This window comes from Streptomyces sp. NPDC020731 (genome assembly GCF_044334705.1).
GTDB lineage: Bacteria > Actinomycetota > Actinomycetes > Streptomycetales > Streptomycetaceae > Streptomyces.
Genome location: NZ_JBIRTN010000020.1, coordinates 54359 through 169701, shown reverse-complemented (window position 1 = coordinate 169701; position 115343 = coordinate 54359). Strand labels below are relative to the sequence as shown.

The window sequence follows — 115343 nt, the reverse complement described above, 5'->3', positions numbered from 1 at the left end:
CGCGAGCAGCTGGATGCCGAAGACCCGCCACCAGGAGCCGCGCACCAGTTTGGTGGAGCGGCTCATCGCCTTGACGATGCCCTGCTTCTCCAGCATCAGCGTGGGCGAGGCCAGCGACAGGCGGATCATGAGCCACAGGGTGACGACGACGGCCCCGATCAGGCCCAGGACGGTGAGGGCGATGCCCGCCCCGCTGTCCGAGGCGAGGGTGACGAGGAAGCCGGGCAGTGCGCCGACGGCCATGATGCCGACGGTGATGAGCAGCAGCAGGCAGATCAGGCCGAACAGCTTGACGATCTGGGGGCGGGCGTCGCGCCAGGCCTCGCCGGTGGTGACCGACTTGCCGAGTACCGCGCGGCTGGTGACGGTCGTGAGCAGGGCGGTGGCGGCGACGGTACCGACCAGGGTGACCAGGAAGACCACGCCGGAGTTGAGCAGGGCGTCGCCCATGGCGTCGGTCAGTTCGCCGAGGGTGGCGCTGGGGTCGTTGAGGGCCGCGGTGCTGGAGGTGTCCAGGGCGAGGCCCTGGAGCAGCACGACGACAATCTCGGTGAGGACGGCGACGGTCAGCGAGATGCCGAGGACCGTGCGCCAGTAGGTGCGCATGGTGGAGACGGCGCCGTCGAGGATCTCGCCCACGCCGAGCGGGCGGAGCGGGATGACACCGGGCTTGGCCGCGGGCGGGGGGCCTCCCCAGCCGCCGCCCCAGGCACCGTACCCGCCGGGGCCTCCGTGGCCGCCGCCGTAACCGCCGGGGCCGCCGGGCGGCGGGGTGCCCCAGCCCGGGCCGGGCGGCGGGGGCGCCTGGCCGGGGCCCGTGGGGGCGGGCGGGCCGGTGGGTGCGGACCACTGGCCGGGCGGTGGCTGTTCCTTCGACCACTTCACGCCCGGGTCCTGCGGGGCCTGGTCCGGCTGCCGGGGCTGGTCGGCGGGGTGCCGGGGGTCTGGACGGTCGGCGGGCTCGGCAGGGCCGGACGTGCCCGGTTCCTGCCCTTCGGACGGGGCGGATCCGGGCGAGGCCCAGCCCGGAGTGTCGTTCATCGTCGCTCCTTCACGGTGCCCGTCCGCGGTCGCGGCGGCAGCTTGGCAGCCATCGTGCCATGGGGTGGTCACCAACCGACCTGCCGAGGTGAGGGCTGCGTACCTTCAATTGTCCGCGCTACAGGGGGCAGACTGGCCGCATGGCTGATCAGTACGCACACAGCGGCGACAACAAGCGGCCGACCGAGATCCCGGCACTGCGCTGGGAAGAGCCACCCGAAGGCCCCGTCCTGGTCCTGCTCGACCAGACGAGGCTGCCGGCCGAGGAGGTCGAACTCGTCTGTACGGATGCGCCGGCGCTGGTGGAGGCGATCCGCTCGCTCGCCGTGCGAGGTGCTCCCCTGCTGGGCATCGCGGGGGCCTACGGTGTCGCGCTCGCCGCCGTACGGGGCTACGAGGTGGACGACGCGGCGGCGGCGCTGGAGAGCGCCCGGCCCACCGCGGTGAACCTCGCCGTCGGCGTACGCCGGGCGCACTCCGCCCACCGGGCCGTCCTCGCCCGCGGCGGGGACGCCCGGCAGGCGGCCGGGGCGGCGCTGGCCGCGGCACGGCAGCTGCACCGGGAGGACGCCGAGGCCAGTGCCCGGATGGCCGAGCACGGGCTGGCGCTCCTCGACGAGCTGCTGCCCGGCGGCGGGCACCGGATCCTCACGCACTGCAACACCGGTTCGCTGGTGTCGGGCGGTGAGGGGACGGCGTTCGCGGTGGCGCTGGCGGCGCACCGGGTGGGACGGCTCAGGCGTCTGTGGGTGGACGAAACGCGTCCGTTGCTGCAAGGTGCTCGCCTGACGGCATACGAGGCGGCTCGCAGCGGCATGGCGTACACCCTGCTCACCGACAACGCGGCGGGATCGCTGTTCGCGGCGGGCGAGGTGGACGCGGTGCTCATCGGCGCGGACCGCATCGCGGCCGACGGTTCGGTGGCGAACAAGGTGGGGAGCTATCCGCTCGCGGTGCTCGCGCGATACCACCATGTGCCGTTCATCGTGGTGGCACCGGTGACGACAGTGGATCCTGGGACGCCGGACGGGGCGTCCATCGAGGTCGAGCAGCGCCCCGGGCACGAGGTGACGGAGGTCACAGCACCGCAGGTGCCGGTGGCCGGAACGGAAGCGGGAGGGGGGATTCCGGTGGCGCCCCTGGGGACGCAGGCGTACAACCCGGCGTTCGACGTGACGCCACCGGAGCTGGTGACGGCGATCGTCACCGAAGAGGGTGCCGTTTCGCCCGTGACGAACGAGGCTTTGGCCGCCCTGTGTGCCAGGTCACGCCAGGTAACTATTAGCTAATGGGATGATGTAGTTCATGAAGGGACGAGTCCTTGTCGTCGACGACGACAGCGCACTGGCCGAGATGCTCGGCATCGTGCTGCGCGGTGAAGGTTTTGAGCCGTCTTTCGTAGCCGACGGCGACAAGGCGCTGGCCGCTTTTCGCGAGGCCAAACCCGATCTGGTGCTCCTGGACCTGATGCTGCCCGGCCGGGACGGCATCGAGGTGTGCCGCCTGATCAGGGCGGAGTCCGGGGTGCCGATCGTGATGCTCACGGCGAAGAGCGACACCGTCGATGTCGTGGTGGGCCTGGAGTCCGGGGCCGACGACTACATCGTGAAGCCGTTCAAGCCGAAGGAGCTGGTGGCCCGTATCCGGGCGCGGCTGCGCAGGTCGGAGGAGCCGGCGCCGGAGCAGCTCGCCATCGGTGACCTGGTGATCGACGTGGCCGGGCACTCCGTGAAGCGGGACGGACAGTCGATCGCGCTGACGCCGCTGGAGTTCGACCTGCTGGTCGCGCTCGCCCGCAAGCCGTGGCAGGTGTTCACGCGTGAGGTGCTGCTGGAGCAGGTCTGGGGCTACCGCCACGCGGCGGACACCCGGCTGGTGAACGTACATGTGCAGCGGCTGCGCTCCAAGGTCGAGAAGGACCCGGAGAAGCCGGAGATCGTGGTGACCGTCCGTGGTGTCGGATACAAGGCAGGACCGAGCTGACATGTCCGGGGACAGTGCCGCTTCGGCGCCCGGCCGGTCCGGGGGCCGTCCGGGGCGGCCTGTCGGCCGGAAGACTTCGGGCTCCCGCCGGGGGCGCCTGTTCGACGGTGGGCTGCTGCAGGGCGGAGTCCAGGGCAGCCCGGTGATCCGGCTGTTCGTGCGCTGGGTGCGCCGGCCGTTGCTGCCCGTCATGCGGCTGTGGCGGCGCAACATCCAGCTCAAGGTCGTCGTCACCACGCTGCTGATGTCGCTGGGCGTGGTCCTGCTGCTGGGTTTCGTCGTCATCGGCCAGGTGCGCAACGGCCTGCTGGACGCCAAGGTGAAGGCGTCGCAGAGCCAGGCCACCGGCGGGTTCGCGGTGGCCAAACAGCAGGCCGAGGAGGCCGTGAGCGTCACGGGCGACGACGGCACCGCGGTGGACGGCCGTCCCTCGCAGAGCGTCATCCAGTGGATGAGCGACCTCGTGGAGTCGCTCTCCAGCGGTGGACAGGGCGCCTTCGACGTGGTGACCCTGCCCGCGGGCGACGAGAGCGGCAGCGGGCGCGGACCGCGCGCCTCCGGTGAGGTCAATCCGACGGCGAGTGTGCCGGCGGAGCTGCGGGAGAGGATCGACACCAGCGCGTCGGCGGCCCAGAGCTACACGCGCATCGTCTACGACACCAAGAAGGACCCCCAGCCCGGCCTGGTCATCGGCAAGCAGGTCAACGACCCCAACAGCGACCCGTACCAGCTGTACTACCTCTTCCCGCTCACCCAGGAGGAGAAGTCGCTGAGCCTGGTCAAGGGCACCCTGGCGACCGCCGGGCTGTTCGTCGTCGTGCTCCTCGGGGCGATCGCCTGGCTCGTGGTGCGCCAGGTCGTCACGCCGGTGCGGATGGCGGCCGGGATCGCCGAGCGGCTGTCCGCGGGGCGGCTGCAGGAACGTATGAAGGTCACCGGCGAGGACGACATCGCGCGGCTCGGCGAGGCGTTCAACAAGATGGCGCAGAACCTCCAGCTGAAGATCAACCAGCTCGAGGACCTGTCGCGGATGCAGCGCCGGTTCGTGTCGGACGTGTCGCACGAGCTGCGGACGCCGCTGACGACGGTGCGGATGGCCGCGGACGTCATCCACGAGGCGCGCGAGGACTTCGACCCGGTGACCGCGCGGTCGGCGGAGCTGCTCGCCGACCAGCTGGACCGGTTCGAGTCGCTGCTCGCGGACCTGCTGGAGATCAGCCGGTTCGACGCGGGCGCGGCGGCGCTGGAGGCGGAGCCGATAGACCTGCGCGAGGTCGTACGGCGGGTGGTCAGCGGGGCGGAGCCGCTCGCCGAGCGCAAGGGCACGCGGATCAGGATCGTCGGCGACCAGCAGCCCGTCGTCGCCGAGGCCGACGCGCGGCGCGTGGAGCGCGTGCTGCGCAACCTGGTCGTCAACGCGGTGGAGCACGGCGAGGGCAAGGACGTCGTCGTCAAGCTCGCCGCGGCCGGCGGGGCGGTGGCGGTGGCGGTGCGCGACTACGGCGTCGGGCTCAAGCCCGGTGAGGCGACCCGGGTCTTCAGCCGCTTCTGGCGGGCCGACCCGGCACGCGCGCGTACCACCGGCGGTACGGGGCTGGGACTGTCCATCGCCCTGGAGGACGCGCGGCTGCACGGCGGCTGGCTCCAGTCGTGGGGCGAGCCGGGCGGCGGCTCGCAGTTCCGGCTGACGCTGCCCAGGACCGCGGACGAGCCGCTGAGGGGATCGCCGATACCGCTGGAGCCCAAGGACTCGCGGCGCAACCGGGGGCTGGACGACGCCGGTCTGCCGCGCGGCGGCGGGGACGGCGAGAAGCGCGCGACGGTGTCGGCGCAGCAGGTGGGCACCGACGGGTCGGCGCGGGATCCGTTCGCGCTGAGGCAGGCGGCCGCCACCCCGACGGCCGACCCCACCGCACTGCCCGGCAACGGCGCACGCGTGGTGGCCCGGCCCGCCCCACCGGCACGAACGGGCAGCACGCGGATGACACCCGGGGCGCAGAGCAGGACCGCGGGCGGCGATGACGAGTTCCCGGAGGCAGACGGCGGTTCCGCGGGACGGCCGGACGACGGGCACGACGGGGGTGCGGAGGCTTCTGCCACGAGCGGCGACGGTCCGGGTCCGGGCGTCCGGGCCGGGCAGGGCGGCTCCGCGCGGGAGTCGGACGATGGTCGTGACCGGGACCCGGAGGCCGACCGGGAGTCGGAGCGCGGGGCCGGGGCGGCCGGTGGTGAGGGCGGTCGGAGTGTGGCGCGGGACGTGGACAGGGACGGGGAGGCTTCGCGTGGGCGGCGGTGAGCGAGGCCGGGGGACCCTGGTGCGGACGATGGCGTACGCCGCCAGTGGGGTCGTTCTGCTGGCCGGGTGCGCCTCGATGCCCGACAGCGGGGACCTGCGGGGCGTCGAGTCGACACCACGGCAGGACGCACAGGTGCGGGTGTTCGCCATGCCGCCCAGCGAGGACGCCACCCCCACGCAGATCGTGCAGGGCTTTCTGGAGGCGCTGACCAGTGACGACCCCGACTACAAGACCGCGCGCCAGTATCTGACCCGCGAGGCGGCGAAGGCCTGGAAGCCGGAGCTGTCCACCACTGTGCTGTCGGACGGGCCGGGCGCCGAGGCCGACAGCACGGACCGGCAGGACACCGGGTCCCTGTCCTACACGCTGACCGGGACCAAGGTCGCCACGGTGGACGCGCAGCAGTCGTACGCGCCCGCCTCCGGGTCCTACGACGAGCTGGTGCGTCTCACGAAGGACGCCAAGAGCGAGCAGTGGCGCATCGACGCGGTGCCGCAGGGCGTCGTCATGGGCAAGTCGGACTTCCAGCGCAACTACATGTCCGTCAACAAGTACTACTTCGCCTCGGACAGCGTGGGATCACCGCCGATGACGGTCGCCGACCCCGTCTACGTGCGCAGTCATGTGGACCCCACGACCCAGATGGTGCGCTCCCTCATCGAGGGGCCCGCGACCTGGCTGGACCCCGCCGTCAGGACCGGCTTCCCCACGGGGACGGCGCTGCGGAAGGACGCCGGCCCGCTGACCCCGGACGACCGGGGCAGGCTGACCGTGCCGCTCAACGACAAGGCGGCCGAGGTAGGCACCGGCCGGTGCGAGGAGATGGCGGCCCAGCTGCTGTTCACGCTGCGCACGCTCAGCCCCGCGGTGGAGGAGGTCGAGCTGCGGGCCGACGGCGGGCAGTTGTGTTCGCTCACCCAGGACGGTGCCGAGACCGTGGCCACCCGGGGCGCGCTGGGCCGGCCCGACCATCTGTACTTCGTCGACGACGAGCACCGGCTCGTGCGGATCACCGCGGGCAGCAGCGACACCGAGCCCACGCCGGCGCCCGGGGCGCTGGGCGAGGGCGAGAAGGCGCTGCGGTCGGTGGCGGTCGCCCGGGACGAGCGCACCGCCGCCGGGGTCGCCATCGACGGCAAGTCGCTGTTCGTCGCGCCGCTGGTGGCGGGGAGTCCCCTCGGGGACCCCGTACTGCGCAGCACGGGCAAGTCCGAGGAGGACAGGCTGACCACGCCCAGCTGGGACGCGCAGGGCGGACTGTGGGTGGCCGACAGTGCCCCCGCCGACCCTCGGCTGTACCTCCTGGAGGAGGGCTCGGGCGAGCCGGTCCAGGTACGGACGCCGGGGCTGGACGGTCGTGTGCAGGCGGTCCGGGTGGCTGCCGACGGGGTACGGATCGCGCTCGTCGTGGAGAAGGGCGACCGGCGCTCCCTGATGATCGGTCGGATCGACCGGAACGGCGGGACGGGCGAGCGGCCGACGGTCACCGTGCTGGACCCGCGCTCCGCGACGCCCGAGCTGGAGCAGGTCACGGCCATGTCCTGGGCCGGAGACAGCCGACTCGTGGTGGTCGGACGCGAGCAGGGAGGTGTGGAGCAGATGAAGTACGTCGAGGTCGACGGCTCCACGCCGGACGTGCCGCCGCCCGCCGCCCTCACCGGTGTCAAGGCCGTCACCGCCTCCGAGGACGAACAGGCACCACTGATGGCCTACTCGGTGGACGGCATCGTACGGCTGCCCACGGGGGCGCAGTGGCAGAAGGTGACGGAGGGAACCGCGCCGGTCTATCCGGGGTGAGCCGGGCCGGCCGGACCCGTCCCCCGAGTTATCCACAGGGGTGGCCGGGTGCGGCGGGCGTTGGCACAGTGGGCTCATGCGGGACTGGTGGCAGGACCTCACCGACCTGGTGCTCCCGGCCGAGTGCGGCGGCTGCGGCAGACCTCGTACGGTGCTCTGCGCCCGGTGCCGTACGGCGCTGAGCGGGGTCGTGCCGTGCCGGGTGCGGCCCGTGCCCGAGCCGGCCGGGCTGCCGCCGGTGCACGCGGTGGCCCGGTACGCGGACGAGGTGCGCGCCACGCTGCTGGCGCACAAGGAGCGGGGCGCCCTGGCCCTTTCCGGACCACTCGGCGAGGCGCTGGCGGGAGCGGTGCGGGCGGGGCTGGGAGCGGTCCCTGCGCCGTGCGCGGGCGGCGGCCCGGTGCTGCTCGTCCCCGTGCCCTCCGCGCGGCGGGCGGTGCGGGCGCGTGGCCATGATCCCGCGCGGCGGATCGCGTACGCGGCGGCGGGTGAGTTGCGACGGGCAGGGGTACCCGCACAAGTGCTTCCCGCGCTGCGGCAGCGACGGGACGTGGCCGACCAGTCGGGGCTCGACTCCCGTCAGCGGCTGGCCAATCTCGCGGGCGCGCTGGCGGTGGCCCCGGGGTGTGGCCGGCTGCTCTCGGCAGGCCGGGTCGTTCTGGTCGACGATCTGATGACGACCGGGGCGTCGCTGGCGGAGGCGGCGCGTGCCGTACGGGCGCGGTCGCGGGCCGGATCGCCGGATCGGGGCGCCGGATCGAGTATTTCGGGGCCCGCGTTCGTGTACTGGGGTGAGACAGGGGAAAGGAGAGGAGAACAGCGGAACGGACCAGCTCAACAGTGGGCGGGCCGGTGGTCCGGCCGGCCGCCGGTCACGGCGGGCGCGGGCAGCGCCGACGGGATCGTCGATGGGATGTGCGCGGCCGTCGTCGCGGCATCTCCGGATGCTTTCGAAATAAACCGGAACTGATTGAGAACGTGCGTCGTTGCAGGTAATGAGAGAGTCAATTCTCCAGAATGGAGGTATGGCGCGGTAGAGGGTGACGACATCCGTCCGGGCGAGATATGTTCGGTCGTGAGGGAAAGCCGCAGGCCACACCTCTCGAATCCGATTGCCGTGTTGCGGGTTTTTCGTCATCACCCGTACCGGTGGAGTGGAGATCTCGCCCATGGGGGAGGTGGACGTCACCGAGTCCGAGGTTCCGGGCGTCACCGGAGCCTGGTGCAAAAGGGAGATGCTCCGCACCGAGGCGGAGTGATCCGGGAACGGAGTTCTGCGTGGACATCGTCGTCAAGGGCCGCAAGACCGAGGTGCCCGAGCGGTTCCGGAAGCACGTGGCCGAGAAGCTGAACCTGGAGAAGATCCAGAAGCTCGATGGCAAGGTGATCAGCCTCGACGTCGAGGTGTCCAAGGAGCCCAACCCCCGACAGGCCGACCGCTGTGACCGGGTGGAGATCACGCTCCGCTCCCGCGGTCCGGTGATCCGGGCGGAGGCAGCGGCGAGCGATCCGTACGCGGCGCTCGACCTGGCAGCGGAGAAGCTGGACGCCCGGCTGCGCAAGCAGCACGACAAGCGTTTCTCGCGGCGCGGTGCGCGCAGGATCTCGGCCGCCGAGGTCCCCGACCACGTCCCGGGCGCGGCGACACTCAACGGGGCCGGCGCGAGCTCCGTCACGGAGGAGCGGGAAGCCGTCCCCACCAAGAAGATCGGCTCCCTGGAAGTCCAGGGTGACGGACCCCTGATCGTCCGTGAGAAGACCCACGTGGCAGCGCCCATGACACTCGACCAGGCTCTCTACGAAATGGAGCTGGTCGGGCACGACTTCTATCTGTTCATCGACTCCGAGACCAAGGAACCCAGTGTCGTCTACCGGCGGCACGCCTATGACTACGGCGTGATCCACCTCAGCACGGACACGATGGTCACCCAGACGCAGTCCCCCGAGGCGGGCGGGACGCTCGGCGGCTGACCCGCCGCGTGACGGCCGAGCCGGTGCCCCTGGTGCGCGTGTGCGCCCCCAGGGGCACCGGTGTGCGACCACTGGGCGCACACACCGGCACTCCGGTGTCGGCCGGGCATGGAATCATGGCTGCAACGGCTCAATCGGTGGGCCGTTGCCTTGGGTTGGCGATGGTCAGGACCACAGGCCACAGCCTTCAGGGGGAGGAACGATGGCGGACAGCTTCGGACCGATGCGTGACGAGGATGCCGACGACGGCGTCGTCGGCATGGGCCCGGACGCGGACACTCCACGCAAGGAGCCGATCAGAGTCCTTGTGGTGGACGACCACGCGCTGTTCCGCCGCGGACTGGAGATCGTGCTCGCGGCCGAGGAGGACATCCAGGTCGTCGGCGAGGCGGGGGACGGCGCCGAGGCGGTGGAGAAGGCGGCCGACCTGCTGCCCGACATCATCCTGATGGACGTGCGGATGCCCAAGCGGGGCGGGATCGAGGCGTGCACCTCCATCAAGGAGGTCGCTCCCAGCGCGAAGATCATCATGCTGACGATCAGTGACGAGGAAGCCGATCTCTACGACGCCATCAAGGCGGGCGCGACCGGTTATCTCCTCAAGGAGATCTCCACGGACGAGGTGGCCACCGCCATTCGCGCGGTGGCCGACGGGCAGTCGCAGATCAGCCCCTCCATGGCGTCGAAACTGCTCACCGAGTTCAAGTCGATGATCCAGCGCACCGACGAGCGCCGGCTGGTGCCCGCGCCCCGGCTGACGGACCGTGAACTCGAAGTCCTCAAGCTGGTGGCCACGGGAATGAACAACCGCGACATCGCCAAGGAACTGTTCATCTCCGAGAACACCGTGAAGAACCACGTGCGCAACATCCTGGAGAAGCTCCAGCTGCACTCCAGGATGGAGGCGGTGGTCTACGCGATGCGGGAGAAGATCCTCGAGATCCGGTGACGGCGCCCCGCGTCAGCCCAGGGTTCGGGCGAGCTCCAGGGTGAGGGCCGCACGCAGCTCCGGTGCGTCGACCCGCTCCACGCGCACGTCCGTGCAGTCCACCCAGCCCGCGGCCTCCACCAGGGCCTGGGCCACGGCGGGGACCGCCTTGCGGCCGTCCAGCGTGACCTGCTTGGCCACCAGCGTGCGGCCCTCACGGGCCGGGTCGACCCGGCCGACGAGCCGGCCGCCCGCGAGGACGGGCATCGCGAAGTAGCCGTGCACCCGCTTGGGCTTGGGCACATAGGCCTCCAGGCGGTGGGTGAAGCCGAAGATCCGCTCCGTGCGCGCCCGTTCCCACACCAGGGAGTCGAACGGGGACAACAGCGTCGTACGGTGCCGGCCGCGCGGCGGTGTCGCCAGGGCCGCCGGATCGGCCCAGGCCGGCTTGGACCAGCCCTCCACCGTGACCGGGACCAGGCCCGAACCGTCGATCACCGCGTCGACCTGCTCACCCTTGAGACGGTGATAGTCGGCGATGTCCGCGCGCGTACCCACGCCGAGGGACTGGCCGGCCAGGCGGACCAGACGGCGCAGGCACTCGGCGTCGTCCAGCTCGTCGTGCAGCAACTCCGCGGGGATCGCCCGCTCGGCGAGGTCGTAGACGCGCTTCCAGCCGCGGCGCTCGACGCACACCACCTCGCCGTACATCAGGGCGCGCTCGACGGCGACCTTGGTGCCGGACCAGTCCCACCACTCGCTGGTCCGCTTGGCGCCGCCCAATTCCGTGGCCGTCAGAGGGCCTTGCGTGCGGAGCTGCTTGATCACCTGGTCGTAGGCGTCGTCGGGGAGCTCGTGGCTCCACTGCGGGCGGGCGCGGTAGGCGCGGCGACGGAAGGCGAAGTGGGGCCACTCCTCGACGGGGAGGACGCACGCGGCGTGCGACCAGTACTCGAACGCGTGCGGCGGCTGGGACGCCTTCCTCCAGTACGCCTCCTCCACGGTCCGGCGCCCCACGGCGCCCAGACGGGCGTAGGGGATGAGCTCGTGGGAGCGGGCGAGGACGGAGATGGTGTCGAGCTGCACCGCACCCAGATGACGGAGGACACCCCGGACACCCGAGCGGCGGTCCGGGGCGCCGAGGAAGCCCTGGGCCCGCAGGGCGATGCGGCGGGCCTCGTCTGCCGTCAGTTCCGTGGTCGGACGCGGAAGGGTCGTCATACGTCCGCACGATAGAGGGCGGCACTGACAACGGCGGTGGGCCCGGGGCTCATCCCCGCCCGGGAACGTAGGGCGCCGTGGAGGGCAGCCCCAGGTCGGACGGGAGCAGGGAGCCCACCCAGCCGTCCCGCAGCACTCCCTTGTTGCTGAGTGAGGAACGCAGGACCCCCTCGATGGTGAAACCCGCGCGTTCGGCCACCGCGCGGGAGGCGACGTTGCCCACCTCCGCGCGCCACTCCACGCGGTCGACCGACATCCGGGTGAAGGCCCAGCGGGAGGCGGCGAGGGCGGCCTCGGTGATGTAGCCGTTGCCGCGGTGCTCCTTCGCGCCCCAGAAGCCGATCTCGCCCGTCCCGAGGGAGCGCATGGTGATGCTGAGCATGCCCGTGAGCTCCCCGGTGGGCAGGAAGACGCCGAAGGTGAACATCGAACCGTCGGCCCACCCGTCGGGAGCGATCTGCTCCGTGAAACCCCGCGCGTGCTCCGGAAGGTACGGGGAGGGGATCGTGGTCCAGCGCTGGATGTCCGGGTCCTGGCAGATCGCGTACACGGCGTCGGTCTCCTGCGGGCCGACCGTGCGCAGCAGAAGGCGGTCGGTGGTGAGCGTGACGGGTTCCATCGGCCGATTCTGCTCACGCGGGGGAGACGGCGCCATCCCTTTCGCGGTGCGTGAGGCGACGGTCACCCTTCGCACAATTCGCCGGGGTGGGACGGCACCATCCGACGAGCCCGGACGTTGTCCTTTTGAGGCGGCCGTGAAACGGATGGGAAGCAGCCGGCGGTCACCCCCACGGCAGGCCTCCCGGCGTGGCGGGGTCCTCGCATACGATGGCCGTTGCTCAGTCAGTGAAATGGAAACCGACCGTCCCAGGCCCGACCGGCAAGGAGACCAACCCCCGTGTCCGTCCTCTCGAAGATCATGCGTGCAGGCGAAGGCAAGATCCTGCGCAAGCTGCACCGCATCGCGGACCAGGTCAACTCCATCGAAGAGGACTTCGAAGGCCTCTCCGACGCCGAGCTGCGGGCCCTCACCGATGAGTACAAGCAGCGGTACGCCGACGGTGAGAGCCTGGACGACCTGCTCCCCGAGGCGTTCGCCACCGTCCGCGAGGCCGCCAAGCGCGTCCTGGGCCAGCGGCACTACGACGTCCAGATGATGGGCGGCGCCGCCCTGCACATGGGCTACGTGGCCGAGATGAAGACCGGTGAGGGCAAGACCCTCGTCGGCACCCTGCCCGCGTATCTGAACGCCCTGTCGGGCGAGGGCGTCCACATCATCACGGTCAACGACTACCTGGCCGAGCGCGACTCCGAGATGATGGGCCGCGTCCACCGCTTCCTCGGCCTGAGCGTCGGCTGCATCCTCGCCAACATGACGCCGGCCCAGCGCCGCGAGCAGTACGCCGCCGACATCACCTACGGCACGAACAACGAGTTCGGCTTCGACTACCTGCGCGACAACATGGCGTGGTCCAAGGACGAGCTCGTCCAGCGCGGCCACAACTTCGCCATCGTCGACGAGGTCGACTCGATCCTCATCGACGAGGCCCGTACGCCGCTGATCATCTCCGGCCCGGCCGACCAGGCCACCAAGTGGTACGGCGACTTCGCCAAGCTGGTCAAGCGCCTCAAGCGCGGTGAGCCCGGCAACCCGCTCAAGGGCATCGAGGAGACCGGCGACTACGAGGTCGACGAGAAGAAGCGCACGGTCGCCATCCACGAGTCCGGTGTCGCCAAGGTCGAGGACTGGCTGGGCATCGACAACCTGTACGAGTCGGTGAACACCCCGCTCGTGGGCTACCTGAACAACGCCATCAAGGCCAAGGAGCTCTTCAAGAAGGACAAGGACTACGTCATCATCGATGACGAAGTCATGATCGTGGACGAGCACACCGGCCGTATCCTCGCCGGCCGCCGCTACAACGAGGGCATGCACCAGGCCATCGAGGCGAAGGAAGCGGTGCCGATCAAGGACGAGAACCAGACGCTCGCCACGATCACGCTGCAGAACTTCTTCCGCCTCTACAAGCGCCACGACCACAACGACAAGGAAATGCCGGGCCTGTCCGGCATGACCGGTACGGCGATGACCGAGGCCGCCGAGTTCCACCAGATCTACAAGCTCGGTGTGGTGCCCATCCCGACCAACCGTCCGATGGTCCGCAAGGACCAGTCCGACCTGATCTACCGCACCGAGGTCGCCAAGTTCGAGGCGGTCGTCGACGACATCGAGGAGAAGCACCGCAAGGGCCAGCCGATCCTCGTCGGCACGACGTCGGTGGAGAAGTCCGAGTACCTCTCGCAGCAGCTCAGCAAGCGCGGCATCCAGCACGAGGTGCTGAACGCCAAGCAGCACGAGCGGGAGGCGTCGATCGTCGCCCAGGCCGGCCGCAAGGGCAGCGTCACCGTGGCCACCAACATGGCCGGCCGTGGTACGGACATCAAGCTCGGCGGCAACCCCGAGGACCTCGCCGAGGCGGAGCTGCGCCAGCGCGGTCTCGACCCCGAGGAGCACATCGAGGAGTGGGCGCACGCCCTGCCCGAGGCCCTCAAGCGGGCCGAGGCGGCGGTCAAGGCCGAGAAGGAAGAGGTCGAGAAGAACGGCGGCCTGTACGTCCTCGGCACCGAGCGGCACGAGTCGCGGCGCATCGACAACCAGCTGCGCGGTCGTTCCGGCCGTCAGGGCGACCCGGGCGAGTCCCGCTTCTACCTCTCGCTCGGTGACGACCTGATGCGGCTGTTCAAGGCGCAGATGGTCGAGCGCGTGATGTCCATGGCGAACGTGCCGGACGACGTGCCGATCGAGAACAAGATGGTCACGCGCGCGATCGCGTCCGCGCAGTCGCAGGTGGAGACGCAGAACTTCGAGACGCGTAAGAACGTCCTGAAGTACGACGAGGTCATGAACCGGCAGCGCGAGGTCATCTACGGCGAGCGCCGCCGCGTGCTGGAGGGCGAGGACCTGCAGGAGCAGATCCAGCACTTCATGGACGACACCATCGACGCCTACATCCAGGCCGAGACCGGCGAGGGCTTCCCCGAGGACTGGGACCTGGACCGGCTGTGGGGCGCGTTCAAGCAGCTGTACCCGGTGAGCGTCACCATCGAGGAGCTGGAGGAGGCCGCGGGCGACCGGGCCGGGCTGACGGCCGAGTTCATCTCCGAGTCGATCAAGGACGACATCCGCGCCCAGTACGAGTCCCGCGAGACGCAGCTCGGCTCCGAGATCATGCGTGAGCTGGAGCGCCGGGTCGTGCTGTCGGTCCTGGACCGCAAGTGGCGCGAGCACCTCTACGAGATGGACTACCTCCAGGAGGGCATCGGCCTGCGCGCGATGGCGCAGAAGGACCCGCTGGTCGAGTACCAGCGCGAGGGCTTCGACATGTTCTCCGCGATGATGGACGGCATCAAGGAGGAGTCCGTCGGCTATCTGTTCAACCTGGAGGTCCAGGTCGAGCAGCAGGTCGAGGAGGTCCCGGTCGAGGACGTCAAGCCGGTGGCCGACCTGGAGAAGCAGGACGCGGTGCCCGCGCAGGCGGGGCCCCGTCCGGAGATCCGCGCGAAGGGGCTCGACGCCCCGCAGCGGCGGAACCTGCACTTCTCCGCGCCGACGGTGGACGGAGAGGGCGGCACCATCGAGGGCGACTTCGCCGCCGAGGACGAGCCGGTGCGCTCCGAGGCGGACGGCCTCACGCGCGCGGAGCGCCGCAAGCAGGCGCGGGGCGGTCGTCGCCGCAAGAAGTGAGCGGTTGTGGAACAGGCCGAGGGCCGGGCACCCCAGGGTGCCCGGCCCTCGGGCTTTGCCGTGCGGTCAGCGGGTGTCCACGCGGTGCGTCCGCGGGCCGCCCAGCTCCACGGCGGTGCAGCGCCAGCGCAGATCCCGGCCCTGTTCCAGCCGGAAGGCCATGGCACGCAGCCTGTCCCCGGCCCCGATCCGGGCGAACACCTCGATGGCGCCCTCGCGGGGCTCGAACCAGCCGATGTCACGTACGACGGGGCGGACGCCCCGGGTACGCAGCGGCCCGCGCTCGGCGAGCCGCACCAGCTCGTCGTAGGCCCGCCCTGCGGTGTGCCGCAGCATCGCGTGCACGGGCCGCTGCCCACTGAGAACGGCGAGCAGCAGCTCGGCGAAGTGGTCGGTGGGTCCCGGCTGGGGGACGAGGGGACGGAGGGGAGACCGGTCGGTGCCGCGCGGGCGGGCGCCGGCCGCCGACGCCTCCCGGGTGCCCCGTGCCGACGGCACCGGCGAAACGGCCCGCCGGACCGCGCGGGCCGGCGGACGGTTGTCGGAGGGCCGGGTCGGGAGAGCCGCGGCGGCCGGCCGGCGTCCCCCGGGAGAGGGGGCGGAGACGGCCCTGCCGTTGGGGACACGGGGTGGGGCGGTGCCCGTGGGGGACGGCAGGCTTCCGTCAGGGGACGAGACGCGTGCGGTGCTTCCTGCGGTCGTACGAGGCACGGTGGCGGCCGGGTGGCCCTGGCCGGCGCGAGCGGCGGATGTGGTCCTTCCCGGGCGCGTGGGAGGCGCGGTGGGGCCTGTGGGGCCTGTGGGGGCCGGGTGCCCCTGGTCGGGGGAAGCGGTGGGTGCGGGCCCTTCCGGGCGCGTGGGAGGCGCGGTGGTGTCCGTGGGGGACGGGGCTTCGTCGGGGGGAGTGATGGGTGCGGGGCGGCCCGTGGGGGGTCGGGACGGTGTGGTGGCCGCGGGGCGGCGGGGGTCTCGGCGGGTGGGGGGACGGTGGGCGGGGCGGGGCTGGGTTCTGGTCATGACCTTGTGCACGGGGACCCCGTTCGACGGGCCCGGGGCGGCCGGGGAGCCGTACCGGGCGGTAACTTCGTGGTTGGGGATCTTGTACGGGGACGTGCCCTGCGGTGGCAAGGAGGTGGAGGGCGGGCCGGAAGGGCAGGGGAATTCACCTATCAGAGTGATCCAAGGGGACCTCGGTCCCCTGCGCACGCGGGCGTACCGGGTGAATTCCGGGACGGAGGTGGACGTGTCCGAGGGTGTGGGCGGGGACTCGATGGGGGACGCCCGCACGTATCCTGAAGGCCCCTCGGAGCCCGACCACACGAAAGCGGCCGACATGCGCGTCTACGTCCCCCTGACCCTCCCCGGGCTCGCCGAGGCGTATCGGACGGGTGCGCTGGGCGACGGGCCGTTCCTCGCGTACGCCGTGACGCCCGCGCTGCGCGAGTGGTACCTCTCCGACGACACCGAGGAGCTGGAGTACGCCGCGCTCAGCCGCGCCGCGCTGGCCTCCCTGCGGCTGCTGGCGGCGGACGCCGGTGCGCCGCGCCGCCGGGTCGTGGTCGCCGTGGACGTGTCCGACGGCGCCGCCTCGACCGACCCCGACCGGGGCCTCGACCCGGCAGCCCTCGGCGAGGTGCGGGTCGCCGGCGCCGTACGGCTGGCCAAGGCGGCCGCGGTGCACGTGGACGCGGCGGACGCGGAGGCGGACGTGACGGCCGCCGCCGGCGCGCTGTCCGCGGCGGACGGCGGGGACGGCGACGCGCAGCTCACGGTGGACGGGGCGGAGGACCACGAGCTGCTCTGGTACGCCACCCAGGAGATCCCCAACCTGGTGGGCTGACCTGCGGGTTCTCCCGAATGTCAGTGCGGGCCGGTACGTTTTCGGGCATGGGGACGCACACGGACGCGCACATCGTCTGGGACTGGAACGGCACGCTGTTCCACGATGTCGACGCGGTCATCGGGGCGACGAACGCGGCCTTCGCCGAGCTGGGCCTGGAACCGCTCACGCTGGAGCGGTACCGGGAGCTGTACTGCGTGCCGGTGCCCAAGTTCTACGAGCGGCTGATGGGGCGGCTGCCCAGCGCGGCCGAGTGGCAGCTGATGGACACCACCTTCCACCGCCACTACACGGAGCACCACGTGCGGTGCGGGCTCGCCGAGGGCGTGGTGGAGCTGCTGACGGGGTGGGCGTCGGCCGGCCGCAGCCAGTCGATCCTCAGCCTGTACGGGCACGAGGACCTGGTCCCGCTGGTGAGGGGCTTCGGGATCGAGGCGCACTTCATACGGGTCGACGGACGGACCGGACCCTCCGGGGGCGGCAAGGCGGAGCACATGGTGCGCCACCTCGGCGCGCTGACCGGGATCGACCCGGAGCGCACGGTCGTGATCGGTGACGCGGCCGACGACGCGCTGGCCGCACGGCACGTGGGGGCCCGCGCCGTCCTGTACACCGGCGGCTCCCACGGTCGCGCCAGCCTGGAGGCGGTGGGCGTCCCGGTGGTGGACACCCTGCGGGAAGCCGTGGCGGAGGCGGAGCGCCTGGCGGCCGCCTGAAGGACGCGTACTGTGCAGAACGTCAAAGTTCATGGCCTGCTTTTGTACACATACGGCTCATGACGGGGGGCCTGTAGGGAGCGATAGCCTTGGTGGCGTGATCAGCGCGATAGCTCGCGGGGACCTCGGTGTCCCCGCTGTGCGCCCGGGTGGCACGGACGACATCCGTGACCGGGTGAAAATCGCTGTTCTCCGCGGGCGGCACGGGGCGAAGAGGGCCCCCAGGACGCTGCGTACCTCCCGGGAACAGGCGTCGCCGAGAGCGGCGTCACACCCGTCGGGCGCGTCGAATTCGGCCGAGAAGCCCCCGCTCCTCTCACCTCACGGCATAGCGTCGGCACAGACCGGACACCCCGTGTCGTACCACCGCACCACGAGGTCGGAGACCGTACTTCCTTCTACGTCACGCAACGGCGCGCGACAGGAGCCAGAGGACCATGCAGACCAAGCTGGACGAAGCCAAGGCCGAGCTGCTCGAGAGGGCGGCCCGGGTAGCTGAGAACAGCCCGGCCGGGGGGAAACTGCCGACTGGGACGACGGACAAGGGCATGCCCGACCGGGACACCGTGCTCGAGTTCCTCCAGCGCTACTACCTGCACACCGCCCCGGAGGACCTGACCGACCGCGACCCGGTCGACATCTTCGGAGCCGCCTACTCGCACTACCGGCTCGCCGAGAGCCGCCCCCAGGGCACGGCCAACGTCCGCGTCCACACCCCGACCATCGAGGAGAACGGCTGGACCTGCAGCCACTCCGTCGTCGAGGTGGTCACCGACGACATGCCCTTCCTGGTCGACTCCGTCACCAACGAGCTGACCCGCCAGGGCCGCGGCATCCACGTCGTCATCCACCCGCAGTTCGTGGTCCGCCGGGACGTCACCGGCAAGCTGATCGAGGTGCTCGCCACCCCGTCCGGCGGCGACCTCCCCCAGGACACGCGCGACCTTCCGCACGACGCGCACGTCGAGTCCTGGATCCACGTGGAGATCGACCGCGAGACCGACCGCGGCGACCTCAAGCAGATCACCGCCGACCTGCTGCGGGTCCTCTCCGACGTCCGCGAGACCGTCGAGGACTGGGGCAAGATGCGCCAGGCCGCGACCGCGCTGGCCGAGGCGCTGCCCGGCGAGCCCGTCCCCGCCGATCTGCCCGCGCCGCAGGTCGAGGAGGCCCGCGAGCTGCTGCGCTGGCTCGCCGACGACCACTTCACCTTCCTCGGCTACCGCGAGTACGAACTGCGCCGGGACGATTCGCTGGCCGCCGTCCCCGGCACCGGCCTCGGCATCCTGCGCTCCGACCCGCACCACGCCTCCGAGGAGAGCCACCCGGTCAGCCCGTCCTTCGAGCGGCTGCCCGCCGACGCCCGCGCCAAGGCCCGCGAGCACAAGCTGCTGGTGCTGACCAAGGCCAACAGCCGGGCCACCGTGCACCGGCCGTCGTACCTGGACTACATCGGCGTCAAGAAGTTCGACGCGGACGGCAACGTCGTCGGTGAGCGGCGCTTCCTCGGACTGTTCTCGTCCGCCGCCTACACCGAGTCCGTGCGCCGGGTGCCGGTGATCCGCCGCAAGGTCGAGGAGGTCCTGGAGCGCGCCGGCTTCTCGCCGCACAGCCACGACGGGCGCGACCTGCTCCAGATCCTGGAGACCTACCCGCGCGACGAGCTGTTCCAGACCCCGGCCGGTGAGCTCCAGTCCATCGTGACCTCGGTGCTCTACCTCCAGGAGCGCCGCAGGCTCCGGCTCTACCTGCGCCAGGACGAGTACGGGCGCTACTACTCCGCCCTCGTCTACCTGCCGCGCGACCGCTACACCACCGGTGTGCGCCTGCGGATCATCGACATCCTCAAAGAGGAGCTCGGCGGCATCAGCGTCGACTTCACCGCCTGGAACACCGAGTCGGTCCTCTCCCGGCTGCACTTCGTGGTCCGCGTCCCGCAGGGCACCGAACTGCCCGAGCTGTCCGACGCCGACAAGGAGCGCATCGAGGCCCGGCTCGTCGACGCCGCCCGCTCCTGGGCCGACGGCTTCGCCGAGGCGCTGAACGTCGAGTTCGGCGAGGAACGCGCCGCCGAACTGCTGCGCCGTTACTCCGGGGCCTTCGCCGAGGGCTACAAGGCCGACCACTCCCCGCGCGGCGCCGTCGCCGACCTGGTGCGCCTGGAGGAGCTCGACGAGGAGCGGGACTTCGCGCTCAGCCTGTACGAGCCGGTGGGCGCGGGTGCCGAGGAGCGCCGGTTCAAGATCTACCGCAAGGGCGAGGCCGTCTCCCTGTCCGCGGTGCTGCCGGTGCTCCAGCGGCTCGGCGTCGAGGTCGTCGACGAGCGGCCGTACGAGCTGCGGTGCGCGGACCGCAGCGTGGCCTGGATCTACGACTTCGGTCTGCGGATGCCCAAGGGGGCGGGCGCCGACCACCTCGGGGACGACGCCCGTGAGCGGTTCCAGGACGCCTTCGAGGCGACCTGGACCGGCAAGGCGGAGAACGACGGCTTCAACGCCCTCGTGCTCAGCGCCGGGCTGACCTGGCGGCAGGCCGTGGTGCTGCGGGCGTACGCCAAGTACCTGCGCCAGGCGAACTCCACCTTCAGCCAGGACTACATGGAGGACACCCTCCGGCACAACGTCCACACCACCCGGCTGCTCGTCTCCCTGTTCGAGGCGCGGATGTCGCCGAACCGGCAGCGCGCCGGGCACGAACTGGTGGACGCGCTCCTCGAGGAGGTCGACGCCGCCCTCGACCAGGTCGCCTCGCTGGACGAGGACCGCATCCTGCGCTCCTTCCTCACGGTCATCAAGGCGACGCTGCGCACCAACTTCTTCCAGGAGGCGAGCGGCGGTGTGCCGCACGACTACGTCTCCATGAAGTTCGACCCGCGGGCCATCCCCGACCTCCCGGCGCCGCGCCCGGCGTTCGAGATCTGGGTGTACTCGCCGCGTGTCGAGGGCGTGCACCTGCGCTTCGGCAAGGTCGCGCGCGGTGGTCTGCGCTGGTCGGACCGCCGGGAGGACTTCCGTACGGAGATCCTCGGCCTGGTCAAGGCCCAGATGGTGAAGAACACCGTCATCGTGCCGGTCGGCGCCAAGGGCGGCTTCGTCGCCAAGCAGCTGCCCGACCCGGGCGTGGACCGCGACGCCTGGATGGCCGAGGGCATCGCCAGCTACCGGACGTTCATCTCGGCGCTGCTGGACATCACCGACAACATGGTGGCCGGCGAGGTCGTGCACCCGGCGGACGTCGTCCGGCACGACGAGGACGACACGTACCTCGTCGTCGCGGCCGACAAGGGCACCGCGACCTTCTCGGACATCGCCAACGAGGTCGCCGAGTCGTACAACTTCTGGCTCGGTGACGCCTTCGCCTCCGGCGGCTCCGCCGGGTACGACCACAAGGGCATGGGCATCACCGCCCGCGGCGCCTGGGAGTCCGTGAAGCGGCACTTCCGGGAGCTGGGCGTGGACACCCAGACCCAGGACTTCACGGTCGTCGGCATCGGTGACATGTCCGGTGACGTGTTCGGCAACGGCATGCTGCTCAGCGAGCACATCCGCCTGGTCGCCGCCTTCGACCACCGGCACATCGTCATCGACCCCAACCCGGACGCGGCCGTCTCCTACGCCGAGCGCCGCCGTCTGTTCGAGCTGCCGCGCAGCTCCTGGGCCGACTACAACACCGAGCTGCTGTCGGCCGGCGGCGGGATCTTCCCGCGCAGCGCCAAGTCCATCCCGGTCAACTCGCAGATCCGCGAGGCCCTCGGCATCGAGCCCGGGGTCACCAAGATGACCCCGGCCGACCTGATGAAGGCGATCCTCAGGGCGCCGGTGGACCTGCTGTGGAACGGCGGCATCGGTACGTACGTCAAGGCGTCCACCGAGTCCAACGCCGACGTCGGCGACAAGGGCAACGACGCCATCCGCGTCGACGGCAAGGACCTGCGGGTCGAGGTCGTCGGCGAGGGCGGCAACCTGGGCATGACCCAGCTGGGCCGGATCGAGTTCGCGTCGCACGGTGGCCGGATCAACACCGACGCGATCGACAACAGCGCCGGCGTGGACACCTCCGACCACGAGGTGAACATCAAGATCCTGCTGAACGGTCTCGTCAAGGACGGCGACATGACCGTGAAGCAGCGCAACAAGCTGCTCGCCGGGATGACCGACGAGGTCGGCCGGCTGGTGCTGCGCAACAACTACGCGCAGAACACCGCCATCGCCAACGCGCTGGCGCAGTCGAAGGACATGGTCCACGCCCAGCAGCGGTTCCTGAAGCACCTGGTGCGCGAGGGCCAGCTGGACCGGGCCCTGGAGTTTCTGCCCACCGACCGTCAGATCCGCGAGCGGCTCGCCTCCGGGCGGGGTCTGACCGGACCGGAGACGGCCGTCCTGCTGGCGTACACGAAGATCACGGTCGCCGAGGAGCTGCTGGACACCTCGCTGCCCGACGACCCGTATCTGAAGGTGCTGCTGCACGCGTACTTCCCGACGGCGTTGCGCGAGCAGTTCCCGGACCGGATCGACGGCCACCCGCTGCGCCGCGAGATCACCACGACGGTGCTGGTCAACGACACGGTCAACACGGGCGGTACGACGTATCTGCACCGGCTGCGCGAGGAGACCGGCGCGTCGCTGGAGGAGATCGTCCGGGCGCAGACCGCGGCCCGCGCGATCTTCCGCTCCTCGGTGGTGTGGGACGGGGTCGAGGCGCTCGACACCACGGTCGACGCGGAGCTCCAGACCCGCCTCCGGCTGCACTCCCGCCGCCTGGTGGAGCGGGGTACGCGGTGGCTGCTCAACAACCGGCCGCAGCCGCTGAAGCTCGAGGAGACGGTGTCGTTCTTCGCCGAGCGGGTCGAGCAGGTCTGGTCGCAGCTGCCGAAGCTGCTGCGCGGCGCGGACCTGGACTGGTACCAGAAGATCTACGACGAACTGAGCGGTGCCGGTGTCCCGGACGAGCTCGCCACCCGGGTCGCCGGGTTCTCCTCCGCCTTCCCGACGCTCGACATCGTGTCGGTGGCCGACCGGATGGGCAAGGAGCCGCTGGACGTCGCCGAGGTGTACTACGACCTCGGTGACCGGCTGCGCATCACCCAGTTGATGGACCGCATCAGCGAGCTGCCGCGCGCCGACCGCTGGCAGTCCATGGCCCGCGCGGCGATCCGCGAGGACCTGTACGCGGCGCACGCGGCGGTGGCCGCGGACGTGCTGGCGGAGGGCAACGGCTCGTCGACGCCGCAGCAGCGGTTCAAGCTGTGGGAGCAGAAGAACGCGGCGCTGCTGGGCCGGGCCCGTACCACGCTGGAGGAGATCCACAGCTCCGAGGCGTTCGATCTCGCCAACCTGTCGGTGGCGATGCGGACGATGCGGACGCTGCTGCGGTCGCACTCGTAGGCATGTGCGCGAGGGGGCGCCCCGGGCCGTCGGGCCCGGGGCGCCCTCGCGCCGTTGTGGTGCCTTGGGTGGGGATCGGCGGGGATACGGTGCGGGCACGCCGTTCCGGGCAATGGCTCATCTGTGACCGTCCGATTCTCGTCGTCCGCCGCGCCGCCAGGGAGAACCGGTGCGCGCCGCGCCACGGACCGTTCGGCGGCCCTCGGCCGCACCACAGCCGTGGTCGTCGCCGGGCTTGTCCTCGCCCTGCTGGTCCTGGTGATCCTGCGGCTCCCCTGGGCCGGTGACCTGGGCATGCACGCGGCGACCGTGCAGCGGCTGCGGCACAGTCCGCTCGACCCCGGCAACCCGCTGGTCGACGCGGACACGCCGAGCCCGTACTACTCGCCGTGGATGCTGCTGCTCGGCACCGTCGCCCGGGTGCCGGGTCTTTCGGTGTTCGTGGTCCTGCGGCTGGCCGCCGCCGCCGGGCTGGCGCTGCTGGTGACGGGCGTGTGGCGGTACGTGCGGACGCTGAGCGCGCACCGGGCCGCGCCCGCGCTCGCCCTGCTGGGACTACTGCTGCTGTGGGGCACGACCCCGTTCCTGTGGAGCGGCTTCCTGGGACTCAACTCGCTCGCGCTGACGGTGTCGTATCCGAGCACGTTCACCCTCGGTCTCGCCTTCCACTTCTGGGCGTGGCTGACGGGGGCGCTGCGCCGGGAGGCCGGGTGGCCGGTGTGGCTCGGCCTGGGAGCGCTCTGGGCGGTGATCCTGCTCTGCCACCAGTTCTCGGGGGTCGTGGCCACGGTGGGCGCCGTCGCCACGGTGCTCGCGGCGCGGCGGCCCAAACGTGCGGTGTGGCCGCGGCTCGGCGCCGGGCTGGTGGTGGGGGCGGTGGTGCTGTGGGCATGGCCGTACTACGACTTCTTCGCCCTGTTCGGAGCCGGGAGCGGACTGGAGCGGGTGCACCGGGTGCTGTACGGGCATCCGGTCGCGCGGTTCGGGCTGGTGCTGCTCGGGGTGGCCGCGCTGGTCGCGCGGGGGTGGCGGGAGCGCCGGGACCCGCTGGTGGTCTTCTTCGGGCTGGGGGCGCTGGTCGTCGCCGTGGGATGGCTGAGCGGCCACTACTCATGGGGGCGCGCCCTGCCCGCCGCGCTGATCCCGGCCCAGCTCGCGGCGGCGCTGGAGGCGGTCGGGGCGGGGCGGCGCCGGCTGCGCGCCGGCTGGACGGCCCTGCTGGCCGGGGCGTTGCTGGTGGGCGGGTGGGCGCAGGCGGGGACGCTGGGGTACGTGGTTCCGCGCGGTGCGCTGCCGGCGGCGGTGGAGGAGCGGCACCGGGCACCGTGGACGGGGTACCACTGGATCACTCCGTGGGTGCGGTACGGGGACGTGGTCATGGCCGAGGGGCGGCCGGCCCGTCAGATCCCGGCGTACGGTCCTTACACGGTCGCTCCGGGGTATCCCGACTTCTTCCTTCCGGACGAGGAGCGCCGGGTGTCGGCCACGGAGACGTACTTCGGGGAGCGGACGCCGGCATCCGTGCGGCGGGGGGTGGAGCGGGAGTACGGGGTGCGGTGGGTGGTGGATCGCGGCGGTGCCCTGGACGACGCCGGGCTGCGGGTGGTGGCGCGGGGGCCGGAGGGGCAGGTGCTCTACGCGGTGCCGGGGGTGTTGTGACCGGCATTGTTTGTTTCGCCCCGCCGCCCCTTCCCGTTCCCGTCCCCCGGGAGCGCTGCCCCCGGACCCCCGCTCCTCAAACGCCGGAGGGGCTGAGCACGTCAAACGCCAGGCGGGCTGCTCGGCGTAGCCGGGGGACGGCGAGGCGGTGGGTCATCGGGTGCAGGACGCTCGCTGTGAGGCCGGTCGGTTGCCAGCGCAGCTGGAGACGGCCCGGACCGTGGCCCTCGGGCTCGATCGTGAGCCGGTGGTGGGGGACGCGGGCGGTCAGGGGCGGAAAGGCCGGCGGGGCCAGCAGCAGCCCCCGGTTGCTCCGCCCCCGGCAGGTCAGCCGGACCATCGGATGACGCACCCCGGCGAAGCCGCTCAGCGGGAGGCGTGCGGCCGCCGGGTCGAGACGGACCCGGCCCTCGAAGACACCGGGGCGGACCGGGGAGAGCCGGAAGGGGACGGTCAGGCGGCGCCGGCCGGGGGAGAGGAGCAGGCTCGCGCGCTGCGGGCCGACCGGGAGGCGCAGGGCCGGGTCGTAGGTGCGTACGGTCAGGTCGACGGAGGCACCAGGGCCCCGGGTGATCTCCGTGATCTCGTGGCGGAACCGGGTGACGGAGAACGGGCGGGTGGCCGGCTCCAGCTCGGTCAGGTCCAGCTCACGGCGGGCACCCGCCGACTCGGGGACCCGCCCGCCCCAGTACGTACGGCCGTCCGTGCCCGTGGTCAGCTCCCTGGGGGCGACACCGTCTCCCAGCTCCCGGGCGGCCCACCGGACCTCGGACAGGCGCCGGTCGCGGATCAGCTGGAGCACCACCCGCTCCGCGCGGGGAAGCCGGGCGTACGCCCCCGGCGACAGGGTCTCCAGGTACGGGTCCACCAGGTCCGCGAAGGCCGCCAGCCACTCCTCGTCCCGGTAGGGCAGATCGCCCGCGTACATCCGGAAGTCGTGCTTCAGGAACTTGTGGTCCTTGTCCTCGCGCAGCCCCTCGTGCCCGCTCTCGGCCAGGAAGGCGTCGATCAGCCGCTGCACGTGGATACGGTCACGGACGTTGGTGAGCAGATGCCGCTGGTTGGAGATGGACGCCGCGCCGGAGCCCGCGTACGGGGCGACGTACCAGAGGTACACCGGCTCCGGAATGATCGTGAACCGCTTCGCCAGACAGTACGCCTGGGCCGAGAACAGCTGGTCCTCGTAGTGGATGCCCTCGGGGAAGCGCAGGTCGTGCCGGTCGAGGAAGGCGCGGGCGTACATCTTGCCGGTCGACAGGTGCTCGAAGAACAACCGCGGGTCGGCCTCGATGCCGTCCAGGGTGCGGCGCTCCCGCACGAGGTGCGGCATCCAGGTGGAGCGGCGGCCGGTGTCGACCCGGATCCGCCGCACCGCGCCCATCGCGAAGTCGAGGTCGCGTGCGCGGTGCGCGGCGAGCAGCGAGGCGACCGACTCCGGCGGGAGCTCGTCGTCGCTGTCGAGGAACACCAGGTACGGCGCCCGCGCGATCTCCAGCGCACGGTTGCGCGGCGCGCTGCATCCGCCGCTGTTCTCCGGCAGCCGCAGACACCGGATACGGCGGTCGCGGGCCGCCAGCGCCCGTGCCACCCGGGGTGTGTCGTCCGTGGAGTGGTCGTCGCTGATGACGATCTCCAGGTTCCGGTGGGTCTGGCGGCGCACGGACTCCACCGCGCGGGGGAGCCGTCCGGCGTCGTTGTGCACGATCACCGTGACGGTGACGTCGGGGAGGCCGCTCATGACGTGGTCGCCTCCTTGGGGCTCGGCGCCGGGGTGCGTTCCCCGACCGGCAGCACCGGTGGCAGTGACGCCTCGTCCTGCCCGAGGAAGATCCGGCGTACGACGCGTTCGGCGGCGCGGCCGTCGTCGTACTCGCAGAACCGGTGGCGGAAGACGGCCCGTGCCTTCGCCGCGCCCTCGTCGCGCCAGGCGTCGGTGGTGAGGATCCCGGTCAGCTCCTCCTGGGTGCGGGCCACCGGGCCGGGCGCCTCGGCCATCAGGTCGAAGTAGACGCCGCGCGTGGTGCGGTACGTGTCCCAGTCGTCGGCGTGGACGACGATCGGACGGTCGAGGTTGGCGTAGTCGAACATGATCGACGAGTAGTCCGTGACCAGGGCGTCGGCGGCCAGGCACAGCTCCTCCACCGGATCGTAGGAGGAGACGTCCACGACGCGGCCGGAGCGGAGCGGGCCGGTCAGCGGGGAGGCGGCGCCGTCGTAGAAGTAGTGACCGCGCACCAGCAGCACGGTGTCCTCGCCCAGGCGGTCGGCGAGGGCGGCGAGGTCCAGGCGCGGGGTCCAGCCGGACTCGTAGTCGCGGTGCGTGGGCGCGTACAGGACGGCCCGGCGGCCCGGCGCGATGCCGAGGCGTGCGCGGACCGCGCGGATGGCGTCGGCGCCGGCCGTGTAGTAGACGTCGTTGCGCGGATAGCCGTAGTCGAGCGAGACGAACCGGGACGGGTACGCCCTCTCCCACATGCGGGTGGTGTGGCTGTTGGCGGAGAGGCTGTAGTCCCATTTGTCGACGCGTTCCAGCAGCGCGGCGAAGTCCAGGCCCCGGGCGGCGGCCGGGAACGGCATCTGGTCCACGCCCATGCGCTTGAGCGGGGTGCCGTGGTGGGTCTGGAGGTGGACCGCTTCGGGGCGTTTGACCACGGCGTTCGGAAAGTTGACGTTGTTGACGAGGTACTTCGCGGTGGCGAGCACCTCCCAGTAGCGGCGGGTGCCGGGGACGACGTGGTCGGTGCCGGGCGGGAGCAGGGCGGCGTTCTCGCCGGTCACCACCCACACCGGGTGGACGTGCGGGGCGAGCTCGGCGAGCTTCGCGGCGATCGCGGCCGGGTTGCAGGCGACGCCGCGGTTCCAGTAGGCGGCGAACACCGCGAGACGGGGGTCGACGGGGCGGTGCAGGGCCCTGCGGTACTGCTGGTCGCGGACCCGGCCGCCGAGCCGGCGCCTGCCGGTGCGCACGGTGGACCGTACGGCGCGGCGGGCGTGGTTGGCGGCCTGGAAGGCGCGGTACCTGCCGTAGGCGCCCTCTTCGAGCAGGGAGCGGCGGATGCCCTCCAGGCCGGCGGGGCGCCGGTGGCCCTCGGGACGGCGGCGCAGGGCGGCGATCGAGGCCCGGCGGAAGAACTCCCGGGCCACGTCCTCGGGCATGTCACCGCGGGTGAAGGCGCGCAGGCAGTCGCGGACCATGATCTCGTAGAGCACGGTGTAGACGGCGGGGCGTTCGCGGGCGAGGTCGAGGAGACTCTCGTAACGGTCGACGAGCGCGTAGTGCTGTGCGGGGGTGAGCGGCGGGAGGGCGGCGGACCGCGGTCGGCGGTCCTCGTGGGCGATGTGCGGCAGGGCGGCGACGCGGTCGGCGAGCAGCAGGGCGGCGAGGGCCGCGTGCGGTTCGTCGTCGGTGGTGAGCCGTTCCTCGTGCGCCCGCCAGAAGCCGGCGCGCAGGACGCGGGTGCCGAGCAGTGGGGTCAGGCGCAGCAGGTAGGCGCTGTCGTCGAGGGCGAGGTCGGTGCGGCCCGCGCGGGCGAGCAGGGGGCCGTCCGCCGAGGGCAGGCCGGAGCCGTGCCAGGTGCTGCGCAGGTGGTCGAGGAGAAGGAGGTCGACGGTGCCGGGGAGCTCGGCGACCCGTTCGGCGACGGTGCGGGTGCTGCCGGGCGGCAGGCCGTCCTTGGCGCGGACGAAGTGCAGCCAGCGGCCGGCGGCCCGTGCCGCCCCCGCCGCCCGGGCCGTCGCGTCGGACGTGCCGTCGGGCAGGGGCAGCACCTGGACGTTCGGGGCGTGCCGCTCCGCGGTCTCGCGGGCCCAGTCGCCGACGGCGGCGACGACGACCTCGGTGTCCGGGAGGGGACGGTCGGTGAGGGAGCCGAGCAGGCCGGTCAGGTGGTCCTGGGTGTTCGGCCCGTGGACGACGACGCTGAGTTCGGGCATCGCGGGGCTCCTTCGGCTGCTCGTCGCTCCGGACGGTCCTCTTCGGTCATATTGACACCAATACGATGAAGGGGGCGCGCGGACGTGGGCCTCAGGAGGGCACCGGAACCGCCTTCGGCTTCGGCCTGCGGGCCTTGTCCGTGCCTCCGGTGAACGCCTCGTACTCCTTGAGCACGTCCTCCGTGGGCCCGTCCATCAGCAGCTCCCCGCGCTCCAGCCAGAGCACGCGGTCGCAGGTGTCGCGGATCGACTTGTTGTTGTGGCTGACCAGGAACACCGTGCCGGCCCGCTTGCGCAGCTCCCGGATGCGGGCCTCGGAGCGCTTCTGGAAGGAGCGGTCGCCGGTGGCCAGCGCCTCGTCGACGAGGAGGACGTCGTGGTCCTTGGCGGCGGCGATGGAGAAGCGCAGCCGGGCCGCCATGCCGGAGGAGTAGGTGCGCATCGGCAGGGTGATGAAGTCGCCCTTCTCGTTGATGCCGGAGAAGTCGACGATCTCGTCGTAGCGGGCGCGTATCTCCTCGCGGGACATGCCCATGGCGAGCCCGCCGAGGTGGACGTTGCGCTCGCCGGTCAGGTCACGCATCAGGGCCGCGTTGACGCCGAGCAGCGAGGGCTGGCCGTCGGTGTAGATACGGCCGTTCTCCACCGGGAGCAGTCCGGCGACGGCCTTGAGCAGGGTCGACTTGCCCGAGCCGTTGGTGCCGATCAGCCCGATCGCCTCGCCCCGGTACGCCACGAAGGACACGCCCCGTACGGCGTGCACCGTGCGCACACCGGACGCCTTCTCGGTCTGCTTGCGGCGCAGCATGCGGTTGAGGGCGGCGGTGGCGGAGCCGCGTCCGGCACCGGTGCCGTTGACCCGGTAGACGATGTCGACGCGGTCGGCGACGACCGTGGGGATCTTCTTGTCGCTGGTGTCAGCCACGGCCGTATTTCTCCTCAGCCTTCCAGAAGTAGACGAACCCGATCACGCCGGCCAGCAGTGCCCAGCCCAGCGCGAACGCCCACACGTGCGGGGGCAGGTACGAGGAGCCGTAGTCGTCGATCATCGCGAAGCGGACCAGGTCCATGTAGATCGCGGCCGGGTTCCACTGCAGGACGTCGGCGAGCCAGGCGGGGACGTCCTTGTCGTGCAGCATCGCCGGGATGCTGAACATCACGCCGGACGCGTACATCCAGGTGCGCAGCACGAACGGCATCAGCTGGGCCAGGTCGGGCGTCTTGCTGCCCATCCGCGCGAAGACCAGCGCGAGCCCGGTGTTGAACACGAACTGCAGCAGCAGCGCGGGGACGACGAGCAGCCAGGACAGGGCGGGCAGGCTGCCGGAAGCCACCATGACGACGACGAGCACGATCATCGAGAACAGCAGCTGCTGGAGCTGCTGGAGCGCGAAGGAGACGGGCAGCGAGGCTCTGGGGAAGTGCAGGGCCCGTACCAGCCCCAGGTTCCCGGAGATGGCCCGCACACCGGCGAGCACCGAGCTCTGGGTGAAGGTGAACACGAACACGCCCGTCACCAGGAACGGCACGTAGACGTCCTTCGGGATGCCCCGGTTGGCGCCCAGCAGCAGACCGAAGATGAAGAAGTACACCGCCGCGTTCAGCAGCGGGGTCGCCACCTGCCACAGCTGGCCGAGCTTGGCCTGGCTGTACTGGGCGGTCAGCTTCGCCCGGGAGAAGGCGAGGATGAAGTGCCGCCGGTCCCAGAGCTGACGGACGTACTCCCTCAGGGACGGCCGGGCGCCGCTGACCGTGAGGCCGTACTGGGCGGCGAGGGCGGAGAGGTCGCCCTCGGCCGGGGCCGGGCGGGCCGGTGCGGGGGGTGGTGTGTGGAGGGCCTGGCTCACATCCGGCGCTTTCGCTAGAGGGAGGGGGTGGCGACGGGAAGGTCATACGTCGGGACGGGGCCGTATCGTCGCAACGGGAGCGTAAGTCGAAAGAACGTCGGAACGCAACCGTTTCGTCGTGACGCTGTCGGCCTATGCTGTCCGCATGACGACGAACGCCGACGAGCCCCAGCCGCGTCCGCGCCGCAGGGCCCCCGCCGGGGCCGCCGTACTGCGCCAGGACGTGACGGAGGCCATCCGGGCGGCCGTCTTCGAGGAACTGGCGGCGGCCGGCTACGCGCGGATGTCGATCGAGGGGATCGCGCGCCGCGCGGGCGTCGGCAAGACCGCGGTGTACCGCCGCTGGCGCTCCAAACTGCACCTGGTCCTCGACCTGGTCTCCGCGATCGCCGTCCAGGGCCTGCCCGCGCCGGACACCGGCTCCCTGGAGGGCGACCTGCGCCTGCTGTACGAGGTCACCTCCCGTGCCCTGCGCCACCCCGTCGCCTCACAGATCCTCCCCGACCTCCAGGCCGAGGCCGCCCGCAACCCGGACATCGCCGAGGCCCTGCAGAAGGCGCTGCGCGAGGGCCAGGACTCCGTCGCCCGGGGCATCGTCGCGGCGGCGCAGGAACGCGGCGAACTCCGCCCCGGCGCGGATCACGCCCTGGCCCTGGACCTGATCTCGGGCCCCCTGTACTGGCGCTCGGTGGTGATCCGCGGCCCGAAGCCGCCGAAGGGGTACCTGGAGGCCCTGACCCGGGCGACGACGGAGGCGCTGAAGGCGCTGTGAGGAGGCGTGGCGCGCCCTGGGATTCCCTCCTCTCACCGCCGCACGGCGTTGCCGCGCCCGCTGCGAGGGTGACCGGTCATGGTCGGGCGGAGGTCACCGGAGGCCGGTTGAGCAGGGTGGTGTCGGCCACCCGCTGGAGGTCGTCACGGCCGCCGTTCGCTCGCCACGCCGACACGGTACTGCGGACTCACCGCCCATGCCGCGCGTCCGGCGCCACCGGGGACGTAGGCCCCCGACCGTCCGGATAAACGGATGGTCGGGGGCGAGCGTGACGCGGCAGGATGCCCCGCATGACATTGCCCACCCCCGAGCTGAGCACCACCCGCCTGCGACTGCGGCCGTTCACCGACGCCGACGCGGCGCCGCTCTACGCGCTGCACAGCAGCGCCCACGTGCTGCGTTACTGGGACTCCCCGCCGTGGACCGAACCGGCCCGCGCCCAGCGCTTCATCGCGACCTGCCGGACGGTCGAGGAGGAAGGCACGGGAGCGCGGGTGGCCGTCGACCGCGTCTCCGACGGCGCGTTCATCGGCTGGTGCGGCCTGACCAGCTGGAACCCGGACTTCCGCAGCGCGTCCCTGGGCTACGTCTTCGACGCCGCCGAGTGGGGCCACGGCTACGCCACGGAGTCCGCGCACGCCGTCCTGCGGTGGGCGTTCGACACCCTGGACCTGAACCGCGTCCAGGCCGAGACCGACACCCGCAACGTGGCGTCCGCCCGGGTCCTGGAGAAGCTCGGCTTCGTCCGCGAAGGCACCCTCCGCGAGGACTGCGTCGTCAACGACGACGTCTCCGACTCCTGGGTCTTCGGCCTCCTCCGCCGCGAGTGGCACCCGACGGCCGGCCGCTAGGACCGGAACCCGCCCGCTTCTCAATCCACAACCCCACCGAAGTCACCGCGGGTCGCTCCGGCGAACTCGACGTCCTCGCTTGCCCCGCCGATCCCGGCCATCCGCACCGCTGGAGCATCCAGTAGCTCGGAGGGTCCATCTGGAGCGGCGAAATCCTCATGGGCGCGCGGGTGCTGCCGCTTCTCGTGAACATCGGACACGCCGAGGCCCGGGTGCCTCCCGAAGCACTGAACAACTGCTGTCGAAACCGGTGATCAGAGAAGGCGCCCTCGGGGCCGAACTCGAAGGGGGCGCCCAGGGCGCGTTCGGTGCGGGTCGGCATCAGGTACGGGATGCCGCCGTCGGCGGGTGCAGGCGCTGCCAGCCCGCCCAGGCCGAGGTGATCATGTCGTCGATGTCGTGGCGGGCCTTCCAGCCCAGTTCCGTGGCCGCGCGGTCGGCGGAGGCGACGACACGGGGCGGGTCGCCGGGGCGGCGCGGGGTGACCACGGGCGGGCGGTCGTGGCCGGTGAGGGCGTTGACGCGGTCGATCATCTCCCGCACGGAGACGCCCTCGCCGCGGCCGATGTTGAGGATGAGGTCCCGGCCGGGGGCGGAGCGCAGCGCGCGGGCCGCCGCGACATGGGCCTCGGCCAGGTCGACGACGTGGATGTAGTCGCGGACACAGGTGCCGTCGGGAGTCGGGTAGTCGTCGCCGAACACGCGCGGGGGCAGGTCGTCCGTCAGCTTCTCGAAGATCATGGGGATCAGGTTGAAGACGCCCGTGTCGGCGAGGTCCGGGCGGGCGGCGCCGGCGACGTTGAAGTAGCGCAGGCAGGCAGTCGAGAGCCCGGCCGCCGCGCCGGTCGCGCGGACCAGCCACTCGCCGGCCAGCTTCGTCTCGCCGTACGGCGACATGGGCACGCACGGGGTCTCCTCCGTCACGAGGTCCACGTCCGGCATGCCGTACACCGCCGCCGAGGAGGAGAACACGAAGGAGCGCACACCGGCCGTCGTCACCGCGTCCAGCAGGACGCGCAGGCCCTCGACGTTCTCCCGGTAGTAGTGCAGGGGGAGGGAGACCGACTCGGCGACCTGCTTCTTCGCCGCCAGGTGGACGACGCCGGTGACCCCGTGGTCCGTGAGGGCGCGTGCCACCCGCTCGCCGTCCAGGGTGGAGCCGACCACCAGCGGCACCCCCTCCGGCACCCGGTCGGCGAGGCCGGTGGACAGGTCATCGTACACCACCGCGCGTTCGCCCGCCCCGGTCATCGCCCGTACGACGTGCGCCCCGATGTAGCCGGCGCCGCCGGTGATCAACCAGGTCATGGGTGGTCGTCCCCTCGTCGTTGGCCCGTGCCCGTCCGATCCCCAAAAGGTCAGCTCTTAGTGAAGCAGGCGCCAAAGCCTTCCGCGCAGCACCGGGGCGATTCCGCGGACCCCGGCCGCCACGCGCAGGGCCAGCGCACCCGAGTGCGTGGCGTACGGCCGTACCAGCACCACGCCGTGCCAGGGGCTCGGCATCACACAGCGGCGCAGCAGGCCGGGCCCGGCGAGCGCGTGCGCCGCCACCCTGCGGCTCGAACCGTCCCGGAAGCGCACCCGCAGCCGCAGGTCCCAGGTGCCCGTGCCGAGCGTGGCCAGCCGGTCCGGCCGTACGGTCGTCTCCGCGACCCAGGTGCCGTCGGGGGCCGTCCGCAGCGGCACCGTACGGCGGACACGGGCGCCGGCCCGGTCCCGGTGGCGCCACTCCGTCTCCACCGACCGGGGCCCCGCCCGCGCCACCCGGCCGTACAGCTCGTGCAGGCGCAGCCGCAGTCGTACGCCACGCGCGCGGGGGCGCAGTTCCGCGTCCACGGCGAGCGGGAGGAGGGGCGCGGGCCGGGTCGGCAGCGGCTCCAGGGTGATGCCCGGCAGGCGGGCCGACCAGCAGGGCGTGCCGTCCGCCGCGCGGGTGTACGGCGGGCACAGGCGGGCCGGCCGGGCCGCCAGCTCCCGCAGCCGGGGCAGGTCGCACGGCTCGGGGGAGGCCAGCACGACCCGGCCGATCAGCCGGCCCGGGGCCACCGGGTCGCGGGCCCAGTCGGCGGCGTCGTACTCCGCGAGGAACGCCCGCGTGTGCGCCCACCACGCCCGCCGGTACTCCTCGTCGCGCAGCGGCAGCTCACGGGCGTACATGCGCAGGTCGTGGTCGAGGAACTTGGCCCGCGCCCTGCGCGCCAGCCGCTTCTGCCCGGCGGCCAGCAGGATGTCGTGGGCGGTGCGGCACGCGTGGATGCGGGCCCGCCAGTTGTCGACGCCCGCGCGGTCCAGCGAGATCGACAGCCGCCGCGCGGACCGGCGGACGTGCCAGACGTACACCCGGTCCGGGACCAGCGCGACGCGTGGGGCGGCGGCCCACACCCGCGCGGTGAACACGACGTCCTCGTAGGGGAACCGGCCGTCGGGGAAGCGGATGCCGTGCGCGCGCAGGAAAGCCGTGGCGTAGAGCTTGTTGACGCACAGCGTGTCGTGGACCAGGCGCGGGCGCAGCGCCGGGCGGGCGAGCACGTCGGGCGCGGCGTACAGGGCCGGTTCCCACGGCGCCTCGGTCCCCGACGGCAGTTCGCGGCGCACACACAGGCCGCCCGTGACCTGCGCGTCCGCCCCGGCCGCGGCCGTGAGCAGCGCCTCCACCGCGCCGGGCGGCAGCACGTCGTCGCTGTCCAGGAACATCACGTACGGCGAGGTCACCGCGGAGAGCCCGGTGTTGCGCGGGGTGCCGCAGCCGCCGCTGTTGACGGGGCGCCGGATCACCCGCAGCCGCGGTTCGCCCTCGGCGAGCCGGTCCAGCAGGTCCGCGCTGCCGTCCGTCGAGCAGTCGTCGACGGCGACGACCTCGCGTACGGCGGGGCCCTGCCCGAGGGCCGAGCGCACGGCGTCGGTCACATGGGCGGCGTCGTCGTGGCCGATGACGACGACGGCGACCTGGGGCTGCTGGTGGGGCTGCATGGCGTCCTCGGGCACGTCACGGGGCTGCTCCTGCCCTCCATTGAGGACTCCCGGCGCACGCGGCGCACGTCGGCCGCCGTCACGCGCCTTCCGCCGCCGCCGTGTCCAGTGCCGTGGTGAGCAGGTGGAGGCGGGTGCTCAGCTCGCGGATCTCGTCGATCCCGAAGCCGGTCGCGGCCACGATCCGGCGCGGCACCTCCAGGGCCTGCCGCCGCAGCGCCGTGCCCTCCTCGGTGGGCCGGACCTCCACCGACCGCTCGTCGCGCGCACTGCGCTCCCGGCGCACCAGGCCGGCCGCCTCCAGCCGCTTGAGCAGCGGGGACAGCGTGCCGGAGTCCAGTCGCAGATGCTCGCCGAGCTTCTTCACGGGCAGGGTGCCGTGCTCCCACAGCACCAGCATGACCAGGTACTGCGGATAGGTGAGCCCGAGGTCCTTGAGGACCACCCGGTAGACGCCGTTGAAGGCGCGGGAGGCGGCGTTCAGGTTGAAGCAGATCTGCTGGTCGAGGCGGAGCCAGTCGTCCGCGGTGCCCGGCAGCGGGGCCGTCGCGGGTGGGGGGCTCGGGGTGGCTGTCATGCCTCCAGGATAACTCTCGCGAGCTATTTGGTTGCGCGCAATTTAATTGTGTGCTCTACTTGTGGTCGTACGGCGGCCGGACCCACCGAAGGGCCCGGCCGAGCCACGACTCGAGAGGGAAGGTCCTTTCCATGGACGCGCTCTACACCGCTGTCGCCACCGCCACCCACGGCCGCGAGGGCCGCGCCGTCACCTCCGACGGCAAGCTGGACCTCGGCCTGAGCGCCCCCGTGGAGCTCGGCGGCAACGGCGAGGGCACCAACCCGGAGCAGCTGTTCGCCGCCGGTTACGCGGCCTGCTTCGGCAGCGCCCTCGGTCTGGTCGGCCGGGCGGCGAAGGTCGACGTCAGCGACGCCGCGGTGACCGCCGAGGTCGTCCTCGGCAAGCAGGGCGAGGGCTTCGCGCTCGCCGTGACGCTGCGCGTCGAGCTGCCCGAGGGCATCGAGGAGGAGACCGGCCGCAAGCTGGTCGAGCAGGCCCACCAGGTCTGCCCCTACTCCAACGCCACCCGCGGCAACATCCCGGTCGACCTCGTCATCGAGTAGTCCCGGGGCTCACCCCCCGACCCGCGCCAGCACCTCCCCCGTCCGCCGGCTCCATGCCACCACCACGGCCTCCTCGGGCACCCGCTGCGAGGGCGTCAGCAGCAGCCAGCGAGCGTGGTACCGGCGGACGACCGCGGCCCGCTGCGCGCGGGTCGAACCGGGATCGAGGTACGCGCGCACATCGGCCACCCGCCGCAGCCGCTCCCCCTCGTCCAGCGAGGCGTCCGGCCAGGCCGGCGCGGCGAGGTTCGGCCCGTACCCGGCGATCGCGTGGACGGCGTAGTAGCCGTCGGCGATCACGACCTCGCCCGGCCCGATGTACGGCGCGGCCCACGCGTACGACGGCCAGTCCGGCGGCCGTTCGAAGCCCGCCGGCGCCACCGCCCCGGCGTGCACGGTCAGGAACGCGGCGCACGCCCCCGCCGCCGTGGCGCCGCCCAGCAGCCGCCGCCACACCGGCCACGGCCGGGGCGCCGCCAGCTCCACCGCCAACGCGAACTGCAGCGGCACCAGCGTGAGCCCGAGAATCCTGCCGTAGGTGTAGTGGCCGCCGGCCCAGCCGTACGCCACCACCAGGCAGTCCAGTACGAACATCAGCACCAGCGGATCACGCCACGAGGTGCGCCGCGCCCGCAGCCACAGCACCGGCAGCCCGAGCAGCGCCAGCCCGAACTGCCCGCCGAGGTCCAGGTACAGCCGCCGGTGCATCGCGTCCACGCTGTCGTCCCCGGCCAGCGCGAACACGTCGAAGTACGGCCAGCAGGCGGCCGTCAGCAGCGCCACCGCACCCGTCACCGCCCACCGTCCGGCAGCCGCCGGACCCCACCGCCGCTGCCACCCGGCGACCAGCGCCACCGCCCCCAGCGCCGCCGCGACCGCGGTGATCGGGTGCACGAGCAGGACCATCCCGTACAGGGCGCCCAGCGCCGCGTACCCGGACACCGGGCGCAGCCCGCTCGGCCCCACGTACCGCACGGCCCCCGCGCCCCGGGCCCGCGCCCCCGTCAGCGCCCACGCCCAGAAGGCCAGCCCGATCGCGAACGCCGACGGGTAGGCCAGATTGCCCGTCATCGACATCAGGTTCAGGTAGCCGCTCCACCAGGCCCGCTCCAGCCCCCACAGCAGCGTCATCGTGCCGAGCGCCAGCACCGGCGCCCAGGGGCGCGGGGTCAGCACCCGCGTGAAACGGCCGATCCCGGTGAGCAGCACCAGCAGGTTCAGCGGCCCGGTGAGCTTGAGCACCTCCCAGCCGCCCAGCCCCGTCAGCCGGGCGGCCACGCCCTGTGCCAGCGCGAACGGCGAGTAGTAGGGGCTGCCCGCCCCCGGCAGGTCCGCCATCGGATGCCGGGGCTCCAGCAGATCGTCCCTGAGGCGCTCGACGACCGCCGCGTGCTGTCCGGCGTCGCAGCACAGCGGCACCCTCCAGTACGCCAGCGACATCACGAGCCAGAACAGGAAGCCGAAGAACTGGTACGGGGTGGGGCGCCAGGCCCCGCCGCCGCGCAGCGCCGTGGCACCGCGCACGGCCGGCCGGACGAGGACCGGGGAGCTCATCGGGTGGCGGGGAAGGGGAGCGTCTCGGGCATTTGCCGTATGTTCCCGGCACGATCGACAGCATGACCTCGCTTCACCTCATCGGGTGAAGCGAGTGGCCCCGGGCCTCAGCGTGCCGGTTCCACCGCAGCCCCCTTGCGCCGGCACCACCGCCCGCCGCCCCACCGGCTCCAGCAGCAGCGGCACGCCCAGCACCGGCAGCAGCCAGGCCAGCGTGATCAGCCGGTCGCCCCAGATGTTGATGTCCGGATGCCCGGCCTGGTTGAGGAACCCCGTGCAGGCGGCGGCGACCAGGAAGGCACCGAACGCCGGCCGCCGCAGCGCTCCCAGGACACCGGCCGCCAGGAACGCCACGAACACCGGCTCCCACAGCTGCCGCCGCGCCCACTCCGTCCAGAAGTTCCCCTGCAGCTGGAGGAACTCCGCCCACGGCCGCTGCCGGTCGGGGCGGGCGAAGTGATCGGTGAGCAGGTCCTGCACGCTCTCCGACACCGACGGATAGTGCAGCAGCCTCGCCAGCAGCACCGTGCCGAGCACCCCCGCACACCCCACCCCCGCGAGCGCCACCACCCCGCGCCCGGGCGGCAGACCCCGCCACCGGCGCCGTACGGCGATCGCCGCGCCCGCGCCCGCCAGGCAGAGCCCGAGGAACAGCGCCTGCGAGTGCTTGACGGTGAACAGCGCGAGCAGCGCCGCGCCCACCAGCGCCGGTCCCGCCCGCGTCCGCCGCCCCTCCAGCACCGGCGCACCACCCCACAGCACCGCCAGGGTGAGCGTCAGCAGCAGCCCCTCGGTCATCGGGCGCATCGCGGTCGTCCCGGACGGCAGGACCATGAACAGCGCCTGCCCGGTGAGCGCGAGCGGCACGGACACCGCCAGGGAGCGCAGCACCAGGAAGGCGAGCACCCCGCCCGCGCAGGTGATCACCACGCCCGCCGCCCACACGCCCCAGGTCACCCCGAACAGAGCGACGAACGGCGCCAGGAACACCGGATAGCCGGGCCGCGTCTCGAAGATCCGCATGAACCGTTCCGGCATGAACGGCACGGTGTGCCCACCGGTCTGCCCGGCCGCCAGCCTCGCCTCCACCTGCCGCCACTCCCGCTCCCGGCACTCCCGCATCACCTCCGGGGCGGGGTCGGGGGCGTGGAAGCGCACCACGTCCACGTTCTGCTCGCGGTGCGCGATCGACGCCCGGCCCGCGCAGAACCAGTCGATGGTGGCGGCCGCCGCCTCCCGCTTGTCCGCGCCGGTCAGACTCAGGGCGTACGACAGGTAGTTCTTGCTGTCGGGGGTGTCCCGGCCGGTGACGTTGGCGAGTTGCAGCAGCGCGAAGACGGCGGCCAGCAGCAGGACCCGGGTACGCGGCCTCACGACGGGGTCAGCAGATCGCGGCCGGGGGCCTGGGACGGCACCCGGGCCGGTCCGGCCGGCCGCTCGGGCATCGGCTCGCCCAGCATCAGCGTCCGCACCACCCGCTCGGCGGCCCGCCCGTCGTCGAACTCGCAGAACCGCTTCCGGAACGCCGACCGCAGCCGCGCCGCCTCCTCGTCCCGCCAGGTCCCGGAGTCGAACAGCCACGCCAGCTCCCAGTGGGAGCGCGCCACATGGCCCGGCGCCTCGGCCGTGATGTCCAGGTAGGCGCCCCGGCTCGCCCGGAAGGCGTCCCAGTCGTCGGCGTACACGACGATCGGGCGGTCCAGATGGGCGTAGTCGAACATGATCGACGAGTAGTCGGTGACCAGGACGTCGGCGGCGAGCAGCACGTCCTGCACCTCCGGCTCGTCCGTGGCGTCGACGAGCACGCCCCGCCGGTGCAGCTCGGACAGGCCCAGGCCGCGCGCCGGTCCGGCGGCCAGCGAGGGGTGCAGGCGCACGACGAGGGTGCGGCCCTCGCCCAGGCCGGCGGCGAACCGGGCGAGGTCGAGCCGCTCCACCAGCCCGCCCCTGCGGTAGTCGCGGCGGGCCGGCGCGTACAGCACCACCGTGTCGCCGTCCGGGACGCCGAGTCGTTCGCGCACCGCACGCCCCCGGCCCTTCGGTGCCTCGACCAGTACGTCGTTGCGCGGGCTGCCGCTGCGCAGGGAGGTGAAGTGGCAGGGGAAGGCCCGCTCCCACACCAGCTCGGAGTGCCGGTTGGCGACCAGGCTGTAGTCCCAGCGGTCGGCCCGGCGCAGCATCTGCGGGACGTCGAAGCCGAGCCGGGCGCCGGGCCGGTCCAGCAGATCGGCGCCCAGGTACGCCAGCGGGGTGCCCTGGTGGGTGTGGATGTGCACGCTCCCCGGACGCTTGACCAGCGCCCCGGGCCAGTTGACGTTGTTGACGAAGTACGTGGCCCGCTCGGTCACCCGGCGGTATCCGGGCGAGCCGAGCAGCACGTACTCGGTGTCCGGCTCAAGACCGGCCGCCTGCTCCTCGTCGGCCAGCACCCAGACGCCCCGGACGTGTGGGGCGAGTTCGCGTGCCGCGCGGTGGATCGCCGCCGGGTCGCCGAGCACGCCCCGGTGCGAGAACGCCGAGTACACGGCGAGGTCCGGATCGAGCGGACGACGGGACGCCGGCCGGACACGGGCGCACCGCGCCGCCGTCGCCGCACCCGCCTGCCGGGCCCGCCGCCCCAGCTCCCGGCCCGCCCGCCCGGCCCGCTGCCGCAGGACGTAACCGGCGTAGCTCCCCTCCAGCACCCGCAGTTCGGCGGGGACCGTCGCGCCCTGCGGCCGGTGCGCCCGGAACATCTCGGCCGTACGGCGGAAGAACTCGCCCTTGTCGGACGGCGGCAGACGGTCCGGCTTGGAGAGGATGTCGAGACAGTGCTCGCCCATCTTGACGTGCAGGAAGGGCCGCCAGTGCGCCAGTGCCGGGCGGGCGTCGACGAACCGGAACACCCGCGCGTACTGCTCGTGGACGTCGAAGTGCCTGCGGCTGGTGGTGGACAGGATGCTGCCCCGGCGGCGCTGCCGGTAGTACACGCAGATCCGGTTCAGGGTCGCGATCCGCTCGGCGCTGAGCAGCACCGGGAACGTCCAGGGCGTGTCCTCGTAGTAGCCGGGCGGAAAGGCGAAGCCCTCCCGTGCGACGAAGTCGCGGCGGTAGACCTTGTTCCACACCACCATCAGCAGATCGAGGATCCCCGGCCGCTCGGCCGCCGTGAAGGTGCCCCCGGACGTCTCCGCCAGCAGGGGCGCCAGGACGTTGCGGCGGGTGCCGCCCCACCAGTGGGTGCGGGCGTAGTCGAAGACCAGGACGTCCGGGTCGCCGGTCTCGTCGAGGCGGTCGGCCATCGCGCGCAGCGCGCCCGGCGTGAGGGTGTCGTCGCTGTCGAGGAAGAAAAGGTAGTCGCCCGTCGCGTGCGGCATCCCGGCGTTGCGGGCCCGGCCGAGGCCCACGTTCCGAGGCAGGTGCACCACCCGGACCCGCTCGTCGCGGGCCGCGTAGGCGTCGAGGATCGCTCCGCAGCCGTCGGGCGAGCGGTCGTCGACGGCGATCACCTCGATGTCGCGGTACGACTGCCCGAGCACCGAGTCGAGGCAGGCGTGCAGGTACCCCTGCACCTTGTGGACGGGGACGATGACGCTGAAGCGGGGCACGTCAGCTCCTCACCGGGGCGGCCGCGGGGGCGGGGACGCGCTCCGCGAGCGGGATCACGGGCGGCAGGGCCTCGGGCGGCTCGCCGAGCAGCACCCGGCGCACGACCCGTTCGGCGGCCCGCCCGTCGTCGAACGTGCAGAACCGCTCCCGGAAACGGGCCCGCAGCGCGGCCGACCCCGCGTCCGCGTACGAGCCGTCGCGGAACAGGCGGGCCAGCTCGTCGGGGGTGCGGGCCACCGGTCCCGGCGGTGCGTCCATCAGGTCGAAGCAGACGCCCCGGGTCTCCCGGTAGACGTCCCAGTCGTCGGCGTACACGACGATCGGGCGGTCCAGATTGGCGTAGTCGAACATGATCGACGAGTAGTCGGTGACCAGTGCGTCGGCGGCCAGGCACACGTCCTCCGACGAGTGGTGCGCGGTTACATCAATGACCCGGCTGACCCGGCCGCCGCTCCCGCGCCCGCCCCGGTCGTAGAAGTAGTGGGCGCGCAGCAGGACGACGACGTCCTCGCCGGCCGCCTCGCAGAACGCCTCCAGGTCGAGGCCGGGCTCGAAGCCGGTGTGGTGGTCGCGGTGGGTGGGCGCGTAGAGCACGGCCCTCGCGCCCCGCGGGACGCCCAGCTCCGCGCGGACGCGGGCCACGTCGTCCGCGCCGGCCGTGCAGTACACGTCGTTGCGCGGATAGCCGTACTCCAGGTGTTCGTAGGAGCCGGGGAAGGCGCGCTCCCACACGCGGGTGGAGTGGGGGTTGGCGGAGAGGTTGTAGTCCCAGCGGTCCACCCGGCCGAGCAGCTTGGTGAAGCTGCCGGTCGCGGCGGCCACCACCGGGTACGTCGACTGGTCGACGCCCATGGTCTTCAGCGGGGTGCCGTGCTGCGTCTGGAGGTGGACACTGCCGGGACGCTTGACCACGCCCTCCGCGAAGTTGGCGTTGTTGACCAGGTACGTGGCGCGGGCCAGCACCTCCCAGGAGCGGCGGCTGCCGATGACCGCGTACTCGACGCCGTCCGGCACGGTGTGCGCCCGGTCCGCCTCCACCAGGAACACCGAGCGGATGTGCGGGGCGAGTTCGCGGGCCCTGGCGTGGATCGCGGCCGGGTTGCAGGCGTAGCCGCGGCCCCAGTACGCGCAGTACACGGCGAGGCGCGGATCGAGCGGGCGGCGCAGGTGCATCCGGTACAGCAGCCGGGTGCGCAGGCCCCGCGGGCGCGGCACCGCCGCCACCACCCGCGTCACCGCGCGGCGGGTGCCGCGCAGAGCGGCGAACGCCCCGTACGAGCCGGACGCCAGCAGCCGGTGCTGCACCCCGAGGCTGCCGCGCGGGGGCAGGTATCCGGCGGGGCGGTGGCGGCGGTACAGGATGCTCGCCCGGTGGAAGAAGGCACGGCGGCCCGACGGGAGCCGCCGGGGACGGGCGGCCGTCTTCAGCACGGCGGTGAACAACTGCTCGAACAGCGGCGCCGACCGCTCGGCGGACAGCCCCAGTCCGGCGGCCCGGACGAGCACCAGCTCGACCTGGTCCAGCAGTTCGGCGTGGTGCTCCCCGGGCAGGTTCAGCCGGCTGCCCTGCCGCCGCACCAGATGCCGTACGACGACCGAACGCAGCACCGCCACCCGCTCGGCGACGAGCATCGCCGGCCCGCCCCAGCCGATGTCCGTGAAGTGCCCCCCGGGGAAGGCGAGACCCCGCTCGGTGACGAAGGCACGGCGCCAGGCCGCGCTCCACGCCGGGAGGCCCACGCCGGTGAGGTGCGGGGCGCGGTCGGGGGAGAACGCGCCGTCGGGTGCCTTCGCCAGCAGGGACGCGGCCGGGTTGGTGGGCTCGCCCTCCCACCAGGGCGCGCGCTCGTGTTCGAAGTGGAGCACGTCCACCGGACCGGTCCGGGCCAGGCGCGCGTCCAGAGCCGCCAGCGCACCCGGTACGAGGACGTCGTCGCCGTCGAGGAACAGCAGGTACGTCCCCGTGGCCGCCCGCGTCCCCGCGTTGCGCGCCCCCGCCAGTCCGGCCGACGGCGGCGCGTGCACCGGCGCCACCCGCGAGTCCCGCTCGGCGTGCCGGGCGGCCACGTCGGCCGCCGGGGAGCCGGGTGCGTCGCAGACCGGGATCAACTCGAAGTCGCCGAAGGACTGGGCGAGGACCGAGTCCAGCGCCTGGCCCAGCCGGCCTGCGACCCCATGGGACGGGACGATGATGCTGAAGCGGGGCATTCTGCTCTTTCCGTAGAGGATGTCGTGGCGCCCTCAGTGGGTGGGGCGCCGACCGGGCCGCCCCGCCGGCCGCCAGGCGGGCGGCCGGGTCGGAGTGGGCCGCGACGAGCCGGAGGGCATGGGGACTCCCTGTCTCCCGAGGGGAAACGGCGGTCAGCCGCGGTCGGTGACGGCCAGGACACCGGCGGGCTGCTGCTGCGGCACCGTCGTGAGCGACGACGGGCCGGACACGGCGCCGGCCGACGGCACCGGGCGGCGCTCCTCCGGCGGCACCACCGGCGGCAGGTCCGTCTCACCGAGCACCACCCGGCGTACGACCCGCTCGGCGGCCCGCCCGTCGTCGTACGGGCAGAAGCGTGCGCGGAAGTCCGCCCGCAGCCGGGTGGAGCGGGCACCGCACCAGTGGCCGGTCGCGAAGATGTCGATCAGCTCGTCCTCGCCGCCCGCGACCGCGCCCGGCGGGAACGCCCGCGGATCGAAGTAGGCGCCGCGGGCCGCCTCGTACGCCTCCCAGTCGTCGATGTGCAGCACGACCGGCCGGTCCAGGCCCGCGTAGTCGAACATCAGCGGCGAGTAGTCCGTCACCAGGGCGTCCGAGGCCAGGCACAGCGAGGTGACGTCCGGGTGGCCGGTGACGTCCAGGACCCGGTCGGAGGCGGTCGCCGGCGGCCCGCCGTACGGATGGTGGGCGCGGGCCAGGACGACGAACCGCGGGCCGAGACGGCGCACCACGCGCTCCAGGTCGAGCAGCCGGCGCTGGGTGCGCCGGTAGTCGCGGTGGGCCGGCGCGTACAGGATCGCCACCGATCCCTCGGGGATGCCGAGAGACTCCCGCAGCCGGGCCACGTCCGCCCCGGTCGCCGTGTGGAACCGGTCGGTGCGCGGCCTGCCGTACTCCAGGGTGGTGTAGCGGCCGGGGCAGACCCGCTCCCAGGTCAGGGTCGAGTGGCGGTTGGCGGAGACGACGTAGTCCCACTGGTCGACCCCCTCCAGGAGCCGCGCGAAGTCGGTGTCCCGGGCCGCCGCCGGGCGTTCCAGCAGGTCCAGGCCCATGTGCCCGAGGGGGGTGCCGCGCCGCGTCTGCACCACGGTCTGCCCCTTGCGCTTGACCAGCCCCGGCACGACGTCGGCGTCGGTCACCAGATACGCGGACCGGGCGAGCGCGCTGAAGTGGGCGGCCGTGCCGGGGACGAGCCGGCGGGCGGCCGGCGGGAGGGTGCGGTGGTGCTCGGGGAGGGCCACCCAGGCGGTGCGGATGTGCGGGGCCAGCTCGCGCAGCGCGGACTCCAGGGCACCCGGGTCACCGCCGTGACCGCGGCCCCCGTGCGCGGCGAAGACGGCCCGGTCGGCACGGAGCGGGAGCAGCCGCTGGAACCGGTAGTGCAGGCGCAGGGCCGCGCGGCGCAGGGCACGCGGCGGCCGCCCCGCGATCCGGGCCCACCTGCGGCGCAGCGCCGCGGCCAGCCGCAGCGCCCGGTAGGTGCGGTGCAGTCCGAAACGGACCATCGTGTGGTGGACCCGGGCGCGCGCGGACACGGACGCGCCGGGCGTCCGGTGGCGCCGGCAGTGGACACGCGCCCGGCGCAGGAAGGCGGCGCGCGATCCGCGCGGCAGCCGGTCCCGCCGCGTGTACACCGTCACCAGATGGTCGACCATACGGCGGAACAGCACCGGCCGCCAGCACCGCAGGGCGGGCCGCTCGTCGAGGAACGCGAAGACCCGGTCGTACTGGTCGAAGATCTCGAAGTGCCGTTCGCTGGTGGTGCGCAGGATGCCGCCGGCCCGGCGCTGCCGGTAGTGCACGCACACCCGGTCCAGGGTGGCGATCGACTCCGCCGTCATCAGGACCGGGTACGTCCACGGGGTGTCCTCGTAGTAGCCGGGAGGGAAGGCGAAGCCCGCGCGCTCGACGAACTCCCGCCGGTACGCCTTGTTCCAGGCCACCATCAGCAGGTTCAGCAGCCCCGGCCGGTCCGCGAGGGGGAACGGCGCGGGTCCGTCCTCGGTGAGTTCGGCGGCGACCCGGTTGCGCACGGCCTCGCCCGACCAGTAGGTGCGCGCGTAGTCGTAGACCAGGACGTCCGGTTCGTCCGTCTCCTTCAGCCGGTCGGCGAGGGCGAGCAGCGCGTCCGGCGTGAGGGTGTCGTCGCCGTCCAGGAACACCAGGTAGTCGCCCCGCGCCCGCTCCATCCCGGCGTTGCGGGCCGGACCGAGGCCCGCGTTCGCCGGCAGGTGCACGGCCCGTACGCGCGGGTCGCGGGCCGCGAACTCGTCGATCACCGCACCGCAGGCGTCCGGCGAGCAGTCGTCGACGGCGATCAGTTCGAGATCGGGATACGACTGGGACAGCACCGATTCCAGGCACTCGTGCAGATACGCCTGAACCTGGTACGCGGGGACAATGACACTGAACCTGGGCAAGGGGCATCCAACGGTCGGTGCGGGCGTTCGGCCCGGCAACGGACGCCGGCCCGACTTGGTTACGCCCCCTGCGGCATCCGGGGGACGCCCGTCACACGAAGGGGCGGACCTGTGACGGCCCGCCCCTTCAACGTGGCCTGTGCGTCGGTTACTTCACCGCGCCCGCCATCACACCGGAGACGAACTGCCGCTGGAACGCGAAGAACACGACCAGCGGGACCACCATCGAGATGAACGCGCCGGGCGCCAGGACGTCGATGTTGTTGCCGAACTGCCGTACCTGGGTCTGCAGGGCGACCGTGATCGGCTGGCTCCCGGAATCGGTGAAGATCAGCGCGACCAGCATGTCGTTCCACACCCACAGGAACTGGAAGATGCCGAGCGCGGCGACGGCCGGTCCGGCGAGCGGCATCACGACCCGGACGAACAGCCGCAGTTCACCCGCGCCGTCCAGCCGGGCCGCCTCCAGCAGCTCCCTGGGGATCTCCGCGAAGAAGTTCCGCAGCAGGAACACCGCGAACGGCAGACCGAAACCGACGTGGAAGAGGACCACACCGGTCAGGGAGCCGAAGACGCCCAGCTTGCCGAAGAGTTCGGCGATCGGAATCAGCGCCACCTGCACCGGCACCACCAGCAGCCCCACCACGGCCAGGAACCACCAGTCCCGGCCGGGGAACTCCATCCAGGCGAAGGCGTACCCCGCGAGGGAGCCGATCACCACCACCAGCACGGTCGCCGGGACGGTGATGTACACCGTGTTCAGCAGCGAGCCGGTGATGTCGTCGTTCTTCAGCAGCGTCTCGTAGGCGCCGAAGGTGAGCTGCGAGGGCTCGGTGAACACCTTCCACCAGCCGTCGGCGGCCATGTCCTGCGGGGTGCGCAGGCTGGCCAGCAGCAACCCGACCGTCGGGACCAGCCAGAACAGGCCCACGACGATCAGGAAGACCCGTACAAGACCGCCGCTGACCCACTCGCTCAGCCGGGAGCCCAGCGACCGCTCGGCCTTGGTGACACTCATCGCCGCACCTCCCGCCGCAACCGCCGCACGTTGAACCACATCACCGGGATGACGAGCAGCAGCAGGAACACCGCGATCGCGCTGGCGATGCCCGGTTGGTCCGCCGCGAAGCCCTTGCGGTACAGCTCCAGCGCGAGGACGTTGGCGTCGTCCTGGGCGGAGCCCGGGGCGATGATGAAGACCAGGTCGAACACCTTCAGCACATTGATCATCAGGGTGACGGTGACGACCGCGAGGACCGGCGCCAGCAGGGGCACCGTGATCCTGCGGAACACCTGCCACTCGTTCGCGCCGTCCACCCGCGCGGCCTCCAGCAGCTCCCGGGGCATGCCCGCGAGCCCGGCCGCGATCAGCACCATCGCGAAGCCCGCCCACATCCAGATGTACGAGCCGATGATCGCCGGTGTGACCAGCGACGGGCCGAGCCAGTCCAGGCCGTTGTACGGCTCCTCGAAGTTGCTCGCGGGGAGCCGCAGCCGAGCCCCGTCCGCCTTCGACGAGAAGGAGAACGCGCCGTCGTCGCCCGCGGTGGCCGTCTCCACCACCTTGCCGTCCTTGACGGCCTCGATCCTCATCCCCGGATAGCCCAGCTCGGCCGCGTCGACGTCGTTCAGCGTGCCGACGCCCTTGCCGCGGGTGAAGTCCTGCCAGGTGGTACCGGTGATCCGGTCGCCCTCCGGCTTCGGCGCCGCCGCCCGTTCCGCGTCGTCCGGCATCAGGCCCGGGGCGACACCGACCAGCGGCAGCGTCACCGTGTCACCGGTGCTCACCGTCCCCCTGGTGACGAAGGCGCCCCCGCCGGCCGGTTCCAGCGGCGACTCGCGGCCCGGGTGCGCCTTCGGGAACGCCGACGACTGGGCGAAGGTGTCGTGCACCCCCACCCACACCGCGTTCGCCACGCCCTTGTCCGGGTCCTGGTCGTACACCAGGCGGAAGATGATGCCGGCCGCCAGCATCGAGATCGCCATCGGCATGAAGACGACCAGCTTGAACGCCGTACCCCAGCGCACCCGTTCGGTCAGCACCGCGAAGACCAGACCGAGCGCGGTCGCCACCGTCGGCGCGAACACCACCCAGACGACGTTGTTCTTCAGGGCGGTCCGGATGCCGTCGTCGGTGAACAGTTCCCGGTAGTTGTCGAATCCGGCGAAGCCGTCGCCGGACTGGTCGTAGAAGCTGCGGACGACGGAGTACCCGATCGGGTAGACCACGAGCGCACCGAGCAGGACGAGCGCGGGCAGCAGGAACAGCACTGCCACGGTCCTGCGGGTGCCGGTGACGCTCTTGCGCGACTTGGGAGCGGCGGGGGCCGGCTTCGGGGCCCCCACCGCCGTGTCCGACGCCATCGCCGGATCAGTTCCCGTACGCCGCGGCCGCGTCGGCCTCCAGCTTCGCCTGCGCACCGGCGACGTCCTTCGGGTTCTTCAGGAAGTCCTGCAGCGCCTTCCACTCGCCCTTGCCGGGCGTGCCGCCGAACGCCTGCGGGGCCTGGTCGGACATGTCGAAGCGGAAGTCGTCGCCGGACGCGATCAGCGCCTCGGCGATCTTCTTCTGCACGGCGTTCGGGTACGCCGACGGGTCGATGCCCTTGTTCGGCGAGAGGAAGCCGCCCAGCTTCGCCTGGATCGCCGCCGCGTCGGGGGAGGCCAGGAAGGTGGCCAGTGCCTGCGCCGCCTTCGAGTCCTCCAGGATCACGGCCGCGTCACCGCCGGAGACCACCGGCGCGGTGTCACCGACGGCCGGGAACGGGAACACCTTCGCGTCCGTGCCCACCTCCGCCTTGGTCTCACCGATGTTGACCTGCACGAAGTCGCCCTCGTAGACCATGCCGGCCTTGGGCTGGTCGCCACCGGTGAAGGTCTGCGTCACCGAGGCCGGGAACTCCGTCTGCAGCGCACCGGACGGGCCGCCCGCGACGTAGTCCTTCTTGCCCCAGATCTCCGCGAGGGTGGTCAGGGCCTCCTTGACGGACGGGTCCGTCCACTTGATCTCGTGCCGGGCGAGCTGGTCGTACTTCTCCGGTCCTGCCTGGGAGAGGTAGACGTTCTCGAACCAGTCGGTGAGCGTCCAGCCGTCGGCGCCGCCGACCGAGAACGGGGTGACACCGGAGTCGTACACCGTCTGCGCGGCGGTGAGCAGTTCGTCCCACGTCTTCGGCTCGGCCGCGCCGGCGTTCTCGAAGACCTGGGCGTTGTACCAGATCAGCGACTTGTTGGCGGCCTTGTAGTAGACGCCGTACTGCTTGCCGTCGACCTTGCCGATGTCCTGCCAGCCCTGCGAGTAGTTCTCGCCGAGCTCCTTGGCCGCCTCGGCGCCGAGCGGCTTGGCCCAGCCCTTGTCGACGGCCTGCCTGATGGCGCCCGGCTGCGGCAGCAGCGCCACGTCCGGCGGGGCACCACCCGCGATCTTCGAGCCGAGGAAGTTGATGATCGGGTCCTGGGCGGGGACGAAGGTCACCTTGGCGCCGGTGCGCTTCTCGAACTCCGCGAGGACCTGCTTGAAGTTCTTCTGCTCGGCGCCGGTCCACACGGCGGCGACCTCGAGGCTCGCGCCGTCCAGCTCGGGGAGGGTGACGGTGCTTCCGGTCCCGCCGGTTCCGCCGCCCTTGTCCTCGTCGCCGCCGCCGCTGTCGTCGTCACCACCACCGCACGCGGTGAGCGAGACCGCGAGCACCCCCGCGGCGAGCGCGGCGGCACCACGTATCCGGATGATCCTGCTCGTCCTGCGCATCACTGCCCCGTTCTTCGTACTCCGTCGTACTCCGTCGAACGCCGAGCGCTGTCCCGTGCGCTCTGGTCTACGCCCGGGGGGTAGGGGTGGCAAGACCGCCTCCCGTGTCAAGTCGGGGATCGTAACCGCGTCGTGACCAGGCGTCACCGTGTTTCCGCGGGCAGTCGTGCCTCACCCGGAGGGAGGACCCCCAGGGCGATGGGGGCCCCGCTCGGGCGGAGCCGGGAGTGGGGGGAGGGCGGGCCGGGGGTACCCCCTCCGGGGGAGGCGCCCCGCACGCGCCGGGCAGCGCGACCCGCCCCCGCCCGGCAGCGACACCGGGCACGCGCGAAACCGGCCCCCGTCAGAGGAGCGACGGCACCTCCGCCGCGGAAACCTGCCGGGCCGCCCGCTCCAACGCGCTGGCGAGCAGCGCCAGATCGGTCGGGCCGTTGCCGAGCTCGCGGACCTGGCGGCGGGCCGGGGGATCGCCCATGCGGTGCCACTCCAGGGGGACGACCGTCGGCCGCAGGGTCGCCGTCCGCGGGATGCGGCCGGTCACCCGGCCGCCCTGGAACGCCGTCACCCGCCCGTCCGGGTGGGCCAGCCGGCCACGGCCCGGCGCCGGTTCGTCCGGTCCGCCCCCCGGCACCGCCGCGTCGAGCGCGACACGCAGCGACGCCTGCCGCACCGGCTCGGTCTGCGCCGTACGGGCGCAGGGTCCGGTGGCCGCCACCAGATGCACGCCCAGCCGCTCGCCGTCCCGCGCCACCGCCTCGAGCGCCCGCATCACCGATCCGGCGGCGGGCCGCCCCGGCGAACCGAGCGCCGGGGAGACCAGCGCGTCCAGGTCGTCCACGACCACCACCAGCCGGGGCAGCGGCGGGGCGGCCTCCGTCTTGCGCCGGTCCGCCCCGGGCCGCAGCCGCAGCGTCGAACTGGACGGGGTGTCGAGGTCCCCGTTCTGCGCCCCGCCGGCCGCCGCGCCCGCGCGGGACGCGGCCGTGCGCTGGGCGACCATACGGTCCGACAGCTCCCGCCCGGTGTGCCACTCCGCGAAGTCCGACCGGCCCAGCAGCTCCGCGCGCCGCTTCAGCTCGGCGCTCAGGGACTGCGCGAACTCCCGCATCCGCACCGGGTCGTTGGCGCAGAGATGCGTGGTGACATGCGGTACGTCCGTACACACGCGCAGGCCCTCGCCGGACGCGGTGCCCGCCGTGGGCACGCCCCGGCCGTCGACCAGCACGATGCCCAGCCGGTCGGGACGCTCGGCGGCGGCCAGCGAGGCGACGACCGCCCGCAGCAGTTCCGTACGACCGCTGCCGGACGGCCCCTCGACCAGCAGGTGCGGTCCGTCGGCGGCGAGGTCGGCGACGACCGGGCCGCGCGGGCCGGCGCCCAGTATGGCGGTGACGCGTCCACCGAGTGCCTGGGTGTCGTCGGCCGCGTCCGCCCAGCGGGCCATCAACGAGGCCGGGGTGGCCCGGGCCAGGCCCAGTTCGTCCAGCAGCCGCGCCGACCGGGGCAGCGGCGCCGACACGCGCGCGTGCCGCTCCCCGCCGGCGCCGTCCGTGCGCAGCGGCGCCAGCGCCCGTGCGAACCGCTCGGCCCAGGCGGGGGAGACCGCGTCGACCGTGGCGAGGGTGCCGTGGCCGACCGGGCCGGGGGGACGGCCGGAGCCGGTCCCGGCCACCCGCAGCAGGCGCAGCGCGGTCGCCACGTCCCCGCTGAGCAGGGCGACGGCCCCGCACTGCCGGAACGCCGGCGCCACCGCGCAGGCCGCCTCGTACGTCTCCGTCACCGGGGACGCGGGGGAGGCGGCGGCCGTCTCGGCGAGGCACACCACGTGGATCCCGGCCCGGGACCCCTCCAGGGCCAGCCGGGCCACCGCCTCGCGCACCTCGGGGCCGCCGGGGTCGCCGTCCACGACGACCACCGTGTACGGCCCTTCGCCGGATATGCGGGGGGCCGCGTGGTCGTGGTCCTCCAGCCGGCGCAGCAGTTCCTCCGCGCGGGCCGTGGCCTGTTCGCGGTCGTGCGCGAGGAGCAGACGGCAGTCCTGGCCGTGCCCCGGGCGTACGTGCGGCAGCCAGCCCAGCCAGGACCACTCGGCGGTGCGCTCCGCCAGGGGACGGGAGTGGTCCGCGGCGATCAGGACGATCTCCAGGGAGTCGGGGGAGTGCAGCGCGGCGAGCTGGGCGAGCACCGCGCGGGCCAGCCCGGTGAGCCGCTCACGCGGGCCGGCCAGTCCCAGCGCGCCGACCTCGCGCAGCCCCGAGGTCACCGGTACGGCGGGCAGCAGACCGGAGCCGTCCGGCGCCGGCCGGTCCGCCGTACCGAGCCGCACCGCGAGCGCCTCCGGGTGGCCCGGCCCGCGCTCCCACAACCGGGGGCCGGGGCCGAGCGCGGTCAGCAGCAGCGTCGCGGGGTCCGGCCAGGTCTCGGGCACGACGGGGGTGGTCACGCCCGGGTCGGGTACGACACCGGAGTCCTCCTCGCCGTGGGCGACCCACACGGTCTCGGGTTCCTGCCGCCCGCCGGTCAGCCGGCGTGCCCAGGCGGTGAGCCCGCCGCGCCTGCGCACGCCCGTCGGCCGGGGAAGATCGGTGCCGCGCACGGGGGTGCCCTTGCGGGTGCCGGGGAACTCCTCGGGCGGCGTGGCGGGTGTGCCGCCGGTCATGGGACCGGTGGCGGGGCCGGTGGTCGGACCGGTGAGGCGGCCGGGTGCGCCGCCGGATGTCCGGCCGGACGCCGGGACGGCCGGCCCGCCGGCGCCGCGGCCGGGTGCGCCGTCGGCGGCCGTGTCGCCCCGGACCTCGTCCGGCGCCGTCCCGGCCGGGCGATCGGCGCCGCCGGGGCCCGCACCGCGCGCGCTCACGCCGGAGCGCCCCGCGTGCGTGTCCCCGTCGGCGGGCAGCGGCCGGGACACGCGGCGGCCCTTGGGAAGGCGGGGCACGTCTCCCCGGGCGACCGTGTGCACCGCGCGTCCCCCGGGGGTGGTGCCGGTGTGCTCGATCCCGGGGGCGCGGCCCTGCCCCGGCACCCGCGGCGGTTCGCTCGCGCCGTCCCCCCGGGCAGTGTCCGGTGTCTCCTGCGCGTCCTGTGCCGTCACGGCCCAGCCGGCCGAGCCGTGGGCGTGGTGGGTGGGTGCCGTCGGCGCCGTCACGCGCGCGTGGGCGTCCTCGTCGTCGGCCTGCCCGGGCGGGGGCGGCGGCACCCGTACGTGCCCCTCGCCGTCCGGTGTCGTCGCCGCCCGCGCGCGGGGACCCGCCGCCGGGGTCAGGCGCAGGGCCGACTCGCCGATGCGCAGGAGCGCGCCCGGGGTGAGGCGGACCGGGCGGGGGCCCACGCGCCGGCCGTCCAGGGTCGTGCCGTTGGTGGAGTCGAGGTCGGCGACCGAGACGCCGCCGTTCGGGGCGACCGTCACGGCGCAGTGCAGCCGGGAGACGTCCGGGTCGTCGAGCGGCACGTCGGCGTCGGCGGAACGGCCTATGCGGATCTCGCCGCCGTGCAGCAGGTGCACCCCGCCCGCGTCGGGACCGGCGACGACGTGCAGCCGGGTCGGGGTCCCGTCCAGCTCGGGATGCGGCTCGGGCTCGCCCGGGGCGCCCACGGCCAGCACCGCGCCGTCGATCAGCGGCGGCTCGCCCAGCGTGCAGCGCTGGGCGTCGAGCCGCTGGTCACCGGCGTAGAGCACCGGTGAGCCGGACGGTCCGTCACCACCGGAGACCACCGAGGCCAGCGCGGAGGCGACCGCGGCCAGGGCCGTGCCCGCGGGCGCCGTGACCAGCACGTCGCAGCTCGCGGCCCGCTCCCGCGCGGGGGAGGAGGGGCCCAGCGGGTCTACGACGGTCAGCCGGATCTGCATCGCCGTCAGCGGTCCCTTCTGCGCGGGCGCCCGCGACGCGGGGGGACACCACCGCCCCGCGGCCCCCCAACCGCGGACTTCCCCCACCGCCACACGCGCACGTACGGCCAGTACTGCACGCATCCTCGCACCTGCCACCGACAACGCGCCCGCCCTCCGGCAGCAAATGATCTTGATTGGTCGGCTCTGCCCGCAAAAGTGCCTGACCGGTGAGGAGCGAATGATCGTTCCGGTTCCACTTGAGATCGGTCACGTCCGGCATGCGGCAACCAACGGACCGGCTCGGGCGTCTTTCCTGCGAACCTCCGACCTCCGAACACGGACGGGAACCGGTGCGTAGGACCCACAGTGAGATCACGTCGAAGACGACCGGCCGGTATCCCGCGCGGCGGCACTACAGTGGGTCGGAACATTCCGTAGCACGGTGGACCAGGGTGTACGCCAAGCAAGCAGCAGGGAGCGCGTGACGTGCGGCCAGTCGGCAGCAAGTACCTGCTCGAGGAGCCGCTCGGACGCGGCGCCACGGGCACCGTCTGGCGCGCCCGCCAGCGGGAGACCGCGGGCGCCGAGGCGGCCGTACCGGGGCAGCCCGGCGAGACCGTCGCGATCAAGGTCCTCAAGGAGGAGCTCGCCAACGACGCCGACATCGTGACGCGTTTCCTGCGCGAGCGGTCCGTCCTGCTGCGGCTCACCCACCCCAACATCGTCCGGGTCCGCGACCTGGTCGTCGAGGGCGATCTGCTGGCGCTGGTCATGGACCTCGTCGAGGGCCCGGACCTGCACCGCCACCTCCGCGAGAACGGCCCCTTCACCCCCGTCGCCGCCGCCCTGCTGACCGCGCAGATCGCCGACGCGCTCGGCGCCAGCCACGCCGACGGCGTGGTGCACCGCGACCTGAAGCCCGCCAACGTCCTGCTGAAGCAGACCGGCGGCGAGATGCACCCGATGCTGACCGACTTCGGCATCGCCCGCCTCGCCGACTCCCCGGGCCTGACCCGCACCCACGAGTTCGTCGGCACCCCCGCGTACATCGCGCCCGAGTCCGCCGAGGGCCGCCCGCAGACCTCCGCCGTCGACATCTACGGCGCCGGCATCCTGCTCTACGAGCTGGTCACCGGCCGCCCGCCGTTCTCCGGCGGCTCCGCCCTGGAGGTGCTGCACCAGCACCTGAGCGCCGAACCGCGCCGCCCCTCCACGGTCCCCGACCCGCTGTGGACGGTCATCGAGCGCTGCCTGCGCAAGAACCCCGACCAGCGGCCCAGCGCCGAGAACCTCGCACGCGGCCTGCGCGTCGTCGCCGACGGCATCGGCGTGCACGCGAACTCCGCGCAGATCGCCGCCGCCGAGAACGTCGGCGCGCTCCTCGTCCCCGACCCGGCGCCCGCGGCCGTACCCGGCGCGCCCGGCGCCGCCGACCCGACGCAGGTGCTGCCGCACGGCGCGGGCGCCTACGACCCCAACGGCGCGACCAGCGTCCTGCCGCAGACCGGCGGCCCGGCCGGCGCCGCCGACCCCACGGCCGTCATGCCCCCCGTACCGCCGGGGCAGCCCGGCGGACCCGGGGCCGGTCCGGACGACCCGCACCCCTGGCAGAACCAGCTCCGCGCGGCCCGCGACCGCAACGAGCAGACCCAGGTCCAGTACCTCGACCCGAGCCAGGACCCGCTGCGCCGCCGCCCCCAGCGGCAGGTCGCACGGCCTCCGCAGCAGCCCCAGCAGCCGCCGCAGCGGCGCCCGCAGCAGCCCGGCCCCGGATACGGCCACCCGCAGCAGCACCAGCCCCAGCAGTACGCCCCGCCGCAGCCCCAGCGGCCCCAGCCGCAGCGGTACGCGCCGCCGCCGGAGCCGCAGCGCCCGGCCCGGGAGCCAAGGCAGCCCCGGCAGCGCGGCGCCAACCCGATGCGCATCCCCGGCCTGGGGTGTCTGAAGGGGTGCCTGTTCACGATCGTCATCCTGTTCGTCGCGAGCTGGCTGATCTGGGAGCTGAGCCCGCTCCAGGACTGGATCGGCACCGGCAAGGGCTACTGGGACCAGCTCAGCGACTGGTTCGGCTCGGTGACGGGCTGGATCGAGGACCTGGGCGGCTCCTCGGACTCCTCCGGGACGAACTGAGCCTGTTTGCTGATTTGTCGACATCTGGGGGTCGATTTCCGTATCCCCGGTGAAGGTCGGCGCCCCGGACGCGTAGCTTTGGCGACAACACGCGTCGGTAGGAGCAGTCTTGGCACGGAGAATCGGCAGCCGGTACACCGCCCATCAGATCCTCGGGCGGGGCAGCGCCGGCACGGTGTGGCTGGGCGAGGGCCCCGACGGGCCCGTCGCCATCAAGCTGCTGCGTGAGGATCTCTCCTCGGACCAGGAGCTCGTCGGCCGCTTCGTGCGGGAGCGGACGGCGCTGCTCGGTCTGGAGCATCCGCACGTCGTCTCCGTACGCGACCTGGTGGTCGACGGCAACGATCTCGCCCTGGTCATGGACCTCGTCCGCGGTACGGACCTGCGCACCCGCCTCGACCGGGAGCGCAGGCTGGCCCCGGAGGCCGCCGTGGCGATCGTCGCCGACGTCGCCGACGGCCTGGCGGCGGCGCACGCGGCCGGGGTCGTGCACCGGGACGTGAAGCCGGAGAACGTGCTGCTCGACATGCAGGGCCCGCTCGGCCCCGGCGGCTCGCACCGCGCCCTGCTCACCGACTTCGGCGTGGCGAAACTCATCGACACCCCGCGCCGCACCCGGGCCACGAAGATCATCGGAACGCCGGACTACCTGGCGCCGGAGATCGTCGAGGGCCTGCCCCCGCGCGCGTCGGTCGACATCTACGCGCTGGCCACGGTCCTGTACGAGCTGCTCGCGGGCTTCACGCCGTTCGGCGGCGGGCACCCGGGGGCGGTGCTGCGCCGCCATGTCACCGAGACGGTCGTCCCCCTCCCCGGCATCCCGGACGAGCTGTGGCAGCTGCTGGTGCAGTGCCTGGCGAAGGCCCCGGCGTCCCGGCTGCGCGCCTCCGAGCTGGGCGCGCGGTTGCGGGAGCTGCTGCCGATGCTGGTGGGGATGCCGCCGCTGGACGTGGACGAGCCGGACACCGAGCCCGCGGAGGAGGCGGGGGAGGAGTTCCAGCCCTCCGGGCCGGCCCCGGTCGCCGGGGAGCCGGTGCGGCGCCGCGGCGCGGTCCCGCTGGTGCCGGGCGCGAAACCGGCCGACTCCAACCGCGACACGCACACGTCGATGAGGGTGCCGGCCCCCGACGAGCTGGCCGGCGGTGCCCGCGGCACGGCCCGCGCGCCCCGCGCGGCGGGTGCGCGTCGGCCGGGCTCCGCCCGCAACCGCGCGGTCACCCGTCGACGCCGGCTCACCCTGGCGGTGGCGGTGGTGATCCTGGCGGCGGCGGGCGTCGGCACCTGGCTGGCCACGGCGGAGGACGAGACGACACCACCCCAGGACACCCGGAACTCGGCGCCGACGAACCCGTAGCCGCGGGAAGCCACGGCTTCCCGGGGCTACGGGGCTGCGCCGACATGCGGCTCGGCCGCGTGGGCGCGAACAGAGGTCCGGGGGCGGAGCCCCCAGGGACGGGCCGGGAAGGGGCGGCGGGGGCGAAAGAAGCGTGCGCGCCGCGTCCCCACGACCAGGAGCCGCCGCCCGTCGTGCCCGCGCCGCCACTGACCGCACTGCGGGGACCGGCCGGCGGAGCCGTTACGCTGGAGGGCGTGGCAGTCGTCGATGTATCCGAAGAGCTCAAGTCCCTCTCCTCGACCATGGAGTCGATCGAGGCCGTTCTGGACCTCGACAAGCTGAGGGCAGACATCGCCGTGCTCGAGGAGCAGGCGGCCGCGCCGTCCCTGTGGGACGACCCGGACGAGGCGCAGAAGATCACCAGCAAGCTCTCCCACCTCCAGGCCGAGGTGCGGAAGGCCGAGGCGCTGCGGGGCCGGATCGACGATCTCGCCGTGCTCTTCGAGATGGCCGAGGAGGAGGACGACCCGGACACCCGCGCGGAGGCCGAGGCAGAGCTCACCCTCGTCAAGAAGGCGCTGGACGAGATGGAGGTCCGGACGCTGCTCAGCGGCGAGTACGACTCCCGTGAGGCGCTCGTCAACATCCGCGCGGAGGCCGGTGGCGTCGACGCCGCCGACTTCGCCGAGAAGCTGCAGCGCATGTACCTGCGCTGGGCCGAGCAGCACGGCTACAAGACCGAGCTGATCGAGACGTCGTACGCGGAGGAGGCCGGCATCAAGTCGACCACCTTCTCCGTCCAGGTGCCCTACGCCTACGGCACCCTCTCCGTCGAGCAGGGCACGCACCGCCTGGTGCGCATCTCGCCCTTCGACAACCAGGGCCGCCGCCAGACGTCCTTCGCGGGCGTCGAGATCCTCCCCGTGGTCGAGCAGACCGACCACGTCGAGATCGACGAGTCCGAGCTGCGGGTGGACGTGTACCGGTCCTCCGGTCCCGGCGGCCAGGGCGTGAACACCACCGACTCCGCGGTGCGGCTCACCCACCTCCCCACCGGCATCGTGGTCTCCTGCCAGAACGAGCGCTCCCAGATCCAGAACAAGGCCACCGCGATGAACGTCCTCCAGGCCAAGCTCCTGGAGCGGCGCCGTCAGGAGGAGCAGGCCAAGATGGACGCCCTCAAGGGCGACGGCGGCAACTCGTGGGGCAACCAGATGCGTTCGTACGTGCTGCACCCGTACCAGATGGTCAAGGACCTGCGCACGGAGCACGAAGTCGGCAACCCCGAGGCCGTGTTCAACGGTGAGATCGACGGCTTCCTGGAGGCCGGGATTCGCTGGCGCAAGCAGCAGGAGAAGTAGCCCACCGCGCGAACGCCGATTTGTCGACAAGGCAACTGCCGCCTCTTGGGCGGCAGTTGCCTTTTTGTACCGGGGATGCCTGGGTTTTACATCACACTCACACCTTCATTGTCCGGCAAAGCGTGCGTAGGTGGACATCGCGTACGCAACGGCCTTGACGTTCTTTTGGAAAATGGGAAAGGTGAAGCGTGGCATGCGTATCTCTGGGGCGCATGTGAACCGGGGGGCGTTTCATCACAGTCACCCCCGTTGATCACCGCCCCGAGCGCCGCCTCATTGACGATGAGCTACTGGGGGTAGCAACCACATGACCAAGAAGACGCGGATCCGTGTCGCTCGGATCGCGGCCGGTGCCGTGATCGCGGCCGGTGCCTCGCTGTCGGCGGCGGGTGCCGCTTCGGCGCTCGAGTTCAACATCGGCATCACCGCCGAGGGCGACGACCCGGACCCGGGCTGCGACATCGCGGTCGATCCGGAGTGCGAAGAGGAGCCCGGCGGGGAAGAGCCCGGTGGCGAGGAGCCCGGCGGGGAAGAGCCCGGTGGCGAGGAGCCCGGCGGGGAAGAGCCCGGTGGCGAGGAGCCCGGTGGGGAAGAGCCCGGCGGGGAGCAGCCGGGCGGCGAGGACCCCGTAGAGGAGCCCTCCGAGAACCCGGGCAACGGCAACGGCGGCAGCAATGGTGGCGGCAACGCCGCCGACCCCGACGGTGGCGCCTCGCCGCAGGACGAGGGCTCCTCGGCCCTCACCGACACCGGCGACGACGCCCCGGCCACCTCGGCCCAGGGCGACGGCAAGGAGCTCGCCGAGACCGGTGCCGCCGAGACCACCTTCCTGCTGATCGGTGCCGCCACGATGATCGCCGGCGGTATCGGCTTCCGGGTGCTGCCGCGCCTGATGACCGGCCGCGACGGCGCCGCCGCCTGACGGTGGCCGCGCGTGTGCGTACCGTACGCATGACGTAAGGCGAAGGGCCCGGAGCGCGGTTGCGCTCCGGGCCCTTCGCCACGTCCTGTGCCCGTACGTCAGGCGGTCTGGTGGGCGAGCAGCGCCACCGCCGCGACCAGCACCGCCAGTAGTGCGATCAGCGTCATGGGGTTCAGCCCCGCGAAGAAGTTGTTCTCCTGCTGCAGCCGCTCGCGGTTCGCGCGGCACACCGGGCACCGGCCCTCACTCACGGGAGCGGCGCAGTTCGCGCACACCAGCCGGTCGTACGTCATGCGCTCGCCCTCCTCGCACCGGTTCCAGATGAACAACGCCCGCCCTCTCGCGAACGTTCCCCTTCCACTGTGCCAGGTTCCCGCGGAAGCCGCGCCGGGTCGCGCCCACGCGGCGGAGCCGCACATGCCGCAGCCCCGTGCCCCCGGGGCGCCGTCCTCACCCGGCACTGGAACAAAAGGGCGCAAGTCTTACGCAACCCCTACCGGTGCCTGCGCTCGCCTCCCCGGTTCGCGTATGGTCACGCTCATCTACCCCCGGCTACCCGTGGTGCACCTGTGATCCGATTCGACAACGTGTCCAAGGCCTACCCCAAGCAGAACCGCCCCGCACTCAGGGATGTCTCCCTGGAAGTGGAGAAGGGCGAGTTCGTGTTCCTCGTGGGCTCCTCCGGCTCCGGAAAGTCCACCTTCCTGCGGCTGGTCCTCCGCGAGGAGCGGGCCAGTCACGGGCAGGTGCACGTCCTGGGCAAGGATCTCGCCCGTGTCTCCAACTGGAAGGTGCCGCAGATCCGGCGCCAGCTGGGGACCGTGTTCCAGGACTTCCGCCTGCTGCCGAACAAGACGGTCGCCGAGAACGTCGCCTTCGCGCAGGAGGTCATCGGCAAGTCGCGCGGTGAGATCCGCAAGTCCGTGCCGCAGGTGCTCGACCTCGTCGGGCTCGGCGGCAAGGAGGAGCGGATGCCCGGTGAGCTCTCCGGCGGTGAGCAGCAGCGCGTCGCCATCGCGCGGGCCTTCGTCAACCGGCCCAAGCTGCTCATCTGCGACGAGCCCACCGGCAACCTCGACCCGCAGACCTCCGTCGGCATCATGAAGCTGCTCGACCGGATCAACCGGACGGGCACGACCGTGGTGATGGCGACGCACGACCAGAACATCGTGGACCAGATGCGCAAGCGCGTCATCGAGCTGGAGCAGGGCCGTCTCGTCCGCGACCAGGCACGCGGCGTCTACGGCTACCAGCACTGACGCTCCACGGAAAGGCTTGATCAGACGCCATGCGCGCCCAGTTCGTCCTGTCGGAGATCGGCGTCGGTCTCCGCCGCAACCTGACGATGACCTTCGCCGTCGTCGTCTCCGTCGCCCTGTCGCTCGCCCTGTTCGGCGGGTCGCTCCTGATGAGCGACCAGGTGAACGCCATGAAGGGCTACTGGTACGACAAGGTCAACATCTCCATCTACCTGTGCAACAAGAGCGACGCCGAGTCCGACCCCAACTGCGCCAAGGGTGCGGTGACCGACGACCAGAAGGGTCAGATCAAGACCGACCTGGAGAAGATGCCGGTCGTCGACTCGGTGACGTACGAGTCGCAGGACGAGGCGTACAAGCACTACAAGGAGCAGTTCGGCGACTCCCCGCTGGCCAGCTCCCTGACGCCGGACCAGATGCAGGAGTCGTACCGCATCAAGCTGAAGGACCCGGAGAAGTACCAGGTGGTGGCGACCGCCTTCGACGGGCGTGACGGCGTGCAGTCGGTGCAGGACCAGAAGGGCACCCTGGACAACCTCTTCGGGCTGCTGGAAGGCATGAACATGGCCGCCCTCGCGATGATGGCGCTCATGCTGGCCGTCGCCCTGATGCTGATCGTGAACACGGTGCGCGTCTCCGCGTTCAGCCGTCGTCGCGAGACCGGGATCATGCGGCTGGTCGGCGCCTCCGGCTTCTACATCCAGGCGCCGTTCATCATGGAGGCCGCGGTCGCGGGACTCATCGGCGGCGCGCTCGCGTGCGGATTCCTGCTTGTCGGGCGGTACTTCATCATCGACCACGGACTGGCCCTGTCCGAGAAGCTGAACCTGATCAACTTCATCGGCTGGGACGCCGTACTGACCAAGCTCCCGCTGATCCTCGCGACCAGTCTGCTGATGCCCGCGTTGGCCGCGTTCTTCGCGCTGCGCAAGTACCTGAAGGTCTGACGGCTCCCCTCCCCGAGGGGGAGGGGATTCCTGGCTCAGGCTGCCTCCCGGAGCGGCGCTCCGGGAGGTCTTGTGCCTTCGTTACCAGCCGGGTCCAGACCTGCCCGGACGAGCATCACGTGGGCGGAGTTCTTGTCCCTGGGGGAGACGGCTCCGCACGCGACGCAGGCTGACCAGTGAACTGGGGTATGTGTGTTCGCGCCCCTTCCTCCCTCCGGCCTGAACGTCGGGGCCTCCTCGCAAGAGACCGAGTGACCCTTGCCACGAGGGGCGCACGGCCAACCGGCCGTGCGCCCCTTCGCGTTGTCCTAGACTCACCGGCATGTCAGGTCGTGCCCTGTTCTGTCAGCCCCGCCGCATCCGCCGCGGGGCCGCCCTGACCTTGGTGTTCGCGAGCGTGCTCGTCGCCGGCGCGGCCACGGGCAACCTCCCCGGGGCCGACGGCGAGGCCACGGCGGACGGTGCCCTTCCGGCCGCTCCGGTCGGCCGCCACACGGACGTCGCCAGGGAGGCCGAGGAGGCCGCCGCCGACGGCACCTCGCCCATGGAGGCCGCCCAGCGCGCCGTCAGCCGCAGCGGGGACCGCTGGGCCGCCGTCTACTCCCCGGGCGAGTACGAGGAGTTCGAGGACGCCCTGGACGGCCGGTACACCGGCGTCGGTCTGTGGGCCCGCGAGCGGGAGGGCCGCATCGAGGTGACGAAGGTGGGCGACGACACGCCCGCCGCCGACGCCGGGATCCGCGCGGGCGACCGGCTGCGCAGCGTCGACGGTGAGAAGGTCGACGGCCGGCCCGTCACGGAGGTCGTCTCCTTACTGCGCGGCGGGACCGCCGGCGAGTCCGTCGGCACCACCGTCCGCCTCGGCCTGGAACGCGGCACGCGCGCGTGGCACGAGACCGTGCGCCGCGCCCGGCTGTCCCGGGACACCGTCACCGTCCGCGAGCTCGCCTCCCGGGTGACCGTCATCACCGTCGGCGCCTTCACCAAGGGCTCCGGCGACGAGGTCCGCACCGCCGTACGGCGGGCCCCGGCCGGCGCCGGCATCGTCCTCGACCTGCGGGGCAACTCCGGGGGCCTGGTCGCCGAGGCGGTCACCGCCGCCTCCGCCTTCCTCGACGGCGGCCTGGTCGCCACGTACGACGTCGAGGGCGAGCAGCGCGCCCTGCACGCCGAGCCCGGCGGCGACACCACCAGACCCCTGGTCGCGCTCGTCGACGGCGGGACGATGAGCGCGGCCGAGCTCCTCACCGGCGGCCTGCAGGACCGCGGACGGGCGGTCGTCGTGGGCTCCCGCACCTTCGGCAAGGGCTCGGTGCAGATGCCGACCCCGCTGCCCGACGGCTCCGTCGCCGAGCTGACCGTCGGCCACTACCGCACCCCCTCCGGCCGGGGCGTCGACGGTCACGGCCTCACCCCCGACCTGGAGGCCGACGAAGAGGCACTCCAGCGGGCCGAGACGGTCCTGAGCGGCCTCGGCCGCTAGAGGGTCCCGTCCGGATCGGGCCGGCTCCGGTGAGCGGTACCCCGCAGCCGAGCCGAGCCGAGCCGAGTCGGAGCGGGGTCCGGTGCCGTGTGTCGCGAGGCGGAGGAGGGCGCCGGGGCGGAGCCCCGGCAACCGACGACGACGCGGCGGTGGGGGGAGCGGTGCCAGGGCCACCGACCCCGGCAGGACCCGAACGGCACGCCCTTGGCCCCCGGTCGGTAATCGGCTTCCCGTGGACCCCCTCCGTAGTGCGAAAATGGGCGGCACTATGGCTAAGGAAAAAGGGCGCAAGCTGATCGCGCAGAACAAGAAGGCGCGGCACGACTACCTCATCATCGACACCTACGAGGCGGGCCTGGTCCTCACCGGCACCGAGGTGAAGTCCCTGCGCCAGGGCCGGGCGTCGCTGGTGGACGGCTTCGTCCAGCTCAGCGACCACGAGGCGTGGCTGCACAACGTGCACGTGCCGGAGTACAGCCAGGGCACCTGGACCAACCACAGCGCGAGGCGCAAGCGCAAGCTGCTGCTGCACCGCGAGGAGATCGGCAAGCTGGAGTCCAAGTCCCAGGAGACGGGGCACACCATCGTGCCGCTCGCCCTGTACTTCAAGGACGGCCGTGCGAAGGTCGAGATCGCGCTGGCCAAGGGCAAGAAGGAGTACGACAAGCGGCAGACGCTGAGGGAGAAGCAGGACCGGCGCGAGACCGACCGGGCGATCTCGGCGGTCCGCAGGAAGCAGCGGACGTAGGCCCTGCCGCGGAGTGCCGGGGAATACGCTGGCACCGACCCGCGTTGGTCACGTACGATGGCAACTGCACCCCACGGCGGGTGCGCACCTTGAGAAAAAAACATGGGGATGATCGGTTTCGACAGCGGCTGTCGAAGCAGGGGAAGCGTGTCGAGGAAGCGGCCATGATCTCGTAAACCACAGGCCGAAAAAAACAATCGCCAATTCTAAGCGATCTGTCTCCCAGGGCGAGCTCGCCCTCGCTGCCTGATTTTCAGGTAGCGAGCAGCGGCTCCCCTACTTAAGGGAGTGTCAGCCCGGGGGTGTTCCCGACCCGGATCCTGGCATCAGCTAGGGGACTAAACCTTGATCCCGGTCACGGGGTGAAGAGGGAAATCCAACAGTGACTGGGCCCGTCGGAGACTTGTCGGCGTGATCTCCGGGGCCGAGAAAAGCACAGCCGACTGCACACGGAGAAGCCCTGATTCCGCACCGTTGGACGCGGGTTCGATTCCCGCCATCTCCACTCCACCCCATGTGGGCACAGGCCCCGTCGCTTCGAGCGCCGGGGCCTGTGTCATGCGGCCACACAGGGTCATGGGGCCACACAGGGTCATGCGGCCACATGACCGGGCCGAGGTGATGTGGGGCCCGACCCCATATCGAGTGCTGGTTCACGCTTCTACCTTTCCTCTGCATGACACAGACCAGAGCCGCAACCCTGCTCACCGTCCTCGCAGCACTGCTCTCCGTGCTGCTCACCCCGGCCCCGGCCGCCGCCTCCGCTGCCGCCGCCTCCCTCCAGGAGGTCACCGGCTTCGGCGGCAACCCCGGCGCCCTGAAGATGTACCGCTACGTCCCCGACGGGCTGCCCGCCGGCCGGCCCGTCGTCGTCGCCCTGCACGGCTGCACCCAGAACGCCGCCGGATACGCCACCGGCACCGGCTGGACGACCCTCGCCGACCGCTGGGGCTTCTCCGTCGTGCTGCCTCAGCAGCAGAGCGGCAACAACCTCAGCCAGTGCTTCAACTGGTTCCAGGGCGCGGACACACGGCGCGGACAGGGCGAGGCCGCCTCCGTCGCCCAGATGGTCGACCGGCAGCTCACCGACGTCTCCGGCGACGCCTCACGCGTGTACGTCACCGGACTGTCCGCGGGTGGCGCGATGACCGCCGTGATGATGGCGACGTACCCCGAGAAGTTCGCGGCGGGAGGTGTCGTCGCCGGACTCCCCTACGGATGCGCGCAGGCCGCCGGATCGCCGTACGTGTGCATGTACGTCGGTGCCACCCAGACCCCGGGCCAGTGGGGCGACCGGGTGCGCGCCGCGCGGCCCGGTCACACCGGCCCCTGGCCGGCCCTCACGGTCCTGCAGGGCACGGCCGACCACACGGTGAAGCCCGCCAACATGACCGCCCTGGTGGAGCAGTGGACCGATGTGCACGGCGCCGACCGGACCGCCGACGTCAGCGACACCGTCGCCGGACACCCGCACCAGGTCTTCCGGGGCCCGGCCGGGGACGCGGTCGTCGAGACGTACAGCCTCACCGGCATGGGACACGGTCAGCCCGTCGATCCGGGCAGCGGCAGTGAGCAGTGCGGGACGGCCGGGGCGTACTTCCTGGACGTGGGCCTGTGCGCCGCACACCGGCTCGGGAAGGCCTGGGAACTGGGCTGAACCGGCCGCCGTCACGCCCCGCGCGGTGCCGTGCTCGCCCGTTCCGTCAGCCGGGGCGGCAGCAGGGTGGCCCCCGGTCCGGGGACACCGGACAGCTTCCGTACGAGGAGGTGCACCGCGCGGGTGCCCAGTTCCGCCGACGGCACGGCGACCGAGGTGACCGGGACGCGGGCCGACGCGGCGACGCGGGACGGGCAGACGGCGGTCAGGGACAGATCGCCGGGGATGCTCAGCCCCAGCCGCTCGAAGGCGTCGATCAGCGGATCGAGCAGCGGTTCGTTGTGTACCACCACCCCCGTCAGCGCCGGCAGCTCGCGCACCAGCCGCTCGGCGATCGCGCGGGCGGCGTCACGGCCGGTCCCGCACGGATGCACGGCCGAGGTGAGCCGGTGCCGGTCGGCGGCCGCCGTGAAGCCCTCCACCAGCCGCCGCGCGAACGCGGTCCGCCGTACGTACACCTCCGGGGGCGAGCCGACCAGCGCCACCACCCGGTGCCCGAGCCGCGCCAGGTGGTCCACGCACAGCTCACCGGCCGCCCGGAAATCCAGGTCGACGCAGGTCAGCCCATCCGGTTCGGCGGGCACCCCGATCAGCACGGACGGCAAGGACCCCGAGCGCAGCAGCGGCAGCCGGGGGTCCTGGAGCTGTACGTCCATCACGATCACCCCGTCCGCCAGCCCTGTGGCCGCGACGCGCCCGAGGCCCTCCTCGCCCTCGCCCTGGGTGAGCAGCAGTACGTCGTGGTCGTGGGCGCGGGCGGCGGTGACCACCGACACCGCGAACTGCGTCACCACCGGCACATGGACGCCGGAGCGCACCGGGACCGCCAGGGCCAGCACCTTCGACCGGTGGCCGGCCGCGCCCCGGCCACCGCCGTCCGCGCGGTAGCCCAGCTCACGGACGGCCGCCTGGACCCGGAGCCGGGTCGCGTCGGAGATCGGGCGCTTGCCGCTGAGCGCGTACGAGACCGTGCTGGGGGAGACCCCGGCGCGCCGGGCCACATCCGTGATCTTCACCATCGGGGGTCCTCATCTGCACGGTCCGCGGGGATGCAGAAAGCGGTTTCGAAGCGCTTCGACGGGTGAAGGTATGTGCGGGACCTGTGGCCGTCAATGGGTCGGGAGGGAATCGGTGGAGCGGTTCGACGGCCCGAACAGGACGAGGGTGGAGAGAGCCACGAGGAGGGCGGTCGCGGCCGCCGCCACCGGCACGCCGTACCCCGCCGTCGCCGAGACGTGCTCCACCGTCCAGCCGCCCGCCGCGCTGCCGCAGGCGATCCCGCCGAGCAGACCGGTCACCGCGAGCGTCATGCCCTCGTTCAGCCGGTCCTCGGGCGTGTACCGCTGGACCAGGGTCATCGTGGTGACCATGGTGGGGGCGGTCGCCATCCCGGCGACCAGCAGCGCCCCCGCCAGCAGCGGGAGCGAGCCGGTGAGCCCGGCCGCGAGCAGCGGCAGGGTCATCAGCGCGGTCATCGCGGCCAGGCACCACGGCAGCCGGGATTGCGCGGACCCCGCCGGGCGCATCGCCCCGTACAGCAGCCCCGCCGCACAGGAACCGGCCGCCTGGAGCGCGAGCACGGCGCCGGACGCCGCGCGGTGCCCCCGCTCGTCCGCGAACGCGAGGGTCACCACCTCCAGCGAGCCGAACACCGCGCCCGTCGCGAGACAGACCACCAGCAGCGGCCGCATGCCGGGCGACCGCAGCGGCGCCCGCGCGGAGGAACGCCGTGCGGCCGGCGGCTCGGTCGACCGCTGGGCGGCGAACAGCAGGATGCCCGTCAGCAGCAGCACGGCGCCCACGAGCGTGCCCGCCTCCGGGAAGAACGTGCCGCACAGGAAGGCCGCGAGCACCGGGCCGAGCATGAAGCACAGTTCGTCCGCGGCCTGTTCGAAGGAGTTCGCGGTGTGCAGGGCCGCGGCGTCCCCCTTCAGCAGATGCGCCCAGCGGGCCCGCGACATCCCGCCGGTGTTGGGGGTGGTGGCGGTGGCGGCGTAGGAGGCGAACAGGGTCCAGTCCGGGGCGCCGTGACGCACGCAGAGCAGCAGCGCGAGGGAGCCGAGCACGGCGAACACCGCGGCCGGCAGGGCGATACGGGCCTGCCCGTACCGGTCGACCAGGCGCGCGGTCCACGGGGCGACCACCGCCGTCGCCACCAGGCCCGTCGCGGTGACGGCGCCGGCCAGGGCGTACGAACCCCGCGTCCCGGCGATCATCACGACCGCGCTCACGCTGAACATGCCCATCGGCAGCCGCGCGATGAGGTTGCCGGCCGTGAACGCGCGGGTGCCGGGCAGCACGAAGAGACGGCGGTACGGGCCCTTCGCGCGGGGCTCGCTCCGTCCGCGCGGGCCGAAGTCGACGGCGACCGGGGTGTCGGCGGTGACCGTGGGCAGGGGAGTGTCCCGGGAGCGGGAGGTCGATCGGGGCATGACACCACCGTCGCCCGCGCTCACGTGCCCGGTCCAACACCTTCCCTGCGCCGATTGACGCACCCGTGTTGTAAGTTCACGCCCATGCCCGCCCCCGCCCACCTCGACCCCCGCCTGCTGCGCGCCTTCGTGACCGTCGCCGAGGAGCTGCACTTCACCCGGGCCGCCATGCGCCTCTACGTCGCCCAGCAGGCGCTCAGCAGGGACGTGCGGCGGCTGGAACGGGACCTGGGCAGTGAGCTGTTCGTACGGACCACCCGCCAGGTGACGCTCACCGCCGACGGCGAACGCCTGCTGCCGTACGCCCGCGCGGTGCTCCAGGCGCAGGACGACCTGCTCGCCGCCGCCGGACGGGCCCGGCCCCTGCTGGTGGACCTCAACACCCCGGGCCTGCACACCCCGCGCCGGGTGCTGCACCGGGCCCGCGAACTCGCCCCCGGGCACGAACTGATGGCCCGCTACGAGAGCGGGCTGACCGGGGCCGTGGGGGAACTGCTCGCGGGGCGGCTCGACGCGTCGTTCGGACGGTTCGCGGGCCTCGCCCCCGCACTGCGGGCCGGGCTCGAGCAGCAGCCCGTGCGCCACGAGCCGATGGCGGTCGTGCTGCCCGAGGACCACCCGCTGGCCGCACGGGCCGAGGTGCCGCTCGCCGCGCTGGCCGGCGAGACGGTGTACGCGGGAGCCGGGAACGAGCGCACGCCGGAATGGACGGACCTCGCGCGGTCGCTGTTCGAGGGCCGGGGGATCACGCTCGCGCCGCCCGCGCCGCTGGCCGTCGGGGACGAGGAGTTCCAGCGGATCATGGCCAGAACGCGTCACCCGGTCCTCGCCGTAGTCGATTTTCCGCCACTGCCCTCGACGGTACTGCGCCCTCTCGTGGACCCGGTTCCGCTGTCACCCGTGTCCCTGGTGTGGCGGAAAGGGCTGGTTCATCCCGCTCTGGACGCTCTTCGGCGGGCGGCGGCCGTTCTTGCCGCGGAGGAGGGCTGGCTGCGGCGGCCGGCCGAGGGGTGGCTGCCCGACCGGGATATTGTCGTGATGGCGGCCCGATGATGTCTCACTACTGACACGAATGACTGCCCCGGGAACACAGGACCTCCACGTGCGCTACATTCGGTGCCCGAGCAGAGTGTGATAAATGAGGCGCTCGGAGCGGGTGGGGGCCCGGTCCGTCGGCGGGTGCTCGGGTCGTACGCGCGCCGGAAGTGCCCTGTGGGGGGAAGTGCGTGCGCGTGGAAAAGTGGCGAGAAGACGCCCAACCGGAACGGCCCGAGGGCGTGTCGGCGTTCGAGAGGAACGCCGAGGACGAGGACCTGCGTGAGACGAGAGTCCTCCCCCTGAGCGAGAAGCCCGGTACGGCCCCGCACGAGGCCGATGCCGGCTCCCTCGAGGACCGCTGGGCCCGCCTCGGCGTCTTCCCCGGCGGCAACGACAGGACCCAGGTCCTGCCCGACGCCGCCCACCGCGCGGAGCCCTCCGCCCGGCCCGGGCCGGGGACCGGCGACGGCCGTGGCCCCGCGGCACCGGGCCGGACGGCACCGTCCGGGAGCCGGCCGGACGGTCCGCGGAACGCCGAGCGCCCCGCGGCACCGCACCGGACGACGCCGTCCGGGAACCCGGCGGACGGTCCCTGGGACACCGAGCGCACCACCGCCCTGCGCGTCCCCCGCCAGCCGGGCGGCATCCTCGGCGCTCCCGGCGCCAGGACGGCAGGACCCTCCTCCCGGCAGGGCGGAGCACGCACCTCGGGCGGCCACGGAGCGGCCGGCTTCCCGCCGGCCTCCCGACGCCCGTCGCCCGCCCCGGGGACGACCGGCTTCCCGCCGGTTTCCGGAGGCTCGTCGCCGGGCTCCGGGACGACCGGCCTCCCGCCGGCTTCCGGGCGCCCGTCGTCCGCTCCCGGTACGGCCGGCGCCCCGACCGAGTTCCTGCGCCCCTCCTCGGACCCCGGCGCCCCGACGACCTCCCGCACCCCCGTCCGTGACCCCTGGCAGGAGGGGGCCGGCGACTCCGCCGCGGCCACCCACGACCCGCACGAGGTGACGGTCCAGCTCGACTCCGTACAGATCGGGGAAGGCCTCGAGCTGCGCCGGGCGCCGGGCCGGGCGAGCGGAGGGCAGGACGCCGCCGCCGGACCCGTGTTCGTCGACGAGTCCGGCCGCCGCAGCCGGCTCTACCGCCGTATCGGCATGGCCGTCGGCCTCGCCTGCGCCGGCTACGCCGTCGTCATGGTCGCCACGCTGCTGTCCGGCAACTCCGACGCCCCCTGGATGCCCGTCCCCGGCCAGGAGGACAAGCCCGCCGGGCAGGTCGGGACGACACCTGGGCCCGAGGAGACGGGCACCACGCCCAGCTCCGGCACCAGCCTCGTCCCCGGCACCACGCCGACCACCGGCACCCCGACGCTGCCCGCGCCCGGCGCCACCGCGCCCGCGACGGGCGGCGGGGCCGGCACCGCGGACCAGCCGGACACCGCCGACCCGACACCGACGTCGACCGGCAGGAACACCACGAACCCGGTCACCGGCGGTGACGACGACGCCACCACCACGCCCCCGGACGACACCGTGAGCACGGCGCCCGCCGACCCGCCGGTGTCGGAAGAACCCGACCCCGTGACGACCGCCCCCACAGGCGGCGGAGAGGCCGGCGGCACCGACAACGTCGCCGGTGCCCCCGCCGGCCAGCCGGTCGTCGCCGACGGCTCCGCCGCACAGCCGGACCCGTCCACCACCCCCGCCGCACCGTCCCCGGAGAACGTCGTCTGATGGCATCCCGCTCCCACCGTCACCGGGCCGCCCGCCAGGCCCGTGACGGCGCCCCGCGCCGCCGCCTGCCCTTGCGCCTGCTGCTTCCGGTGCTCGTCCTCGTCGCCCTGGCGGCGATGCTCATGCTGCGCGGATACGTGCACAGCGAGATCCTCGCCGACCACCGCGTCCAGAAGCCCGCCCCCACCACGCAGGTGCCCGGGAAGATACTGGAGGGCGGCCCGGTCATCGACGCCCGCGCCGGGCAGACCCAGAGCCTGAGCGTGCCCGACCACCGCCTCGTCCTCACCTTCGACGACGGCCCGGACCCGATCTGGACGCCGAAGGTGCTCGACGTGCTGAAGAAGCACGACGCGCACGCGGTCTTCTTCGTCACCGGCACCATGGCCTCCCGCTACCCGGACCTCGTCGAGCGCATGGTCGACGAGGGCCACGAGATCGGCCTGCACACCTTCAACCACCCCGACCTCGCCCTCCAGTCCAAGAAGCGCATCGACTGGGAGCTGTCGCAGAACCAGCTGGCGATCACCGGCGCGGCCGGCATCCGCACCTCCCTCTTCCGCCCGCCGTACTCCTCCTACGCCGAGGCCATGGACAACGAGTCCTGGCCGGTCACCGAGTACATCGGCAGCCGCGGTTACCTCACCGTCGTCAACAACACCGACAGCGAGGACTGGAAGCAGCCCGGCGTCGACGAGATCATCCGCCGCGCCACGCCCGAGGGCCGCAAGGGCGCCATCGTCCTGATGCACGACTCCGGCGGCGACCGCAGCCAGACCGTCGCGGCGCTCGACAGGTTCCTGCCCGACCTGAAGGCGAAGGGCTACGAGTTCGACAACCTCACCGAGGCCCTGGACGCGCCCAGCGCGCACAGCCCGGTCACCGGCGCCGAGCTCTGGAAGGGCAAGGCGTGGATCTTCCTGGTCCAGGCCTCGGAGAGGATCACCGACGTCCTGGTGGTCGGCCTCGCGATCATCGGCACCCTGGTCATCGGCCGCTTCGTCCTGATGCTCCTCCTCTCCGGCGTCCACGCCCGCCGCGTCCGCCGCAAGGGCTTCCGCTGGGGTCCGCCGGTCAACGAACCGGTGACGGTGCTGGTCCCGGCGTACAACGAGGCCAAGTGCATCGAGAACACCGTCAACTCCCTGATGGCGAGCGAGCACCCGATCGAGGTCCTCGTCATCGACGACGGTTCCACCGACGGCACCGCACGCATCGTCGAGGCGATGGGCCTGCCCAACGTACGGGTGATCCGCCAGCTCAACGCGGGCAAACCGGCCGCGCTCAACCGGGGCCTCGCCAACGCCCGCTACGACATCGTCGTGATGATGGACGGCGACACCGTCTTCGAACCGTCCACCGTCCGCGAACTCGTCCAGCCCTTCGGCGACCCCAGGGTCGGCGCGGTGGCGGGCAACGCGAAGGTCGGCAACAAGGACAGCCTCATCGGCGCCTGGCAGCACATCGAGTACGTGATGGGCTTCAACCTGGACCGCCGGATGTACGACATCCTCGGCTGCATGCCGACCATCCCCGGCGCGGTCGGCGCCTTCCGCCGCTCCGCCCTGGAGCCCATCGGCGGCATGAGCGACGACACCCTCGCCGAGGACACCGACGTCACCATGGCGCTGCACCGCGCCGGCTGGCGCGTGGTCTACGCCGAGAACGCCCGCGCCTGGACCGAGGCCCCGGAGACCGTCCAGCAGCTGTGGTCCCAGCGCTACCGCTGGTCGTACGGCACCATGCAGGCCATCTGGAAGCACCGCCGAGCGGTGATCGACAAGGGCCCCTCGGGCCGCTTCGGCCGCATCGGCCTGCCCTTCGTCTCCCTGTTCATGATCGTGGCCCCGCTGCTGGCCCCGCTGATCGACGTCTTCCTGCTCTACGGCCTCGTCTTCGGCCCGACCCAGCAGACGATCACGGCGTGGCTGGGCGTCCTCGCCATCCAGGCGGTCTGCGCGGCCTTCGCCTTCCGCCTCGACCGCGAACGCATGACCCACCTGATCTCGCTGCCGCTGCAGCAGATCCTCTACCGCCAGCTCATGTACGTCGTGCTGCTCCAGTCCTGGATCACCGCCCTCACCGGCGGCCGCCTGCGCTGGCAGAAGCTGCGGCGCACCGGCGGGGTCTCCGCTCCTCCGCCCGGGGCGGACGGCATCCCCGCTCAGCGGTCGAACGCCCTGGACGGAAGGCCGGTCGGATGAGCACCTCACCGTTCGACCCGACGCGCATGCCTCCGGGCACAGCCGCGACGGCCCCCATGCCTGCCACGCCGACACCCCAGGACGTCCCGAACGTGACCGTTCCCCCTCTTCCGACCACCGAGGCCGGTCCCGCTCAGCCGACGATCCCGCAGCAGAAGCAGGCCCGGCGGGTTCCCGTTCGTGACCGCTACTTCGACCTGCTGCGGGCCGTCGCCCTCTTCCGGGTGGTCCTCTACCACCTGATGGGCTGGGCCTGGCTGCCCGTGGTGTTCCCGTCCATGGGCGTGATGTTCGCCCTGGCCGGCAACCTGATGGCACGCTCCCTCAAGCGTCCGGCCGTGCAGGTCGTACGGAGCCGGATGCGCCGACTGCTGCCGCCGCTGTGGCTGTTGGGCGCTGTCGGAGTCGCCGGGATGTTGCTGCAGGGCTGGGGACCGAACGACGACGGACACCCGGGATGGTGGTGGTTCCACCTCCTCTACTGGGTCCTGCCGTTGAGCGACCCGCCGTACGCCGAGGGACTGCCCGGTATCCACGGCATCCTGGGCGAGAACTGGGCCGCGGACCTCGCGGGCCCGCTGTGGTACATCCGCGCCTACCTCTGGTACGTGCTGCTCTCCCCGTTCATCCTGCGTGCCCTCCGCGCACTGCCGTGGGCGACGATCCTGGCGCCGCTCGCGCTCTCGGCCGCCTTCGAGTTCGGCTACCTGAACCTGCCCGGTGAGCGGTTCCCCTCGGCCCTCACGGACTTCAGCACCTTCGGTGCCTGCTGGGTCCTGGGCATGGCCCATCAGGAAGGCATCCTCAAGCGTCTCCCGCGCTACATCGTGCCCTCGGTGGCACCGGTGATCGCCGCCCTGGGCCTCTGGTACGCCTTCAGGCAGGGCTTCAAGACCGGCTACGACCTGGACTCCATCCCCTTCGCCCAGGCCGTCTGGTCCTTCGCGACGGTGCTCCTGCTCCTGCACGTGAGCCCGTCGTGGTCCGAGTGGCCGCGCCCGCTGCGCCGCTGGGACCGGCTGATCACGCTGCTCAACTCGCGGGCGGTGACGATCTACCTGTGGCACAACGTCTGCATCCTGATCGCCGCCACGCTCTGGGACCAACTGTGGGGCTTCGACGTGCTGTACGAGAACGTCCCCTGGCTCCTGGAGAGCTCCTGGCCGGTCCTGGCCCTCGCCTGGGTGCTCATCGGCAGCTGCGTCGTGTGGTTCGGCTGGATGGAGGACGTGGCGGCGAAGCGCAAGCCGCAACTGTGGCCGGACGGGAGCAAGAGCAAGCGACCCCAGCCGAGCAGCGGGGCGCATCGGGGCTGACGCGTCACGGTTGCGGCCGTGCGGAACGGGCGGGGCCGTCGGACAACGCTTCCGACGGCCCCGCCCGTTTCACTCGCAGCTGCGCGGCTCACCCGATGGCGATGCGGGTCTTCCAGTAGCTCGCCGTTCCGATGATCTCGGTGCCGGATCCGGACAGGACGGTCCTGCCGCCGGCGTAGAACCGTACGGTTCCGTCGGTGCGCGCGGTCCAGATGTCGGGGACCGCGTCGCCGTTGGCGTCCGGTGTGCCGATGAGGAGGCAGATGCTGGAACCTGCGTCTTCGGCAACCACCCGGGGGAACCCTGTCACGCCACAGCGTTCGCCGACTCCCGCTGCGGGGCCGGCCGGCAGCAGGCCTGGCGCTGGGGGCTCGACAAGGTCGTCGACGTGCACGGCAACGTGATGGTCGTCAACTGGAAGCAGGAGACGAACCACTACGCGGTCAAGAAGAAGTTCACCTCCCCCGAGCAGTACGAGCGTTCCGCCTACCCGACGACCATCGAGTACGGCATGCGCTCCTCCGATCTCACCAAGCCGTCCGCGACGGTCGAGTTCGGCGCCGAGCAGCGCTGCCTGAAGTCGGAGACGGCCTGTGACGCGGCGAACTTCGCCAAGACCGACGACCCCGGCGCCTACCGCCCCTGGTGGGACACCCCCGGCAACCTCAACTGCAAGTCGACGTCGAAGCTGTGCCCCGCCTTCCCGTCGTTCTGGACGCAGATGCGTCTGGACACGGTGACGACGAAGGCCGCCCGAGCCGGCCGGACCGGCCTGGGCAAGGTCGACACCTACCAGCTCCACCAGTCCTTCCCGGAGGACTGGTACGACACGGCCCCCGGCCTGTGGCTGAACTCGATCACCCGCAGGGGCTTCGCCCCCGGTGACACCACCGGAACCCTCCAGCACAAGGACGGCGTCAGCTTCGCCGAGTACTCGGTCGGCTCCACGTCGCCGCTGCGCGCGAGACTGAAGGACCGTCAGCTTCCCAACCTCGTGCCCAGCGGCTCGAACGACCAGCGTCCCGCCTTCACCCGGCCCCGCATCGGTACGGTCGCGACGGAGCACGGCGGTGACATCGAGGTCGAGTACAAGGGCGGCTGCGCCAGTGAGCCGGCCGAGGACAAGGGCAAGGACAACGGCACCTGCTACCCGGTCCGCTGGTCGCCGGACGGTGACGAGAAGACGCCGGCGAAGTCGTGGTTCAACAAGTACGTCGTCCACTCCGTCACCCAGACCGACAAGGTCACCTCGCACGGCAGACCCGTCCACACGACGTACAAGTACACCGACCCCGCCTGGGCCAAGAACGACGACGAGTTCACCCGTCCGTCCCTGCGGACATTCAGCGTCTGGCAGGGCTACCGCCAGGTCGCGGTCACCAAGGGAAGCAAGACCACCTCCCAGTCGGGCGAGCCGCAGGCGCAGTCGTACTCCGAGACCCGGTACTTCCAGGGCGCGGGCGGGGAGGTCAAGGACTCCACGGGCACCTACACGCTGGTCACCGACGACGCACCGCAGTACGCGGGCATGACGGCGGAGAGCATCACCTACCTGGACTCCGACAAGCGGGTGCAGAAGCGTGCCCTGAGCTTCCCCTGGTCGAGGCAGACCGCCTCCCGCTCCCGTGAGGCCGAGAACGGCACCGCCCTCGACCCGCTCCTCGCCCACCGCACCGGCGTCAAACGGTCTGACGAGATCCAGACCGTCGACACGAGCTGGCGGGCGGTACGGACCCTGACGACCGTCGACGACACCTACGGCCTGCCGGTCCAGGTCGAGACGTCCGTGGTCAAGCCGAACGGCACCGGCGAGACCCTGTCCGACCAGAGCTGCACCAGGACGGCGTACGTGCACAACACCACGGCGTGGCTGATCGGCCTGACGAAGGAACAGCGGGCCACAGGCACCTCGTGCGCGGGGTACGACACCGCGGACCCGGCGACCAAGCTCGTCAAGGCGGTCCGCAACAGCTACGACGGCCTGGCGTACGGCGCGACCCCGGCCAAGGGCCTGCTCACTTCCCAGGCCGGTGTCGACGGTGCCGGAACCTCCTACTCGGTCGTCACCAGCACGACGTACGACCCGCTGGGCCGTGTCCGCACGGTCACCAGTCCGGGGGTCGGTACGGCCGAGACGCAGTACACCCCCGCGGACGCCGGCGGGCCGGTCACCGCCACCAAGGTGATCAACGCCAAGGGCCATGCCGTCACGACGACCTTCGACCCCGGCCGGAGCCTGGCGCTGACGGTCACCGACGCCAACGGCCGGGTCACGCGCAACGAGTACGACGCCCTCGGGCGCCTGGTGAAGGGCTGGTCGCCGTCCCGCTCCTCCGGCGGCAAGTCGCCCGACGTCGAGATCTCGTACCAGGCGGCGATCGCCACCGCCGAGACGACCCGCCCCGCCGCGGTCACCACCAGGAGTCTCAAGGACGACGGGACGTACAGCCGTCAGGTGGCGATCTACGACGGCCTGATGCGCCCCGTGCAGACGCAGTCCGAAGCCCACGGCCCCGGCCGTGTCGTCACCGACACCACCTACAACGACCACGGCCTGGTCGACGAGCAGACCAGCGGATATCTCGCGAAGGGCGAGCCGGCCGCCGAGCTCTTCGCCCCCAGGTCCCGGTCCCTGATCCCGAGCTGGATCAAGTACCGATACGACGGCCTGGAGCGCAAGCAGCGCGAGTCGACGTACCACGACGGCGACTTCGCGTACGCGACCTACACCTACTACAGCGACACCAGTACGTACGTCGACCCCGCCGGTTCCACGGTCCCGCGGACCCGCACCTTCACCGACGCCCTCGGCAGGGTCACCTCCGTCCGCCACTACAAGGACGACGGGAGCACCGCCGAGGGGCGCGCCACCTCGTACGAGTACGACGCGCGCGGCTACCGCACCAGGGTCACCGACCCGGCCGGCAACGCGTGGACGTACACGTACGACGCACGGGGACGGGTGACCTCCGCCACCGACCCCGACACGGGCGAGACGAAGACGTGGTACGACGAGGCCGACCGGCCTCAGAAGGTGACGGACGCCGAGTCCAGGACGACGTACACCGAGTACGACGAGCTGGGCCGGGTGGAGTTCGTCCGTGAGGGCTCCGCGACGGCCGTCCCGGTCAAGGAGTTCACGTACGACAGCCTGCCGGGCGCGCTCGGGCAGCCGGTCGCCTCGATCCGGCACACCCTGAACGGGGACTACGTCGACCGCGTCACCGGTTACGACACCGAGTACCGGCCCACCGGCACGGAGACGGTGATCCCGCCCGGCTCGCTGACGACGGGTGTCGCCGGAACGTACGCCTACGCGTACACCTACACACCCGTCACGGGACAGGTCCAGTCGGTCACGCTGCCCGCCGTGGGCGGACTGGCGCAGGAGAAGGTCGTCACCCGCTACAACGCGGACGGCCTCCCCGAGTCGACGTCGGGCCTGGCCTGGTACACGTCCGACGTGACCTACTCGCCCTACGGCGAGGCCCTGCGCACGGTGTCCGGCGCGCAGCCGTACCGGGTGTGGACGACGAACTTCGTCGACCCGCACACCGGTCGGCTCCAGCGCACGGTCGCGGACCGCGAGACCTCCGGCCCGCACCGCATCGCCGACGGCTACTACGCGTACGACAAGTCCGGCACCATCACCTCCCACGCGCGCCGGCTGACGGACGCCTCGAGCTCGTCGTGGGACACCCAGTGCTTCACCTACGACGTGATGGGCGAGCTGCTCAACGCCTGGACGTCGAACATCACCCCGACCGGCTCCGACGACGGCTGCAAGGCGTCGAACGGCGCGACCTGGGGCCCCCGCACGGACCACATGGCCTCGTCAGGCCCGGTGGCCGACGCCCCCGACGCGTCGACGGACGTGTCGAGCCCGGACACCTCGCTGGCCTCCACCCGGGCGGCCACCGCCCCCGACGCGGCCACGGTCTCCACGGGAGGCACCGCCTACCACCAGTCCTTCACCTTCGACTGGCTCGGCAACCGCGCCGCCATGACCGAGCACGACCCGGCGGACGCGACGAAGAACGTCGGCTTCACGTACGGCTACGGAACGACCCAGCCGCACACGCTGAAGTGGGTCGGCTCCGACCCGGCAGGCAAGGGCAGCAGCTACACGTACGACGCGACCGGCAACACCGAGGTCCGCGACCTGGCCACCACCACGCAGAACCTCACCTGGACGCAGGAGAACAAGCTCGACACGATCACGGACGACGGCAAGAAGACCACGTACGTCTACGACACCGCCGGAAACCGCGTCCTGGAGAACTCCCCGTCGGGTTCGACGCTCTACCTGGGCGAGACCGAGGTGACGACCGACGCCGCCGGGGCGATCGTCCGGGCCTCCCGCACCTACGGGCAGGCCGGCGCACCGTCGGTGACCCGCACGACGAGCAACGGCGCGACGACGGGTCACCAGCTCAGCGTGCTGCTCACCGACCACCTCGGCACGGCGAACACGGCGGTCTCCCTGGCGAGCGGCCAGGCGGTCACCCGCCGGGCCTTCAAGCCCTACGGCGAGACCCGCGGGGCCAAGCCGTCGGTCTGGCCGAACAAACGCGGCTACCTGGGCGTCGGCATCGACGACACGGCCACCGGGCTGACCCACATCGGCGCCCGCGAGTACGACCAGGACTCCGGCCGCTTCCTCTCGGCGGACCCGGTCATCGACATCGCGGACCCGCTCCAGATGAACGGCTACGCCTACAGCGGCAACAGCCCGGTCAGCCACAGCGACCCGAGCGGACTCTGGTGCGACAGCTGCAACGACGGCAAGGGCTGGACCCGTCCCGACGGCGGCACCCAGGGCGACCCGGACGGCGGGCTGAACTCCGACGGCACGGTGCGAGGTACGCCGCACGGTGGGGGCGGCTGGGAGGACCCCACCAAGTGGAACGCCAGTCAGACGCCCCGGACGAACGACATCCAGGAACTGCTCAAGCACTTCCTGATGAACAGTCCGAACGGCGACTCACCCGAGACCGACTACTGGGTGACGCCCATCTACGAGAACGACGGTCCGGGCAACGCGTGCTTCGGCCGGGAGGCCTGCCGCCAGGCGTACAAGTACCTGCTGCGCCACGACGACGTGGCGGAGGCCAAGCGCATCGCCGCCAACTACTGCGTCGCGAACTTCAACGAGTGCGTGTCGGACGCCAAGGCGTTCGAGCGCGGCAAGCTGGTCGAGGCATTTATCGGTGCGCTGATCACCGGAGGAAGGGGTGGCTCGGCGGCCGTGGCCACTGGAAAGCGTCTGAAGGGAATGAGCTGCTTCAGATGCTTCCTGACGGGGACGGATGTTCTCATGGCCGACGGGACCACCAAGGACATCGAGGACGTAGAACTCGGGGACGAGGTCTTGGCCACTGACCCCGAGACCGGCGAGACCGGACCCCGCAGGGTCACCCGCCTCATCGTCACCGAGGATGACAAGCACTTCAACGAGTTGTCGATCGCCACGGCCGACGGCATCGAGAAACTCACCGCGACCCACGAGCACCCCTTCTGGTCCCCGTCGGAGCGGGACTGGATCGAAGCGGGCGAACTTACCGCGGGCATGACCCTGCGCACCGACACCGGCGACACGGTCGTCGTCACCGGGAACCGTGCCTTCACCAGGCACGCCCGTACCTACAACCTCACGGTTGACGACCTGCATACGTACTATGTGCTGGCGGGGGCTACGCCGGTGCTGGTGCACAACAGCGGGTGCGAGGTGTTTCCGAACACGATGCCCGCCACCCTCGACAGGGAGCTTTCCCTGGCGGACAGACTGGGCGTCAAGCCGGTCAGTCCAGGATCGGCCGGGTTCGATTCCGCAGTCGGTTCCGGTACCGTCAAGTGGGCGGTACGAGAGGACGGGAGCCTCGTAGTCGTGCCCAAGTTTGCCAACGGCCAGGAGATCTCGCATTCGGTTCTCACGCGGGGGGCTCCGGTACGCGCGGCCGGCGAGGCCGAGATCGCCGGATCATCCCGGGACGGTTTCTTTGCCTTGGAGATCAACAATCACAGTGGTCACTTCCTGCCGTCGAGCGAAAGCCTGCAGATCGGTAAGGATGCGTTCACAGCTGCGGGAGTTCATTTCTGATGAGTCGACTCAACGATCTGGCGTCGCTCGATCTGCGATCGCTTTGCGAGGCCCTGGCAGCGGATTCTCTCGCTTCTGCCGATCTGGTTGCCGGTGAGTGGCTGGGTGTCGTTGAGCTACTGACGATGCGTTTGGCCGATGGCTGTGGCGAGTTGTCGGAGGAACATTGGGGAATGTGTTCGGCGGCTATCGGACATGCCCTTCGAGTGGCGGTGTCCACAGGTGTGATGGACCGCCGTGAGAGCGTGATTAGGCGCTTGAATCTCGCTAACGTACTGCTTCAGCAGGTGCCACCGAATTCCGAAGTTGACATGCTGAACCCTGACCACCTGATCGATCTCCTCTTGCGAGAAATGCCGATATCGGTTGAGGAGGTCAGGGTGTTGTCGACTGACTGGCGTACCTTGGAAACTTCCCAGATCCGTCTCCTGCGGTCCGTCAAGAATCTCGTCTCACCGGCACTTGCGCTTGCCGGAATGGTTTCTCGGGAGGATTTGAGAAAGCGCCTGAATCCGTGGGGAGAAGTGCTTCCCTTGCTGCCTTGAGGTGCGTGGGAGGTACGGGAACCCAGGCCCCTCTGCGAAAACCGTGAACACTTCGGCCCGAAGTGTTCACGGTTTAGCGAAGGGTGGGCCACTTGGCGCCTCCCCGACGGGGATCGAGGGCTGTGAGGGCCAGCCATCCATCGTCCGGCAGTCGCCGCTGCCGGACGGCATGCCACCACCACGCCACCCGCTTCACCCTGCAGGCATGCCTGGGCCCCGTTTTCCTCCGGGCCGCGGAAGCAGACACCGGCAAAGAAGCGGGTGGTCATACGGTCACTTCGCGATGTGCGTGAGGAAGGCGACCCATGTAGTGGGGGAGAGGTCGAGTCGGGGGCCGGAGGTGTCCTTCGAGTCGCGTATGAGGACGGCGGCGGGAGTGCTGGCCACTTCGACGCAGTTGGAGGCGTCGGGGCTGTAGGAAGACTTGCGCCATTGGTGATCGGACATAGTGACTTCAGGTCTCCTGGGCGAGGCGGTGGATCAGGTCGCGGGACTCGGCGGGCTTGAGGGCGTTCGACTCCATGCGGTCGAGCACTGAACGGTACTTGTCCAACTGGGCTTCCGCGTCCAGGAATTCGCACCCGTGGTGGGTGTCCAGCTGCACGGTGTCGAGCTGTGGGACGGGACCCAGCAGGTAGTCGATCGACTGTCCCGTTCCTGGGAAGGAACCCTTGCCGAACGGGATGATCCGAACGGTGACGTGCTCCAGTTCGCTCATGTCCAGCAAGTGCCGGAGCTGGGCGCGGACGGTCGTGGAGCCGCCGTACCCCATGTGCAGCGCGGACTCGTGGATCACCGCCGTATAGGGCGGTGGGTCCTCGCGGTGAAGGATGCCCTGGCGCTTGATGCGGTGGGTCACACGGTGCTCGATCTCGTACTGCCTCAAAGGCGGTACCGCCTCGCAGAAGAGCGCACGGGCGTGGTCCGTGGTCTGTAGCAGCGCCGGAATGTGGACGACCAGCGCCACGCGCAGGGCTGCCGCGTGGTGCTCCAGTTCGGCGAGGTCGATAAGGCCTACCGGTAGATGCTCGCGGTACTCCTCCCACCAGCCCCGTGACCGCCGCCCGGTCATCGCGGCCAACGCGTCGACCAGCGCGGCGTCGGGGCAGGCGTAGGCGTGTGCCATGGAGTGGATCCGGTCGGCACTGACGGGCGTGCGGCCCGTCTCGATCATGCTGATGCGCGCCTGGTTGACGCCGAGCAGTTCACCGGCGCCAGTCGCGGTGAGGCCGGCCCGTTCACGGAGCTTGCGCAGCTCAGCGCCCAGTCTCCGCTGCCGCAGCGTCGGATTGTTCGTGGGCGGCAAAGTGTGTCCCTCCTGGCCGCGAGGCGGCGCGTTTCTCCCTCACACGAGTGAAGCATGGATGGTTTCCACTGATTCCGTAGGAACCATCTAACCATTGGCTCTACGGTGGCTACGTAACGCTCGACCGTCCGCTCCGTAAGCCGGAAGTGCACCGCAAACCGCGGCACCGCCACCGCCCGACGGAGTTGTTGAGCGAGCCCAAGTCCCCTCCAACTTCCCGGAGACAACCATGGTCACCGTAGCCCCGCCCCACCCCTGGACGTACGCCCTTCGCCTCCCCCGTGACCCCCGCGCGGTACGCGTCGCACGCATGACGGTGCGGGCGGCGCTCGACGGGCACGGGATGCGGGACGCCGTCGACGTCGTGGAGTTGCTGACGTCGGAGTTGGTCACCAACGCCTACCTGCACACCAAGGGGCCCGCTTCCCTGCGGCTCACCGGGCTGGGCGACGGCCGGCTGAGGGTCGGGGTGTGGGACAGCCACCCGTAAGTTCCGGCCCCGTTCAGCGGAGACGGTTCCATCCCGCTCGTTCCGGCCGATGCCGATGCCGATGCCGAATCCGGGCGCGGGCTGCGCCTCGTGCAGGAGTACGCCGACTCCTGGGGAGGGTGGGCCCTCGGCGACGGCATGCTGAAGCGAGGGGCAGGGAAGCTGCTCTGGTTCGAAGTGGGCGGGCGTGCGAAACTGCCCCTGTTGCGGAAGTGAACGGTGTGGCCAGGGGGCGAAGTACGGATGAGCAAGCGGCAGACGCAGAAGATGCTGCGGTTGATGGCGAGCGGGGAGCCGGTCGAGCTCACCAGTGCGATGTCGTCCGTGAAGAAGCTCGCCAAACTCGCCTTCGTCGCCCAGCAGTTCGGCTACGAGTACGCCGACGTACGGCAGGGCGGCGGGAACAACAGCCAGCTGAAGATGCTGATCGTGCCCGATCACGGTCCGCAGGCCCGCGCCCGTGCCGCGCAGAACTGGGCGCAGTACCCGAACGCCCACGACGGGGTGTCGGTGCCGCCGCTCGTGCCGGACGCCTTCGAACTGCTCAAGGCCCGCATCAACTTCGACCTCACCGGAAAGAGTGCCGAGAAGCGGATGGGCTACGGCGCCCTCGGTGTCTCCATCGGCTGCGTCTTCGTCGCCTACCGGCTCGGGGGCACGTCCGACGACTTCGTCATCTCGGCCGTGATCTGGCTGGTCCTCATGGCCGTCTTCGGCATCGGCCTCGTCGTCACCCGCAAGCGCAACGCCAAGTTCGCGGCCCGGCTGCACGCGGCGGGCTTCGCCCCGGTGACGGACGAGACGGGCCGGGTGCGCTATCTGCCCCCGGGCGGGCAGGTGCCGGGGCACGGCAACCCCTATGGGGCCGGCCCGTACGGGGCCCAGGGCCCGGGGATGCCCGCCCAGGCACCCGGAATGCCCGCCCCGGCGCCCGCCTACGGCCAGCAGCAGCCCCCGATGCCGTACGCCCCGCCGGGGCCCTCGTACGGACAGCCCGCCCCTTACGGCCCTCCGCCCCAGGCCCCCGGCCCCTACGCCCCGCCCCAGCCCCCCTACCCCCAGCAGAACCCCCACTGGCAGCCCCCGCAGCGCTGAAGCCGCCGGGCGCCCGCCGGTACCGGCCCACCTCTCATCCCGCCCCCGTCAAAGGTGAGAGCAAAGTTCCCTCCCGGTCACCGCCTGCCACAGCACCGAAACGCCCCCTCCCTACCTTCGGGATCACCCCCTCGCGGCACCGTCCGCGCCCCGGAGAGCAGTGGAGGCCTCATGACAGCCCGCAGCGGCCGTTGGATCCAGCAGTGGGACCCGGAGGACGAGACCTTCTGGAACCGCACCGGAGAGAAGGTCGCCCGCCGCAACCTCCTCTTCTCCGTGCTGTCCGAGCACATCGGGTTCTCGATCTGGACGATGTGGTCCGTGCTGGTGCTCTTCATGGGCCCGGAGTACGGGCTCACCCCGGCCGACAAGTTCCTGCTGACGTCGATGGTCACGCTGGTCGGGGCCGTGGTCCGGGTCCCGTACACCTTCGCCGTCGCGGTCTTCGGCGGGCGGAACTGGACGGTGATCAGCGCGGGACTGCTGCTCGTGCCCAGCGTCGCCGCGTTCGCCGTGATGGAGCCGGGGACGTCCTTCTCCACGTTCCTGCTGGTCGGCCTGCTGGCCGGGATCGGCGGCGGCAACTTCGCCTCCTCCATGACCAACATCAACGCCTTCTTCCCGCTGCGGAAGAAGGGCTGGGCGCTCGGTCTGAACGCCGGCGGCGGCAACATCGGCGTCCCGGTGATCCAGCTCGCCGCTCTCGCGATCATCGGCGCGAGCGGCGGACCGCGCGTGCTGCTCGGCATCTACATCCCGCTGATCGTCGTCGCCGCCGTGCTCGCCGCGCTCTGCATGGACAACCTCGCCTCGGTGAAGAACGACACCGGTGCCGCCAAGGACGCCGCCAGGGAGGCGCACACCTGGATCATGTCCTTCCTCTACATCGGCACCTTCGGCTCGTTCATCGGCTACAGCTTCGCGTTCGGGCAGGTGCTGCAGAACCAGTTCGACCGCACACCGCTCGAGGCCGCGTACGTCACCTTCATCGGGCCCCTGCTCGGCTCCCTGATCCGCCCGGTGGGCGGCTCGCTCGCCGACCGGTACGGCGGGTCGAAGATCACGCTGTGGAACTTCGTCGCCATGGGCGCGGCGACCTCCGTGCTGATCGTCGCCTCCATGCGGGAGTCGCTGGCGCTGTTCACCGCCGCCTTCGTGGTGCTCTTCGTGCTGACCGGCCTCGGCAACGGGTCGACGTACAAGATGATCCCCGGCATCTTCCAGGCGAAGGCCCTGGCCAAGGGGCTCACGGGTGAGGAGGCGGCCGCGTACGGGCGGCGGCTGTCCGGGGCGTCCATGGGGCTGATCGGCGCGGTGGGCGCGCTCGGCGGGGTCGGCATCAACCTGGCCTTCCGCCAGTCCTTCCTCTCCTACGGCTCCGGCACCGGCGCGTTCGTCGCCTTCCTCGCCTGTTACGCGGTCTGTTTCGTGGTCACCTGGGCGGTATACCTTCGCAGCCCGGCGGACCGCGCGGGTGACACGAGCACCGCCCCGGAGGAGAAGCCGCAGCTCAGCTACGCCAGGGTGTGACGTAACACTGGTGACATGAAGCCGAACCGAGCCTGTCACGCATCGTTGACAGGCTCGATCGGCATGAAGGTGGAGCCGCACCTTCATGCAGTACGCACCTCCCTGCAGTACGCCGACTCGAGCCGGGACGAGAGCCATGTACGAGGAACAAGAGCAGCCACCGGAACACGGGCCCCTCGCGGGCTTCACCGTGGGGGTGACCGCGGCGCGCCGGGCCGACGAGCTGGGTGCGCTGCTGGAGCGGCGCGGGGCCGCAGTGCTGCACGCCCCGGCCCTGCGGATCGTGCCGCTCGCCGACGACAGCGAGCTGCTGGCCGCCACCAAGGACATCATCGGGCAGGCCCCGGACATCGCGGTCGCCACCACCGCCATCGGGTTCCGGGGCTGGGTGGAGGCCGCCGACGGCTGGGGTCTTGGCGAGGACCTGCTGGCGAGGCTGCGCGGGGTGCGGATCCTGGCGCGCGGACCCAAGGTGAAGGGCGCGATCCGGGCCGCCGGGCTGACCGAGGAGTGGTCGCCGGTGTCGGAGTCGCTGGCCGAGGTGCTCGACCGGCTCCTGGAGGAGGGCGTCGACGGACTGCGGATCGCCGTACAGCTGCACGGTGAGCCGCTGCCCGGGTTCGTGGAGTCGCTGCGGGCCGGGGGAGCGGAGGTGGTGGGGGTGCCGGTGTACCGGTGGCTGCCGCCGGAGGACCTCGGGCCCGTCGACCGTCTCGTCGATGCCACCGTCGCCCGCACCCTGGACGCGGTCACCTTCACCAGCGCGCCCGCCGCCGCGTCCCTGCTGTCCCGTGCGGAGGAACGCGGGCTGCTCGACGACCTGCTCACCGCGCTCGGCCACGACGTGCTGTCCGCCTGCGTCGGCCCGGTCACCGCGCTGCCGTTGCAGGCCCGCGGCATCGACACGGTGCAGCCCGAACGCTTCCGGCTCGGCCCGCTGGTCCAGCTGCTCTGCCGGGAACTGCCCGCGCGGGCGCGCGCGTTGCCCGTCGCCGGGCACCGGATGGAGATCCGGGGGCACGCGGTCCTGGTGGACGGCGCGCTCAAGCCCGTACCGCCGGCCGGGATGTCGCTGCTGCGGGCGCTGTCCCGGCGGCCCGGCTGGGTCGTCTCCCGCGCGGAGCTGCTGCGCGCCCTGCCGGGCGCGGGCCGCGACGAGCACGCGGTGGAGACCGCCATGGCCCGCCTCCGCTCCGCCCTGGGCGCCCCGAAACTGATCCAGACGGTCGTCAAACGCGGCTACCGGCTCGCCCTGGACCCGTCGGCGGAGTCGAAGTACGGGGAGGGCTGAGCGCGGCGCGAGGGGTTCCGGGGGCCGGGACGGGAAGGCACTGTGGGAGGGAACGGTTTCCCCCGGATCGCTCACCGGCCCCCTCGCGCGGGGCCAACCTAGGCGGTGGCAGGAACATGGCACTGGGTACGGTCACGGCGGCGTCCTACGAGCTGCGGTTCGACACCGGGCGGGTCTGCCTGGATCTGCTCGCGACCTCCCATCCCGTGGAACGGCTCGGCTCCGTGGAGGTGCTGCGCGCCTGGATCACCGGCTCCGGGCTCGTGCCCGCGGGCACCGTGCTGGTCCACGCCGACCCCTCCTGGCCGGTGGCCTTCCGCGAACTGCGCGGGCAGCTCGTCCCGTTGGTGCGCGGCCGGCCGGCGCCCGGTGTCCCCTCGTACGACCTCGCGCTCGCCCGGGTCAACGAGCTGGCCCGCGCCGCGCCCCCGGTGCCCCGCGCGGTGCCCGGCGAGGACGGCGCGCTGGTGCGCCGGCTCGACGGCCCGCCCGGCCGCGCGGCGCTGCTCGCGGCGGTCGCGCGGGACACGGTGGATCTGCTGACCGATCCCGTCATGCGGGCGAGCCTGCGGCAGTGCGAGGGCGACAACTGCCCGATCGTGTACCTCGACACGTCCCGGGGGCGCAGGCGGCGCTGGTGCTCCAGCGAGATCTGCGGCAACCGGGAGCGCGTGGCCCGCCACCGCCGGCGCGCGGCACTCGCGCGCGCCTAGTAGGGCCGGTTCGGCCTCGGGCGAGGCCGGGTCCCAGGAGGCGGGCACGAACAGCCGCCAGTCGATCGCCGCCGAAGCACGATCGGTGGCCAGATGCAGTGAGACACCCACCTGGCAGTTGGTGACCTTGCCCGCGGTGCCGGTGTACTGCCGCGACACACACGCCGAGGCGTCCCCGTCCTTGAGGAAGCCGGTGTCGTCCACGATCAGCGCCTCCGGACCGATCACCTCGTGCATCCGCCAGGCCAGCCGGGCCCGCACATGCGCCGCATCCCACGGACTGGAGGTGATGAAGTGCGCCAGCGCCTGCCGGTTGCCGTCCTCACCCAGACGGGCCGCCATCGGCTCCACCGACCTGCGTCTGCCGTCCAGCAGCAGCCCGCGCGCATACGCCTGCCCCCACCGCCGTTGATCCGCCCGAAAGCACCCGTCGAACAACTCCGCCGCGAACGCCTCCAGGCCCTCCCGGACCCGGCCAACTCCTCAGGTGTCGCACCAACCCAACGACACCGACGAACAGACAGACACGCCACTCACGACTGAACCTGACCAAGCCCTACTAGTGCTCTGACCGGGAAGGTTCGCCGGGTCGGTGATCGGGTTTGTGCCTGGTGTCACCTCCGCCAGAACAGGTGGTGCGCAACGCCGCTCGAGCTGGGCACGACCTCGAGATGGAACCGGTCGAGCAGCTCATCGGGTGACTCCCAGAGGCGGAGGCCGGACCCGAGCTTCACCGGCGAGACCGCCACATGCATGGTGTCGATGAGGTCGGCATCAAGGAACTGCCGGATGGTGGTAACCCCGCCGCCGAGTCGGACATCCATACCCTGCGCCGCCTTCCGCGCCCGTTCGAGGACCGTGATCGGCTCACCGTCGACAAAGTGGAAGGTGGTGTCGGAGAGCGTGACCGAAGGACGTTTGTGGTGCGTCATGACGAACACCGGCGTGTGAAACGGGGGCTCGTCACCCCACCAGCCGCGCCAGTCATGGTCGTCCCAGGGCCCGCGCTGGGGGCCGAACTTGTTACGGCCCATGATCTCGGCGCCGATGTTGCGTGCGAAGTCCCGCGTGAAGTAGTCGTCGAGACCACGGCTCCCTCCAGGGTCGGTGCGCCTGGGCCAGCTCGCCGTGGCGCCGGCCCAGGCGAACAGCCTCTCGGGATTGGCGAGGCCGAACGGGCTCTTGAGGCTCTGGTGCTCACCGGCACCAATTCCGTCACTTGAGACGTTGAAGTTCATGACTCTCAGTAGCTGATCCACGTGTCTCCTCATCGGTTCTGTCGCATCCTCGGGTGGCGAGGCGCCCCACATCAGGACGTCGAACGGGACGCGGCCGGATCGACAGCGGCCCGTAGCTTTTTTTCCAAGGCGTACCCGGCGCGACAGTTCACGTGCGTCGCGCGGAGGCATCCCGGTGCCCACTGGCGCGGCGCCGAGCCGGGCAGGTTTGCTTTCTGAGCCGGAGCCTCAACTGGTGGCCAGTGCGAGGTCGAGGAGGGGGAGCAGGCGGTTCCAGTGGCGCTGCAGTGCGGCGGGGTTGAAGGCGTCGGTGTCGGACATGGTGAACCCGTGGACGGTGCCGGGGCAGATCTCGGAGGTGCAGCCGACACCCGCGGCATCCAGTGTTCTGACCGGACAGGTTCGCCGGGTCGGCGGCTGCGGCGGTTGGATGTGCGGTGACGTCCGATCCGACTGCTGGAGGTGCGGTGGCCGAGCCTGTCCGTGTGCGCAGACTGACCGGCCAGGAAGGGCAGAAGCTGCAGCAGATCGTGCGCCGGGGCAGCACCAGCTCGGTGCGCTACCGACGCGCGATGATGCTGCTGGCCTCGGCGGGCGGGAACCGGGTACCGGTGATCGCGCAGCTGGTGCAGGCCGACGAGGACACCGTCCGGGATGTGATCCACCGGTTCGACGAGATCGGCCTGGCATGCCTGGACCCTCGGTGGGCGGGAGGCCGTCCCCGCCTGCTCAGTCGTGACGATGAGGACTTCGTCATCCAGACGGCCACCACCCGCCCGACCAAGCTCGGTCAGCCCTTCACCCGCTGGTCACTGCGCAAACTCGGCGCCTACCTGCGCAAAGTCCACGGCCGGGTCGTCCGCATCGGCCGCGAGGCACTACGCGGCCTGCTCGCCCGCCGCGGTGTCACCTTCCAGCGCACCAAGACGTGGAAGGAGTCCCCGGACCTCGAGCGGGAGGCGAAGCTGGACCGGATCGAAGAGGTCCTGGACCGCTTCCCCGACCGGGTCTTCGCGTTCGACGAGTTCGGTCCGCTCGGGATCAGGCCCACCGCAGGCTCGGGCTGGGCCGGGAATACGCTGGCCGCCCTGAAGTCGATCCGCGCCGCACGCCCGGACGGCGCCCCGATCTACGTGATCATGGACAACCTGTCCGCCCACAAAGGCAGCGACATCCGCCGCTGGGCGAAGAAGAACAAGGTCGAGCTGTGCTTCACGCCGACCTGCGCCTCCTGGGCTGACCCGATCGAGGCGCACTTCGGACCACTGCGGCAGTTCACCATCGCCAACTCGAACCACGCCAATCACACCGTGCAGACCCGGGCCCTGCACGCCTGACTGCGCCGGCGCAACGCCAACGCCCGCCACCGCGACGTACTCGCCGCCGAGCGCAAGGAACGTGCTCGCATCCGCAGCGAGAAAGGCATCCGCTGGGGCGGACGCCTTCTCAAAGCCGCGGCCTGACTGAGCCGAAGCACGACAGCTGTCACACAGGCGGGCTTGTCATCACCGGAATCGCAGCAGGCTCATGGGGGGGGGGGGGGGGGGGAGGAGCCCCCGCGCGGTGCGCACGGTCGGTGGCACGGCGGGTGCAGCAGGGTGATATTCGCGGGAGACGGCGCGAACGGGGGCAGGTACCAGGGGGACCCGGGGGACAGCACCAGTGCGTCTGGACTTGCACTGGGTGAGGCTGAACCGACCGTCATCGAGCCTCACTCGGGGGAACCTGTGGTCATCTCCACCTTGCCGTTGTCGCGTCGCAGAACCCTGTTCCGCGGCGGTCTCCGAGCAGGAGCGGCAGCCGTCTGCTGCGGCCTGCTGCTGACCGGGCCGGCCGTCGCGGCCGCCGCCACTGCGCCCACCGCCCATGTCCAGGCGCAGCACGAAGAGCGTGGCCGGGGCACGCTGGTTTCTGCCGAGAAGCTGTACACGCTTGTGTCCCCGCAGGCCGTGGCCGCCGAGCTGAAAGCGGCCGGGTTCGAAAGCGGCACCGTCCGGCACGGCGTGGCCGCGTACCGGCTGGTCTACCGGACCATCGATCCGCACGGACGGCCCACCACGGCGAGTGGGCTGTTCGTGCTGCCGCTCAATCACGAGAGGCGGCTCCACGCGGTCTCCTTCGCACACGGCACCGGCAGTCACAAGGACGACTCACCGTCCATGCAGCGCGGCGCCTTCGTGTCCGCGCCCGTGATCGCGCACGCGTCAGCAGGTACCGCAGGGGTCGCGCCTGACTATCTGGGCATGGGTAAGGGACCCGGTTTGCACCCCTGGATGGACATAGGCTCCGAGACCACGGCATCCCTGGACATGCTGCGGGCGGCCCGCGCCTTCGCGCTCCGTACCGGACATGTACTGGAGCGAGAGGTCATGGTCACTGGCTTCTCGCAGGGCGCTTCGGCGGCACTTGGACTCGGCCGGGCTCTTGAGGCGGGTGAGGACCCCTGGTTCAGGCTGGGCGCGCTGGCACCCGTCAGCGGCGCGTACGACTTCGGCGGCACGGAGCTTCCAGCGCTGCTCGAGGGCAGGCTGGAGCCCAAGTCCAGTGTGGTGTACACGGCGTACACTCTTGTGGCGTTCAACCGGCTCCACTACATCTACGGCAGCCCTGGTGAGGTCTTCCGGGCCCCTTATGACAGCACCGTTGAGGCCCTCTTCGATGGCGCACACACGGGGCAGGAGCTGATGCGGGGCACTCCGGGCACTCTCGACGAGCTGTTGACCGAGCACGGCCGCGAGCTGCTCGCGCACCCGACGGGGCCGTTGGCAGCGGCGCTGCGCACAATCGACGCCGTATGCACCGACTGGGCCCCGAGCGCCCCGGTCCGGCTCTACATGGCGACCGGGGACGAGCAAGCCGTCACCGCCAACACCGAGCGATGCCAGACGGCTCTATTCAGGAATGGCGTGGACGTCCCGGTCGTCGATCTCGGCGATGCCGATTACCGGGGATCTCGTCACCTGGGGTCCAATGTCGCGGCCACGTCGGCGATCGTGCGCTGGTTCGGTGTGTTGCGCCGGCGGTGAAGGGAACGAATCGGCTCCGGGGTCAGCCGGTGACGATTGCGTGCTGCCCGAGCCGTTGGTGACAAGCAGCGTGCCTCGCTGGTGACAGCCAGGCTGCTTCGCAAGGTCCCATTCGCCCGTTCTTCCGGCCCTGCCGGTGACAACTGTCGCGCGTCGGCTCACTGACCCGACGCGGCGGACCTATGCGGTCAAAGCACTAGCCGAACTTCGCTGTCCTCTATGCGGCTTCTGTGCGACGACCGCGGAGAAGCGGCGAAGTGACGTCGGTTACACCCCCGTTCGCCACCCCTGCCGCGCGCGCCTCGCCGCTCCTTTGTCGCCGTGTCGGAAATGTAAAGAAGCAGCGGGGGAATTGTGGGTTCATGTCCCGGTCGTCACACGACCTCGCAGAAAACCGTCACCTCTCTTTGAACACCCGCACCCTGCCGTCCGTACCGGTTGTCGAGCGACCGACTGGGGGATCCCCCGGACACCGGAGGTGGGCGTGCGCAAGGATGCGGCCGTGGCCAATGAACGTGGAGCGAGGGCCCGACATCGCATGTCCTCACAGCCCTCGGAACCCGACGAGGAGTTGATGCGTGCTCTCTACCGCGAGCACGCCGGACCCCTGCTGGCCTACGTCCTGCGACTGGTCGCCGGAGACCGGCAGCGCGCCGAGGACGTCGTTCAGGAGACGCTCATCCGTGCCTGGAAGAACGCCGGTCAGCTCAATCGGGCGACCGGTTCGGTACGCCCCTGGCTGGTGACGGTCGCCCGGCGCATCGTCATCGACGGCCACCGCAGCCGGCAGGCCCGGCCGCAGGAGGTCGATCCGTCGCCGCTGGAGGTCATCCCCGCGGAGGACGAGATCGACAAGGCGCTGTGGCTGATGACGCTGTCGGACGCGCTCGACGACCTGACCCCGGCCCACCGGGAGGTTCTCGTCGAGACGTACTTCAAGGGGCGTACCGTCAATGAGGCGGCGCAGACTCTCGGCATACCCAGCGGCACCGTCCGCTCCCGGGTCTTCTACGCCCTGCGGTCGATGAAGCTGGCTCTGGAGGAGCGGGGGGTGACGGCGTGATGAGTGTGTACGGGGGAAACCAGGGATTCGGCACGGGCGGTAGGGGTATGTCTGGTGCCATGGAGGGATCACCGGTGCCGAACGAGCACGAGACCGTCGGCGCCTACGCCCTCGGAATTCTCGACGACGTCGAAGCAACCGCTTTCGAGGCGCACCTCGCGACCTGCGAGTGGTGCGCCCAGCAGCTCGACGAACTCGCCGGTATGGAACCGATGCTGGCCGCGCTCGCGGACCTGCCCGACACCGGGACGCCCGCGCTGGGCGAGTCGCTCTCCGCCAGGCCATCCCCGCGCGTGGTGGAGAAGCTGGTCGACGAGGTGGCCGAGCGCCGCGCGAAGAAGCGCCGCCGCAACTTCTACATGGTGGCCGCCGCCGGTGCGCTGATCATCAGCGGTCCGTTCGTGGCCGTGGCGGCCAGCGGCGGGGGCGACGAGGGCGGGAGTGGGAGCGGTACCAACCAGACGCTCGCGGCCAACCCCGCGAAGGAGGCGTTCGACAAGAGCTCCGACAAGATCATGGCGACCGACCCCGGCAGCCAGGTGACGGCGACCGTGGCCCTGGAGAAGAAGCTCTGGGGCACCGAGACCGCCTTGGAGCTGAAGAACGTCAAGGGCCCGCAGAAGTGCTCGCTGATCGCCGTCGGGAAGAACGGCGAGCGGGAGACCGTCACCTCCTGGTCCGTCCCCGGCGAGGGCTACGGACTGCCGGAGGCCGAGTCGGACAAGGCCAAGCAGCCCCTGTACGTCCAGGGCGGCGCCGCCTTCCAGCCGAACGAGATCGACCACTTCCAGATCATGACCTTCGACGGGAAGCTGCTCGTAGAGGTCGACGCGTAGCCGATCGGGGTCCCCTTCGCGTACGGTTGACGGCTGCCCAGCACGTCAGAAGGGGGCCCGGTGGCCGTTCAGGCTCAGCAGGAAACCGTGGTCGACCCGGTTCACGACTCCGTTCGCGACCGGGAGATCAGTGTCGAACAGGAACACCTCGACCGGGTGTACCGGCGCCTCGAGGAGAAGATCCACGAGGCGGAGTTCCTCATGCGTGACGCCGCCCGGCGCGGTCAGGTCGGCACGCCCGGCGCCCTCGCCGAGCGGGACGCCCAGGTCTTCCGGGCCGGCGTCCACCTCAACCGGCTGAACAACGAGTACGAGGACTTCCTCTTCGGCCGGATCGACCTGCTGCCCGGCAAGGACGGCAGGAAGGGCCCCGACGGCGCGTACACCGCCGTCGAGCCCGCCGAGGGCGCCGTACGCCCGGACAACACCGCCGACATCGCCGAGACCCTGCACATCGGCCGCATCGGCGTCCTGGACGAGGACTACGCCCCGCTGGTCATCGACTGGCGGGCGCCGGCCGCCGCCCCCTTCTACCGCTCCACCCCGGTCGACCCCGGCCGGGTCGTGCGGCGCCGTGTCATCCGTTCCAAGGGCCGCCGTGTCCAGGGCGTCGAGGACGACCTGATGCGTCCCGAGCTGACGGCGTCCCTGGACGGCCACGAGCTGGCCGTGATCGGTGACGGCGCCCTGATGGCCGCGCTCGGCCAGGCCCGTACGCACACCATGCGGGACATCGTGGCGTCCATCCAGGCCGAGCAGGACCTGGTGATCCGCGCCCCCGCGGCCTCCGTGACGTACGTCGAGGGCGGCCCCGGCACCGGCAAGACGGCCGTCGCCCTGCACCGCGCGGCCTACCTCCTCTACCAGGACCGGCGCCGGTACGCGGGCGGCATCCTCATCGTCTCGCCCACCCCGCTCCTCGTCGCCTACACCGAGGGCGTGCTGCCCTCCCTGGGCGAGGAGGGCCAGGTCGCCATCCGCGCCATCGGCTCCCTGGTCGACGGCGCCGGGGCGACGGTCTACGACTCCCCGTCGGTGGCCCGCGCCAAGGGCTCGTACCGCATGCTGAAGGTGCTGCGGAAGGCCGCGCGCGGAGCACTGGAGCGACACGATTCACCGCAGCGGCTGCGGGTCGTCGCCTTCGGCCGCCGCCTGGAGCTGGAGGCGGAGGAGCTGGCGGACGTCCGCCGCACCGCCCTCGGCGGCACCGCCCCGGTCAACCTGCTGCGCCCGCGCGCCCGCAAGCTGCTCCTCGACGCCCTGTGGGAGCGCTCCGGCGCCGGCAGCCGGCACACCGACCCGGAGCTGGCCGCGGAGCTGCGCGCCTCCTTCGACGAGGACATCACCTCCGAGGACGACTTCACCGCCTTCCTCGACGCCTGGTGGCCCGAGCTGACCCCGGCGGCCGTCCTGGACGCCATGGCCGACGAGCGGCGCCTCGGCCGCTGGGCCCGGCGGATCCTCAACCCGGGCGAGGTCCGCAAGGTCGCCCGCGCGCTGAAGCGCAGCGGCCGCTCCGTGCACGACATCGCGATGCTCGACGAGCTCCAGGCGATCCTCGGCGCCCCGGCCCGCCCCCGCAGGAAGCGCGAGCTCGACCCGCTGGACCAGCTCACCGGTCTGGAGGAGCTGATGCCGGTGCGCGAGGAGAGCCAGCGCGAGCGGGCCGAGCGGCTCGCCCAGGAGCGCGTCGAGTACGCGCACGTCATCGTCGACGAGGCCCAGGACCTCACCCCGATGCAGTGGCGCATGGTCGGCCGCCGCGGCCGGCACGCCACCTGGACGGTCGTGGGCGACCCGGCCCAGTCCTCCTGGTCCGACCCCGACGAGGCCGCCCAGGCCCGCGACGAGGCCCTCGGCAGCCGCCCGCGCCGCCGCTTCGAGCTCACCGTGAACTACCGCAACCCCGCCGAGATCGCCGAGCTGGCGGCGAAGGTCCTCGCCCTCGCCATGCCGGGCTCCCGGTCGCCGAGGGCGGTGCGCTCCACCGGCGTGGAGCCGCGCTTCTCCGTCGCGGAGGGTCCGCTGGGCGAGACCGTGCGCGCGGAGGCGGCCCGGCTGCTGGAGCGCGTGGACGGCACCGTCGGCGTGGTCGTCCCCATGCAGCGCCGCGAGGAGGCCCGGCGCTGGCTCGACGGGCTCGGCGACCGCGTGATGGCGCTCGGCAGCCTGGAGGCCAAGGGCCTGGAGTACGACGCGACGATCGTCGTCTCCCCGGCGGAGATCGCCGACGAGTCCCCGGCCGGCCTGCGGGTTCTGTACGTCGCCCTGACCCGGGCCACACAGCAGCTGACGGTGGTCTCGGCGGACCGTGACGAGCCGGACGCGGCCGGGGTGCCGGATCTGCTGAGGGACTGAGGGGCGCTCGCGAAAAAGCGGTTGCGCCGCGGGAATGGTCTTACCGGATCTGTTTGTTAGCCTTGGTGTGGCACCGGCCCGATCCAAGCCCCCGGGCCCAACCTTAGTCGCTTCGAGCGACCACTTGCCGCGAGGCGAGCATGGCGGGTCGGTGTCACACAAGCGTTCGAGAGGCCCATGTCACTTCCCGGTGACGTGGGCCTCTCTCTTGCCCGATCTCTCGCCTGATCTCTTGCCCGATCCCTTGTCCGATCGGCTCCCGTATGGCGGAAACTGTTTTCCGATCGACGGTACGTGCCGATGAACAAAACGTCCGCAATCCAGGGCGGCTACCGCGTACCCAGGGGTAGGTGCGACGATCGGACGGCACATTTAGCGACACGGTAAAAGCAGAGGAAGTCGGCCATGGCAACGGCGCCCAGCGTCTCCTACTCGATGACGATCCGGCTGGAGGTGCCCGCGAGCGGAACCGCCGTATCGCAGCTCACCACGGCCGTGGAGTCCTCCGGAGGCTCGGTGACCGGCCTCGACGTCACCGCGTCCGGCCACGAGAAGCTCCGTATCGACGTCACCATCGCGGCCTCCTCCACCGCGCACGCCGACGAGATCGTCGAGGAGCTGCGCGGCATCGAGGGCGTCACCCTGGGCAAGGTCTCCGACCGTACGTTCCTGATGCACCTCGGCGGCAAGATCGAGATGGCGTCGAAGCACCCCATCCGCAACCGTGACGACCTGTCCATGGTCTACACGCCCGGTGTGGCCCGCGTGTGCATGGCGATCGCGGAGAACCCCGAGGACGCCCGCCGCCTGACCATCAAGCGCAACTCCGTTGCGGTCGTGACGGACGGCTCGGCCGTGCTCGGCCTGGGCAACATCGGCCCGAAGGCCGCGCTGCCGGTGATGGAGGGCAAGGCGGCCCTGTTCAAGCGGTTCGCCGGCATCGACGCCTGGCCGATCTGCCTGGACACCCAGGACACCGACGCGATCGTCGAGATCGTCAAGGCCATCGCGCCGGGCTTCGCCGGCATCAACCTGGAGGACATCTCCGCCCCCCGCTGCTTCGAGATCGAGGCACGGCTGCGCGAGGCCCTGGACATCCCCGTCTTCCACGACGACCAGCACGGCACCGCGATCGTCGTGCTCGCGGCCCTGACCAACGCCCTGCGGGTGACCGGCAAGGCGATCGAGAACATCCGCGTCGTGATGTCCGGCGCCGGCGCGGCCGGGACGGCCATCCTGAAGCTGCTGCTCGCCGCCGGGGTGAAGAACGCCGTGGTGGCCGACATCCACGGCGTCGTGCACGCCGGCCGCGAGGACCTGGTGGACGCCGCCCCCGGCTCCGCCCTGCGCTGGATCGCCGACAACACCAACCCCGAGAACCTCACCGGCACCCTGAAGGAGGCCGTGCGCGGAGCGGACGTCTTCATCGGCGTCTCCGCCCCGAACGTCCTCGACGGCACGGACGTGTCCGCGATGGCCGAGGGCGCGATCGTGTTCGCGCTCGCGAACCCCGACCCCGAGGTGGACCCCGCAATCGCGCGCCAGACGGCGGCCGTTGTGGCCACCGGACGCTCCGACTTCCCCAACCAGATCAACAACGTGCTGGTCTTCCCGGGCGTCTTCCGCGGCCTGCTCGACGCCCAGTCCCGCACCGTCAACACCGAGATGATGCTGGCCGCCGCACAGGCCCTCGCCGACGTGGTGACCGAGGACGAGCTGAACCCGAACTACATCGTCCCCAGCGTCTTCAACGACAAGGTCGCGGGCGCCGTCGCGGGCGCCGTGCGGGACGCGGCGAAGGCGGCGGGGACGTCCGCCTCGTAGGACATCCGGACGCCATGGGGGCTGTGAGGATCGCCACGGCCGGTTGGAACCGGCGCGTCGGGGCACCCGAAGATCCTGACGGCCCTCTATGGTGGGCGGCCGGGCCGTGCGCTCTTCGTGCGACTCCCTCGGGTGTTCTCACGACTCCTGCGGGTGCCGGATTGGCATTACCGCCGCAGGTAGAGGCAGGATGCGTCCCTGGGCGCGAGGGTCTGACGACGGACCCGGGTCCGGGGACTCTCCGAGGAACCTGGCAGCATCGGCTTGGCCGTGCCCGACATGCGGCTCCGCCGCGTGGCACGCCTCAACGGCAAGAAGAACACGGGAGTAACAACATGAACCGCAGTGAGCTGGTGGCCGCGCTGGCCGACCGCGCCGAGGTGACCCGCAAGGACGCCGACGCCGTGCTGGCCGCGTTCGCCGAGGTCGTCGGCGACATCGTCTCCAAGGGCGACGAGAAGGTCACCGTCCCCGGCTTCCTGACCTTCGAGCGCACCCACCGGGCCGCGCGCACCGCGCGCAACCCGCAGACCGGTGAGCCGATTCAGATCCCCGCGGGGTACAGCGTGAAGGTGTCGGCGGGCTCGAAGCTCAAGGAAGCCGCCAAGGGCAAGTAGCCCTGCCTTTCTGAGAGCGTCGTGGGCGACTGCGGGCCGGTCGTGGCCGGTCGCGCAGTTCCCCGCGCCCCTTCGGGGCGCTCGTGCATACGCCGGTGGGGCGGTCACCAAGTGTTGGTGACCGCCCCACCGGCGTATGCACGGAGGCTCCGTCAGCCGAGCGCCTTGCCCGGGAGTTCCACCTTCGCGCCCAGCTCCACGAGCTTCTCCATGCTGTGTCTTTCCGGGGGACGACCCCCGGGCCCCCGGCCGGGGCGGTGTTGCCGGGGCCGGGGTGGTGCGGTGAGCGGGGTCAGCCGAGCGCCTTGCCCGGGAGTTCCACCTTCGCGCCCAGCTCCACGAGCTTCTCCATGAAGTTCTCGTAGCCGCGGTTGATCAGGTCGATGCCGTGGACGCGGGAGGTGCCCTGGGCGGCGAGGGCGGCGATCAGGTAGGAGAAGCCGCCTCGCAGGTCGGGGATGACGAGATCCGCGCCCTGGAGCTTCGTCGGGCCCGAGACGACCGCCGAGTGGAGGAAGTTGCGCTGGCCGAAGCGGCAGTCGGAGCCGCCCAGGCACTCGCGGTACAGCTGGATGTGCGCGCCCATCTGGTTGAGCGCGGAGGTGAAGCCGAGCCGGGACTCGTAGACCGTCTCGTGGACGATGGACAGGCCCGTCGCCTGGGTCAGCGCGACCACCAGCGGCTGCTGCCAGTCCGTCTGGAAGCCCGGGTGCACGTCCGTCTCCAGCGCGATGGACTTCAACTGCCCGCCGGGGTGCCAGAAGCGGATGCCCTCGTCGTCGATCTCGAAGGCGCCGCCGACCTTCCGGTAGGTGTTCAGGAACGTCATCATCGAGCGCTGCTGGGCGCCGTGGACGTAGATGTTGCCCTCGGTCGCCAGCGCGGCGGACGCCCAGGAGGCGGCCTCCAGGCGGTCGGGCAGGGCGCGGTGGGTGTAGCCGCCGAGGCTGTCCACACCGGTGATGCGGATGGTCCGGTCGGTGTCCATCGCGATGATCGCGCCCATTTTCTGCAGGACGCAGATCAGGTCCTCGATCTCCGGCTCCACCGCCGCGTTGGACAGGACGGTGACGCCCTCTGCGAGGACCGCCGTCAGCAGCACCTGCTCGGTCGTGCCGACCGAGGGGTACGGCAGCCGGATCTTGGTGCCGCGCAGCCGCTGCGGCGCCTCCAGGTACTGGCCGTCCGCCCGCTTCTCGATGGTCGCGCCGAACTGCCGCAGCACGTCGAAGTGGAAGTCGATGGGCCGGCCGCCGATGTCGCAGCCGCCGAGCCCCGGGATGAACGCGTGCCCGAGGCGGTGCAGCAGCGGGCCGCAGAACAGGATCGGGATCCGCGAGGATCCGGCGTGGGCATCGATGTCAGCGACGTTGGCGCTCTCCACGTGCGTGGGGTCGAGCACCAGTTCGCCGGGCTCCTCGCCCGGACGGACCGTCACGCCGTGCAGTTGCAGCAGACCCCGTACGACCCGGACGTCACGGATGTCCGGGACGTTGCCCAGGCGGCTCGGTGCGCTGCCCAGCAGCGCGGCGACCATGGCCTTCGGTACGAGGTTCTTCGCACCGCGGACACGGATCTCGCCCTCCAGCGGGGTACCGCCGTGGACAAGCAGTACGTCATCAGCGTCGTTGACGGTCATGAATCTCGCGTTCCATGGGGAGTGGGGCAGGGGCCAGAAGGGAAAGGGTAGTCGCCCCCGGCCCCCCTTCCGTAAGCCCGAGGAGGGCCCTGGAACGTCATGGGTCCGTCACAACACGAAGGGTTCGGTGCCGGGCACATGGGGTCACCGTTCCCGTCGTGCGCCGGGCATGCTCCAGTCCGCCCTGAGCTGCGTTCACTCCCGTACCCCCGTTGCCTCCCCACGCGGGAGCGAGATGCGGGATCATGTCTGGCATGACCGAGGTGTCCTCGCTCACAGGGCGGCTGCTCGTGGCCACTCCCGCCCTGGCGGACCCGAACTTCGACCGCGCGGTGGTGCTCCTTCTCGACCACGACGAGGAGGGCTCCCTCGGTGTCGTCCTCAACCGTCCGACGCCGGTGGACGTGGGCGACATCCTGGAGGGCTGGGCGGACCTGGCCGGCGAACCGGGTGTCGTCTTCCAGGGCGGTCCGGTGTCGCTGGACTCGGCGCTCGGTGTCGCCGTCGTCCCCGGCGGGACGGCCGCGGAGGCCACGCCGCCGGGCTGGCGCCGGGTGCACGGCGCGATCGGGCTGGTCGATCTGGAGGCCCCGCCGGAGCTGCTCGCCTCCGTCCTCGGCTCGCTGCGGATCTTCGCCGGATACGCCGGCTGGGGCCCCGGCCAGCTGGAGGACGAGCTGGTGGACGGCGCCTGGTACGTCGTGGAGTCGGAGCCGGGCGACGTCTCCTCCCCGTCCCCGGAGCGGCTCTGGCGCGAGGTGCTGCGCCGCCAGCGCAACGAGCTGGCGATGGTGGCCACGTATCCGGACGACCCTTCGCTCAACTGATGCGTGTGAGCTTCAGTACCCTTGGCTGTTATGAGCACTCTTGAGCCCGAGCGCGGGACAGGTACGGGGACCCTCGTCGAGCCGACGCCGCAGACCTCCCACGGCGACGGTGACCACGAGCGCTTCGCCCACTACGTCCAGAAGGACAAGATCATGGCGAGCGCCCTCGACGGGACCCCCGTCGTGGCGCTGTGCGGCAAGGTGTGGGTACCCGGCCGCGACCCGAAGAAGTACCCGGTGTGTCCCATGTGCAAGGAGATCTACGAGTCCATGGGCGCCGGCGGCGACGACAAGGGCAAGGGCAAGGGCGACAAGTAGTCCGTCCCCTCCCTCCGCCGGTCCGGATCCTCACAGGCCCCCGGGGTGCGCTTTGCGTGCCCTGGGGGCCTTTGTGCTGTCCGCGCGTTGCACAGGGTGCGTCCGCCGGTCACAGAGTGGTTGAGACCTCTTGTGGCGTGGTTCACCCAGTCCCTAGCCTCCGGTGTGTTGTGCACAGCGAAACCGCCATTGCGTATGTTGCAACGCGTTCGGAGGAGCAACTCCATGAAGCTGTCCGCCCGTCTGGTCGCCGCCGCGGCCGTCCTCGCCACCGCCGCCTGCGCACCCCAGACCTCCGGCACCTCCTCCTCCGACAAGGACGAGAAGACCGGCACCCTCCGCGTCTGGCTCTTCCAGGAGGTCAACAACAAGCCCAAGGAACAGGTCGTCGACTCCGTCCTCGCCGCGTTCGAGAAGGCGCACGAGGACACCGACGTCACCGTCGAGTACATCCCCGTGGAGACCCGCGCCCAGCGCATCAAGGCCGCCTTCAACGACCCGAAGTCCGCGCCCGACCTCATCGAGTACGGCAACACCGACACCGCGGGCTATGTGAAGGACGGCGGACTCGCCGACGTCACCGAGGAGTTCGGGGCCTGGGGCGAGGCCAAGGACACCGACCCGACCGCCAGGCAGTCGGTCACCGTCGACGGCAAGGTCTACGGAGCCCCGTACTTCGTCGGCGTCCGCGCGCTCTACTACCGCACCGACGTCTTCGACGAACTCGGCCTCGACGTCCCGAGGACCCAGGCCGAGCTGATCTCCACCGCGAAGGAGATCCACACCGCCAGGCCCGGGATGTACGGCATCGCGGTCGGCGGCGCCTACACCTACGGCGCGATGCCCTTCATCTGGGCCCACGGCGGCGAACTCGCCACCGGCAAGGAGGGTTCGTACGCCTCCGCCATCGACAGCGCCGAATCCCGCGAGGGCATCGAGGCGTACACCTCCCTCTTCGGCGACGACAACTGCCCGGCCGCCAAGTGCGCCGGGATGGGCGGCAACGACACGGTGACCGCCTTCGCCTCGGGCAAGGCGGCCATGGCGATCGGCGGCGACTTCAGCCATGCGGCCGTGGAGGCCGGGAAGGCCAAGGGCAAGTACGCCGTCGTGCCGCTGCCGGGTGTCGAGGCCGGGTCCATCGCGCCCGCGTTCGCCGGCGGGAACAACCTCGGCGTGCTCAAGTCCACCTCGCACCGCACCCTCGCCGTCGACCTGATGAAGCGGCTCGCGTCGAAGGAGGCGCAGGGGGAGATGTTCGACGCGATGGGGTTCCTGCCGACGTTCTCCGATGTGCGGCAGCAGGTGGCCGCGAAGGAGGCATTCGTGAAGCCGTTCGTCGAGACGCTGTCCGCTGACACGAAGTTCGTGCCGGCGTCGCCCGCCTGGGCGCAGATCGACTCGTCGCTGGTGCTGCCGACGATGTTCCAGGAGATCGTGAGCGGCAAGAAGGAGGTGGCCGCTGCCGCCGGGGACGCGGCGAAGAAGATGAACGAGGCGTTCGGATCCGCCGGATGAGTGCGCCCGGTGGCTCGGCGGGCCTGGAACGTGGGCGGGTGCGGGTGGTTCGTGGTTCCTCGCGCAGTTCCCCGCGCCCCTCGGGGGGCTCCGGTGCCCCTTGGCTGTATCTCGCGCCTGCTCTTGTCGTTCTCGGGGGGCTGCTGGCCTACCCCGTCTATCAGCTCGGGTTGATCTCGCTCTTCCACTACACCCAGGCGCAGGTCAGCGGGGGCGAGCCCACCACCTTCGAGGGGTTCGGGAACTATGCCGAGCTCTTCGGCGACGAGCTGTTCTGGCAGGTGTTGCTGGCCACCGTGGTGTTCGCGACGGCCTGTGTGCTCTGCACACTGGCCGTGGGGTGTGCGCTCGCCGTGCTGCTCACGCGGGTGCGGGCCGTGCCGCGGCTCGCCCTGATGCTGGCCGCGCTCGGTGCGTGGGCGACCCCGGCGATCACCGGGTCCACGGTCTGGCTGTTCCTCTTCGACGCCGACTTCGGGCCGGTCAACCGGGTGCTGGGGCTCGGCGACCACTCGTGGACGTACGGGAGGTTCAGCGCCTTCTTCCTCGTCCTGCTCGAAGTGGTCTGGTGCTCCTTCCCGTTCGTGATGGTGACGGTCTACGCCGGAATCCGCGCCGTACCGTCCGAGGTGCTGGAGGCGGCCTCCCTGGACGGGGCCTCGCAGTGGCGGATCTGGCGCTCGGTGCTCGCGCCGATGCTCCGGCCGATCCTGGTGGTGGTCACCATCCAGTCGGTGATCTGGGACTTCAAGGTGTTCACCCAGATCTACGTCATGACCAACGGCGGCGGGATCGCCGGCCAGAACCTGGTCCTGAACGTCTACGCCTACCAGCAGGCGTTCGCGTCCTCGCGGTACAGCCTCGGCGCGGCGATCGGCGTGGTGATGCTGGTGATCCTGCTCGCCGTGACGCTGGTGTACCTGCGGCTGTTGCGCCGCCAGGGGGAGGAGTTGTGAGCCTTGTGAGCCGGGACGGGAAACCCCGGGTGAATCCTGTGCGCCGGTCCGTGCGGCGTCCGGGGCGGCTGGCGGCCGAGGCGACTGCGCTGCTGACCGCCGCCGTGGTGGCCTTCCCGCTGTACTGGATGGTGCTGAGTGCCTTCAAACCGGCCGGGGAGATCGAGTCGGCCGAGCCGCGTCCCTGGACGTCGGCGCCCACGCTGGACTCGTTCCGGCGGGTGTTCGGGCAGCAGGAATTCGGCCGGTACTTCCTCAACAGCGTCGTCGTCGCGGTCGCCGTGGTGATCGCCTCCGCGCTGATCGCCTTTCTCGCCGCGACCGCCGTGACGCGATTCCGGTTCCGGCTGCGGACCACCTTGCTGATCATGTTTCTGGTGGCCCAGATGGTGCCCGTGGAGGCACTGACCATCCCGCTGTTCTTCGTCATGCGGGACCTCGGCCAGCTGAACACGCTGTGGTCGCTGATCCTGCCGCACATCGCGTTCTCCCTGCCGTTCGCGATCTGGATGCTCCGGGGGTTCGTGAAGGCCGTTCCGGAGGCGCTGGAGGAGGCCGCCTACATCGACGGGGCGAGCCGCGCGCGCTTTCTGTGGCAGATCCTTTTCCCGCTCGTCCTGCCGGGCCTGGTGGCCACCAGCGTGTTTTCCTTCATCTCCACCTGGAACGACTTCCTGTTCGCCAAGTCCTTCATCATCAGCGACATCTCGCAGTCGACCCTGCCGATGGCGCTGCTGGTCTTCTACAAACCCGACGAGCCGGACTGGGGCGGGGTCATGGCGGCGTCCACGGTGATGACGATTCCGGTACTGGTCTTCTTCGTACTCGTACAGCGGCGTCTGGTCTCCGGACTGGGCGGTGCGGTAAAGGACTGATGTGACTTCACTGACGGAACTGATTCCCGCGCCGCTGAGCGTGAGCACGTGGGGTGAGCGGGTCTTCGTCCTCGACGAGGACACGACGCTGACGGCAGGACCGGGTGTGGGCAGTGCCGAACGCTGGCTGCGCACCACCTTGCAGGCGGCCACCGGTCTGCCGCTGAGGGAGGGTGAACCCGGCCCGCCCGGGCGGGCCGCGGAGAACGCGGTCGAGTTGCGGCACGATCACAGCCTCCCGCCCGGGGCCTACCGCATCACCATCCGTGACGACCGTGCGCTGATCGCGGGCGGTGACCCGGCCGGTGCCTTTGCCGGCGCGCAGACGCTCCGGCAACTGCTCGGCCCCGACGCGTTCCGGCGGGCGCGCCTGGGGCGCGCGGAGTGGGAGCTGCCGGAAGCCGAGATCCAGGACGCCCCCCGCTTCCGCTGGCGCGGACTCATGCTCGACGTCGCCCGGCACTTCATGCCCAAGGAAGGCGTGCTGCGCTATCTCGATCTGATGGCGGCGCACAAACTCAACGTCCTCCACTTCCACCTGACGGACGACCAGGGCTGGCGCATCGAGATCCAGCGGTATCCGAAGCTCACCGAGGTGGGCTCCTGGCGTGCCCGGACGAAAATCGGGCACCGCGCGTCACCGCTGTGGGACGACCGGCCGCACGGCGGTCACTACACCCGGGACGACATCCGCGAGATCGTCGCCTACGCCGCCGAGCGGCATATCAGTGTGGTCCCGGAAATCGACGTACCCGGGCACTCGCAGGCCGCCATCGCCGCGTATCCGGAACTCGGCAACTCCGATGTCGTCGACACCGCCTCCCTGACCGTCTGGGACACCTGGGGGATCAATCCGAACGTACTCGCCCCCACCGACAACACCCTGCGCTTCTACGAAGGGGTGCTCGAGGAAGTCCTGGAACTCTTCCCCGCGGACGCCGGCCCCTTCTCGCCGTTCGTGCACATCGGCGGCGACGAATGCCTCAAGGACCAGTGGCGTGAGTCGGACGCCGCGCAGAAACAGATCGGCAACCTCGGACTGGCCGACGAGGACGCGCTCCAGTCCTGGTTCATCGCCCACTTCGGTCAGTGGCTCGCCGCGCGGGGACGCCGGCTGATCGGCTGGGACGAGATCCTGGAGGGCGGCCTGGCCCCGGGCGCCGCGGTGTCCTCCTGGCGCGGTTACTCCGGCGGGGTCACCGCCGCCCGCGCGGGACACGACGTGGTCATGTGCCCCCAGCAGCAGGTGTACCTGGACTACCGTCAGGACGCGGGCCCCGACGAGCCGGTGCCGATCGGGTACGTGCGCACCCTGGAGGACGTCTACCGGTTCGAGCCCGTGCCGTCGGAGCTGACGGGCGAGGAGGCCGCGCGGGTGCTGGGTACCCAGGCCAACGTGTGGACCGAGGTGATGGAGGACCAGGGGCGCGTCGACTACCAGACGTTCCCCCGGCTCGCCGCGCTCTCCGAGGTCGCCTGGAGCGACCTGCCCGCCCCCGCCGACCGGGACTTCGCCGGTTTCGAACGGCGGATGACCGCCCACTACCGGCGCCTGGACGCTCTCGGGGTCGCCTACCGGCCGCCCACCGGGCCGCTGCCCTGGCAGCGGCGTCCGGGCGTCCTGGGGCGCCCGATCGACGGCCCGCCGCCGAACCAGTAGCCCGCCCCGGGGTTCCGGTGCGGGCGGCCCGCCCCGCGCCGGGACCCCGAACAGGGTGTGCGCACCTGTTCGTCCCGTGTCGAACAGGTCATGCGAAATGGGCACAACGATCACCGAAGAGTGCCAATCCCGAGCGCACCGGTGATGACGGTCGAAATCGTCCATGTCCGTGATGAGGTGGGCGAATGCCTCCTAGCGGACCCCCGTCCTCGGCACCTGCCAAGATGTGCCAGAGTTGCCACGTCCGCCCTGTCAGGCCGTACCGTACGGCAGCACAGGTGGGACCAGGTGGGGCAGCGGGAAGGGGTAGCCGGTTTTGAGCACGCACGCACCGCAGGCGGCGCAGGCCGTGACGCTGCCCACGACACTCGACGAGGCCGTGGCGGCCCTCACGGAGATGCCCGCCGCCGTGCCCGTCGCGGGCGGCACCGACCTGATGGCCGCCGTCAACTCCGGGCAGCTCAGGCCCGCCGCGCTGGTCGGCCTCGGCAAGATCAGCGAGATCCGCGGCTGGCAGTACCTGGACGGCCACGCCCTGCTCGGCGCCGGTCTCACCCACGCGCGCATGGGCCGCCCCGACTTCGCCGCCCTCATTCCGGCGCTCGCCGCCTCCGCGCGTGCGGCCGGACCGCCGCACATCCGCAACGCGGGCACCCTGGGCGGCAACATCGCCTCCTCCGCCCCCACCGGGGACGCGCTGCCCGTGCTGGCCGCGCTGGAGGCGACGCTGATCATCGCGGGCCCGGGCGGCGTCCGCCGCGAACTCCCGGTGTCGCACCTGCTGGCCGGGATGGACCTGTTGCGCCCCGGCGAACTCATCGGCTACGTGCGCGTGCCGCTGCTGCACGCCCCCCAGGTCTTCCTGAAGGCGACCGGCCGCACCGGCCCCGGCCGCGCGGTCGCCTCCGTGGCCCTGGTGCTCGACCCGGCCCGCCGCGGGGTGCGCTGCGCGGTGGGCGCCATAGCGCCGATGCCGCTGCGGCCCCTGCAGGCCGAGCAGTGGGTCGCGCAGCTCATCGACTGGGACAACAACCGCGCGATCGTGCCCGAGGCACTGAGCGCGTTCGGGGAGTACGTCGCCGCGGCCTGTATCCCCGACGCAGCCCCCGGCGAGGACGGCACCGTCCCACCGCTTCCGCCCGCGGTACTGCACCTGCGGCGCATCGTCGCCGCGCTGGCCCGACGAGCACTGGGGAGGGCGCTGTCGTGACCGACGACCAGCACGGACAGGGCACGCCCCCGGGCGGCAGCCGCTGGGACCCGCTGCCCCAGGGCGACTACGACGACGGCGCCACGGCCTTCGTGAATCTCCCCGAGGGCGGCATCGACGCCCTGCTGGACGCCATGGAGAGCCCGCTCGCCGCGCCCGGCCACGGCTATGTGCCGCCGCAGATCACGGTCGATCCGGCGGCCACCGCGGGCACCGACCCGGCGGCCACCGGCTCCTGGGCGGTGCCCGGCGCGCCCGTCGACGGCGCCCGGTGGCACGACCCCGAGGCGGGCGCGGCGCCGGGGGACCGGTTCACGTACAACCCCGGCGCGACCGGGCAGTGGGCCTTCGAGGAGCGGGCCGCGGAGAACCCGGCGCCGGGGCACGACGTCACCGGCCGGTGGTCGATTCCCGTGGCCGACGGCGACCTGCCGGACGAGTCCGGCGAGTTCACCACGTCCGCCCTGGTCGAGCAGTGGGGCGGCACGCCGCCGGCCACCCTCCCGGGCGGCGCCTCCGCCCCCTGGGCGCCCCCTCAGGCCATCGGCCGTCCGTGGGGACCCGGCGTACCCGGGGTCCCGCAGGACGAGGGCCAGGAGCCGCGGGGCGGCGAACACGACCCCGTGCAGGACCGGCAGGGACCCGGCCCCCGGCCCCACACCGACGGCCCCGCACCCCAGCGGCCGCCCGGCGCGGGCACGTACGGCGGGCAGTCCCTGCCCGCCGCCGAGCCGCTGCCGTACGCCGAGCCCGGCAGCCGGGGCGAGGGCCCCGCGGGCCAGGACACGTACGGCGGGCCGCCCGCCCAGGGCGCACCCGGCCGGCCGGCCGACGAGCACGCGCCGGGACGACCGGACGCCGGCCTCGCGCCGGGGCAGCCCGGAGCGGGTTTCGCCCCGGGGCGGCCGGAGGCCGGGCACGGGCACGGGCACGGGCACGAGCACGGGCACGGGCACGGGCAGGGGCGGCCCGGACCGGGCCCCGCGCCGGGGCGGCCGGAGGCCGGTCCCGGGCACGAGGCGTCCGGGATGCCCGCCCACGCCCCGGAGTTCCACGGCGAGCCCGGCCGGGGCGAGGGTCCCGAGGGCCAGGACGTGTACGGCGGGCAGTCCGGGCACGCCGGGCCCCGGTCGGCCGGTGTGCCCCAGCCGTTCGCCGCCGAGGAGCACCCGGAGCCGCGGTGGCGGTCCGAGACGGAGGCCGCCGAAGGCGCCCCCGCCGGACTCCGGGAGTACCCGCACCCCGGCGGCCAGGACGCCCCGGAGCCCGCTTCCGGGGCCGGTGAGGCATCCGAGACCGCTGAGGGCTCCCACGGGGTTCCCGAGGGCTCCCACGGGGTTCCCGAGGGCTCCCACGGGGCTCCCGAGACCGCCGAGGGCCTGCCGGAGCCCTCCGCGGCCCCCGCCGAGCCCGCTCCGGGCGCGGAACCGGCGACAGGAACCGCGGACGCCGAGTCCCCGAACACCGACACGGCCCCCGGCGCTTCGGGCATCCCGGACGACCGGGGCGTACCGGACGACGCGCCGCCGCCGCACGACGACCACCCCCTCGCCTCCTATGTGCTCCGCGTCAACGGCACCGACCGGCCCGTCACCGACGCCTGGATCGGTGAGTCGCTGCTCTACGTGCTGCGCGAGCGGCTCGGCCTCGCCGGTGCCAAGGACGGCTGCTCGCAGGGCGAGTGCGGGGCCTGCAACGTGCAGGTCGACGGCCGGCTCGTGGCGTCCTGCCTGGTCCCGGCCGTCACCGCGGCCGGCAGCGAGGTCCGTACCGTCGAAGGACTGGCGCAGGACGGCCGGCCCTCCGACGTGCAGCGGGCGCTCGCGCGGTGCGGCGCCGTGCAGTGCGGCTTCTGCGTGCCGGGCATGGCGATGACCGTGCACGACCTCCTCGAGGGCAACCCGGCCCCCACCGAACTGGAGACCCGCCAGGCCCTGTGCGGCAACCTCTGCCGCTGCTCCGGCTACCGGGGCGTGGTGAACGCCGTCCAGGAGGTCGTCGCCGAACGCGAGGCGCACACCGCGTCCGCCGAGGACGACTCCGCCGACGAGCCGGACACGCCCCGCATCCCGCACCAGGCGGGCCCCGGCGCCGGCGGCGTCAACCCCTCGGCGTTCGGCGCCACCGGACCCGGTGAGCAGCCCCATGACCAGCCCTACGGCCAGGACGGAGGCCAGGCGTGACCAACGAAGCAGCCACCGCGCAGGCCACGGAGGCCGCCCCCGAGCCGGAACCGGTCCCGCACGGACTCGGCGTCTCCCTCCCGGCCGCCGACGCCCGCGCCAAGACCGAGGGCACCTTCCCGTACGCCGCCGACCTGTGGGCCGAGGGCCTGCTCTGGGCGGCCGTGCTGCGCTCGCCGCACCCGCACGCGCGCATCGTGTCCATCGACACCACGCACGCGCGTGAGATGCCCGGCGTCCGCGCGGTGGTCACGCACGAGGACGTCCCCGGCGACCCGGTGCACGGCCGCGGCACGGCCGACCGGCCCGTCTTCGCCTCCGAGGTCGTACGCCACCACGGCGAGCCCATCGCGGCCGTCGCCGCCGACCACCCCGACACCGCGCGGATGGCCGCCGCCGCCGTCATCGTCGAGTACGAGGTGCTCGACCCGGTGACCGACCCCGAGCAGGCGTTCGAGGCCGAACCGCTGCACCCCGACGGCAACCTGATCCGGCACATCCCGCTGCGCCACGGCGACCCCGAGGCGGCCGGCGACGTCGTCGTCGAGGGCCTGTACCGCATCGGCCGCCAGGACCCCGCCCCCATCGGCGCCGAAGCCGGTCTCGCCGTGCCCCGCCCGGACGGCGGCGTCGAGCTGTACCTGGCCTCCACCGACCCGCACGGCGACCGGGACACCGCCGCCGCCGCGTTCGGCCTGGCACCCGATCGGGTGAAGGTCGTCGTCACCGGTGTGCCCGGCGCCACCGCCGACCGCGAGGACCGGAGCTTCCAGCTCCCGCTCGGTCTGCTGGCGCTGAGGACCGGCTGCCCGGTGAAACTCGCCGCCACGCGCGAGGAGTCCTTCCTCGGCCACACCCACCGCCACCCCACGCTGCTGCGCTACCGCCACCACGCCGACGCCGAGGGCAGACTGGTGAAGGTCGAGGCGCAGATCCTGCTCGACGCGGGCGCCTACGCCGACACCTCCTCCGAGGCCCTCGCCGCCGCCGTCGCCTTCGCCTGCGGCCCGTACGTCGTCCCCAACGCCTTCATCGAGGGCTGGGCCGTACGCACCAACAACCCGCCCTCCGGTCATGTGCGCGGCGAGGGCGCCCTGCAGGTGTGCGCCGCCTACGAGGCGCAGATGGACAAGCTGGCCAAGAAGCTCGGCGTCGACCCGGCGGAGCTGCGCCTGCGCAACGTGATGGCCACCGGTGACGTCCTGCCCACCGGCCAGACGGTGACCTGCCCGGCCCCGGTCGCCGAACTCCTCGAGGCGGTACGGGACTTCCCGCTGCCGCCGCTGCCCAAGGACACCCCCGAGGACGAGTGGCTGCTGCCCGGCGGCCCCGAGGGCGCGGGCGAACCGGGCGCGGTGCGCCGGGGCGTGGGCTACGGGCTGGGCATGGTGCACATGCTCGGCGCGGAGGGCACGGACGAGGTGTCCACGGCCACCGTGCGGGTCCAGGACGGCGTGGCGACGGTGCTGTGCGCGGCCGTGGAGAGCGGCCAGGGCTTCTCGACGCTGGCCCGGCAGATCGTCCAGGAGACCCTCGGCATCGACGAGGTGCACGTGGTGCCCGTCGACACCGACCAGCCCCCGGCCGGCCCGGGCTGCCGGGGCCGGCACACCTGGGTGTCGGGCGGCGCGGTGGAGCGCGCGGCGAAGATGGTCCGCACCCAGCTCCTCCAGCCCCTCGCGCACCAGTTCGGCATGTCCACCGAGCTGCTCCAGATCACCGACGGCAGGATCACCTCGTACGACGGTGTGCTGTCCACGACCGTCACCGAGGCCCTGGACGGCAAGGAGCTGTGGGCCACCGCCCAGTGCCGTCCGCATCCGACGGAACCGCTGGACGGTTCCGGTCAGGGCGACGCCTTCGTCGGCATGGCCTTCTGCGCGATCCGCGCGGTGGTCGACGTCGACATCGAGCTCGGCTCGGTACGGGTCGTGGAGCTGGCGGTCGCCCAGGACGTGGGCCGGGTGCTGAACCCGGCGCAGCTGGCCGCGCGGATCGAGGCGGGCGTGACCCAGGGCCTGGGCGCCGCGCTCACCGAGAACCTGCGCACGCCGCGCGGACTGGTCCGCCACCCCGACCTGACCGGGTACGCCCTCCCGACGGCGCTGGACGCGCCGGACATCCACATCGTGAAGCTGGTCGAGGAGCGGGACGTGGTCGCGCCGTTCGGCGCGAAGGCGGTCAGCGCGGTGCCGGTGGTGACCTCGCCGGCGGCGATCGCCTCCGCCGTACGGGCCGCCACGGGCCGCCCGGTGAACCGTCTGCCGATCCGTCCGCAGGCCGCCGTGGTGACGGGCGGCTGAAACCCGCGGCGGGTCGATTCCCGCGGAAAGGCAACGAACGGGGTTGCCGGAGCGTCCTGAGTGGTGGGCGCTTCGGCTCGCCGTCCCCGGTCCGGGGGCGTTGTCAGTGGTGGCACGTAGTGTTCCGAGCAGTGGGGGACGGCTGCCGGGTCCGCGAGGGCCGGGGCCGTCCTGCCCGGGGCGGGGCGTTCGCGAACCCGGGGCCGAGCACACGTATCGCGGGGGAATCATGAGCACGACCGACACCGTTGCCACAGCGGCGATCACACTCACCGACGCCGACCTCGACCCGTACATCACGCACGCGTCCACGCGCGGCTGGCTGACCGGTCCCGGACTGCCCGCCGACAGCGGCCTGTTCAGCTTCGGGGAGCTGGCGCGGCAGGGCGGCCCGCGCACGGTGGGCGACTCGACGGGCGACCCCGGCGACCGGCTCTCCGCGGAGCTGCGGGACCAGCTGGTCATCGGCGGACTGCTGGGCCCGGCCGGTCCGGAGACGGAGTCGGTGCTGCTCGACGGGGCGACCGGCGAGGTGTCCACGACGTTCTTCTTCCACGACCGCCCCGACCTGATGGACCGCCGCCCGCTCGCCCCTTCCCTGCCGACGCTGGTGCGGTTCGCGGCGGCGACGGACGAACTGGCGGGGCTGCGCGGCCAGTTCGCCGCCTACGCGGGCCGCTACGGCACGAAGGCGGTCGCGGAGGCCTCCCGGCAGCTGCTGGCGGTGTTCGAGGAGGGCGCGGACGGCGAGCCGGCCCCCTTCTGGCGAATGGCCGCGCTGATCAGACCGCTGGCCCTGGTGGCGGGCCCCGGCACGCTCTCGGGACTCGCCCTGGACCTCCCGCTCCGCCTGCTGGACGACGAATTCGGCCGGGGCGGAGTGGTCCGCTTCGAGGAGGTCGACTTCCCCTCGACGCTCGACCACGAGCCGACCCGCCGCTTCCTGCGCGAGACGGGCCTGCCGGAGGACGGCTTCCTCTTCCAGCTGGACACCGACCTGCCGCTGCGCACCCTCGCGGAGTACTACGCCGACGAACGCGACGGCGAGCTCCCGCCCGGCCGGCTCCCCGCCCGCGCCGGCCACCTGATACGCCTGGGCCACCTGATCGAGGACAACAGCCTGGTCGTCGACGGCACCACGGGAGCGGTGCTCAACTGGAGCGAACCGGAAGGCGTCCTCCACCCGCTGAACACGGACATCTCCACCCTCGCCTTCACCCTCTGGCTGCTCCACCGCGAGCACGCCATCGACGAGGCGTCGGGTCACGCGCTGACCAGCGACACCTACGACCAGCTGGCACTGACGATGCTCCAGGTCCTGTCCTCCATCGACCCGACGGGCACCACCGCCGACGGCGACTGGCACTACTGGACGGAGCTCTTCCAGGACGAGGCGGGCGGGGTGCTTTAGCGCTCCGCTGGGGGGTTGGGTCGTTGACCGGCTGCGGCGCCGTTGCGGCTGGTCGCGCAGTTCCCCGCGCCCCTTCGGGGGCGCTGATGAGACGGGGACGCTTCGGAGAGCGACCCCGCCCGTGTGGAGGCCGTGGCGGGAATCGAACCCGCGTTATTCGATTTGCAGTCGAACCCCTGGGCCACTCGGGCACACGGCCGTGTCGGGGGCGAAGTGCCGTGCGGCGCCTTGCCGTTCCGAACCGGTGTGCCGACCGTACGGCGGGCCGGAGGCGGCGCTCAAGGAGATGCCGGGGCCCGCAATACGACTGCCACGCGCCGTTCATGAACGAAGGGTCCCGGTCCTACGACCAAGGTCCCGGTGCCGGTCCCGACCCCCGACAGGGGTCAAACCGTGCCGTGGCCCTTACTCTGGCGAACATGACCGCCCCGAACCCGCGTGACACCGATGTCGCCGAGCCCGCCGACGCCCCGCCCCCGCCCGTCGCCCCCGACGAGACCGTGCTGAGCAGCCCCTACCGGGCGCTGAGCATCGGGGTCGTCTCCGTGGTGCTGCTGATCGCCTTCGAGGCGACGGCGGTGGGTACGGCGATGCCGGTGGCGGCACGGGAGCTGGACGGGGTGTCGCTGTACGCGTTCGCGTTCTCGGGGTACTTCACGACCAGCCTGTTCGGCATGGTGCTGTCCGGCCAGTGGTCGGACCGGCGCGGCCCGCTCGGGCCGCTCGCCTGGGGCATCGCCTCCTTCGCGGCCGGTCTGCTGCTGGCCGGGACGGCCGGGGCGATGTGGCTGTTCATCCTGGGGCGGGCCGTGCAGGGACTCGGCGGCGGCCTGGTGATCGTCGCGCTGTACGTCATCGTCGGGCGGGCCTACCCGGAGCGGCTGCGTCCGGCGATCATGGCGGCGTTCGCGGCGAGCTGGGTGGTGCCGTCGATCGTCGGCCCGCTCGCCTCCGGCGCGGTGACGGAGCACATCGGCTGGCGCTGGGTGTTCCTCGGCATACCGGTGCTCGTGGTGTTCCCGCTGGCCCTCGCGCTGCCGCAGATACGGCGGCTGGCGTCGGGCCCGGTGAACGGGGGCGCCCCGGCCTCCTTCGACGGCCGCCGCATCCGCCTGGCCCTGGCGATCTCCCTCGGCGCGGGCCTGCTCCAGTACGCCGCGCAGGACCTGCGCCGGGCCTCCCTGCTGCCGGGCGCACTGGGCGTCGCGCTGCTCGTCCCGGCCGTGCTGGGCCTGCTCCCGCGCGGCACCTGCCGCGCGGCGCGCGGACTGCCCTCGGTCGTCCTCCTGCGCGGAGTCGCCGCCGGCTCCTTCATCGCGGCGGAGTCCTTCGTCCCGCTGATGCTGGTCACCCAGCGCGGCCTCAGCCCGACCCTCGCCGGCTTCTCCCTCGCGGCCGGCGGCGGCACCTGGGCCCTGGGCTCCTGGGTGCAGTCCCGACCCCGCCTGGAACCGCACCGGGAGCGCCTGATGACCCTCGGCATGGTCCTGGTGGCGGCGGCCATCGCCGGAGCCCCCAGCGTGCTGATCGACGACGTGCCCGCCTGGACGGTGGCGGTCGCCTGGGCCTTCGGCTGCTTCGGCATGGGCCTGGTGATCTCCTCCACCAGCGTCCTGCTGCTCCAGCTCTCGGCCCCCGCGGAAGCCGGCACCAACTCCGCCGCCCTCCAGATCTCCGACGGCCTGTCCAACGTCATCCTGCTGGCCGCCGGGGGAGCGGCCTTCGCGGCCCTCGGCGGCGGCACGGTCAGCCACACGGCCACGGAGGCCACGGGCTCCCACCCGGCCGCCTTCGCCGTGGTGTTCCTGCCGATGGCGGCGGTGGCGCTGGCGGGGGCGTGGGTGGCCACGCGGGTGAGAGCGGTTGTGTAGTACCACTTCGGTATCAAGTGGTGGTACCGTTTTGGTATGGCTATGAACCTGCGTCTTCGTGACGACCAGACGGAAGCTCTCAAGCTGCGCGCCGACGAGGAGGGCGTCAGCATGCACGCGATACTGCTGCGGGCTGTGGACGATTATCTGACGCGGACCGCGCACCAGGCGCTGGTGCGTAAGGCCGCCAAGGAGCAGACCGCCAAGTGGGCCGAACTGCTGGAGCGGCTGAAGTGACGTACGTCTACCTTCAGGCCGAGGACGTCCTGGCCATTGCCGAGGACGCCGTTGACGACCAGCAAGTCACCGTGCGCGATGCGGGGCTGCTGGAGTCGGCTGTACATCGCCCTTCGGCTTCCATGTTCGGGCAGGAGGCCTACGCCGACCTGTTCGACAAGGCGGCGGCACTCCTGCAGTCCCTGGTCATCAATCACCCTTTCGTCGACGGAAACAAACGCACGGCGTGGGTGTCCTGTGTCGTCTTCCTGGCGATGAACGAGGTGCAGTTGCGCCCCGACATTGACGCGGCCGAACGCCTGGTCATCGCTGTGG

At 71.9% G+C, this 115343-nt stretch carries 80 protein-coding genes, 1 tRNA gene, 1 other RNA gene and 6 pseudogenes (2 of these 88 running past the window's edge); 56 read left to right on the top strand and 32 right to left on the bottom strand.

The window, feature by feature from the left end:
- Positions 1–1041, bottom strand: the 5' portion of a protein-coding gene (locus ACH4VX_RS28300; RefSeq protein ID WP_398371214.1) for a glycerophosphoryl diester phosphodiesterase membrane domain-containing protein. It extends 309 nt beyond the left edge of the window; only the first 1041 of its 1350 coding nucleotides appear in the window; the start codon lies at positions 1039–1041; its stop codon lies off the left edge, out of view.
- Between the two features lie 140 nt (positions 1042–1181).
- On the opposite strand from ACH4VX_RS28300, the gene mtnA reads away from it, so the two are divergent.
- From mtnA to ACH4VX_RS28265, 7 genes are all read left to right on the top strand, one after another.
- The gene (gene mtnA, locus ACH4VX_RS28295; RefSeq protein ID WP_398371213.1) at positions 1182–2330 is read left to right on the top strand and encodes an S-methyl-5-thioribose-1-phosphate isomerase; all 1149 of its coding nucleotides are present in this window, start codon (positions 1182–1184) and stop codon (positions 2328–2330) included.
- Between the two features lie 16 nt (positions 2331–2346).
- A complete protein-coding gene (gene mtrA / locus ACH4VX_RS28290) occupies positions 2347–3024 on the top strand; it encodes a two-component system response regulator MtrA (RefSeq protein WP_029383066.1) in 678 nt (225 codons plus the stop codon).
- Position 3025: 1 nt separating this feature from the next.
- Complete coding sequence (gene mtrB, locus ACH4VX_RS28285; RefSeq protein ID WP_398371211.1) at positions 3026–5320, top strand: MtrAB system histidine kinase MtrB; 2295 nt, start codon at positions 3026–3028, stop codon at positions 5318–5320.
- A gap of 28 nt (positions 5321–5348) precedes the next feature.
- Complete coding sequence (locus tag ACH4VX_RS28280) at positions 5349–7118, top strand: LpqB family beta-propeller domain-containing protein (RefSeq protein WP_398371210.1); 1770 nt, start codon at positions 5349–5351, stop codon at positions 7116–7118.
- Between the two features lie 76 nt (positions 7119–7194).
- Complete coding sequence (locus ACH4VX_RS28275; RefSeq protein ID WP_398371209.1) at positions 7195–8088, top strand: ComF family protein; 894 nt, start codon at positions 7195–7197, stop codon at positions 8086–8088.
- Positions 8089–8396: 308 nt separating this feature from the next.
- A complete protein-coding gene (gene hpf, locus ACH4VX_RS28270) occupies positions 8397–9089 on the top strand; it encodes a ribosome hibernation-promoting factor, HPF/YfiA family (RefSeq protein ID WP_398371208.1) in 693 nt (230 codons plus the stop codon).
- 202 nt (positions 9090–9291) lie between these two features.
- Positions 9292–10038 (top strand): response regulator transcription factor, encoded by a 747-nt coding sequence (locus ACH4VX_RS28265; protein WP_163089422.1) that lies wholly within the window; start codon positions 9292–9294, stop codon positions 10036–10038.
- Between the two features lie 12 nt (positions 10039–10050).
- Here ACH4VX_RS28265 and ACH4VX_RS28260 read toward each other — a convergent pair whose 3' ends face one another.
- Together ACH4VX_RS28260 and ACH4VX_RS28255 are read right to left on the bottom strand one after the other, a co-directional pair.
- Positions 10051–11238, bottom strand: a complete 1188-nt coding sequence (locus tag ACH4VX_RS28260) for a winged helix-turn-helix domain-containing protein (protein WP_398371207.1) — start codon at positions 11236–11238, stop codon at positions 10051–10053.
- 49 nt (positions 11239–11287) lie between these two features.
- Positions 11288–11857, bottom strand: a complete 570-nt coding sequence (locus tag ACH4VX_RS28255; protein ID WP_398371206.1) for a GNAT family N-acetyltransferase — start codon at positions 11855–11857, stop codon at positions 11288–11290.
- 279 nt (positions 11858–12136) lie between these two features.
- On the opposite strand from ACH4VX_RS28255, the gene secA reads away from it, so the two are divergent.
- Positions 12137–14983 (top strand): preprotein translocase subunit SecA, encoded by a 2847-nt coding sequence (gene secA / locus ACH4VX_RS28250; RefSeq protein WP_398371204.1) that lies wholly within the window; start codon positions 12137–12139, stop codon positions 14981–14983.
- 66 nt (positions 14984–15049) lie between these two features.
- On the opposite strand, the gene ACH4VX_RS28245 is transcribed toward secA, so the two are convergent.
- A complete protein-coding gene (locus ACH4VX_RS28245) occupies positions 15050–15481 on the bottom strand; it encodes an Rv3235 family protein (RefSeq protein WP_398371202.1) in 432 nt (143 codons plus the stop codon).
- Between the two features lie 835 nt (positions 15482–16316).
- On the opposite strand from ACH4VX_RS28245, the gene ACH4VX_RS28240 reads away from it, so the two are divergent.
- The 4 genes from ACH4VX_RS28240 (at position 16317) to ACH4VX_RS28225 (ending at position 24582) form a co-directional block, all read left to right on the top strand.
- Positions 16317–16823, top strand: a complete 507-nt coding sequence (locus ACH4VX_RS28240; RefSeq protein ID WP_398371200.1) for a DUF6912 family protein — start codon at positions 16317–16319, stop codon at positions 16821–16823.
- 47 nt (positions 16824–16870) lie between these two features.
- Positions 16871–17539 (top strand): HAD family hydrolase, encoded by a 669-nt coding sequence (locus tag ACH4VX_RS28235; RefSeq protein WP_398371199.1) that lies wholly within the window; start codon positions 16871–16873, stop codon positions 17537–17539.
- Positions 17540–17976: 437 nt separating this feature from the next.
- Positions 17977–22923, top strand: a complete 4947-nt coding sequence (locus ACH4VX_RS28230) for an NAD-glutamate dehydrogenase (protein WP_398371197.1) — start codon at positions 17977–17979, stop codon at positions 22921–22923.
- A gap of 123 nt (positions 22924–23046) precedes the next feature.
- Complete coding sequence (locus ACH4VX_RS28225; RefSeq protein ID WP_398371196.1) at positions 23047–24582, top strand: hypothetical protein; 1536 nt, start codon at positions 23047–23049, stop codon at positions 24580–24582.
- A 76-nt stretch (positions 24583–24658) separates the two neighbouring features.
- Here ACH4VX_RS28225 and ACH4VX_RS28220 read toward each other — a convergent pair whose 3' ends face one another.
- From ACH4VX_RS28220 to ACH4VX_RS28205, 4 genes are all read right to left on the bottom strand, one after another.
- Entirely contained in the window at positions 24659–26320 is a 1662-nt protein-coding gene (locus ACH4VX_RS28220; RefSeq protein ID WP_398371194.1) for a glycosyltransferase family 2 protein, read from the bottom strand.
- Complete coding sequence (locus tag ACH4VX_RS28215) at positions 26317–28515, bottom strand: CDP-glycerol glycerophosphotransferase family protein (protein ID WP_398371192.1); 2199 nt, start codon at positions 28513–28515, stop codon at positions 26317–26319. Before ACH4VX_RS28215 ends, ACH4VX_RS28220 begins: the two co-directional genes overlap by 4 nt.
- Before the next feature lie 91 nt (positions 28516–28606).
- Positions 28607–29440 (bottom strand): ABC transporter ATP-binding protein, encoded by an 834-nt coding sequence (locus ACH4VX_RS28210; RefSeq protein ID WP_398371190.1) that lies wholly within the window; start codon positions 29438–29440, stop codon positions 28607–28609.
- Positions 29433–30362 carry an ABC transporter permease gene (locus tag ACH4VX_RS28205; protein WP_398371188.1) on the bottom strand — a complete coding sequence of 310 codons (930 nt, stop codon included), beginning with the start codon at positions 30360–30362 and terminating at the stop codon, positions 29433–29435. Before ACH4VX_RS28205 ends, ACH4VX_RS28210 begins: the two co-directional genes overlap by 8 nt.
- 145 nt (positions 30363–30507) lie before the next feature.
- Between ACH4VX_RS28205 and ACH4VX_RS28200 the strand changes: the two genes are divergently transcribed.
- Together ACH4VX_RS28200 and ACH4VX_RS28195 are read left to right on the top strand one after the other, a co-directional pair.
- Positions 30508–31134 (top strand): TetR/AcrR family transcriptional regulator, encoded by a 627-nt coding sequence (locus ACH4VX_RS28200; RefSeq protein ID WP_398371186.1) that lies wholly within the window; start codon positions 30508–30510, stop codon positions 31132–31134.
- Between the two features lie 290 nt (positions 31135–31424).
- Positions 31425–31985 (top strand): GNAT family N-acetyltransferase, encoded by a 561-nt coding sequence (locus ACH4VX_RS28195; RefSeq protein ID WP_398371184.1) that lies wholly within the window; start codon positions 31425–31427, stop codon positions 31983–31985.
- 321 nt (positions 31986–32306) lie between these two features.
- Here ACH4VX_RS28195 and galE read toward each other — a convergent pair whose 3' ends face one another.
- From galE to ACH4VX_RS28180, 3 genes are all read right to left on the bottom strand, one after another.
- Complete coding sequence (gene galE, locus ACH4VX_RS28190; protein ID WP_398371183.1) at positions 32307–33293, bottom strand: UDP-glucose 4-epimerase GalE; 987 nt, start codon at positions 33291–33293, stop codon at positions 32307–32309.
- A 57-nt stretch (positions 33294–33350) separates the two neighbouring features.
- Entirely contained in the window at positions 33351–34955 is a 1605-nt protein-coding gene (locus ACH4VX_RS28185) for a glycosyltransferase family 2 protein (protein WP_398371224.1), read from the bottom strand.
- A gap of 79 nt (positions 34956–35034) precedes the next feature.
- Positions 35035–35532 (bottom strand): MarR family winged helix-turn-helix transcriptional regulator, encoded by a 498-nt coding sequence (locus tag ACH4VX_RS28180; protein ID WP_398371181.1) that lies wholly within the window; start codon positions 35530–35532, stop codon positions 35035–35037.
- Positions 35533–35663: 131 nt separating this feature from the next.
- Here ACH4VX_RS28180 and ACH4VX_RS28175 point away from each other — a divergent pair, with 131 nt between their 5' ends.
- Positions 35664–36077 carry an organic hydroperoxide resistance protein gene (locus tag ACH4VX_RS28175; protein ID WP_398371179.1) on the top strand — a complete coding sequence of 138 codons (414 nt, stop codon included), beginning with the start codon at positions 35664–35666 and terminating at the stop codon, positions 36075–36077.
- 9 nt (positions 36078–36086) lie between these two features.
- Here ACH4VX_RS28175 and ACH4VX_RS28170 read toward each other — a convergent pair whose 3' ends face one another.
- The 9 genes from ACH4VX_RS28170 to ACH4VX_RS28130 form a co-directional block, all read right to left on the bottom strand.
- On the bottom strand, positions 36087–37631 hold the full coding sequence (locus ACH4VX_RS28170; RefSeq protein WP_398371178.1) for a hypothetical protein: 1545 nt from the start codon (positions 37629–37631) through the stop codon (positions 36087–36089).
- A 78-nt stretch (positions 37632–37709) separates the two neighbouring features.
- Positions 37710–39005 (bottom strand): hypothetical protein, encoded by a 1296-nt coding sequence (locus tag ACH4VX_RS28165; RefSeq protein ID WP_398371177.1) that lies wholly within the window; start codon positions 39003–39005, stop codon positions 37710–37712.
- Positions 39002–41218, bottom strand: coding sequence for a CDP-glycerol glycerophosphotransferase family protein (locus ACH4VX_RS28160; protein WP_398371175.1), 2217 nt, complete (start codon positions 41216–41218; stop codon positions 39002–39004). Before ACH4VX_RS28160 ends, ACH4VX_RS28165 begins: the two co-directional genes overlap by 4 nt.
- Position 41219: 1 nt before the next feature.
- Positions 41220–43427, bottom strand: coding sequence for a CDP-glycerol glycerophosphotransferase family protein (locus tag ACH4VX_RS28155; RefSeq protein WP_398371174.1), 2208 nt, complete (start codon positions 43425–43427; stop codon positions 41220–41222).
- A gap of 153 nt (positions 43428–43580) precedes the next feature.
- On the bottom strand, positions 43581–45848 hold the full coding sequence (locus ACH4VX_RS28150) for a CDP-glycerol glycerophosphotransferase family protein (protein ID WP_398371172.1): 2268 nt from the start codon (positions 45846–45848) through the stop codon (positions 43581–43583).
- Positions 45849–45996: 148 nt separating this feature from the next.
- Complete coding sequence (locus ACH4VX_RS28145) at positions 45997–46866, bottom strand: carbohydrate ABC transporter permease (protein WP_398371171.1); 870 nt, start codon at positions 46864–46866, stop codon at positions 45997–45999.
- Entirely contained in the window at positions 46863–48212 is a 1350-nt protein-coding gene (locus ACH4VX_RS28140; RefSeq protein ID WP_398371169.1) for a carbohydrate ABC transporter permease, read from the bottom strand. Before ACH4VX_RS28140 ends, ACH4VX_RS28145 begins: the two co-directional genes overlap by 4 nt.
- Before the next feature lie 7 nt (positions 48213–48219).
- Positions 48220–49596: an ABC transporter substrate-binding protein gene (locus ACH4VX_RS28135; protein ID WP_398371167.1), complete on the bottom strand. Its 1377-nt coding sequence runs from the start codon at positions 49594–49596 to the stop codon at positions 48220–48222.
- A gap of 343 nt (positions 49597–49939) precedes the next feature.
- Positions 49940–53443, bottom strand: a complete 3504-nt coding sequence (locus ACH4VX_RS28130) for an FHA domain-containing protein (protein ID WP_398371166.1) — start codon at positions 53441–53443, stop codon at positions 49940–49942.
- Between the two features lie 468 nt (positions 53444–53911).
- Between ACH4VX_RS28130 and ACH4VX_RS28125 the strand changes: the two genes are divergently transcribed.
- From ACH4VX_RS28125 to ACH4VX_RS28110, 4 genes are all read left to right on the top strand, one after another.
- Complete coding sequence (locus tag ACH4VX_RS28125; protein WP_398371165.1) at positions 53912–55555, top strand: serine/threonine-protein kinase; 1644 nt, start codon at positions 53912–53914, stop codon at positions 55553–55555.
- 109 nt (positions 55556–55664) lie between these two features.
- Positions 55665–56909, top strand: coding sequence for a serine/threonine-protein kinase (locus tag ACH4VX_RS28120; RefSeq protein ID WP_398371163.1), 1245 nt, complete (start codon positions 55665–55667; stop codon positions 56907–56909).
- 236 nt (positions 56910–57145) lie between these two features.
- Positions 57146–58252, top strand: a complete 1107-nt coding sequence (gene prfB, locus ACH4VX_RS28115; RefSeq protein ID WP_398371162.1) for a peptide chain release factor 2 — start codon at positions 57146–57148, stop codon at positions 58250–58252.
- A gap of 307 nt (positions 58253–58559) precedes the next feature.
- Complete coding sequence (locus ACH4VX_RS28110; protein ID WP_398371161.1) at positions 58560–59174, top strand: LPXTG cell wall anchor domain-containing protein; 615 nt, start codon at positions 58560–58562, stop codon at positions 59172–59174.
- A 98-nt stretch (positions 59175–59272) separates the two neighbouring features.
- Here ACH4VX_RS28110 and ACH4VX_RS28105 read toward each other — a convergent pair whose 3' ends face one another.
- Positions 59273–59467, bottom strand: coding sequence for a hypothetical protein (locus ACH4VX_RS28105; RefSeq protein WP_398371160.1), 195 nt, complete (start codon positions 59465–59467; stop codon positions 59273–59275).
- A gap of 276 nt (positions 59468–59743) precedes the next feature.
- Here ACH4VX_RS28105 and ftsE point away from each other — a divergent pair, with 276 nt between their 5' ends.
- Both ftsE and ftsX read left to right on the top strand, forming a co-directional pair.
- Positions 59744–60433, top strand: coding sequence for a cell division ATP-binding protein FtsE (ftsE, locus tag ACH4VX_RS28100; protein WP_398371159.1), 690 nt, complete (start codon positions 59744–59746; stop codon positions 60431–60433).
- A gap of 29 nt (positions 60434–60462) precedes the next feature.
- Positions 60463–61380, top strand: coding sequence for a permease-like cell division protein FtsX (ftsX, locus tag ACH4VX_RS28095; RefSeq protein WP_398371157.1), 918 nt, complete (start codon positions 60463–60465; stop codon positions 61378–61380).
- A 35-nt stretch (positions 61381–61415) separates the two neighbouring features.
- Here ftsX and ACH4VX_RS28090 read toward each other — a convergent pair.
- A pseudogene (locus tag ACH4VX_RS28090) lies at positions 61416–61547 on the bottom strand (RNA-guided endonuclease TnpB family protein); the annotation flags it as partial.
- A gap of 155 nt (positions 61548–61702) precedes the next feature.
- Between ACH4VX_RS28090 and ACH4VX_RS28085 the strand changes: the two are divergent.
- The 4 genes from ACH4VX_RS28085 to ACH4VX_RS28070 all read left to right on the top strand — a co-directional run bounded on the left by ACH4VX_RS28085 (position 61703) and on the right by ACH4VX_RS28070 (position 65268).
- The gene (locus ACH4VX_RS28085) at positions 61703–62863 is read left to right on the top strand and encodes a S41 family peptidase (protein ID WP_398371156.1); all 1161 of its coding nucleotides are present in this window, start codon (positions 61703–61705) and stop codon (positions 62861–62863) included.
- Positions 62864–63131: 268 nt separating this feature from the next.
- Entirely contained in the window at positions 63132–63611 is a 480-nt protein-coding gene (smpB, locus tag ACH4VX_RS28080; protein WP_398371155.1) for an SsrA-binding protein SmpB, read from the top strand.
- Positions 63612–63715: 104 nt separating this feature from the next.
- Positions 63716–64119, top strand: a transfer-messenger RNA (tmRNA) gene (gene ssrA, locus ACH4VX_RS28075).
- A 168-nt stretch (positions 64120–64287) separates the two neighbouring features.
- Positions 64288–65268, top strand: coding sequence for an alpha/beta hydrolase family esterase (locus tag ACH4VX_RS28070; RefSeq protein ID WP_398371153.1), 981 nt, complete (start codon positions 64288–64290; stop codon positions 65266–65268).
- Positions 65269–65279: 11 nt separating this feature from the next.
- Here the strand turns inward: ACH4VX_RS28070 and ACH4VX_RS28065 are convergent, their stop codons facing one another.
- On the bottom strand, positions 65280–66287 hold the full coding sequence (locus ACH4VX_RS28065; RefSeq protein WP_398371151.1) for a LacI family DNA-binding transcriptional regulator: 1008 nt from the start codon (positions 66285–66287) through the stop codon (positions 65280–65282).
- Positions 66288–66377: 90 nt separating this feature from the next.
- Complete coding sequence (locus ACH4VX_RS28060) at positions 66378–67700, bottom strand: MFS transporter (RefSeq protein ID WP_398371149.1); 1323 nt, start codon at positions 67698–67700, stop codon at positions 66378–66380.
- A gap of 84 nt (positions 67701–67784) precedes the next feature.
- Here ACH4VX_RS28060 and ACH4VX_RS28055 point away from each other — a divergent pair, with 84 nt between their 5' ends.
- The 4 genes from ACH4VX_RS28055 to ACH4VX_RS28040 all read left to right on the top strand — a co-directional run bounded on the left by ACH4VX_RS28055 (position 67785) and on the right by ACH4VX_RS28040 (position 73988).
- Positions 67785–68753 carry a LysR family transcriptional regulator gene (locus tag ACH4VX_RS28055; protein WP_398371147.1) on the top strand — a complete coding sequence of 323 codons (969 nt, stop codon included), beginning with the start codon at positions 67785–67787 and terminating at the stop codon, positions 68751–68753.
- A gap of 179 nt (positions 68754–68932) precedes the next feature.
- On the top strand, positions 68933–70468 hold the full coding sequence (locus ACH4VX_RS28050; RefSeq protein ID WP_398371146.1) for a hypothetical protein: 1536 nt from the start codon (positions 68933–68935) through the stop codon (positions 70466–70468).
- The gene (locus tag ACH4VX_RS28045) at positions 70468–72672 is read left to right on the top strand and encodes a glycosyltransferase (RefSeq protein ID WP_398371144.1); all 2205 of its coding nucleotides are present in this window, start codon (positions 70468–70470) and stop codon (positions 72670–72672) included. The genes ACH4VX_RS28050 and ACH4VX_RS28045 overlap by 1 nt, the downstream gene beginning before the upstream one ends.
- Positions 72669–73988, top strand: coding sequence for an acyltransferase (locus ACH4VX_RS28040; RefSeq protein ID WP_398371143.1), 1320 nt, complete (start codon positions 72669–72671; stop codon positions 73986–73988). Before ACH4VX_RS28045 ends, ACH4VX_RS28040 begins: the two co-directional genes overlap by 4 nt.
- Positions 73989–74076: 88 nt before the next feature.
- On the opposite strand, the pseudogene ACH4VX_RS28035 reads toward ACH4VX_RS28040, so the two are convergent.
- A pseudogene (locus ACH4VX_RS28035) lies at positions 74077–74259 on the bottom strand (hypothetical protein); the annotation flags it as partial.
- Between the two features lie 117 nt (positions 74260–74376).
- On the opposite strand from ACH4VX_RS28035, the gene ACH4VX_RS28030 reads away from it, so the two are divergent.
- Positions 74377–80088 carry a polymorphic toxin-type HINT domain-containing protein gene (locus ACH4VX_RS28030; RefSeq protein ID WP_398371141.1) on the top strand — a complete coding sequence of 1904 codons (5712 nt, stop codon included), beginning with the start codon at positions 74377–74379 and terminating at the stop codon, positions 80086–80088.
- Entirely contained in the window at positions 80088–80633 is a 546-nt protein-coding gene (locus tag ACH4VX_RS28025) for a hypothetical protein (protein WP_398371140.1), read from the top strand. Before ACH4VX_RS28030 ends, ACH4VX_RS28025 begins: the two co-directional genes overlap by 1 nt.
- Positions 80634–80906: 273 nt before the next feature.
- Here ACH4VX_RS28025 and ACH4VX_RS28020 read toward each other — a convergent pair whose 3' ends face one another.
- Both ACH4VX_RS28020 and ACH4VX_RS28015 read right to left on the bottom strand, forming a co-directional pair.
- A complete protein-coding gene (locus tag ACH4VX_RS28020; protein ID WP_398371138.1) occupies positions 80907–81080 on the bottom strand; it encodes a DUF397 domain-containing protein in 174 nt (57 codons plus the stop codon).
- A 7-nt stretch (positions 81081–81087) separates the two neighbouring features.
- On the bottom strand, positions 81088–81939 hold the full coding sequence (locus ACH4VX_RS28015) for a helix-turn-helix domain-containing protein (protein ID WP_398371137.1): 852 nt from the start codon (positions 81937–81939) through the stop codon (positions 81088–81090).
- Between the two features lie 229 nt (positions 81940–82168).
- On the opposite strand from ACH4VX_RS28015, the pseudogene ACH4VX_RS28010 reads away from it, so the two are divergent.
- From ACH4VX_RS28010 to ACH4VX_RS27990, 5 genes and pseudogenes are all read left to right on the top strand, one after another.
- Positions 82169–82645, top strand: a pseudogene (locus tag ACH4VX_RS28010) (ATP-binding protein).
- A gap of 27 nt (positions 82646–82672) precedes the next feature.
- The gene (locus tag ACH4VX_RS28005) at positions 82673–83524 is read left to right on the top strand and encodes a hypothetical protein (RefSeq protein WP_398371135.1); all 852 of its coding nucleotides are present in this window, start codon (positions 82673–82675) and stop codon (positions 83522–83524) included.
- A gap of 171 nt (positions 83525–83695) precedes the next feature.
- The gene (locus tag ACH4VX_RS28000; RefSeq protein ID WP_398371134.1) at positions 83696–85054 is read left to right on the top strand and encodes a nitrate/nitrite transporter; all 1359 of its coding nucleotides are present in this window, start codon (positions 83696–83698) and stop codon (positions 85052–85054) included.
- A 136-nt stretch (positions 85055–85190) separates the two neighbouring features.
- A complete protein-coding gene (locus ACH4VX_RS27995) occupies positions 85191–86345 on the top strand; it encodes a uroporphyrinogen-III synthase (protein ID WP_398371132.1) in 1155 nt (384 codons plus the stop codon).
- A 116-nt stretch (positions 86346–86461) separates the two neighbouring features.
- On the top strand, positions 86462–87058 hold the full coding sequence (locus tag ACH4VX_RS27990; protein ID WP_398371130.1) for a CGNR zinc finger domain-containing protein: 597 nt from the start codon (positions 86462–86464) through the stop codon (positions 87056–87058).
- Between the two features lie 51 nt (positions 87059–87109).
- On the opposite strand, the pseudogene ACH4VX_RS27985 reads toward ACH4VX_RS27990, so the two are convergent.
- From ACH4VX_RS27985 to ACH4VX_RS27975, 3 genes and pseudogenes are all read right to left on the bottom strand, one after another.
- Positions 87110–87496, bottom strand: a pseudogene (locus ACH4VX_RS27985) (transposase); the annotation flags it as partial.
- A gap of 176 nt (positions 87497–87672) precedes the next feature.
- Entirely contained in the window at positions 87673–88317 is a 645-nt protein-coding gene (locus tag ACH4VX_RS27980) for a dihydrofolate reductase family protein (RefSeq protein ID WP_398371129.1), read from the bottom strand.
- Between the two features lie 207 nt (positions 88318–88524).
- A pseudogene (locus tag ACH4VX_RS27975) lies at positions 88525–88686 on the bottom strand (dienelactone hydrolase family protein); the annotation flags it as partial.
- 77 nt (positions 88687–88763) lie between these two features.
- On the opposite strand from ACH4VX_RS27975, the pseudogene ACH4VX_RS27970 reads away from it, so the two are divergent.
- From ACH4VX_RS27970 to ACH4VX_RS27940, 7 genes and pseudogenes are all read left to right on the top strand, one after another.
- Positions 88764–89759, top strand: a pseudogene (locus ACH4VX_RS27970) (helix-turn-helix domain-containing protein).
- 264 nt (positions 89760–90023) lie between these two features.
- A complete protein-coding gene (locus tag ACH4VX_RS27965; RefSeq protein ID WP_398371127.1) occupies positions 90024–91322 on the top strand; it encodes an alpha/beta hydrolase family protein in 1299 nt (432 codons plus the stop codon).
- A 478-nt stretch (positions 91323–91800) separates the two neighbouring features.
- Positions 91801–92385, top strand: coding sequence for a sigma-70 family RNA polymerase sigma factor (locus ACH4VX_RS27960; RefSeq protein ID WP_004930798.1), 585 nt, complete (start codon positions 91801–91803; stop codon positions 92383–92385).
- A gap of 74 nt (positions 92386–92459) precedes the next feature.
- Positions 92460–93221, top strand: a complete 762-nt coding sequence (locus ACH4VX_RS27955) for an anti-sigma factor family protein (RefSeq protein WP_398371125.1) — start codon at positions 92460–92462, stop codon at positions 93219–93221.
- A gap of 60 nt (positions 93222–93281) precedes the next feature.
- The gene (locus ACH4VX_RS27950) at positions 93282–95579 is read left to right on the top strand and encodes a HelD family protein (RefSeq protein ID WP_398371123.1); all 2298 of its coding nucleotides are present in this window, start codon (positions 93282–93284) and stop codon (positions 95577–95579) included.
- Between the two features lie 405 nt (positions 95580–95984).
- The gene (locus tag ACH4VX_RS27945) at positions 95985–97403 is read left to right on the top strand and encodes an NAD-dependent malic enzyme (RefSeq protein ID WP_398371119.1); all 1419 of its coding nucleotides are present in this window, start codon (positions 95985–95987) and stop codon (positions 97401–97403) included.
- 335 nt (positions 97404–97738) lie between these two features.
- Positions 97739–98020, top strand: coding sequence for an HU family DNA-binding protein (locus tag ACH4VX_RS27940; protein ID WP_004987462.1), 282 nt, complete (start codon positions 97739–97741; stop codon positions 98018–98020).
- A 292-nt stretch (positions 98021–98312) separates the two neighbouring features.
- On the opposite strand, the gene murA is transcribed toward ACH4VX_RS27940, so the two are convergent.
- Positions 98313–99659: a UDP-N-acetylglucosamine 1-carboxyvinyltransferase gene (gene murA / locus ACH4VX_RS27935; protein ID WP_398371117.1), complete on the bottom strand. Its 1347-nt coding sequence runs from the start codon at positions 99657–99659 to the stop codon at positions 98313–98315.
- Between the two features lie 254 nt (positions 99660–99913).
- On the opposite strand from murA, the gene ACH4VX_RS27930 reads away from it, so the two are divergent.
- The 10 genes from ACH4VX_RS27930 (at position 99914) to ACH4VX_RS27885 (ending at position 112920) form a co-directional block, all read left to right on the top strand.
- The gene (locus tag ACH4VX_RS27930) at positions 99914–100486 is read left to right on the top strand and encodes a YqgE/AlgH family protein (protein ID WP_398371115.1); all 573 of its coding nucleotides are present in this window, start codon (positions 99914–99916) and stop codon (positions 100484–100486) included.
- 30 nt (positions 100487–100516) lie between these two features.
- Positions 100517–100804, top strand: coding sequence for a DUF3039 domain-containing protein (locus ACH4VX_RS27925; RefSeq protein WP_019754409.1), 288 nt, complete (start codon positions 100517–100519; stop codon positions 100802–100804).
- 225 nt (positions 100805–101029) lie between these two features.
- Entirely contained in the window at positions 101030–102322 is a 1293-nt protein-coding gene (locus ACH4VX_RS27920; protein WP_398371114.1) for an extracellular solute-binding protein, read from the top strand.
- Positions 102319–103278 carry a carbohydrate ABC transporter permease gene (locus ACH4VX_RS27915; RefSeq protein ID WP_398371113.1) on the top strand — a complete coding sequence of 320 codons (960 nt, stop codon included), beginning with the start codon at positions 102319–102321 and terminating at the stop codon, positions 103276–103278. Before ACH4VX_RS27920 ends, ACH4VX_RS27915 begins: the two co-directional genes overlap by 4 nt.
- 29 nt (positions 103279–103307) lie before the next feature.
- Complete coding sequence (locus ACH4VX_RS27910) at positions 103308–104153, top strand: carbohydrate ABC transporter permease (protein WP_398371112.1); 846 nt, start codon at positions 103308–103310, stop codon at positions 104151–104153.
- Between the two features lies 1 nt (position 104154).
- Positions 104155–105813 carry a beta-N-acetylhexosaminidase gene (locus tag ACH4VX_RS27905; RefSeq protein ID WP_398371111.1) on the top strand — a complete coding sequence of 553 codons (1659 nt, stop codon included), beginning with the start codon at positions 104155–104157 and terminating at the stop codon, positions 105811–105813.
- A 316-nt stretch (positions 105814–106129) separates the two neighbouring features.
- Complete coding sequence (locus ACH4VX_RS27900; protein WP_398371110.1) at positions 106130–107023, top strand: FAD binding domain-containing protein; 894 nt, start codon at positions 106130–106132, stop codon at positions 107021–107023.
- Entirely contained in the window at positions 107020–109206 is a 2187-nt protein-coding gene (locus ACH4VX_RS27895) for a 2Fe-2S iron-sulfur cluster-binding protein (protein ID WP_398371109.1), read from the top strand. The genes ACH4VX_RS27900 and ACH4VX_RS27895 overlap by 4 nt, the downstream gene beginning before the upstream one ends.
- On the top strand, positions 109203–111509 hold the full coding sequence (locus ACH4VX_RS27890; RefSeq protein ID WP_398371107.1) for a xanthine dehydrogenase family protein molybdopterin-binding subunit: 2307 nt from the start codon (positions 109203–109205) through the stop codon (positions 111507–111509). Before ACH4VX_RS27895 ends, ACH4VX_RS27890 begins: the two co-directional genes overlap by 4 nt.
- Before the next feature lie 229 nt (positions 111510–111738).
- On the top strand, positions 111739–112920 hold the full coding sequence (locus ACH4VX_RS27885; protein ID WP_398371105.1) for an SUKH-4 family immunity protein: 1182 nt from the start codon (positions 111739–111741) through the stop codon (positions 112918–112920).
- A 124-nt stretch (positions 112921–113044) separates the two neighbouring features.
- On the opposite strand, the gene ACH4VX_RS27880 is transcribed toward ACH4VX_RS27885, so the two are convergent.
- Positions 113045–113119, bottom strand: a tRNA-Cys gene (locus ACH4VX_RS27880).
- A gap of 220 nt (positions 113120–113339) precedes the next feature.
- Between ACH4VX_RS27880 and ACH4VX_RS27875 the strand changes: the two genes are divergently transcribed.
- The 3 genes in view from ACH4VX_RS27875 to ACH4VX_RS27865 are tightly spaced (at most 36 nt apart) and all read left to right on the top strand, a layout consistent with a single transcriptional unit that may run on beyond the window.
- Complete coding sequence (locus ACH4VX_RS27875) at positions 113340–114791, top strand: MFS transporter (protein WP_398371104.1); 1452 nt, start codon at positions 113340–113342, stop codon at positions 114789–114791.
- Between the two features lie 36 nt (positions 114792–114827).
- Entirely contained in the window at positions 114828–115028 is a 201-nt protein-coding gene (locus ACH4VX_RS27870) for a CopG family transcriptional regulator (protein ID WP_398371102.1), read from the top strand.
- Positions 115025–115343, top strand: partial view of a type II toxin-antitoxin system death-on-curing family toxin gene (locus ACH4VX_RS27865; RefSeq protein WP_398371100.1) — the 5' portion only. Its footprint extends 62 nt past the window's final position; 319 of the gene's 381 nt are visible here — the first part of the coding sequence; the start codon lies at positions 115025–115027; the stop codon falls past the right edge of the window. The genes ACH4VX_RS27870 and ACH4VX_RS27865 overlap by 4 nt, the downstream gene beginning before the upstream one ends.

What these genes read in the sequence shown, in the direction of transcription:
- murA (WP_398371117.1), bottom strand. Translation starts at nt 99,659, where the DNA reads ATGACCGTCAACGACGCTGATGACGTACTGCTTGTCCACGGCGGTACC.
- ACH4VX_RS27925 (WP_019754409.1), top strand. Translation starts at nt 100,517, where the DNA reads ATGAGCACTCTTGAGCCCGAGCGCGGGACAGGTACGGGGACCCTCGTC.
- ACH4VX_RS28105 (WP_398371160.1), bottom strand. Translation starts at nt 59,467, where the DNA reads ATGACGTACGACCGGCTGGTGTGCGCGAACTGCGCCGCTCCCGTGAGT.
- ACH4VX_RS28280 (WP_398371210.1), top strand. Translation starts at nt 5,349, where the DNA reads ATGGCGTACGCCGCCAGTGGGGTCGTTCTGCTGGCCGGGTGCGCCTCG.
- ACH4VX_RS27885 (WP_398371105.1), top strand. Translation starts at nt 111,739, where the DNA reads ATGAGCACGACCGACACCGTTGCCACAGCGGCGATCACACTCACCGAC.
- ACH4VX_RS28040 (WP_398371143.1), top strand. Translation starts at nt 72,669, where the DNA reads ATGAGCACCTCACCGTTCGACCCGACGCGCATGCCTCCGGGCACAGCC.
- ACH4VX_RS28170 (WP_398371178.1), bottom strand. Translation starts at nt 37,631, where the DNA reads ATGAGCTCCCCGGTCCTCGTCCGGCCGGCCGTGCGCGGTGCCACGGCG.
- ACH4VX_RS27870 (WP_398371102.1), top strand. Translation starts at nt 114,828, where the DNA reads ATGGCTATGAACCTGCGTCTTCGTGACGACCAGACGGAAGCTCTCAAG.
- ACH4VX_RS28070 (WP_398371153.1), top strand. Translation starts at nt 64,288, where the DNA reads ATGACACAGACCAGAGCCGCAACCCTGCTCACCGTCCTCGCAGCACTG.
- ACH4VX_RS28130 (WP_398371166.1), bottom strand. Translation starts at nt 53,443, where the DNA reads ATGCAGATCCGGCTGACCGTCGTAGACCCGCTGGGCCCCTCCTCCCCC.
- ACH4VX_RS28200 (WP_398371186.1), top strand. Translation starts at nt 30,508, where the DNA reads ATGACGACGAACGCCGACGAGCCCCAGCCGCGTCCGCGCCGCAGGGCC.
- ACH4VX_RS28135 (WP_398371167.1), bottom strand. Translation starts at nt 49,596, where the DNA reads ATGCGCAGGACGAGCAGGATCATCCGGATACGTGGTGCCGCCGCGCTC.
- ACH4VX_RS28195 (WP_398371184.1), top strand. Translation starts at nt 31,425, where the DNA reads ATGACATTGCCCACCCCCGAGCTGAGCACCACCCGCCTGCGACTGCGG.
- ACH4VX_RS27875 (WP_398371104.1), top strand. Translation starts at nt 113,340, where the DNA reads ATGACCGCCCCGAACCCGCGTGACACCGATGTCGCCGAGCCCGCCGAC.
- ACH4VX_RS28180 (WP_398371181.1), bottom strand. Translation starts at nt 35,532, where the DNA reads ATGACAGCCACCCCGAGCCCCCCACCCGCGACGGCCCCGCTGCCGGGC.
- ACH4VX_RS28110 (WP_398371161.1), top strand. Translation starts at nt 58,560, where the DNA reads ATGACCAAGAAGACGCGGATCCGTGTCGCTCGGATCGCGGCCGGTGCC.
- ACH4VX_RS28230 (WP_398371197.1), top strand. Translation starts at nt 17,977, where the DNA reads ATGCAGACCAAGCTGGACGAAGCCAAGGCCGAGCTGCTCGAGAGGGCG.
- ACH4VX_RS27990 (WP_398371130.1), top strand. Translation starts at nt 86,462, where the DNA reads ATGGCACTGGGTACGGTCACGGCGGCGTCCTACGAGCTGCGGTTCGAC.
- ACH4VX_RS27940 (WP_004987462.1), top strand. Translation starts at nt 97,739, where the DNA reads ATGAACCGCAGTGAGCTGGTGGCCGCGCTGGCCGACCGCGCCGAGGTG.
- smpB (WP_398371155.1), top strand. Translation starts at nt 63,132, where the DNA reads ATGGCTAAGGAAAAAGGGCGCAAGCTGATCGCGCAGAACAAGAAGGCG.
- ACH4VX_RS27995 (WP_398371132.1), top strand. Translation starts at nt 85,191, where the DNA reads ATGTACGAGGAACAAGAGCAGCCACCGGAACACGGGCCCCTCGCGGGC.
- ACH4VX_RS28000 (WP_398371134.1), top strand. Translation starts at nt 83,696, where the DNA reads ATGACAGCCCGCAGCGGCCGTTGGATCCAGCAGTGGGACCCGGAGGAC.
- ACH4VX_RS28275 (WP_398371209.1), top strand. Translation starts at nt 7,195, where the DNA reads ATGCGGGACTGGTGGCAGGACCTCACCGACCTGGTGCTCCCGGCCGAG.
- ACH4VX_RS28025 (WP_398371140.1), top strand. Translation starts at nt 80,088, where the DNA reads ATGAGTCGACTCAACGATCTGGCGTCGCTCGATCTGCGATCGCTTTGC.
- galE (WP_398371183.1), bottom strand. Translation starts at nt 33,293, where the DNA reads ATGACCTGGTTGATCACCGGCGGCGCCGGCTACATCGGGGCGCACGTC.
- ACH4VX_RS28185 (WP_398371224.1), bottom strand. Translation starts at nt 34,955, where the DNA reads ATGCAGCCCCACCAGCAGCCCCAGGTCGCCGTCGTCGTCATCGGCCAC.
- ACH4VX_RS28055 (WP_398371147.1), top strand. Translation starts at nt 67,785, where the DNA reads ATGCCCGCCCCCGCCCACCTCGACCCCCGCCTGCTGCGCGCCTTCGTG.
- ACH4VX_RS28235 (WP_398371199.1), top strand. Translation starts at nt 16,871, where the DNA reads ATGGGGACGCACACGGACGCGCACATCGTCTGGGACTGGAACGGCACG.
- mtnA (WP_398371213.1), top strand. Translation starts at nt 1,182, where the DNA reads ATGGCTGATCAGTACGCACACAGCGGCGACAACAAGCGGCCGACCGAG.
- mtrA (WP_029383066.1), top strand. Translation starts at nt 2,347, where the DNA reads ATGAAGGGACGAGTCCTTGTCGTCGACGACGACAGCGCACTGGCCGAG.
- ACH4VX_RS28240 (WP_398371200.1), top strand. Translation starts at nt 16,317, where the DNA reads ATGCGCGTCTACGTCCCCCTGACCCTCCCCGGGCTCGCCGAGGCGTAT.
- ACH4VX_RS28060 (WP_398371149.1), bottom strand. Translation starts at nt 67,700, where the DNA reads ATGCCCCGATCGACCTCCCGCTCCCGGGACACTCCCCTGCCCACGGTC.
- ACH4VX_RS28260 (WP_398371207.1), bottom strand. Translation starts at nt 11,238, where the DNA reads ATGACGACCCTTCCGCGTCCGACCACGGAACTGACGGCAGACGAGGCC.
- ACH4VX_RS28220 (WP_398371194.1), bottom strand. Translation starts at nt 26,320, where the DNA reads ATGAGCGGCCTCCCCGACGTCACCGTCACGGTGATCGTGCACAACGAC.
- mtrB (WP_398371211.1), top strand. Translation starts at nt 3,026, where the DNA reads ATGTCCGGGGACAGTGCCGCTTCGGCGCCCGGCCGGTCCGGGGGCCGT.
- ftsX (WP_398371157.1), top strand. Translation starts at nt 60,463, where the DNA reads ATGCGCGCCCAGTTCGTCCTGTCGGAGATCGGCGTCGGTCTCCGCCGC.
- ACH4VX_RS27945 (WP_398371119.1), top strand. Translation starts at nt 95,985, where the DNA reads ATGGCAACGGCGCCCAGCGTCTCCTACTCGATGACGATCCGGCTGGAG.
- ACH4VX_RS27915 (WP_398371113.1), top strand. Translation starts at nt 102,319, where the DNA reads ATGAGTGCGCCCGGTGGCTCGGCGGGCCTGGAACGTGGGCGGGTGCGG.
- ACH4VX_RS27930 (WP_398371115.1), top strand. Translation starts at nt 99,914, where the DNA reads ATGACCGAGGTGTCCTCGCTCACAGGGCGGCTGCTCGTGGCCACTCCC.
- ACH4VX_RS28020 (WP_398371138.1), bottom strand. Translation starts at nt 81,080, where the DNA reads ATGTCCGATCACCAATGGCGCAAGTCTTCCTACAGCCCCGACGCCTCC.
- ACH4VX_RS28265 (WP_163089422.1), top strand. Translation starts at nt 9,292, where the DNA reads ATGGCGGACAGCTTCGGACCGATGCGTGACGAGGATGCCGACGACGGC.
- ACH4VX_RS27920 (WP_398371114.1), top strand. Translation starts at nt 101,030, where the DNA reads ATGAAGCTGTCCGCCCGTCTGGTCGCCGCCGCGGCCGTCCTCGCCACC.
- ACH4VX_RS28155 (WP_398371174.1), bottom strand. Translation starts at nt 43,427, where the DNA reads ATGCCCCGCTTCAGCATCATCGTCCCGTCCCATGGGGTCGCAGGCCGG.
- ACH4VX_RS28175 (WP_398371179.1), top strand. Translation starts at nt 35,664, where the DNA reads ATGGACGCGCTCTACACCGCTGTCGCCACCGCCACCCACGGCCGCGAG.
- ACH4VX_RS28140 (WP_398371169.1), bottom strand. Translation starts at nt 48,212, where the DNA reads ATGGCGTCGGACACGGCGGTGGGGGCCCCGAAGCCGGCCCCCGCCGCT.
- ACH4VX_RS28255 (WP_398371206.1), bottom strand. Translation starts at nt 11,857, where the DNA reads ATGGAACCCGTCACGCTCACCACCGACCGCCTTCTGCTGCGCACGGTC.
- ACH4VX_RS28045 (WP_398371144.1), top strand. Translation starts at nt 70,468, where the DNA reads ATGGCATCCCGCTCCCACCGTCACCGGGCCGCCCGCCAGGCCCGTGAC.
- ACH4VX_RS28145 (WP_398371171.1), bottom strand. Translation starts at nt 46,866, where the DNA reads ATGAGTGTCACCAAGGCCGAGCGGTCGCTGGGCTCCCGGCTGAGCGAG.
- ACH4VX_RS28085 (WP_398371156.1), top strand. Translation starts at nt 61,703, where the DNA reads ATGTCAGGTCGTGCCCTGTTCTGTCAGCCCCGCCGCATCCGCCGCGGG.
- ACH4VX_RS28065 (WP_398371151.1), bottom strand. Translation starts at nt 66,287, where the DNA reads ATGGTGAAGATCACGGATGTGGCCCGGCGCGCCGGGGTCTCCCCCAGC.
- ACH4VX_RS28005 (WP_398371135.1), top strand. Translation starts at nt 82,673, where the DNA reads ATGAGCAAGCGGCAGACGCAGAAGATGCTGCGGTTGATGGCGAGCGGG.
- ACH4VX_RS28215 (WP_398371192.1), bottom strand. Translation starts at nt 28,515, where the DNA reads ATGCCCGAACTCAGCGTCGTCGTCCACGGGCCGAACACCCAGGACCAC.